Genomic DNA, 83,901 nt, shown 5'->3' on the forward strand with positions numbered 1-83,901 from the left:
GCCGCTCGTTTTTTCTTTATTGTACACAAAAAAACCTACAAGATGACTTTTTTCAAAGTGTCCATCTTGTAGGGTACAGTTTAAAATCCCGGAAGCCTTTTCTTGTGCTGCTGAGCGCTGACAGGCAGAACATGACCACCTGCATCAGATCCAGCTGCCCAATAGGCTCTGGACCTGCATGCAGTCAAGATTTCTCTCCCCAATTCCAATAAACATCTTGAAGGGTCAGTCTTTTATGGCAGCTGATTCAACAGATTCAATACCGCCTGAGCGCTTTCTGCGCGGGTGGTTGATGCTTTTGGCGCGAAGTTTCCATTGGTATGACCTTTCATCAAACCGAGGGAAACCGCAGTTTGAACCTCTTTCAGCGCCCATGCGGAAATCTGATTTTTATCCTTCATGGTCAGCGTTTTCGCTGCAGCTGCTGACTCATCCTTCATCCGGTATGCACGAACGAGCATGAGAGCCATCTCTTCACGGGTGATCGCCGCGTTCGGTTCAAACGTATCTTTGCCCTTGCCGCTTACGAGTCCGTGATGATGCGCCGTGTTCACCGCTTGTGCATACCATGCTCGCTCATGAACGTCTTTAAACGTGCTGCTGTTTTTGATGGTTTCCAGATTCAATCCCAATGCACGCACAAGCATTGTTGCGAACTGGGCACGCGTCAGTTTCTGAGCCGGGCTGAACTTGATGTCGCTTATACCGTTGATAACATGCTTCGCCGCAAGCTCTTTGACCGCTCCTTCTGCCCAATGTCCGGCCAGATCTGCAAAGGATTTATTGTATTCCAGCACAGCGTACTTGCTGAAATGATTGACAGCTGCAGACATCTGTCCGTCAGCCAGCTTGCCGCCCAGATATTCCAGGTCGGCCCCATCGGAGATAAAGTACACGCCTGCCCATTTCCCGTTGATGGCCTCCAAGGATTCAAAGGTCAAGGTCACCGGTGCAGCAAGTGGACCTGACTTCACCTCTGTTCCATCCTTCAGTTTGACACTCAGATGAAGATCGTACACACTGCTTCCGAGCTTCAGGCTTACCTTCCCTGCATCACCCGCTTTATCAACCAATGAAGATGCTGCTGCTGAAGATACTTCCTCTACCATGAAGGAAATTACCGCATCCTTCATCTGGTCTGCCGTTACGAGCTGCGACAGCGATCTCAGCAGTGCTGCCGGCAGTTCTACAGCCAGACCGTCCTTTTTGAGTTCCAGCGGTTTGGATCCCAGGATGTCTCCCGCTCCAATTGGGATCAGAACTTCTTTGTCCTGTGCCCCGAGCTGAATGGTCACTTTATTCTGTCCGCTCTTTAAAGAGTTTTCATTGACTACGAGTGTGCCCTCGGCTGCCGGGTTACCTGAACCCGGTGTTCCTCCTGTTCCACCGCTATAGCCGCCGCCTGGGTTGCCACCCGGATCGCCGCCGCCTGTCGACACAACGCCATCTAAAATTACGGTTCCGCCATCCTTCATAGCTGGAAGAACAATGCTGACATTTTGATTACTGCTAACGGCATATGATTTGCCGCTGTAAAGGTCTTTAACTGTGCTGCCTGCAGCAAACGGAACCTTAAAGGTCGCCGTCTTGGCTTCAGTTCCTACATGAATCGCGGTTACAAGATGCTTACCTTGATACTGCTTATCAAATGCCAGGTACTGCTGGGCATCCGATGCAGCAATGGAAGTGCGAGTACCTTTGGAGAACACACCGGAGTACTGCGCCCGGATCTGCAGCAGCTTCTGGTAATGCTTCAGCAGCTTCTGCTCATTCTCCACTTGATCCCACGGCATATCACGGCGGTTTTCATTGAACTGGCCTTCGCTCAGATCGCCTCCAGTTTTACCGGAACGCCCGAGCTCTTCACCGTAGTAGATGACCGGCTGGCCCTTCGACGTGATCTGCATTGCTGCAGCTGCCATCAGCTTGCCTTTGTCTCCGCCGACATACTCGGACAGGAAGCCGTTCTCATCATGGCTGCTCAGGAACTGACCCATCATGCGGGTATTATCCAGCTTCGATTCGCGGTCAGCCAGATACTGCTCTGCTGCCACTACGCTGCCATTCACAAAATTCTTCGCACTGTCCTTAAAGCCGAAGTCCAGCAGACTGTCCATCTGTCCGCTTTGCAGGCTTCCTCCGTCACTATCTACGGTAGCACCGAAGTATTCGCCGATCATTTTAAACTCTGGATTGATAGTTGTCAGATCGTTCTTGAATGCCTTCCAGGTTGCTTCGTCCACGTGCTTCACCGTATCGACACGGAAATAATCAATTGTGTTACCGCGATCGGTTCTTGCACGCTCCAGCCATTCTGTCTGCCAGTCGATAACCTGCTGTCGTACCTCCGGACTCTCCGTAATGAAATCCGGCAGTCCGGCGACTTCACCTTGAATATCGTCTTGAGCGGTGCTAAGACCATCGGTACGAAGCATACCGGCAAACCGGTCCTTATCCTCCGGAGCAACGGGCGCGGTGTCTCCAGGCTTCAGGCCATATCCCGTGTGATTCAGCACCACATCGACCATGATCTTGATGCCCCGGTCATGTGCTTTGTCGATCAGCTCTTTAAAGGTATCCAGATCTCCCAGGTGTTCATCGATTTTTGTGAAATCCTTGGCCCAATATCCATGATATCCATATTGGGTGCCATTGAAATCGGCGCCTTTGTTGTGATCGATATTATCGACAATTGGTGTAATCCACAATGTGTTGACACCTAAATCCTCGATATAATCCAGTTTGTCGATCAGCCCTCTGAAATCTCCGCCGTGATAGGCTTCCAGATGGTTTTTGTCGACATTAAAATTGTTAGTTTCGTCTCCATCCATAAAGCGGTCGGTCAGCACAAAATAAATTCGCGCCTCATCCCAGTCAAAGTCTGTCTTGCCGGAAGAAGGTCTTGCTGCATTTACCGAGATTTCCGTGCTATCCTTGTGCTTATTTCCATACTCATCCACTAGCGTTATTTCAATGGACTTAACCCCAGCAGATACACCCTCCTTCACGGCAATGCTCTGTTCCAGTAGCTCGGTGTCAAACTTCACATTCGACGGGCCGCCCAGCTGGCTCAGGTTCAAATATCCCTCCCGGAATGAAACCGGTTCGGACACTTTCGTCAGTACTTTAAGAATTGCACTTTCTTTGTACGATACGCTGCCTGAATTTACGGATGACGTCAGTGTCACTTCCGGCTGTTTGTAGGTGACTTCTGACTTGCCGTTCATCGCATTTTTCGGATCTGGAACTTCCTCAGTTTTTCCATTTCTGGTGACCTCAAAGCTGTATTCGTAGGTACCGACCTCGACGTCCTGCCAAGTATAGCTGTACCATTCTTTCTCAGCATCATAGGTCATTACCTCTTCCCGGCCTTCGAATTTCACCTTAACGCCGGAAATCGTATCCATAGCATTATTGCGGAACAGCTCTGCATCCCTGTAAATGAAGGTGATGTTGCCATCCTCCAGCCAAGGGCCTGTGCAGCTCGGAACAATATCCAGCTCGCGCTGCATACTGATGACATCTACTTTCGTTAATGCCTCATCCGGTGCCAGCGGGATGAACCGGTCGTTCGGATAGTCATTCTTTTTCTCCCAATTCGGTCCTTGTCGAAGAACAAAGCCGAGTCTCTTAGCTGATGGGCTCACTTCAATGAGAATAGAGGCAACCCCGTTATCAAACGAATCAAAATCGTATTGCTGACCGCCGTCCTTCAGACCTGTATTCCATATCCATAAGTTCCAGTCTGTGTAGTCCTTATCCGGACGGATGTAACTTAGCTGAACATAACGCTTGCCGTCCGCCTTAGTTACTGTCACGGTTATATCTTTCTGCAGTCCCTGATAAGTGACGGTAATCACGGCAGTGCCTTCTGACACACCCGTAACAAGACCCGACGCACTTACCTTGGCAACCGCCTTATTACTAGAAGCATAAGCTGCTTGTTTTGTAATCGTTCTGCGGCTGTTGTCATCATAAACTGCATAGACTGCGGTTTGATGGGTCTTACCTACTGGCAGTGAATAGCTGTCTTTATCTACAGCCAAATTTGTTAATTGAGCTGCGGCTCCTTCTGTCTTAATCACTACGGCAGTCAATGGCTCCAGTGTGATGCTGTTTGCCGTTAATGCAAATCCTGACGGAGCAGATACCGCTGTCGTACCAGCCTCATCATTGTCCACTACGACCGTACCTGCCGTAAGATCTTCGGTCAATGTCAGCGTTCTGGACTGTTTGTCAGCATTAAAAAATACATAATAGCTGCCGGTACCATCTGTGGCCTTGTTCTTGTACGCGATGACCAGATCCTGTGACTGAACTTCCGGAATGGACAGCAGTGTTACATTGCTGTTCACCATCTCCTGATCGCCCAGACGGAAGGCATCACTGGATTTTCTCAGCTCAATCAGACCCGCTGTGTATTCTTTCGTTATATGATTCTCCGGGTAAGCCTGCTCATTTGTCGCCTTCTGCCAATCAAATTTGTTGATGGCATCGGAAGAGTCATAGGAATCGTGAACGAAATACCCGAACGGATTGCCCGCTTCATCCTTCAGCTCATGAAACTTCTGTTGCGGCTTTCCTGGCGCTAACCACTGCTTTGTGCGCCCGTACTCCTGTCCTGCATGCAGGAATGCGGTACCCTGTGAAGTCAGGACCATCAAGTTGCCAAGCCGGATGCGCTTATGAATCTCCTGATCGTTCTCAGCCTTAGAAGGATCTTTCTTGATCGATTGTGCAATGATGTCGTAAAGCGGCAGATTATCATGGGCCTCAATATACTGCACGACATCTCCAGGGTCATCTTCTTTGATATTGTCAGGCTGTGCTTTAACATTGTTAAATATTTTTTGGATATTCTGCTTGCCTCCGGTAATAAAACTAGGTGCGCCCTCATTACCATATCCGGATTTCAATGCATTGCGGAATTCATCAGAGAACACGCCGACATCATCGGTTTTGTCCATCCATTTCTGGTCCGCCCCTTGCCCCGCCAGCGTCGGGTCAGCATCTTGACCTTTAAAAGTAATCCAGCCTTCACCAATAAACAGCGCGTTCGGGTTGATGGCCGCAGCAGCGTTGTACGCATTCTGCACAGCGCCCTGTGTGGCATCCCCCATCATATCCCAGCGCATACCATCGATTTTGTACTCATCAAACCAATACTTCACAGAATCAACCATCAGCTTCTCAGCCATCTTGCGGTTGGTCGCCAGGTTGTTCCCGAAATCACCCAGGAAGCCTCCCGTTTTCATATCTTGAAATGCATAGTAATTCGGTACGATATCATTCAGGAAATCAGATTTGGCCATATGGGTGTACACCACGTCGAGTATGACGCCCATATCCGCCTCATGAATGGCGTCGATCATCGCTTTCAACTCTTTAATCCGCAGCTCCGGATCTTTCGGATTCTCGGAATATGCACCGTCCGGTGAGAAATAACTATGAGGGTCATATCCCCAGTTGTATTCGTTATCTTGCGCTGAATAATTAGTTTCCCGGTTCTTCATGGCAGATTCATCACCATAGTACCAGGCCATAACCGGCAGCAGCTGCACATGTGTCACACCCAGGGATTTGATGTATTCCAGCTTGTGCTTGAAAGCATCATAAGAGCCCCATGTCGCGTTGTGCAGGTCACCTTCAATGGAAGGATCCGACGTGAAATCACGTACATGGATCTCCCAGATGACGGCATCTTCGCGCTTCTCGTAGCCTGGAATGTCGGCATAGCCGAAGCCTTCCGGATCCGTTGCGCTGAGATCGACGATGGCTGCTTTACCCACCGTATCGCCGTCCGGTCCTGCTTCACCCTTCGTGTTTACAAGGAACTCCGCCATAGATTTGGCATAAGGATCCAATACTTTCTTGGTCACACCGTTATTCGTTACTTCATACTGGTAGTAATACCCTTTGAAGTCCTGGACATTGAATTGTCCTTTCGTCAAACGGACCGACCAGACACCTTTATCGCCCTTTGCCAGCTCCACGCTGCCAATGAGCTGGCTGCTGTTATTCTTATCGTATACATTGACTTTAACAAGGCTGGCTGTCGGCGCCCACAGCTTCAGCTCAGCTTCGCCGTTATCATACACAGCACCGAGATCGTCGCCGTCGTAGGCATACAGTTCATCCAGATACCGCCATCCCTTGTTCGCAGATACTGTAGTTCCAAAATAGGAAACCTCCATCGGCACATCTTCCATCGTGAATGGAGCCATAACCTCTACAAGTCGAGGCCCCGCAACATTCGCCTTCAGAATGCCAACTTCTTTTCCATCTTTCTTTTTGAGCTTAATGTTTTCTTTAAGTGATGAGGCATCCAGGCCGTCTGTCGCGGTATAGCCCAGCAGCAGTTTGCCAGGTTTTACGACATCCGCCCATTCCAGGCCGGTTGCCAATTGACCATAAGGCGTGATAAAGACTTTGTCATCTGCCTCTTTCACAAACAGGTGATTGTAGCGGTCTAACAGTGCGAATTTTTTATTTCCTCCGTCTTTACCGCCGTCTCCTTTCGAAGGATCAAGGACGATAAAATTGATTTCCTTCGCATCCGGCTTTAACGCAATGTCCACGTAAGCACCATGGCTGTCGACTTGGCCTTCAGGGAACACGGTAGCTCCAAACGGCCAGCCCTCGGAAGGCGCTGTAACATCTCCCCATACCCATAATCCGTAAGCGGCATAATTGCCATCCTCTCGCTGATAATGAATCCGGACCGTATTGGCAGGCAGATCCACCGGCTCAAAGGTATGCACCTTGTCCGAACCTTCCTTCAGCCAGACTTCATTCATTGCCAAGGATGTGATTATTAATTCTTTGTTGTTGCCGTCCTTAACCTGAGTGCTGCGATTTACAATGACCATACCGACATTCTTCGCTCCATCTTTAAGCGGAATATCCACGAACGCTCCGTAGCCGTCACGCCCTCCTTCGGAAAACGGCGTGGCTCCTCCTGGCCAGCCTACGGAAGGCGTTACAACGTCATTGAAATTCCATACTCCCCAGTCATCGTAATTGTCGTCTGCCCGGTCATAGTGCACGCGCAGATGTCCATCCGGAATCGGTGTTCCGGGCTCTACAGGCTTCGGCAGCGCTCTAACATCTGCCGTTACACTGTGATCCACCGCATTGTATTTGAACGTTACTCTGCTGTCGTCGGTAAACTGCAGCGGAACTTTGGAGCCGTCAGACGGATAAATTTCACTCTCCACGTCTCCGCCCAAGGCGATCTGATATTCATGCTCGCCAGCATATACATCCGTCGTCACAGAATAGACGGAGTTCAAACCAATGTCGCTCATGATCAAGCCCGATGCTGCAGGCGACCAGTTTTCGCTTTCTCCGATTCCCGTCTGGAAGCTGCCGATCACTCTTGGAAGCTTATCCTCTTCCAGAGGTATGTAATAGGTGGAATCAGCAATCTTGCGTGTTTGATGATTATAATAAAATGTCACTTCGGTTTCTTCATCTAACTCGATTTGGATATTGCCGCCCGAATCGACACCTGCTGGATTCGTATAGCTTGAAAATCCATAGTTTTCAGCCCAATCAAGGTGCAATGCTACCTTATACTGGTATGTGCCCGCAGGCAGCGTTCCTGTAAAGCGATATTCATCGCCGTTTGAATGCGTCATCGCTGTTGCTGTGTCGGCAGGGGTCCAGTTATTCGCACCGCCCAGCGCTGTCTGCAGGTCACCTACCAGTGTTACTTGAAGTGACTGCGAGTCCGCTGACACCACCGGCTGAACGCCGAGCAGGGACAGCAAAAGCGTGAAGATCAGCATGATAGAGCACGCTCTTTTGCTTGTAACCGTTAACATCTCAAAACCTCCTTAGGATAAACAAAGATAGTCTTCATTACTGCTTGTTTGAGCAAACGATTGCACAAAGATATGTTTCCTCCTCTCTTTATTATTAACAATTGACAGTGTTCGACAACAAAAACGAAGCGCTTACAATTCTATATCATGGAAACGTTTGCATCAATATTTTATAGTCGAGTAGCCAAGTTAGTCAACCCATATTTTCCCGAAATCAACAATAATCACATGAATAAATGTCTAATTCACCGTGTATAAAGCGCTTTCGTTTTACGATATGATAACATGGGAGTATTTTAGCAGCGCTTACAATGAACTAACATTTATTACGAAACGAGGTACAACGTATGAATTATCCTTTTCAAAACCCCGATCTGCCGCTTGAGGAGCGCGTGAATGACCTCATATCCCGCTTTAATCTGGATGAAAAAATTGAACTCATGTGTCAATATCAGGCCGAGGTCGAGCGGCTAGGAGTTGCACCATATAAGCACGGAACCGAAGGCGCACATGGTGTAGCCTGGCTTGGTGAAGGTACGGTATTCCCACAAAATACGGGCCTTGCCTGTACATGGGATGCCGAGCTGATGCATAAAATCGGTTCCGTCATTGCGGATGAAATCCGTGTATATTACCAGCGCAATCCGGCGGTAAACGGGCTCACGGTGTGGGCGCCGACTGTCGATATGGAACGCGATCCCCGCTGGGGCAGGACTGAAGAAGCTTATGGAGAAGACCCCTGCCTGACAGGTAAGCTCTCGGTTTCTCTTGTAAAAGGCATGCAGGGCGACCATCCCTTCTACTATAAGACGGTGGCCAGTCTTAAGCATTTCTACGGTAACAATAACGAAGTCGACCGTGGCAGTGCATCAGTCAGTATCGATCCCCGCAACAAGCGAGAATATTATTTAAAAGCATTTGAGCCTGCGTTCCGCGAGGGCGGTGCCGCTTCCATGATGACCGCGTACAACGGTGTGAATGGCGTTCCTGCCAATCTCAATAATGAGGTTAACGAAATCGTTAAAAAAGAGTGGGGAATGGACGGCTTCGTTGTAGGTGACGCCGGTGATGTCCTGGGTACGGTGATGGACCATCATTATGTAGATTCTTATGCCGAAGCCGTTGCCGGCACTGTGAAAGCGGGTATCGACAGCATCACTGACGAGCAGGATATTTCGTTCCGCGCGCTCCGCGATGCCTTGGAACAGGGTCTCCTCGCTGAGAGCGATCTGGACCACGCACTGCGCAATACGTTCCGTGTCCGCTTCCGTCTCGGCGAATTTGATCCCGCTGACCGTAACCCGTACAGTCATGTGCCGGAAAGCAAGCTGTGCGCACCAGAGCATGCGGCCCTTTCTCTCGAAGCTGCGCGCAAGTCCGTTGTGCTGCTGAAGAACGACGGACTGCTTCCCCTGTCGCATGAGCTGAAATCGGCGGCTGTGCTGGGACCGCTGGCAAATGTTGCCTACACCGACTGGTACAGCGGTACACCTCCTTACCGGATAACCCCTCTGGAAGGTATTCAGAAGGAAATGGCTGATCGTCCTGTGCACTTCCATACCGGTCTGGACCGCGTGCGCCTGCGTCTGGCAGATGGTGCGTATATTGCTCTTCAAACAGAGGGAGAGCACGCTGTATTAACAGCTGCTGCAGATGCCTCGGAAGCCGAACTGTTTGAGCGCAATGATTGGGGCTGGGGCAGTGTTACGCTGCGCGCCGTCAGCAGCGGGAAATATGTAACGGAGACGGACACCGGGCTGCATGCATCTGCTGATGAGGCGCGAGGCTGGTTCGTCAAAGAAGCCTTCTGCTTCGAGCCGCTGGCTGATAACCAGTATGCAATGAAATCCTGGGAAGGCAAGCCCGTCGTACTCAATGAACAAGGTCAGCTGATCGTGAACCACAATTCAGATGCTGGACAAGGAACCCCGTTTGTCGTGGAAATCGTACAGGATGGTATCCAGGAAGCGGTCCGGGCTGCACAGGAAGCCGAAACTGCTGTTATATTCGTCGGCAACAGCCCGTTCATTAACGGTAAAGAGACGATTGACCGTCCGGATATCGTACTGCCGCCGGCACAGCAGGATTTGATCCGGGCTGTTCATGCTGCGAATCCTAACACCGTGGTCGTCATTGTCGGCAGCTATCCGTATGCCGTGAACTGGGAAGATGAGCATGTTCCTGCGATTCTCTTCACATCGCATTCCGCCCAGGAGCTGGGGCATGCCGTAGCAGATGTGTTATACGGGAAGTATAACCCCGCCGGACGACTCAATATGACTTGGTACAGATCGGTCGATCAACTTCCTGATCTGATGGATTACGATATTATTAAGGGAAAACGGACGTATCAGTATTTTGACGGAGATGTGCTGTATCCCTTCGGTCACGGCTTAAGCTACACCACCTTCGCTTATGGCGAAATTCAGCTTAGCAGCAAAGAGATTTCTGCAGGCGGAACGGTACAGGTTCAGGTTGAAATCCGTAACACAGGAGAAGCTGCCGGGGAAGAAGTCGTACAGCTGTACGTCAAGGCGAATGAATCCCGAGTGATCCGGCCGCTGAAAACGCTCCGCGGCTTTCACCGGATTCACTTGAACGCCGGTGAATCGCAGACAGTCACCTTCGAGTTGAAGGCAGACGATCTCGCAATCTGGGACGTTACCCGGGAGCGCTATTGTATAGAGAGCGGTACTTACACACTGATGGCCGGTCCATCCTCTGCCACAGCGGCACAGACAACAGAGCTGCAGGTGCTCGGGGAAACCATTCCGCCGCGCTTATTATCGGGTCCGGTTCGCGCCGTCAATTACGATGATTACAGCGGTGTGTTTGTGGATGAATGCCGTGAAGGCGGCGAGAGCATCCGGCTTGCCGGTGACAGCGGCTGGATATCATTCCATGACGCCGAACTGGGTGACCTTGTTTCAACATTCGAGGCCAGAGTGTCCGGACATACTAAAGGCGGTGAAATCACAATTACGCAAGACGCTCCAGACGGTCCAGTTGTCGGCACCTGCAAAGTCCTTGCAACAGGCGGACGCCAAGCCTGGACAACGGTAACCGCACCGGTAGAAGGACTGTCCGGCCGCCGTAAGGTATATGTACATCTGAAAGGTGAGGCCCAGATCAGCTGGTTCAAGCTCGTATAACACAATAAACTAGGCTGATAAAAAATACCCCTGCTGCAAGCTCTGTCGACCACCCACGGGTGCTGTCAGGTTTGCTTCAGGGGTATTTTATTTGTTAAGGGCTTATATTCTCTTCTTTTTCCTGTTCCGCATCCCCGAGATTTTGATCCCGCTCGTTCCTGGATTCCTCAATGATCTTGTCTTTCTCATCTCTGGACTCCTGGATGATAGCGTCATTTTCCTCCCGAATCCGCTTTACGACATCGTCGCCAATATCCTTGGCTTCCTGGTCACCATCATTTTTCCGCTTCCTTACTTCGTTAGAGATTTTGTTCTTCTGCTGAGTCAGTTCCAGCCAGGTACAGTTATTCTCCTGTGTTTCCTTCAGCCAGACCGCATTGTTTCGCTGTGTTTCTTCCAGCCATACACAGTTGTAGTACCGAGTCCACTCCACCCAGTTAAAATTGTCTTCAAAAATCTGACGCAGCTCTCTTTCGTTACCGGCATCGAAATATTTCCCTTTACCGCTCTGTGCAATCTCTTTCAGGCTTTCTGTGCTTTCGCTGACATCAAATCCGATGACGTTTACGACACCCTCGATACCGGATTCAGCAAGCTCTGCCGCCGCCGCTGCCGGATCGCCGCCGCAGGTCTCCAGTCCGTCAGTCACCAGATAGATGATATTGGTGTTGTTCTCACCGTTATAGTCGGCAAAATCATCTTTCGCGGCTTCCAGGGCACCTGCAATCGGCGTCCAGCCGGCCGGCTCTGTGCCGTCCAGCATCTGCTTAAACTCACCGCGATTCAGCTCCTGAAACGGATATACTGCTTCTGTGGCGCGGCAGGAGGCTTCTTTTTGCTCCAGGTCGTTAGCGCCTTCATGTCCATAAACTCTAAGAGATACCTGCGTTTTCTTCGGGAAGTTTCGCACGAACCGATTGATCTGATCCTGCGCGATTTCCATTTTGGTCTTTCCGTTCAGTTCCTGGTCCATGCTCTTGGATGCATCCAGAATGATCTGAATATTAATATTTTCTTTAAGATCGCCGTCCAGGGATTTTGGCTTCTCACACACGTCCTTGGCCGCCACATCATCCTGCTGACAGCCTGCAACATCTGCAGGATAAAGCTCTTTGAGCTCCTGATACAGTGCTTCTTTGCGATCTTCTGTCGTTGGTGCTGCTGGTTCCACTACCGGTTCTGGCGGCGTTGTCTGCTCTTCCCCAACCGGTTCCGGATCCGAGCTTCCGCAGCCCGCTATAACCATCATGACCAATATCACCACTATACTCACTAACCATTTTTTCATCGCTGCAGCTCCTTTGTAGCTTTGTAGTCCTTTAGTCCCCATCTCCAAATTTTCCCTAACCATTACCACGAGGCTTTCCTTTTGAACCGACTTACCAGGCTTTTTCTGATGGTTACAAAGCTTTCCTCCCATCGCTTGTGGGCTCGTGATGAGGAAGTCGCTAGGATTAAGCTTGAATTCCAAGCTTATATCTCACATTTTGCTTACAACCTACAGCTTAAGCCTGAAAATCAGTCTAAAACTAGCTAAATCAATCCATACGAGCAGATAAACCGTGTGATGTGAAAAAATAAGCCTGAAAAACAAGTTTATGGGACAATAGTTTCTTTTTTGAAAGAGATAAGCTTGAAAAACAGTCTTATTAAAGAATGCTAGGACAGTTCACACTGACAAAAGCGATCAACTAGGGATCTCCGTACCGGATGACCTTCATGATTAAAAAACAGCCATGTAAGCTGTATACGAATGTTTGAAGTGTTCGTTTCGATAAATGTCGAGGCACATGCAAAAAATCCCAACACAAATAGACTGCCCCCGCCAAATGGACATTGGGGAGGTGCAGTCTATTGAGGTTATACTGTATCCACTCTCAACTTACACAGTGATAGCCTTGTGCGGCTTGCTGTAATGACTGATTCCGCCGCCGCCCACCAGCACGTAACCGCCTTTATTAAAGATCAATATTTTACTGGAGCCATCCGCGAGCAGCACATCAATCCGGGCATGATCCGCAGTTGCGGTGTATTTAACAAAGTTGCCACGTAATACGGTCGTAACCCAGTTCCGGTCAAATTCTGAACGCAGCACCCGGTTGGAATACACCTGGTTTTCGATGCGGCCGCTTCCTGGTCTGACGATGTTTTTTCTTCCACTCGTTTTCTTCAAAACTTCCACCTCCTGCATGGGATACTATACAATATGCAAGAGTTACAAAGCTGCTTGTTTATTAACCTAGTAAACCAAGTCTGATTGGGAGAATGGCCAGCTTTGCCTTTTCATAGAGACGCCGCACTGTACCATCTCGCATGGAAGCTCACTGTGCCCTGTCCAGCCGTTTAGATCAGCTTGTGGGCATACCATTTCTTGCCCCTCAGGCGCCACAGGAAGATGGCTCCCCGTACGCCCCATTCACAGTTCATAGCAAGCCATACGCCCAGGATGCCCATGCCAAACGTAATCCCCATCAAGTAGCCCAGCACGACCCGGAACAGCCACATGGTCAGCATAGAGGTGACCGAGGTGAAGCGAGAATCCCCTGCCGCCCGCAGGGCAGATGGCAGAATAAAGCTGCTGGCCCACAGCGGAACCTGCATAATCGTATTAATCAGCAGGATGAGGAAGAGATCATCCACAATTTCTGGCGGCGGGTTGAACAGGCTGACCAGCGGTCCGAACAGCGGCAGGACAATAAGTCCGGTCAGCAGCAGACAGCCTGAGCCCAGCCACAGAAAGGATCTAATAAACTTCCGGGCATCCGCAATATTGCCGCTCCCGATACACTGGCCAACAACGGTCACAATAGTCAGGGACAGCGCAGCAGCCGGGATCTGAATGACCCCTGCCAGCGAACCGCCGATCGCATTGGTCGCGATGGCATACGTGCCCAGGCTCACGATGAACACCTGGGTCAGCAGCTTGCCCCCATTAAAGAACATCTGCTCTGCGGCAAAAGGCAGTCCGATAAACATAATTTTCTTCAGCATCGCGATCGGGAAATGAAACAGATCCCGTATCCGCAGATGAAGTGCTGCGTCCAGCTTGAACAAATAATACAGCGCACAGGCTGCACCGACATACCGCGCAATATTGACGGCAATGCTCAGCCCCAGCACACCCATATCCATCAGCTGCACGAACACGATATTCAGGGCTACATATAAAAGATTGGTAATGAGCGACAGTGCCAGGGATGCCCTCGTCCGCCCCACGCCTCTCAACGCGCCGCACACGGCCTGTACAACAGCAATCCCCAAATAAGATACACTGCTGCCGATGAGATAGGTCCGGGCATTGTCCAGAACTTCCGGTGAGGCCGTTCCGAACAGCAGGTTCAACAGAGGCGCATGCAGCGCCACCAGCAGCAAGCCGATGCCAAACGCGATCATACCCACAGAGGCAACGGTTGCTGCGGAAGCACGGGATACCATCAGATCATTCTTACTGCCTTTGTACTGCGCCACTACAACGGTCCCTCCCGTGGCGACAGCAACAAACACATTGATCAGAAAGATATTGAGGGCGTCCACCATATTCACCGCACTGATCGCCGCCACACCGGAGGAGCTGATCATGGCAGTATTGACGAGGTTCAGGCCGATGATAAAGGCCTGGTCTACGAGAATCGGCAGGAACAGCGCAAATATCTGCCGATAATCCATGGACTCGCCGCTGAAATATTTTTCAAGCCATCCGTTCATCTGCCATCTTGAAGACCGCTTCACGTGATCACATTCTTTTCTGTTATTATTGTCCGTCTCTTTTGACTAGGAGGATAGCACTCTGCCCTCTATCTGTCAATGAAACCTGACATGATAACCCCTGTGATGAAAAGAGCAGCTGCCGCTCAAAACAGAGGATTCCGTCCTGAGAGACAGCTGCTCGTATGGAGGCGGGAAGCAAATCAACCAACCATCAATTCCCTTACTTGCCCTGCTTCAGCTGGACCTTAAGCGTATCGTCCGGCTTCTCTGTCATGTAGCGCCAGACATACACGTCCAGATCGCTTCCTTTAAAGTCTTCATACACATCCATATGCCTGTTCCGGCCGTCGCCTCGCAATCCGGTCATCGCAGGCTTGCCGTAACTGCGATCCTTATCGTCTGCTATATAGTAGGTTTGATTCACACCGCCAAACTGCTTATCCGTACTAGAAGATTCCACATACAGATGGCCGTCTTTCATATAGTAGGTGAATGTAACCGGATGGCCTCCGATGGTCATGTTGATGCTCTGCCGCTCATTCGTAATCCCTCTTAACGGAATTGGCGTCCCATCCCCTTCATGATCATCAATCCGGTGCTCTGCGATCAGGGTCACAGGCTGAGCCAGAGCAGCAGCGGCATCCAGTCCATTCATTTCAAACCGCAGTTCTGTAGCATTCGGGTTCTCTACATACCAATTTCCGCCCTCTAACAGTGTGCCGCCCACCTTCAGCTTATAGCGATTGTAGGGAACCTGCGTATACTTCTCTTCATGCTTCAGAATGAGGCGGACCTGGGTCGGCGTGACAATCATCTCATGAATTGTTGTCCCCCCCGGAACCTCAGGAACAGGGATGTTCAACTCGTCCTGGAATGAGCTGTTCTCCATCTGCTTCTTCGACAGATTCATACCCACATCCCATGTTCCTTCCTCGGATGCAGCCGTTCGGGTGTAGCCCAGCTTGAATTCCGTACCCTCTGCTTTCAAATCACTTTCTTTAAACACCTGCTGGTTGATGATCTCATTCTCGCCGCCCGGTGTGCCGAAGATGCCGGATTCTGCTTCTTTCATCGGCTGGCCCTGGCTATCCTTTACCAGCATCCGCACCCAGCTTCTCTGCTGCACCCCAGTCTGCGAGAACGTAACCGCTGAACTAATCATTACCTTGCCATCTGACTGCGGGAAGGATTGAAGTGCCACCCGGCCGATGCCGTCCCGTCCAATCTCAAACTCCTGCTTTTCCCCCTTCTTCGGATCATAAGAAACTACAAGCTCGGCGTCCTCGGTAAATTGAAGGTTCTCCAACTGAAAAGACACCTCGCTGCTGCGCCCATCCATCACCCATTCACTTTCAAAATATCCCTTGAAAACCCCCAGCTGTTCATCATATTGCTGGCTATGGTTTCCTTCAATCCACTTCCCGTCCGCATTGAGCAGCCCCATCCGGTCATAGCTGATATATGCTCCCTGCATCGACTCACCGGGGTCCAGTGTATACAGAAGAATCGTGCGGTTCTCATCCGTAAATGCAGTATGGACGGTAAGCGTAATGCCATTTCTCGTTACGGATTGCTCGATCTTCTGACCAAGACCCTGATGCAGAGCCGCTTGAATACCAGGCCTTTGTGATAGAAGATTCGACCAGTCATATTGGATCGCCGCATAAACCGGAGTCGCGATTAATGCCACCGATAACCCCATGAGCACCGCTGCTCGTTTTCGGGTTCGTGGGCGCACGGGAGAGACGCCAGCAGCATGATCCGACGCACGCAGTTCATTCTGCTGAATGCTATCCCACATTTTTTCAAAATCCGGGTACTGTACTGTGTTGTTATCCTTCATCAGATTTCTCATGTTCTTTTCAAGATGTTCCATACCGCTTCTCCCCCTTCAACCATCCCAAATTCGAACCTTCCAGTTCTTTTTTCATACATTTCAGAGCTTTATGCAGCCTCGATTTCACCGTTCCTTGCGGAATGTGCAGCACCTCTGAGATTTCCGCCGTGGACAGCTCACCGATAAACCTCAGTGTCACCACCGCCATCAGCTTCTCGGGCAGCCGGCTCAGCAGCTTCTCCCATTCAGCCGATGCTTCCTGCCTCAGCACATGGGCATCCGCAGACTGAACCGAGGCCTCTTTCTGTTGATGAAGCCACTGAAGCTGGGGCTGCTTCTCTCTGTGGGTCTGTCGCTTGCGAAGCAGGTTCAGACATTGATTCATCGCAATCCGCATGATCCAGGCCCGCAGCTGTTCCACCTGCCTCCAGTCCTGGCGAAATACGGTCACAAACACGTCATGGCAGAGATCTTCCGCATCCTGTACATTTCGCAGCATAAGATAGCATGTGCGGTATACATCCTTGTTATAGGTGTCAAACAGCTCTCGTTCACTCAATCCTGGCCCTCCTCTCTTTCAGTTCTGCTATATAAACAAATGACCCGGCAAAAGGGTTCACTTTTTCTCAAGACGGAAGGGTCGTTTATTTTGAAACGGGTACGGTCTTCAAGTCGTATATAGTAAAATCCAACATTTGTAAGGAGGTTTGGCTATGCTGCCGTCAGATCACTTCAGCGAGGGTCCTGGTCCCGCTTTTGGTTTTATGTTTACCCTGGTTCCCATATTTATCGGGATTGTGTTTATCATTGTTATTGGAGGAATCGTTTTTAACGGCGTACGTTATATGAAAAATGCAAAATCACCCCGTTCGTCCGAATACGCCAGAATTATCTCCAAGCGGACAGAGGTCCGCGGCTCCGGTCATCACCATCACGGTTCAGATCACACCGGAGGCTCAGCCCGAACGCATTACTACATCACCCTGGAATTTGATAATGGAGAGCGCAAGGAATATCTCGATGTGAAAAAGCTGTATGGTCTCGTCGCGGAGGGGGATACCGGTTATGCCTCTATACAAGGCGACTGGATCGTCGCCTTTGAACGGGAAGTTTCCGGAGCATTATAAAATAAAACAGCCGCTGGCCCGGACTTAGCATCAAGTCCAAACCAGCGGCTGTTGTTATGTTGTCATTCCATATCGTATGGCGCTTAGCGCTTGCCTGAATCGAACGGCTCCCCAACCGCCTTCGGCGCATTGGAGGATTTCGAGAAAATCACCAGGGCAATGAGGGTCACCACATAAGGGAATACCTTCAGCACGACCGGCGGAATCACGGCCAGGGAAGGAATAACCTGAGATACGTTGGCGACCGTACTGGCAAACCCGAAGAAGAAGGTGGCGGCCAGGACGCCCAGCGGTCTCCACTGACCGAAGATCAGGGAGGCCAGCGCCAGGAACCCGAGCCCGGATACATTCCCGTTAAACTCACCGGAGTAGGTCATCAGGATGGCGGCACCGCCAAGACCGGAGAAGGCACCGGAGATCATCACACCGACATAGCGCATCGACTGCACCCGTACCCCGGCGGCTTCTGCGGCATGCGGATGCTCCCCGCAGGCACGCAGACGCATGCCAAACGGCGTCTTGTAGAGCGCGATCGTGCTGATCACCAGGATCAGCAGCACGAACCAGGTCACCGCATAGGTTCGGGTAAAGAACAGATCGCCGATAATCGGAATGGACGATAGCAGCGGCACCTCAAAGGGTGCAAACGTAGAGATACGGATGTTCCCGCTGCCTGTCATATTCCGCGCCAGAAAAATGGTCAGTGCACCGGCAATCAGATTGATCGCCGTACCGCTGATAATCTGGTTGGCACTGAGATTAATGCTGGCGAAGGCATGCAGCAGCGAGAACAGCATGCCTGCGGCCATGGCCGCAAGCAATCCTACCCACAGCACCCAGGCGTCATTCGGATACTGCTCCTGCAGTCTGGAGGCCACGAAGGCCCCCATAAAGGAACCGACAATCATCAGGCCGTCGAGACCAATATTGACGACCCCGCTTCGTTCACTGAACAGTGCGCCCAGGGCGGTAATCAGCAGCGGAATCGTGAAGACGATGGCATACGGAAAAATTTGCTCAAGTGTCGTCCACATCTGTTCAGCCCCCCTGCTTCTTATTCGCCGCACGGCGCGATTTGTATTTACGATACAGGCGGTCGATCAATATGCTGGTCGCCGCAAAATAAATGATAATGGCAATAATCGAGTCCGCAATCTCCGGCGGAATCTCGGTCATCGCGTTCATGAAACCGCGCCCGGAATAGAGCAGTCCGAAGAAAATCGCGGACACCAGCACACCCAGCGGCGCGTTGGCTCCCAGCAGGGCGACCGCAATGCCGTCAAAGCCCTGGGTCGGCAAAATGCCGATCTGAATGCTGGATGCATTCCCCGCATACTGTGCCACACCAGCCAGGCCGGCGATGCCGCCCGAAATGAACATGGACATGACGATACTGCGCTTCACAGCAATCCCTGCATATTCAGCAGCATGCCGGTTGAAACCGACCGCCTTCAGTTCATAACCGAGCGTGGTCCTGTTAATCAGAAACCCGGTGATCAGAACACTAATGATCGCGATGAAAAAGCCCAGGTTGACGTAAGAGCCCTGGAACAGTTCACTGAGCCAGTTTTCGTGAAACAGTGCATTGGCAGGAAGCTGCCTGGACTCCGTTTCACTTCCGCCTTTAAAGTACGAAGGAATGGCATAAAATACCGTCCAGTACGCAATCCAGTTCATCATGATCGTGGACACGACCTCGTGTACATTGTATCTGGCTTTCAAAATCCCGGGAATCAGCGCCCACAGTGCGCCGCCGAGGAATCCGACCAGCACCATGAGCAGCAGCAGCACCGCACGGGGCAGGTCAACCAAATGGCCGACCGCCGTCGCACAGAAGCCGCCGAACAGCATCTGTCCTGCTGCTCCGATGTTAAACAGCCCTGTACGGAATGCAAAAGCAACGGACAGACCGGTCAAGATTAGCGGTGTGGCTGTAGCCAGCGTATTCCCGATCCGTTCCGGATTTTTGAGTCCTCCTTCGAAGAGGAACTTATAGCCTTCTGCCGGATTATGTCCGGTCAGGGCCATGAGCAGAGCGCCTGCTGCCAGTCCGAGCAGGACGGCAGCCAGCGATTTTATCATATTCATGCGCTGCCCTCCTCTTTTCCATAACCGGCCATCATCAGGCCCAGCTCCTGTTCGTTTGTTTCGGCAGCGTGGACAATGCCGACCAGTTCCCCATTGTTAATGACCGCAATGCGGTCTGACAAATTCAGAATCTCGTCGAGCTCCAGCGACACGAGCAGGACCGCTTTTCCTTTATCGCGCTGCTCTACGAGACGGCGGTGTATATATTCAATGGACCCGACGTCCAGTCCCCGGGTCGGCTGGACCGCGATCAGCAGATCCGGATCCCGCTCCACTTCCCGTCCAATAATCGCTTTCTGCTGATTTCCTCCGGACAAGGAGCGGACAACCGACCGGCCGCCGCTGCCAGAGCGCACATCAAAACTCTCGATGATATGCTCCGCATGCTTGCGCATAACGCCCGGCTTCAGCAGCCCGTTCTTGGAATAAGGCGGACGATTGTAAACTTCCAGAATCATATTCTCTTCCAGCGTGTAATCCAGCACCAGTCCCCGCTTGTGCCGGTCCTCCGGAATGTGCCCAATGCCGCTCTCATTCCGCTGGCGGATCGACAAATCCTCGATCGGCTTACCGTTCAGAAGCACGGAGCCGCTTTCCGCTTTATGGAGGCCAGTGATCGCCTCGATCAGCTCGGTCTGGCCATTGCCATCCACACCGGCAATGCCGACAATCTCGCCAGCACAGATATTCAGGTTGAACGATTTCACCGCATCGACCTTCTTGCTGTTCTTCACGGTCAGCGAGGAAACCTCCAGCACGGTTTCACCCGGATGGCTCTCTTTCTTGTCTACTTTGAACGATACGCTGCGTCCCACCATCATTTCGGCCATCGTCTCGCGACTGGTCTCTGCCACTTGGACGGTGCCGATCGTTTTCCCGCGGCGGATGACCGTACAGCGGTCTGCCACAGCTTTAATCTCTTTCAGCTTATGGGTAATCAGAATGATGGACTTGCCTTCATTCGTCAGATTTTTCATAATGCCCTGCAAATCCAGAATTTCCTGAGGGGTCAGTACCGCTGTCGGTTCGTCGAAGATCAGAACCTCCGCATCACGGTACAGCATTTTCAATATTTCCACCCTCTGCTGCATGCCCACCGAGATCTCCTCGATTTTGGCATAGGGATCGACATTCAGACCGTACTGCTTGGACAGCTCGCCTACCCGCTTGGCCGCCCTCTTCACATCCAGAAACAGTCCGAATTTACGGGTTTCACTGCCCAGAATAATATTCTCTGTAACAGTAAAGGGCTCAACCAGCTTGAAATGCTGATGCACCATCCCGATGCCCAGCTTATTGGCAACATTCGGATTGGCAATCCGAACCTCCTTGCCTTTCACTCTAATTCGGCCGCGGTCAGGCTGATACATCCCGAATAAAATACTCATCAGGGTTGATTTACCCGCCCCGTTCTCGCCGAGCAGGGCATGAATCTCCCCTTTCTGCAGCTGGAGCGTGATATCGTCATTGGCAACGATGCCCGGAAATTCCTTGCGGATGCCCTCCATCTCGACAACGTAGTCCATGGGTTCGGCTCTCTCCTTTTTGTGTCCCGGCAGCGGGGAATCTTCAATCTCATAAAAAAAGACGGAATGTGCTCCGTCTTTTTTTTGTGCTTTACATAAAGTTAAAAGTTACCCTTCTGGATGGCTGCGATGGCAAGTGTTCTTACGACCGCTATTGAAAGGTAATCTTTTGTTCAAATTACGGAAGCAAGTCGCCTTGCTCCGCTGAAACAGTGATTTCACCGGATTTGATTTTCTCCAGCACCTCATCAACCTGCTTCAGAACCTCTTCGCTCAGGTTCGGGTTCTCAGCCGGAAGGCCGACACCGTCACTCTTGGCATCCAGGGTAAGGGTTTGTCCACCCGGGAATTTCCCTTCCGTTTCTGCTTTGATCATGTCATAGGCTGCTTGGTCGATCTTCTTCACGGCCGAAGTCAGGACAACCGACTTGTCGCCATAGACACCGTCATTGTACTGGTCTACGTCAACGCCGACGATCCATACCTCGTCTCCGCCCTTCGCGCGGGTTACAGCTTCCTGGATCGCACCGACACCGACGCCGCCTGCTGCTGCGAAGATAACCTTCACGCCATTGCTGTACATTTGGGAAGCCAGCTGGCCGCCTGCTGCTACGTTATCAAACGTGCCTTGATAAACCACATTGTCTTTCTTGATCTCCACTTTGGTATCGAGATTCTCGTTCGCATAGTTCAGGCCCTGCTGGAATCCCCAGTTAAACTTCTGTACCGGTGGAATTTGAATACCTCCGATGAAGCCGGCTTCGCCTTCCTTCAATTGCAGGGCTGTTGCTACACCTGCGAGGAAACCGGACTCCTGCTCGGCAAAGAAGATGGAAACGGTGTTGTCTGCAACGACCGGCTTAGCATCCGGTTCGCCAGAGTTTGGTGCTCCGTCAATCAGAACAAATTTAGCGTCTTTATACTTTTCTTGTGCTTTAAAGATCGCCGTTTCGAACTTAAAGCCCGGTGTGACGATGAATTTGTACCCGGCATCATACAGATTGCCGATTTCCTTCGTGTATTCCGCTTCTGTCGTTCCGGCTGGCTTCTGATACTTTAATCCTGTACCGAAATCCTTGTTCGCTCTCTCAATACCTTCGTATGTTCCCTGATTAAAAGACTTATCGTCAATGGTACCTGCATCTGTAACCATACCTACTGTAAAGCTGGCTTTCGGTGCTTCCCCCCCGGCTCCGCCGGTTGCACCTTCTTCTGGTTTGCTTCCACAGCCGGCAAGCATGCTGACCGACAGTGCAAGACTGAGTAAAGACATAACCCCTTTTTTCATCTGGGTAGACCCTCCTAATGTGTTTGCTGACAAACCAGCGAGTTTGTACTATTACAATATATTAATAAAAGCGACGCATTTCAACAAAAATGTTCGGTTTTTAACCAAAATGCATCTTTAACGCGGTAAAACGTTTCAGGAATAAACACCAAAAGCCGAACAGCAAGCAAGCTGCTATTCGGCTCTTGAAACTAGGCTTCAGAAGTCTTCTTCATACGTAAAAACACCTTGATGATCTCATTCAGGAACAGTGGAATCAGCGCGAGCCCGATCACCAGTCCCCAGTCCGGCAGGCTCAGATTCTGAACCTTGAATGCCGCCGCCAGGAAAGGCACACTGATCGAAATGTACTGGAGTACAAGTCCGGCAATCACGGCAAAGACCAGGAACTTGTTGGAGAAGACGCCCACCTGAAAGATCGACTTGGTCGCACTTCGTTTAGTGAAAGCATAAAAAAGCTGCGACGCGGCCAGCACAACGAAGGACATCGTGCGGGCATAAGTCATCGCTTCTTCCGAGATGTTGCTGTCACGAAGGCCATATCCGAATTCCCGCAGCCCCAGATAGAAGGCCAGCAGTGTCAACGATCCGATCAGCACACCGCCCAGAACCGCTTGAAAAGCGGCTCCTCCGGCAAAGAAGCTTTCCTTCGGATTCCTCGGTTTTTTCTTCATGACATCCTTCTCACCAGGATCTACGCCGAGCGCGATGGCCGGCAGTGTATCTGTCACCAGATTGATCCACAGGATCTGCGTCGCCAGCAGGGGCAGCGGCCAGAAGAACAGGATGGATGCCAGGATGGCAACGACCTCCCCGAAGTTACAGGAGAGCAGGAATGTCACGGTCTTGCGGATGTTGGCATAGATATTCCGGCCTTCCCGAATCGCATGCACGATCGTGGTGAAATTATCATCTGTCAAAATCATATCGCTGGCACCCTTGGATACATCGGTTCCTGTAATCCCCATGGCCACGCCGATATCCGCATTCTTCAGCGAAGGCGCATCATTCACGCCATCCCCGGTCATAGAAACAATGTTCCCCTGTGCCCGGAACGCCTTGACAATCTTGACCTTATGCTCCGGAGATACCCGCGCAAATACTCGCATATCACGGATCTTCGTGGAGAACTCCTCATCGGACAGCTCATCAATCTCGGCACCTGTCATGCTCTGCTCCAATGAACTCGCAATCTCAAGCTCTTTGGCGATCGCAACGGCCGTATTCTTGTGGTCTCCGGTAATCATGATCGGCGTAATGCCGGCCATTTTGGCTTCCCGGATGGAATCCTTGACCTCGATTCGTGGAGGATCGATCATGCCGACAAAACCAAGGAACGTCAGATCGGACTCCATCTCTTCCGGAGATATCTGCGATGCCGTGTTCTTGTACGCGGCAGCCAGCACCCGAAGCGCATCATCCGACATCTGTTCGGCCGCCTGCAGGTACTGTGCCTTCAGCTCCTCTGTTAAAGGCACGACTTCATGGTTCACGACCGCGGTGGTGGAGATCTCCATGATCTGATCGATGGCGCCTTTGGTATGCACACGGAACCCATCTGGCGTCCGGTTCAGTGTAGACATCAGCTTCCGGTCTGAATCAAACGGTCGTTCCGATACTCGTTTGTACTCCGCATCCATGGACTTCTTGGACAAGCCGTTCTCTTCTCCGTAACGGACCAGAGCCACCTCTGTCGGATCTCCTGTGCCTTCTCCATTCTCATAGGTCGCATCCGAACACAGCACAAAAGCTTTTATCATTTCCACCGGAGGGTCTTCCCCTGCCCCCTGTTCAGACTCAGACAGCACGTAGTTCTTCACCACGGTCATCTTGTTCTGGGTCAGCGTTCCTGTCTTATCCGAACAAATGATATTCACTGAACCCAACGTCTCTACAGCAGGCAGCTTTTTGACGATCGCATGGATCTTCGACATTCGAGTGACGCCCAGCGAGAGCACGATGGCTACAATAGCTGGCAAACCTTCCGGAATCGCAGCTACAGCCAGACTGATGGCTGTTAAGAACAGCTCGAACAGATCCCGGCCCTGGATCAGTCCAATGACGAAGATCAGCACACAGACGCCGATCGCAATGTAGCCCAGCGTTTTTCCAAGCTCCTCCAGCTTCTTCTGAAGCGGCGTCAGCTTCTGGTCGTCGACATCCAGCGCCTGTGCGATTTTGCCCATTTCGGTGTCCATTGCAGTTCCTACAGCAATTCCTTCCCCGCGGCCGTAAGTGACCAGTGTGGACATAAACGCCATGTTAGAACGGTCACCCACCGGGGTTTTCGGATCCTGATGTATATCTTCCGCCTTCTTGTCTGAAGGCACCGATTCACCGGTCAGGGCGGATTCTTCAATCTGCAGATTAGCACTTTCAATCAGCCTTAAATCGGCAGGTATGTATCTTCCAGCATCCAGGATAACGATATCGCCCGGCACGATATCTACCGAATCAATCTCCCTTACCTCGGCGTCGCGCCTGACGAGCGATTTCGGTGTGGTCATCTGCTGCAGAGCCTCAATAGCCTTCTCTGCCTTCTGCTCCTGAAATACGCCGATGGCCGCATTCAGCAGCACCACCGCCAGAATGATGACAGCGTCCATGTACTCCCCGACAATGAGGGTCACGACTGCCGCTCCAAGCAGAACATAGATCAGCATATCCTTCAGCTGGGAGAAGAACAGTACAGCCAAACTTTTCTTCGGCTTCCCTTTCAGTTGATTACGTCCGTATTTCTCCCGTCTGCTCCGGGCCTCTTCTGCACTCAGCCCTGAAGCCGGATCACTGCCAAGCTCCCGGACAACCTCTTCCCGGGATTTGGAATACCACATATCATGCACCCCTCGTCTTCGTGATAAAATCCAACTATAGGTATTGTAAACCTAATGATGTGAAAATAATCCCGAAGCCGGTACAACCATCCAAAAAGGAGGTTCATGTCTTCCATGTGAAGGTAACTGCCGAACGTGAAGGCAGCTGGTAAGTGAACTGCCCATCAGGGCTCTCTACCTTAAAATGTGTATCCTCCGAACCAGTATTGGCTGCAATCAGCACAAAAGAACCATCTTTGTTGCGGAAAGCGACCGACTCGATCCTGCCTTCCTGCTGGGTGGATAGTACTCTTACAGCCCCCGGGCGAACGAACCGGCTGTAATGGCCAAGTACGTAATATTCCACATTCCGTGTGACTTCCCCGCTCTGCGGATCAATGGTGACCACCCCCCTGCAGTCGGAGCATCCTCCGCTGGATGGTCCTCCCTGCGGATTCAGTGCCATATTCCACATCAAGACATTTTTGGCCCAGTTCCGCGGAGCTCCGATAATCAGATTGGACATCTGCCAGCTTAAATTGTCGCCAAAACCTTCACTCCATTCGCCCCCGCTGCATTCGGTAAAATAAACCGACTTATCCGGGAAAGCCTCATGCACCTCGGACATCGCGGAGGGATCACCTTCATAACAGTGAAAAGCCGTTCCATCCACATAGGGATTTGCCCCCTCATCGTCAAGCACTTTCTCGGCATACTCTAAGCCCTGCTCCCAATTATGGTCATAAGCAATGATTTTTGCAGAAAGACCGGCCTTATGAAACATCGGGCCTACATAATCGGAAATGAACAGTGCCTGCTCCTCCGCCCCCATGCTCATGCTGGGATAATCGGGCGTTGTGAACAAAGGCTCGTTTTGAAGGGTGATGCCGTAGATCGGAATCCCCTTTGCTGCATAAGCTTCAATATATTTTACAAAATAGCGCGCATAAGCCTCATAGTTCTTCCTGTCTGTATAATCCAGATACCAGCCGGTTAATGTGTCCTCTCCAAACTTCATCCAACCCGGCGCCGTCCAAGGTGTTCCAAGCACTTTGATATCTTTCTTTTTAGACACAATATCCTGAAGCACCTGAATGACAGCGGCGTCCTGACGTATCGAAAATTGTTCCATATGATCATCCCGCACCCCGTTATTATCGTTATACGTGTAGCGGGCAGGCCGGCCAGACTCATCAACAGAGAAGTCCGATGCTCCAATCGTATGGCGAATAAAATCCAGGTTGATTCCTTCCGCAGTAAACAGGTCGTTCAGCAGTGCTTCCCGGCGCTCGGGAGACAGCTGGTTCATCAGATATGCGGATGAACCGGTAATCGCTGCTCCGACTCCGTCCATCGTCTGATATGAGGTATCCGGATCCACCTTCACGGTGACAGGTTCTTGATCTCGATCTTGCTGTGTGCTTCCAGCATTTGCTGGCGCCCCATCGGTGAACATAACCGGCTGCTGCTCTGTCAGCAGCTGGGTCTGGTCAGCGGTAGTCAGCCAAACCTGCGCCTCCAGGGGCTTTACAGATTTTACCGCTGACGGTGACGGCACATCCTCTGAAGGTGACTGCGGCTTCATAATCACCGTAAGCACCAGGGCTGTCAAACTCAGAATCGTCCCGATCCCTAATCCCTTTCCCCATCTTCTCATCTGGTATTCCTCCTTCTCGCCGTGACACCCAGCATCTACGGCACCTTGATTTAAAAAAGAGCCGCAGCACGGGGCTGCGGCTCTTCACCTCACTTTAATAGATCAAAACTTTTATTTGCCGGATGGGCTTCCGACTTTCACGCTGCCGCTCAGACGGATATCATCAGATGCGCTGCCCACATAGATAGGCACATCACCTTTTGGCATTACCCACTCATTGTCCTGCTCATCCCAGTAGGACAAGGCTTTGCGGTCAAGTTCGATGTTGACACGCTGCTGCTTGCCAGCTTTCAGATCAATCTTGGCCCAGCCAGCGAGCTGCTTCTCTGGCGTTTCTACCGCAGTTGGCAGACTACCTACATATACCTGCACGACTTCGGATCCAGCTACTTTACCGGTATTCCGGACGTTCAGTGAAACCTCAATCGTGGCCTTCTTGTTCTTCCCTTTACCGCCCTTGGTCTTCACTTTAAGGTTGCGATAGCTAAAGTCTGTGTAAGACAAACCATGACCAAATGCAAAGGCCGGTTTCAGGTTCAGCTTGTCGTAACCTTTGTAACCTACAAAGATACCGTCGGAATAATCACCGATTCCGTTTACACCAGGGAATTGAGCTTCCTTGGATACCGGCGTTTGCGTTTCATCCACAGGGAATGTTACAGGAAGCTTACCGGATGGGTTCACTTCCCCAAACAGAATACGCGCTACGGCATTACCCTGTTCTTGTCCGCCGTACCATGCCTGAACAATACCCTCTACATCATCTTTCCAGGAATCCATTTCGACCGCACGTCCACTCATTTGAACAACGATCGTTTTAGGATTTACCTTCGCTACCTCGCGGATCAGCTGCTCCTGATTGTTTGGCAGCTCCAGATCGGAACGATCCACATATCCTTCACTGTCATAGGTGCGGGTTACGACCACTGCCACGTCGGACTTCTTGGCCAGCTCGATGGCTTTTTTCATTTTTGCGTCTACGGCTTCTTCCGGTGCTTCCCATCCGAAACGAATCTGAGGACCCATGTCGCGTCCTTTGAACGGAGGGTTGTCCGAACGGTATTCAATACGCACATTGTGAGCTTCGCCTTCGGTCAGCTCGATTTCTTTCTTCGTTGTTGACAGTGTTGTCCCTTTGTTCTCAAACAGCAGCTCATCATCCAGATACAGCTGGCTTGAACCCAGGCTGGTCAGGGACAATGTGTACTTGCCTGTAGCCGGTGCTTTGATCGAACCGGTCCAGCGTGCCGACATTTTCTTGTTGAATGAAAGCGGCGTAAGTGGAAGCTTCGGTGACTGGGCATTAAAGCCTTCATAGTTATAGAAACCGAAGTTTACATTAACCTGTCCATCTGTGCGTTCCAGAGACGGGTCGCCTTCCATATCAATGTTCGTCCAGTATTGAGCTTTCAAACCTGTTTTATTCTCTCCATAGCTGTTTTCCGCAGGTGACGGAGTCAGAATGGCAGAAGGTACAGCAGAAGGACCATTAAAGGCATCTCCGCCGGAAATAGGATCGGTACCCGGTTCGTATTGAACCTTCACCTTTTTACCTGCGATCTTCTGAATGCCTTCCAGCGGGCTTACTGTGTAAGTCGGGTTAACGAGACTGCTGCCGCCGCCGGCTGCTGAAGCGTTATCTGCATCCGGACCAATCACAGCAATTGACTTCATATTTTTCTTGGACAATGGCAGCACATTGTCATTGTTTTGCAGCAGCACCATGCTTTGTTCTGCAAATTCACGGGCTTTTTTGCCATTGGCTTTCGCGTTGATCTTCACATTTTGAACCGGATTGTCAAACAATCCTTTCTCAAACATCTGCAGCAGAATTCGGCTGACCATATCGTCCAGCTTCTCCTGACTGACTTCGCCATTCTTCACAGCGGTCAGCAGCTGATCTCCCCATTTGCCAAAAGGCTCGCCTGGCGTCTCAAGATCAAGACCCGCATTGGCCGATTTGGCGGTGCTGAGGTTCGCACCATAGTCACTCATAATAAAGCCTTTAAAGCCAAATTGTTTTTTCAGTATATCGGTCATCATCTCTTGATTTTCACAAGCGTATGTACCGTTCACCTGGTTAAATGAGCACATGGCCGAAGCCAGTCCAGCTTTTTCTACCACTTCTGCAAATGGCCGTGCATATACTTCCTGAATCGTACGCTCACTCGCTACAGCATTCGTAGAGAAGCGCTCTGTCTCCTGATTGTTCAGAATATAATGCTTCGCTGTAGCCAGGACCGGATTACTCTGGATCCCGTTCACATAAGCTGTTCCCATGGAAGATGTCAACAGCGGATCTTCCCCGAACGATTCAAAGTTCCGTGAGCCCCAGGGGGTACGGGCGATATCGAGCCCGGGTCCGAGCAGCACATTATGTGTTGTATTGTAAGCTTCCTTACCGATCAGATCGCCGTACTTCTTGGCAAGATCAAGATCCCAGGAAGCCGCAAGCGCAATCGGAGCCGGAAGCGCCGTGGATTTCTTATCCTGTACATCCGGGTTGGCGATCCGCACACCTGCCGGCCCGTCCGCCATCTGCAGCGCCGGAATGCCGAGACGCTCCAAGCCATCGTTATAAAATCCGTAATAATTGTTCACCTTGCCTGTTACAAATCCGACCTTTTCCTCCAGTGTCATCGCCTGAAGCAGCAATTCCGTCCGCTCTTCAGCTGACAGGGAAGTGTTCATCCAAGGCCGGTCATTGTCTGCTGCAGCATACGCCTGAAGCGGCGAAACTGCTACTGTTGCGATTAAGAGCAGCATGAACCATACTCGGATTGAAAATCTCTTAGAAGTCATGTTCATTTCTCCTTCTCGTTGTTTCTTGTATACGTGTATACAAGGATTCAAATGCATCATCCAGCTGCCTGACCTCATGATGCCAGGAAACATGGGATGATTCATTTCGCTTACAACGATAAAGGAGTGTCTCCCTGATTACATCCCCTTAAATATGGAAAACAGGATGTGCTTCATGCCACTAGTTCTTAAGTATCAGTTCGATCTCACAGCACATAACAGGTTAAGTAAGCGAATCAATGACAGATTTGTCATCATATTTGGAAGGTTTCAAAAACCTTAAAATTCGCTTAAAAACAGTCATTCCTACCTAGGCGTATCTTTTCAACAAATATCCTAAATGATCCTCTGATGTTAAAGTAAGCATTTTATTTTTATCTTTATCTGATAGCCAGCCTGCTGTTCTGAACGACTGCAAGCCACTGATCCGCAAGAATCTGATGGCCTGCCGTGGTCGGATGGATACCATCCCAAACCCAATAAGACGCTTCCGCCACCTGACAGGCTTCATCCAGTGCTGCCTGCAGCGGTACCCATACGGCGTCAAATTCATGGGCCAGCTGTTTGACGATGTGCTGATACTCTGTCACTTTGGCTATTAAGCCTTCCCAGTTTCTATCCTGAGCTCCTGCTTGTACTACAAACGGTTCACATAAAATCAAGCCCGTCCCCGGCAGCACCTCTCGCGTTTCCTCCAGCAGATGGCGGTAAACCCGCTCGAACCGGTCTGTAGCCCCTGCGGGCAGGCCTTCCGCAATTTTAGCTGCATCATTTACACCCGCCAGTATACTAAGTACATCCGGCTGCAGGGAGATGGCGTCTTCATTCCACCTTGCGTAAAGATCGGAGACCCGGTTGCCGCTGATTCCCCGGTTTATAAATTCCGGCGTAGTGGCAGCCAGGTCACGGCCCAGCCGTGCAGCGATGATATACGGATATCCATGCCCCAGGATATGGTTCGGATCATCATTTCTTCCCCGGCTCCCGTCGGTTATGGAGTCCCCTTGAAACAAAATTTTTAAAGACTGGCTTCTCATATTAAACACCCCTTCATGATGCACCTGTTCCAGTGCTCGCTTATTACGGTTTCGATAACCTGATGACCAGCACCTGCTGTAATCTCTCATTTCACACAAAAAAAAAGGAACCCGTAAGGCTCCTTTCCTTTTGTACAAACGTCTATTTCGCTTCAAAAGTTCGGCAATCGGTTTCGGCAGGTTTTCTGGCTTCTCTCGGATTGTGACTCGCAACAAAAATGGAAGAAGCACTGCATTTGTTATCTTGGGCCCAATAACGACAAGAATTCACTTCACACATTACATCTTTAGCCATGGTTGCTCACCTCCTCAGAAGATTCATCATTCCTAACATTTGCTTATCCTTTATTAACCACGATCTCAGCTTTTGAGACGCCAATCTCAAAAAAATCAAATCTTTTCTGCTGCCGCTTACAGCCGGTGTCTACGGAAGAATTTCACGAATACACATGCCAGGATCAGAATAAGGACCGCTATTCCGGCAGTCATTGCCTCCGCAGCGCTGCCTTGGCTGCTCGGCTCACCCATGCCGCCGTTCATGCCGGGCATACCGCCCCGCTCACCGCCCATATCCGGGCGGTTCATGCCTCCAGGCATTTGTCCATTGCCCCGGCCCGGGAATTGGCCCATTTGTCCGCCGTTTTGGACATCCTGTACACCAGTGCCATCCTGTCCGTTCTGCGTCTGACCATTCTGAGCTTCGGGCGGCATCTGTCCATTGAATGCCGCAGGAGCATCGCCGTTAGCTGCGTTGTTGCCACCTGCATCGCCGCCGGGTGCAAAACCGCCGGGTGCACCATCAGGCACACCGCCCGCTGCACCGCCGCCTGCGTTACCGCCCGCGCCTCCCCCATCTCCAGGCATGCCCATGCCTCCTCCACTGCCGGAGCCATCACCCGAGGAAGGGATCGTGCCGTCCAGCTGCTGGGATATCTGTTCTACCTGGGTGCTGTTCGTCGTTTTCAGAGCTTCCACACTCTGCTTGAACTCGTCAAATGTATAAAAAGCGTTGGGGTCCTTCTCCACATCCTCGGAGATGAGTGCATACAGCTCCTGCACACGTGCGTGGAATATATCCTCTTGCAAAAATACGTCGATCGTTTCCTGAAGAATGGCATGATACTTCTCCTTATACTCTTCCTGCTCCAGAAGTTTGGCCACAAGCGGCCGCTCAGCTAAAGCACCTTGGGTGGGCTCATCAATCAGAAGAGAAGAAGATCCCAGGCCTCCAAATGCCATGTTGTAATCCCATGGCAGTACGGAGAACACCCCTTTTTGTTCATATAAATAGTAGTTTTGCTTATTTTGTCCGATATAGCTGTCTGTGTTTTGAGTGGCGACATTGAGGGCGATATATTTCAACACTTCTTCTACATCCAGCACACTTTCGTAATCTGATCCGTTGTTGAGCTCATCGATCATATTCACCAGCGCTGTATCGTCATTTCCCTTCGATTTCTTGGCGAGTGCGGAATAGTCGTCTGCATTATCACTGATCCACTGCAGATCTCCTCCATTCCCGGTCATCTCCGCTTTGTACAGCGCTCCCGTGCTGTTATCAAAATATCGCTCCAGATAAGCACTGCCAATCTGCTCCACTGCCAGATACGTGCCATACCGCTCTCCGTTAATGTATATATTGACATAAGAATGTTTAGGAACAGGCAGCCCCATCTTCTCCGCAAGCTCATACGTCAGAAATTCACGCATGGAGGATGCATCGCTGTAATTGTTGTTCAGGTTGATTTTGGAGATGCCGAACAGGTTCTGACTCGATATAAATTCGTCAAACGACAGTTTAAAGCTGTACCGGTCTGAATCCGGCATGCTCACCACGGATCTAAGGCTCAGATTCCCTTTGGTCCGGATTCCGATGTTGTCGATTCTTACGCCATTATAATCCACAGAAGCTGTCTTCATCTCCTCATTCGATGCGTTGTCCAGCATGTCCTGGAAATCGTCCGCATCCAGTGTAATCTTCACATCGACCACCTTGTCTTCGGCAAAGATGGTGCTGTCCAGATTTTGTTCATCCTCACTTTTGGCTGAGCTCTCCGCATCTGCATCTCCCTGTGGCTGTGCCTCCGCCTGTGGCATGATCTGGGATGCCGGATTTTCATAGCCGTTCCATATCACACCGATCAGCAGCAGGATGCCGAAAAGACAGGCCAAAAACGGTACGCCGGCTTTATTGTTCATTTGCATATTCTCACCACCATTATTTTAAGATACATAATCGCCGTTATAGCTGATCAGCACCGCATTCTTCACCCCGTTCAAAGCGGAGAGCTGGTTCACAAAAGTCCCTTCCTTATCTCTCAGACGAACTTCCAGCGTCATTTCAATGTTATTGGCCGAAACGGTTTTTTGCTTCACATTGTAACGTTTCACGATGGAACCCAGTTTCTTGTGGATCTCCTGCTCGCTGTGCTGACTATCACAGTTGACGACCAGAAGATACGGCGTATCCACGATCGGATTTTTGATGAAGACCAGCATGATGATTCCTACAATGACAGAGCCAATCACAGCCAGCGTATAGAATCCCGCCCCGGTTACGATCCCGGCTGCAGCAGACCAGAACAGAAAAATCAGATCTGTCGGATCCTTAATCGGCGTACGAAAACGGACAATACTGAGCGCACCAACCATACCGAGCGAGAGGATCAGGTTGGAGTTTATCGCCATAATGACCAGCGCAGTGACCATCGTCATGCCGATCAGAGACACATTGAAGCTTTTGGAATAAAGAACGCCGCTGAAAATCCGCTTGTAGAGCAAATACACGAAGAAACCGATGGCAAAAGCGATGGCAAAGGTAATGAGCATCTTGGAAATGGTAATATCTGATTCGAAATTGGTGATGAATGAACTTTTAATGATATCCGTAAACGTCGTCGTATCCTGATTTGTGGTGGTGTTTGTTGTATCCATACTTAATAATCCTCCCAAGTGTTTGATTTCAAATATTTGCGGCAGATGACGTATTTCGAAGCGGACTGCTTCTGCAGTCCCTCCATCTGAACCGCGGCACGAATATATTCCGGCAGGTAATCGTCATATTTGACCTCCAGAATCATCAGGTCTTCATCCAGAGCCCGGATAGACGTCAGGTCCTTGTTGAAGATATCTGTCTGATGAAGGCCCGTGCGAAGCTCCTTGTCGAACGTTATCCGGACATTTCCGTGTGTGTACACATACGGCTCCCGGACATAGTCCACAATGACTTTCGGAGCAAGGCGTCGATGCTTCATCTGGTGATACATCTCCATCAGCAGCGGCTTGTCCGGCACATACAGAACCTCGAGATTTCCCTGCAGGATTTGTTCGTACATCTCCCGAGTAATCGGTTCTTTCACTTTGGCAATGTAGTCGCGCATCTTTATTTTTTTCTCCAGATGAATCACGTTATCGCTGATGTTGTAGATCCGGATGCGGTACTTCGCGCGTCTTGCAATCCCCCCCAGCTTCTCGTGAAGTGCCGTGTTGTCCATGTCATCGAAATACAGGCTGCGGATATGATACTCCCCCGTGCTTCCAACATGCTGATCCTGAGCAATCAATGATCTCAGCCTGGTCGACATGACGTGATGCTGATGGCGATTGATGAAAAACTTCAGCTCATTGCGGTATTTCAATGTCTGATTCATCCGTCAGGCTCCCCCTATAATTCCATATTCCCGTCCGTTGTTCGGGTACATTTCGAATTATAGGCGCTGAATCTGATATCTATCTGAAAAAGGGCTGAATGTTAGCTGAAGGTTTCCTGCACAAAAAAAAGCAGATATCCGCTGCAAACGGCATACCTGCTTTACTCTCTGACACTATATTCAAATTCGTTGTCGACCCTCGGGCCGATTCCCATGAAAATACCTGCCTTTATTTGCGGCGATGCTTGGTGATCCGGGTGTACATGATAAGTGCAGTAATCATCATCGCTATAAAACCAAGGCTTTCTGCATTTTCTCGATTCATTCCGAACAGCATACACAGATTTGTAACCAGGCTGTTCGTTAAAACCGCCGTCAAGATCAGCATGATCGGCCGCCACACGTTATACCTTTTCATCTTCTTAAGACCCACTCCCGACTGAAACCTTCTAGCATGGTTTGAATTCAGTGCCATTATATCATAAAAAGGGTGCGCTTACATTGCAGGGCCACCTCATGCTGGTGGCTTTCAGTGAAAATCAGATTGACTATGGATCGATACTCAGCCCAATTTCTGGCCGCAGTTCGGACAGAAATTGGCCCCTTCATTTCGGGCACCGCAGTTCGGGCAGAAATTCGGCTTCTTGGAGCCTTCACCGGCATCGGATGAGGCAGAAGACCCTCCAGATGATCCCTGCTGTCCCTGCCCGCCTGCAGAGGACCCTTCTTGCTGTCCTTGTCCGCTCGGAGATTGGCCCTGCTGCTGTTGATTCTGCTGCTGACCCTGGTTCATGTTCTTCATCATTTCTTGAGCCATATTCATGCCCATCATCATACCAGCCATGTCGGAAGCTGCACCGCCACCCTGTACCTTGCCGGAGGCAATCCCGTCGGTCATGCTGACCTGCTGGTATTTCTGCAGATTGCCGATCATCTCATGGGAAGCAGTCTTGGTGATCATGTCCTGGATTTCCTTCGGATAATTAAAGCTCATGACCTGGAAGCCTGTAATGGTAATCCCGTTATCCATAAGCTCCATATCCAGATCCTCGCGGATTCCCCGGGCAATATCGGATGCATTGGCCTGGAGATTGAACATATCCTTACCCTCACGGCTGATCCACTTCATGAGCAGCTGATCCAGTACCGAGGTAATGCGGATTTTGACATCCTCCACCAGATAGCTGTTCTTCACGCCAGCAATTTTATCAATCAGGGTTACATAATCGCTGACTTTAAAGTTAAATGTGCCGTTGGCACGGATTGGCATACCGCCTGGAAGCTGCGGAGTCGGAATCAGCACCGGATTCTGTGTTCCCCAGCGGACCGTGAATTCCTTCGTGTTCACAAACAGCACTTCTACACGCATTCCGCTATTGAACCCGAACTTGAACCCCTTCAGAGTAGACAGAAACGGGATAATATCCGATTCGATATTGAAGGTGCCGTCCTCTTCAAACACGCCTTCAATCTTGCCGTTATTTATGAAGATAGCATCCTGTCCCGGACGTATAACCAGCTTACTCCCTTTCTTGATTTCCCGATTGCTCCACTTCCAGAAGATCATATCATCTCTAAATTCTTCCCATTCCACCACATTAGCAAATTGATTCCTGAAAAATCCCATGATTGTATTACCCCTTTCTATGCTTGCTAGAATGAACCCCGGCTGCCGCTGTGCGAATGACCACCTCTTGTGGTACCGCCTCCGCCGCCCGAGCCGCCATTGTTCTTTGGAATTTTCGTTTTCGTTACGGTCGTCCGTAAATATTGGTCCCGGCGGTCCACAACACTGCTCGTACTCTGATCTTCGTAAGTACGTCCATTGACCGTGACACGTCCGCCTGACCGGTAGGCCATAAATCCGACGACGGCTGCCCCGATGGCTGCCGAAATCCCCAGCTGGAACCATACGTTAAACAATATATTGTCCGGGTTCACATTGGAATTGCTGCCGCCTGAGTAATTACCATTTCCGGTTCCAGGGTTCGAGCTGTAGCCCGTGCCGTTACCAGAGTCCCGGTTCTCATTAGGATCGATGTCGAGATAACGATGCGCTTCCCGGATATATGTTTCAAACGCATCTGCGTAATTACCCTCTGACAAGTCGGGCGTAATCGTGCTGCGAATCTGGTCCAGGCGGCTGTCGTCCAAATACTCCATCGCTTTATAAAATCCGATCAAATCCACCTCGCGGTTTCGCATATCCATCGTTAGAATAACGGTGTTCCCATGAGGCTTATCGTAACCCGGTGCCTGTTCATCATAGAAATCCTGCGTGTACCTCCTCACATCCTGATTCTCCGGGTTATCCGTCGTCAGAATCATAATGTCCGTTTCCCGTTCAGCCCCCAGCTCATTGGCAAGGGTACTTAAGCGCTCATATTCGCTGAAATCCAGCAAACCCGCTTCATCAAAAATGAGCTGCTTATTCTGTACCGGATCAGCCGGCTCTGCCATGACGGCAGCAGGCAGCGCCAAAACAAGCACCATCAGCAGCAGGGTTACAATTTTTCGCATACGTATCACCAGAATCCACCCCCCATACTCCAGGAAACCAGCTTCAGGGAGAAGAAGGAGACTCCGGCTATTCCCGTAAACCAGGCTGCGACCTTGGCTTTGCTGATCGGCGGCTTCCCGACCACCTTGCCGGTCTGGCCGTTCATGGCAAAGGTGTGTTCCTTGTCTTTGAAATCATAATAAACCATCCATACCGGAAGAAGCACATAATCCGCCTGTTTCATGGTTGTATCGATCTGTTTGCCGCTGTAGCTGACACTGGTATATCCTGATACCGTTGAGGCAATATAGGAATCAATATAGCCGCTGATCTTGTCTTTCGCCCTCGGGAGCAGCTCCCGTTCGTCATAGCTGTATTTTTCCGCGATGTAGCCGGCAAGATAAGGTGTTTTGAATCCTTTAAGCTCTTCATAAGGAAAAGGTTCTAACTTATCCATCAGCTCATCGTCCATTTTCTTCGCTGCATCTACCGGCAGCTTGACATAGTTCAGCCGGATTTTGCGGTACACATCATAATGCTGGGTTTCCGTATACCGGTAATCGCCACGGGTATAGGTTCTCACCTTTGTGGCCCGGGCATGAACCTCGACCCGGTTATGTAAATCGTAGAGCCAGAAAGGCACGTACATCCCGGTGATGCTCTTGATCCGGTCTGCCGTCATAAATCCGCGCGGCGTCAGGAGGCCTTTGCGGCACCATTTTTGAAATGCAGTCTCCGCCTCCTGCTTGCTGATGGCAAAAGGTATGACCTGCGCAGGTGCCAGCTTCCCGGAAATCCGGTCGCCAAGCACGACCGCCGAGCCGCAAAAGCTGCAGTTCGTCGCACTCGTCTGGCTGTCTGTGATCAGCACCGCTCCACAGCTGGTGCACTGATATTCCTTCGCTTCATCCTCCGTAAATACCTGCTGGGTAAGGGGATCCTGAATCGTCTCAATATTGTCTTGTCTTCCGCAGCTGGGGCAGGACAGCATCCCTGAGGTGCTGTCAAAATTCATACTGCTGCCGCAGTTAGGACATTTATATTCAATAACGGGCATGACTTCACCTCAATTGCTCTGTACTGTTATGGGTCTGCTTCTTCAATTCTTCGAACAACTCATCCAGATCCGGCTCCTGGCTTCCGGCTCTCAGTTCTGCCATCGCTTCAGCTTCATACAAGGCGAGATCCGCTTTCTCCTCCATCGCGTCAAAAGCCGAGCTTGCGGCTCCTGTGGAGCCGGCTGCACTCTTCTGCTGCAGCTTGGCCGCAGCCATCCTGCTCTTTACTCTGGCATGGCGTGCCTCCAGATCGCGGACATCAGCTACCAGCTTTTCCTGAAGCTTTCTCATGTTTTCGGCATTAGCAGAAGCCTTATTGTAAGCCTCCTGAAGCTGTGCCAACTTCTGCTCCTGCTCTGCTTTCCGATCCAGAAACCTCAGCGCATTCTGCTCATTGCCTCCCTGTACAGACTTCTCGGCATAATTCTGAAGCTTCATGATCTCGGCTCTGCAATCGTCCAAGGCTCTCTTGGCCCTGCGCTCTTGTGCAAGCACCGCAGCCGCCACGGCTTTAATCTGGCCCAAATCGCTGCTCAATCTCTGCATATATTCCCGGACAGCCTTCTCCGGATCCTCCGCCTTGTCCATGACAGCATGAAAATTGCTTGCCATCAAATCTCTGAATCGTGATAAGATTCCCATGATGATGAACTCCCTTCCTTCCCGATCAAACGACATACTTTTATAATACTTGAAAACCACGCCCGAGGTTTCACTTCAATTCAAACCCGGCTTCCCTGAACCACTTCTTCGCCTGTCTATGCTGTGTTCACCCGGTGCCTTGTGAGCCAGAGATAAATCAGCAGACCGACAATCGGCAGCATTCCAAGACAGGCGATCATCGCCGAATAAGGCTGCCGCTTGGGATCCCGATAGATCCCGTACACCGACAATAGAACCAGAATGATAAAATCAATACTCATGACATGCACAAACTGGGAGGAGGAAAAAGCTTCTCCATATGCCTGCAGGTCACCCATGAACAAACCATAACCGATCACAGCGAGGGTTCCGAGCATGAGCAGCACCAGGAACACTCCGGAACGTGCCAGCTTCAGCACCCAATGAGGCGCACGGCTTTGTCTGTAGGTCAGATCCTGGTCACGTTTCAAAATATAATACGGTATCAGCGCAAATGCGCCCAGCCCGAAGGCAGCCAAGGAGAACGGCCAAGCCGGAACATTGCCGTTGTCACTGCGCAGCAGCAGGCAGGCGAATGCCACCGGAAACAGACCAAGCAGTGAGAACATCGCCATCAGTGAAGCTTCATTAGATTGAAGGGTCACCAGATCCATAAACAACGGATCATCCCCGCTCCGTGCTCCCGGTGCCAGCCATAACGCATAACCAATAAAAGAAAACCACACGACAAGCCACAGTAAACGAGACATCTACAGCCCTCCTTTTCTTCTATTTTATATTTTATATAGGATACATGAAGATTCCACCCGCAGTGACTTCCCAGGTTTTTTAATCTTTTAAACCACACAGCCCTGTTCCAACCCGCCCATATATTTTCATAAAAATAAAAATCTGCTTTCAGCCTGAACAATTGCACGTATAATAAAACTCAGAATACTTGGTTAACGCTTACATAAGTGGAAGGGGGATTTGCTTATGAGCCGGTTCTCAAAGGTGTTTCGCCGATTCCTGACTTCATACTTGCTGATTCTGATGATTCCCAGTCTGGCCGGGCATTTGTCTTACCGGGCGGCGATGGATGTGTCTGTGTCCAGTTCTATTGAAAGCAGCCTCTCGACATTGAAGCAGAGCAAGGAGATTCTTGAGCGCAGACTCATCGAAGTAGAAGGCTTCACCAAGCAGCTTGCCATAAACCAGGATTTGAACAAACTGATGATCGGCAAGGAGGCAGAACGGCCAGCCCAGGTGTATGATTTGTGGAAAATGGCCCGTGACCTCAGTACATACAGCCAGACCAACGATTATCTTCAAAATTTTTACGTCTACTTTCATCAAAGTGATGTCATTCTTACCCCAGGCAGTGTGTACTATCGGCCTCATCATTTTTACCAGATTCACCACTTTGACGGTTTGACCTATGAAGATTGGAAACAGGATGTTTTGATAACCAGTCATACCAGTGATATTTTACCGATGCGTTCCTTCACCCGCAACAAGGTGCCTTATAAAGCACTGGCCCTTGTTCAGTCCCTCCCTCTCAACAGCTTCAATAAACCCAAAGCTACCGTGGTCGTTCTCATTGAGGAGAACAAAATCGCCAGTCAGCTCCAGGTGATGTCGAACCAGTACGGCGGTTGGGCATTCATCAAAGACAACGAAGGCCGCACCCTGGTCAACAGCGGGATCGAAATGTCTGCCATTTCCGAGCTCAAGGGTATTCCGACCGGTGAAGATGGTGACATCAGCCGGATGGAAGACGGCACCCTGAAGCTGTCCATCGTCTCAGACCTGACAGGCTGGGTGTATACAGCAGGCATTCCGGAACAGGCGCTTTTGGTGAAAGCGAACCGCATCAAACATGTGACCTGGATCGTCACCTCCGCCGCTCTGGCCGCAGGTCTCCTGGCCGGGCTGCTGTTCGCGTACCGCAACAGCGTTCCGATCCATCGTCTTCTCCGCGTGGTGAAAGATCATGTGGGAGCGGATACGTCGAAGTCGCGCAACGAGTTTGACTTTCTGGCAGGCAATTTCACAACATTGATTACAGACAACAGGAAACTGGAACAGGAGCTGAATGAACAGCTGCCCCTGCTTCAGGATGCCTTTATCAAGCGTCTGCTGACAGGTGACTTCCAGTCTTCTCAAGAGATGGAGGCCGTATCGGCACAAACCGGCATCGAGCTGGACCATCAGCCAGGATATGCCTGCCTGCTTCGGCTGAGCGGCTATGGCGGTGTAAACAGCGAAGAGATCGTCCAGGAGCTTCGTGTCGGCCGCTATGTGATTAAACAGGCGCTAAAGAAACTGGATGACCGAATCTTGGCCACCGATTTCGGATCCGATAAACTTGCCCTGCTGCTTCCCGCAGGCATGACGGAAGAAGAAGGAACCGGCAGCAGTTTTGACCGCATCTGCAAGGAATTCCTGCACGATGCCTATGAGCGCTATCGTCTATCTATGGATGCCGGCATCGGGGGGCGTTTCACTTCCGTCCGGGATATCAGCCGTTCCTTTGAAGAAGCACAGCAGGCACTTGCCTATGCCGCGCCGCATAAGGAGAGCCGCATTATCTGGTTCTCGGAAGCAAACCGGGAAGCGGCGATGTATTATTACCCGCTAGATTCGGAACAGCGGATGATTAATGTGTTACGAGCCGGGGAGGCCGAAGAAGGCAAACGGCTGCTCAATCAGCTGCTGGAGCGGAACTTCACGGAACGGGAATTGTCGCTCGATATGAGGCAGCAGTTCGTTACAGAGCTGAAGGGAACACTGTTAAAGCTCATGGATCAGAAGGATTTCACCGATGCTTTCGCAGAGCAGGTACGTCATGCTGTAGGAAAAATTCAGCCGGCTGATGACATGACAATGTTAAAAAAATCCATTGAATCCGTAATCGATGAAATCTGCGGATATGTTGACTGCCGCAAAACGATCCGCGAACAGGAAACGGTGCAGGAGGTCATGGATGTTATCCATAAGCTGTACGGGATGCCGGACCTGTCGTTGTACATGATCGCAGAAGAGGTCGGCAAGCCGGAAAAGTACATCTCTTCCCTGTTCAAAGAACATCAGGGCGAGAATCTGTTTGATGTCGTCGAGCGGATCCGGATGAACCACGCTCAACACCTGCTTGGAGACAACCAGCTGACCATCGATGAAATCGCAGGGCTTGTCGGATATAACAGCGCCCATTCTTTCCGGCGCGCCTTCAAACGGGTGTGCGGCGTAACACCCAGTGTGTTTAGACAATCGTTACATTAGTCATCCTGTCCCCTGGTCAACACCGCCGATTCATGCGGTCTCCTGCCAGGGGATTTGCTTGTCCCTGTATAGGGGCAGACTCACATTTTTCGGGCAGCCGCAAAAAAATGAACACCTGAAAAAAACCAGTCATATCAAGCCTTCACACAAGATTGCATCATCCATTGTACGGTATCAGAAGAGGTGTACCTTTACGGTTCAGCCCCAAAAAATCTATGATAACGGCAATAAAGAAAGCGTTATCAATATGATGTGGCTCTACATGTATAAGGGGGGATTTTTCTGAAATCTGAAAGAGCATCGGTTCAATGGCTGCTTGCCCGCCGAAGCTTGAAAAGGCATTGGCAGCTGTACCTGCTGATCATTCCGCCAGTCCTTTATTTTCTCATTTTCAAGTACATTCCTATGGCAAACACGATTCTTGCATTCAAGTCGTACAACGTAACACAGGGCATCTGGGGAAGTCAATGGGCAGGAACGAAGTATTTTGAAATGTTCTTTAACAATCCTGCATTCTTCACCTTAATCAAAAACACGCTGGTCATCTCCTTCTACCAGTTGGCTGTCGGATTTCCGATTCCGATTCTGTTAGCACTCGCACTCCATGAAGTCCGCAATGCCAGGTTCAAAAAAACCGTACAGCTCATTACCTATGCACCTTATTTCATCTCGACCGTCGTTATGGTGTCTATGATCATTCTTTTCCTGTCGCCCCGGCTTGGCCTGGTCAATACCGTGACTGAGGCTCTCGGGCTGGAGGCTGTCAACTATTTAGGCAAGCCAGGCTGGTTCCGCTCGATCTATGTATTCTCGGACGTTTGGCAGACCGCCGGCTATTCCGCTGTCATTTATCTGGCCGCTCTGGCCGGGGTCGATCCTTCTCTGTATGAAGCAGCCAAGGTAGACGGGGCTTCCCGGCTCCAAAAGATCCGGAACGTAGACCTTCCGGGCATTATGCCTGCTGCGGTCATTATTCTCATACTCAGTGTCGGCAACATCATGGCGATCGGTTTCGAGAAAATGTATCTGCTGCAAAATCCGCTGAATCTGGCTACATCCGAGATCATTTCCACCTATGTGTACAAAATCGGGCTGCTGCAGTCCAATTACAGCTTTGCTACAGCGGTCGGCCTGTTCAATTCTGTCATCAATCTCATCCTGCTGCTGTTCGTGAACGCGATGGCCCGCCGGGTATCGGACACCAGTCTATGGTAAAAGCAGACCACAACGTGGAGGTGCATAAACGTATGCAGGTCGAACGAAGAACCATTCGCGAACCGCTTGGAGACAGGGTTTTTATGACGATTCTCTACATACTAATGACCCTGGTAACCCTGGCTGTCCTGTACCCGCTGATCTATATTGTCAGCTCTTCTTTCAGCAGCCCTTCTGCCGTCAGCTCCGGGCAGGTCTGGCTGTGGCCCGTAGACCCGTCGATCGACGGCTATCGTACCGTATTCCGGAACGATCAAGTGCTCACCGGCTACATGAACTCGGCATTTTATGCCATTGTCGGCACAGCTATAAGCGTTACACTTACGGTCATGATTGCATATCCGCTCTCTAAAAAAACCTTCTACGGCCGCGGTCCCATCATGATGTTCATCACATTTACCATGCTGTTTACGGGCGGGCTGATTCCGACCTATATGGTTGTGAAGGCGCTTGGGCTGATTGACACCCGATGGGCGCTGCTGCTGCCGAATGCTATTTTTGTGTGGCAGGTGATCATTGCCCGTACGTTCTTCCAGGCTTCCATTCCACAGGAGCTGAACGAGGCCGCAGAAATCGACGGCTGCAGCGACCTGAAGTTTATATCCAGTGTCATTATCCCGCTCTCCAAGCCCATCCTTGCGGTACTCGCGCTTGTGTATGCGGTGGCCCAGTGGAACGCCTATTTCGATGCCCTGATCTATCTGAAGAGCCAGTCCCTGTTTCCGCTGCAGCTGATTCTTCGTAGCATACTGATTATGGGCAATGCCACAGGCACAATCGACGCGTCAGAGATGGCCAGGCGCACCGAACTGGTAAACTTGATGAAATATTCCCTGATCGTCGTTGCCAGTCTTCCCGTCATCGCCATCTATCCGTTTGTACAGCGGTATTTCGTACAGGGAATGCTGATCGGTTCAGTCAAGGGATGATCTACTTCTCATATACTAATTCACGACAAGGGAGCGATTTGTGATGGTAAAGAAAAGCTTTCGAATGCTGACAGGGCTGCTGATTATAGCTATGCTCGCAGCTGGATGCAGCAGTGGAAATAATGATGCCAAGCAGCCTACAGAGGGTACAGGCTCGAACGGAACCACAAAGATTAGTGTGTTCGCGCATCAGGGGACCGATCAGGATCTGTCCACCAACCAGTTTACCAAGGCCCTGGAAGACAAGTTCAATATCCAGCTGAACTGGACGACCGTTCCTTTTGACGGCGCCGCCGAGAAGCGGCAGATTTCCTTGGCGAGCGGTGACTATCCCGATATGTATCTGCTTATTCCCTGGGTGGACCGGTTCTCGCAGACCGATCTGTTGAAGTTCGGGCAGCAGGGCGTTATTCTTCCGCTGAATGATCTGATCGACCAGCATGCACCGAACATTAAAAAAGCGCTGGACAGCAATGATTATTACAAAGCGATGAATACCGCACCGGATGGAAACATTTACGGCTTGACCCAGTTGAACGAATGCTACCACTGTTCCTATCAGAACAAGCTGTGGCTGAATACGACATGGTTGAAGAAGCTGGGACTTTCCGAGCCGACAACGACCGAAGAATTCAAAGAAGTCCTGAAAGCCTTCAAAACCCAGGATCCCAATGCCAACGGAAAAGCAGACGAGGTTCCGCTCAGCGGTTCCATCGAAACCTGGGGAACACACATCGTTCCTTTCCTGATGAACGGATTTATTTACAACGACGACAAAAGTTATCTGATGCTGAACGATGGCAAAGTCGATCTTGCTGCCAATAAGCCGGAATGGAAGGAAGGACTATCTTATATCAAGTCATTGTATGACGAAGGCCTGATTGATGAAGGAGCCTTCACCCAAAATGCAGAGGCGTTAAAAAAGATCGGTAACAATGCCGGCACTCAGCTGCTTGGCGCCGCCGCCGCAGGACACCCTGCCATTTTTGTAGATACCGGTGCGGATGCTCCTCAGGGTAAAGATTTCAACCCTATCGCTCCACTAAGCGGCCCGCATGCTTCCAATGCTACGTTTAACTTCCCGGTAGATCCCGGAGCCACATTCGTGCTGACCAACAAAGCCAGTGAAGAAGTGAAAGTCGCAGCGATCCAAATGCTCGATTACATTTACACCGAGGAAGGCCAGCTGCTTGGCAACTATGGTGAAGAAAATGTGGATTGGCGGAGACCCAAAGATGGCGACGTCCCGATCAATGAAAATGCAGCGCCGGTCTTCGCGACCATTCCAGGCAAACCGGGCGATCCGTCGCGCAACAGTGCCTGGGGCTCTCTCGCCCAGTACAATCACAACCGTGCCTTCCGCGATGGATGGATACAGGGAACCGAGATTTACACCGGTGAGGGGTATGAACGCCGGCTGCAGGAGGCGACGACGCTGTATGACGGCAAGGAACCGGAAGAGGTATTTCCGCTGTGGGCGATCTGGACTGACCCCGCTGCAGCAGACGAGATGGGCATGATGCAGACGAACATCAAGGACTATATTGATCAGAGCACACTGCAGTTCATTACAGGCGGCAAAAGCCTCGACAAGGACTGGGAGGATTATGTGGCCGGGCTGGAGGGACTGAATCTGCAGGGTTACCTTGATCAGCTGCAGAAAGCTTATGATGCCTCTTCGCTCAAAAAGTAAAAGGCTGCTCCAGCTTCAAGTGTGACCCGGAACATATGAAGAACCCCTCTATCTGCTGGCAGTGGAAGGACTGCCGGCAGATAGAGGGGTTCTTTACTCATACCCGTGATTCTTTAATTAAGACACCCGGTCTAAAATCCGGGACATGATAACAGCAGCCTGGGCACGGCTCGCCATCCCTTTCGGAGCGAGCTTCCCTTCTGCCACACCGCCAAGAATTCCGGCGCTGATCAGCTGGGCGAACGATACTTCAGCATAGGAAGTGATCTCGCCTCTATCGGCAAAACCTTTCAGCTCAACATCCTTGTCAATGGTGGACAGCACGTCTTTCCCCTGCAGAGCATTGGCTGCCATGATGGCCATTTCCTCACGGGTGATCTCACGGCCCGGTTCAAACCGGCCGTTCCCGCTGCCGTTCACCCATCCTGCGTTTGCTGCGATTGATACGGCCTCTGCGTACCAGCTGCCTGCTTCCACATCTTTAAACACGCTCGATGTCCCGCTGCCCGTCTCATTCAGCACACGCACCAGCATTGCCGCGAATTCGGCACGCGAAATGTTTCTTTCAGGCGCATACTGATCCTTGCTGACTCCCTTAATGAACCCTTGGGAGAACAGTTTCTGGATCGCCGGTTGTGCCCACACGACCCCGTCCAGGTCCGTGAATACGGCCTCAGGCTGAGGCTGCGGGTTCGGGCCCGGATTCGGCTGCTCCGGTGCTGCAGGGTTGTTCGTAATCCGCCCTTCAATACCCGCCTTGATCTCGCCGCCCTTGAATGTATTCACGATGTAGTCATAGAATACATCCAGATCAATCGGTCCGGGCACCGATTCTTTGGCTTCTGTCAGCACTTTATAGTTATCGCCGCCGGCAGCCATGAAGTTATTGACCACCGCTGTATATTCCTGCTTCGGAGAGATCGGTGTACCGTCCGCCTTGGCCAGGCTAATAATTCGCTGTTCGATCGGCAGGGACAGGTTTGCCGTATATTTCATTCCTGAAATCTGCAGGGTTTTGGTATCCGCCGTGCCATCCGCCTTCACGCCCCACTGCTGCTTCAGCAGGGTCCTGATCTGCTCGCCCGTCAGGGTCAGCTTCACCAGCGTATTGCCGAACGGCTGGATCTTGGCAATATCTCCAAACGTTACGTCCCCTTTCGGAAGATCTGCACGGATACCGCCGGGATTCATGAAAGCAAAATCTGCCGGGCCCTCACCGTCTTCAAAATCAGCACTGCGCATGGCGTCAGCGATCAGGTTGCCCAGTGCGGATTCTTGATTATACGCATCCGTCCGGGTGATGCTGCCGTCCGTCGTTCCGATCGGCTGTGTCAGTTCCGGGTGTTTCTCCAGATATTTGTTCACCAATGCCACGGTGTCTGCATCCGGGGTAACCCCTTCATGGAACGTGGTGGTGACGACAGCCGACTTGCTCTTGACATCATGGGTTACAGGATCAATAACCAGCTTGATGTCTTCAAAAGCCGTTCCGTAGGAGTAAGCCTGAACGACCAGCTTGCCGTTCACTTCTCCATTCGCGTAGCCGTGATTGTCGCCGGCAACAATCACGTCAATCGGGGAATTCGCCGGAAGCGCTCTGGCCAGATCTGCTGCCTCGCCTGTCGTTTCCCCTTCCCGGGTAGTGGCCGGGTCATGGGCAAGCACAATGATACTCTCCACGCCCTGCTGCTGAAGCTCTTTCGCATAGCCTTCCACCGCTTGCACTTCCTCCTCCGCGGTCAGGAATCGTACGCCCGCGGTTCCGGCAGGTGAAACCTTACTTGGGGTGGACTTGGTGACCAGACCGATAAATCCGATCTTGATACCGCCAACTTCTTTAATGGTATAAGGATCAATGATGGGCTTGCCTGTCTTTTCGTCCACGACGTTGGCATTGACATAATTAAAATCGACACCGTCATGAGTCACTTTCTCATTCTTCGGATCAACGCCGCCTTTCAACTGGGCCATCAGCGCTTCAACACCCTGATCAAACTCGTGGTTGCCCAGCGAGCCTACATCAAAGCCCATCATATTCATCCATTCCAGTGTAGGCTTATCCCGTTCGAGAGAGGAGATCGGTGCCGATGCGCCCACAGCGTCTCCGTTATGAAAGAGCAGGCTGTGCTTGTATTTGGCACGCGCCTCTTTCAGATATGCTGCCAGAATGGCTGCCGTGCCGGCTGGCTTGTCGCTGACCGTCGATATAGTATCCAGCTGGCCGTGAAGGTCGTTGATGCCCAGCAGATGAACCTCAATATCCTCTGCCGAATTCGCCGCTGCGGGTGCCGCTGCTGCCGTTCCACCCAAAGCTCCTCCTAGCACCTGCACAGAGAGTAAAGCTGATGTCAGCAAGGAAGCCACCGGCTTTTTCCAATCCAATTTCCATCCCATAAATGAGTAGATACCTCCTGAGCATTGGTCATTTCGCTGAGAGTATAGCACAGCTCACGGCACGAAAATCTTTCGTTTTATCAACACAATGCTAGATTTGTGTAAAATACTAACTTATGGTCGTATGAAGGAACAAGCTTCTTTCCGACTATAGTTCATGGGCAGCAAGGTTCATTCTTTCCTGGTTAAAGTCGGCAGATAACAGCAATACTACCCAAAACAGGAAAGGATGGAGACACTGCTGTGGAGATGATGAAGGACTACGGACTTATATTGGGCAGGATCGTCACAATTTTCCCTTTGATGCTCATCATTACCTTGTTTATGGGAAGACGTTCGATCGGAGAGCTGCCTGTTTTTGACTATCTGATCATATTGGCGCTCGGAGCCGTTGTAGGTGCTGACATTGCAGACCCCCAGATTCATCATCTTCCCACGGCTTTTGCCATTATCATGATCGGAATCTTCCAGAAAATATTCTCTTATGCCGTGATTCGTTTCCGCAAGTTCGGCAAACGGGTAACCTTTGAACCGATCATTGTCATCCATAATGGAAAGCTGATCTACCGCAATATTAAAAAAGCCAGATACACCATCGAAAATATCCTGCAGATGCTGCGTCAAAGTCAGGTATTCAACCTGTCCATCGTCGATTTAGCCGTGATCGAACCAAACGGTGAGCTGAGCATTTTGGAGAAATCAAACGCAGCCAGCTCCTCCTCCGTTGTATATCCCGTCATTCGGGAGGGCCAGATACAAAGCCATGTCCTGCCCTTCTTCCACCTGAAAGAGCAGTGGATCCACGACCAGCTGCGGCATAAAGATGTAAAGCTGAACGAAATTTTTCTCGCCACGTTGGATGATCAGCTTCATCTGCACATCACCCGCTATACCGAGCAGGGACATGGTCATCTGCCGCCGCTCTATCAGTAAGCATCATGAGAACAAGCTGCAATCTTTTCCCGATAATCCTGTGGTGTCATGCCAAACTGTTCTTTGAACACCTTAATAAAATATTGAGAATTGGCATACCCAAGCTGCTCGGATATCTCATACACTTTCGCATCCGAATCTTTCAACTGGATCAGAGCCTGCTCCATTTTAACTTGATAAATATATTCGCTGATGCTGACCCCGATCACTTGCTTGAACAGCTTGGATACATAGGATGGATGAAGAGAAACATGATCTGCAGCAGACTGAAGACTGGTATTGGCATAGCTGTGATCTATAAAATTGCGGATTTCCTCGACCACTTTCTGCTGGTTCGACCGCGTATCGGTTTCAAGCTTGTCTCTTAACATGTCAGCGAGCTCTTCTCCCCACCCGATTAGCTGGTCCAGCGAGCGGAATGAGGATTTCTGCATCCGTTCATATCCAACTAAATCAGACAAAAGCTTTTGATTCTTATGAGCAATATAATGAAAGGAAGCCAGGAACAAACTTCGAATCTCCTCGAAATATTCTGCATTGTAACCGGATAAGCTGTCGCATTCCTCCTGAATACGATGAAGCCGTTCCTTGTAGGCGTGCCATTGCCCAGTCTCCAGCAGATGAATAAGCGAAGGCGACTCATACAATATTCTCAAGGGCTGCACAGAGGTTTTGTGAGGCTTGCCGGCAACAGATAAAAAATAACCTTGGCGATTGCCCACCTGCTGCCTTAGAGCGTACACTGCATCTTCATACATGACCCGAACTTCCTGAGGAAATACGCCCGGATACGATAAAACGACAGAAATGCCTCCCTTTAAATATTCATTGACATTATAATGCAGCTGCTCGGCCTTTTGGTTCAGCCTCTTCATCACGCTGTCCTTATCCAGGACCTCCTCTTCCTCCTTATGTTTGAGAACAAACACTAAATATTCATAAGGATCACGGCACTGCCAGATTTCAAAGCTATCCCTGAATATCTCTTCTGCAATATTAATGACAGCGTATTCAAACAGCGTCTGGCTATCTGATCCATAACTCGTAAAACGTTCTTCCAAACGAACCAGAATCAAATAAATGCCTTCCTGCTCACGAATCGAAATCTGATAGCTCGACAGTTTTTCCATCAATTCACCAGCAGCATACTTTTTTCCCTGGATTAACTCACATAGCAGCTTGTCCTTCAACAGGGGCAGATGCTCACGGAAGGCAAGCTTGGCACGATCTAATGATGCAGACAAGCTCAGCTCTTCCTGGATTTTCAGTATCGTGGATTGTAGTGCGGACCGCAGCTTACTCTGGTCCAGAGGTTTAAGCAGGTACTCCAGCACTCCATTTTTAAGTGCTTCTACCGCATATTCAAAGTCAGAGTAACCCGTAAGTAAGATGAACTTCGTTTTGGGATAATTTTCTTTTGTGAAATTAACCAGTTCCAGTCCACTCATGCCCGGCATCGCAATATCTGTAATCAGGATATCCACAGGAACCTTTTGAAGGATCTGCATGGCCTGATATCCGGAATAAGCTTTATGAACGGTACCGATTCCAAACTCCGTCCACGGAAAAGCCACTTGAAGATCGTCCACAACATAATGTTCATCATCAACCAGCAGGATTTGCAGCATGTACCATCTCTCCTTTCTCAATATGAATCCGGTAGCAGGTTCCTTTTGACGGTACGGATTCAATAAGGAGTCCTGAATTATTCCCATAGTACAGGCGAAGCCGCTGATGTACGTTACGGACCCCGGTTCCGTTCATTCCCTCTTTGGGCACAACATCGTCCATATGCCTCTGAACTTCCAGCTGCTTTTCTTCTGACATCCCCACACCGTTATCTGCAATCATAATTTGAAAGCCAGTCTGGGTATGTTCAGCTCTTATAGAGACGATACCCGGCTGAATGCCAGGCTCAATGCCATGTTTCACACAGTTCTCAACAAGAGGCTGCAGAATCATCCTCGGCACCTGCTGACTATAGAGGCTCTTCGGAATATCGATTTCAAAAGCGATCTCCCGCTTGCGCAGCTGCACGATCGACAGAAAGTGCTCTACAAATGTCACTTCGTCCAGCAGCGTAGAATCAATCAGCTCAATCTTGTGAATGTACCGGCAGTATGAGCCCAGATGAAGCGTCATGGCGGTGACCGAACGATAATCCATCACGCTGGCCTTGCTTTGTATATAATTCAGACAGTTGAATAAAAAGTGCGGATTGATCTGTGCCTGATACTGCTTCAGTTTGGCCTCCTTCACCTCGATTTCCGACACCAGTACCTGCTCGATCAGCCTCTGGGTATTCTCGGCCATCTGGTTAAATGAGTTGCCGAGCATCAGGAACTCATTAGAGTCCAGGCTGACGACACGGCTGGACAAGTCACCCCGGTCAAAGCGGTTGATGGCTTTCCGCAGTGCATGAATGGGCTTCTGAACCTGTTTTCGCAGCAGCAGCGTATAAAAGGACAAACCGACCAATACAATCAATACTGCATAGATGAAATATTGATTGTTGCGGAAGATCAGCCGGGTGTACTGGCTCTTTGGGTGATAATCGAGAAAATAAAGATCCATCATTTCCGATTTCATATAATTGACTAGATAATCCGTTCCTTGATCTGTAAGTTCAAAGGAGCCGCTCTCACCGGTGATTCTAGCTGCAATCTCCTGGTATGAATGTTGATCCAGATGAGGTTCTTTATCGATAAAGGTTTGTCCCTCAGCATCGTAAAGTAATGGAATGCCGGAGTTGTACTGCCGCAGCATTTTTTTCAAGTTTTCCACAGAAATTCGAACTTCGATCAGCAGTGCACTGAGATGGCTGGGCATAATGTAAGAATAATATCCGCTTCCATCGTCTTCCATATGAATCGTCCACTCATTGTACTTGGAGTCTGGAAGCTTAAATGTGCTGAACGAAAAGGAATTCGCAGAAGAGACCATTTGTTTTTCCTCAAGATAGTATAGAATCACCGTGTTGTTCCATGATGTAGAGGCTGTGTTTAAAGACAGCTTGTCCATAATCGAGAGCTTCATTTTATAACGCGAATATTTATCTCCCGACTTTAAGATGAACGGATATTCACGGACCGATGAATCTTGGGAAATGGTCATGGTGTTCATAAGCACCTGTTCAAATTGAGTGGACAGCTGGGAGGTCATAAAACGCACATCATTCATTTTATTTTTATTAATTTCGGACTGAATCGCCTTGGTGTTCAAATGATAAATGAACCAGAAAGCGATAACAAAAACCGCCACAATAAGAAGGAGAAAGAACAGAAGTTTCTGAAAAATGGACAGTTTTGTAATCATGATTATTCCTCCTGGCTTTACTTTTGAACCGATTGATACCAGGCGTTAACTTCTTCCGTCATTTGATCCCCACCTGTGGATTTCCATTTTTCCACAAAGGTATCGAATTCGTCGATCGAAGCCTGACCATAGATAATTTTGTTCAACACTTCTTTCTCCAGCCTGGTGAGCATATCTCCGCGTGCCAGCTGGGTTTTGGTAGGTGCTCCTGTAAACATTTCAGGCATGACCGTATCTTTCTGATCAATAACAATCTTGGCGGCTCGAAGCTGTTCAGGAATCCGCTTTGCCAAATTTTTCTCATACTGGTTGGCCGGCTCTGCGCCTTCAGCGAGCTTAGCTAATGTATTCATTGCCAAATTCGGTATAATGGCACCGTCAAAGGTCAGTGAATACCGAATGGCATCGACCCAACCCCCCGGAATTTTATCGCTCTGCGCTTCTTGATATATCTCCCCGCTTGGTCCAATATCATAATCGTACCCTTTGGCAAAACCATGGGGAAACGTCGTGCTTTCCGGATTAGCCCAATGATCAAACAGGTAGTTCTGATACACAAAAAACGCATCTTTATGCTTCATATCCTTGTTAATCAATATGGCACCGCTGCTGATCGAGGTACCGTGGCGTCCGATGGTCCCATCCGGACCAGCAGGAAGAGGATATGCTCTATATTTGGCGTCCGGCACGTTTCTCTGCAGATCAGGAAGCGGCCAGCCTGTCATCCAGTACGGACCGACAATGATGCCCGATTTCCCTGCTGTGAAGGCCTCCGTCGCTTTCGTTTCATCATACAGCCCAGCTTCGCTGGAAATGTACCCCTTTTCCATCCACTCCTGCATTTTCAGAAGCGCAGGTTTCATCTCTGGTTGAACAGAACCATAGACAAGCTGATTGTCCTCCGTCTTGTTCCATTGATTTGGCATAGCTCCGTACATTCCAAAGATCCAGCCCGATTCTGACATCCACGTGTTCAAATCATTCTTGAAGCCAACGGACAGTCCTGTCGTATCGTTCTCGCCGTTACCATCAGGATCCTGATGGGTGAAAGCGTCCATGACCGTCTCGAGTTCTGTCATATTCGTGGGGGCGTTCAAGTTCAGCTTCCTCAGCCAATCTTCTCTAATATACATCACCGGATCATTATTGAAGGCGTTTTCCAAAATCGGAAGGCCCATTCTTTTATCGTCTCTCATCAAAGGATTCCAGACTGTAGGATCTTCTGCCACTGCACTCTTATAGATGTCAGATGCATACTTGTCAAACAATACTCCGGCATCGGTAAACTGACCGGTGTCAATCAAATCGGATATCAGTGCAGCATCGCCTCGAAAGGCCACAATATCAGGCATTTTCTCACCAGCCGTCAGCATCAGCCGCAGCTTGGTTTCATAGGCGTTGTTCTGTTCGCTTACCGTCCACAAGTATTCGATATCGATACCCAGTGTTTCTTTTGCCCACCGGGTGTGCACGTTGTCTTCGATATTTTCTCCATTCTTGAACTTCATGTTGCTGGAAACGGGGAACACCGTTGATATCGTGACCGGCTCCGTATATTTACCGTCTTCGAAAGGAGCCGAGTAAAAACTCTCTTCCTCCACATCCTTCTCTTTCGGGGGATCTTCACTGTCTCCGGTACAGCCGGTCAAGGCGCTTGACAGCATCAATGAACTCAATAATGCCAGCAGCGTGCTTCTTATGTTTATTGCCATGTTTTTCACCCCCTCATAAAACAAGTTATTCTTTTACAGCTCCAAGCACAATCCCTTTTACGAAAAATCTTTGCAGGAACGGATACAGAAGTAAAATCGGAGCCATGCCTATGAAAATCTGGGCCGCTTTCACCGTTCGTTGAGAAATGTTCTCCAGATCCTCCGGCCGGACCGAAACTTTACTGAAATCCTGCTGCACAATAACGGTCTGCAGGTACGTGGCCAGCGGGTAATTCTCGTGATTTGTCATGAACAGCAGGCCGTCAAACCATGAGTTCCAATGTCCGACCAAAGTGAACAAGGAGAGCGTGGCCAGTGCCGGAGTAGAAATGGGCAGATACACACGAATCAGTGTTCGGATGTGACCTGCACCGTCGATCAGAGACGCTTCTTCCATCTCCTTGGGAATCCCCCTGAAGAAGTTAAGGAGAAGAATCATATTCCATACCGAAACCGCGCCAGGGAGAATCAACACCCAAAGCGTATTCAGCATGTCCAAATTCCGAAGCAATATATAATACGGGACTAAGCCGCCGCTAAACAGCATCGTGAACACAAAGTACCAAATGTACATATTTCGTCGTTTGAAGCTGCTGGTTTCCTTGGATAAGGGATATGCTGCAAAAACAACCACCAGCATTCCGAACACCGTGCCTATGACCGTCCGCTGCAGGGTCACCCAGATGGACCTCAGGAAATTACCATTAGCGATGGTTGTAACATAAGCGTCCAGCGTAAAGTCGATTGGCCACAGTTTGACCAGGTTCGCACTTGCTGCCGCCTTGCCGCTGAACGAAACGGCCAGAATATGAATGAAGGGAAGATACATACCAGCGATACTGCAATCATAAACACATAGTTCAATACCGTAAATGCTTTGTAAGAAGTTGTTTTATGATACACACCCCGTTGGCCTCCTTCTAGAAGATGCGGTAATTCGCCAATTTATAGGCCATACGGTAAGCCATAACGATAAGAACAAGGCTGACGATCGATTTAAACAGACCTACAGCTGTAGAGAAACTGAACTTCCCGCCTATAATTCCATACCGGTAAACAAACGTATCAATAATATCGCCTTTATCAAAGACGAGAGCATTGTACAAATTGAAGATTTGATCAAAGCCTCCGTTCAAAATACTGCCGAGAGCAAGAGTGCCGACCACGATCGTAATCGGGAGCATGGAGGGCATGGTGATGGCCCAGGTCTGCTGCCACCTGCCAGCTCCGTCTGCTTCTGCCGCCTCATAGAGCGAAGGATTGATGCCTGCGAGTGCTGCCAGAAAGACGATGGTGTTAAAGCCAAATTCCTTCCATACATCACTGACCACGACGACAAAACGAAACCAGTCTCCGTCCCCCATGAAGAAGATCGGCTTCATTCCAAAGACGCTGGTCAACGTTTGATTTACAAGTCCTCCATTCTGGGCAAGGAGATCGATCAGGATCCCTCCCACAAGAACCCAGGACAGAAAATGCGGCATATATACGATCGTTTGAACCATTCTTCTAAAAAATATCCTTCTGATTTCATTCAAAAGAAGTGCAAATATAAAGGGAACGATCAGATTGGCGGCCATCTTCATTCCCGCAATGATAAGCGTATTCCAGATAAGCTGAATGTTCTCCGGGATGCTGAACAAAAACTCAAAATGGTCCAGTCCGATCCACTGAGATCCTGTCATTCCCAATGCCGGCTTGTAATTTTGAAAAGCCATAACCAGACCGGCCATTGGAATGTAAGAAAAGATGAGTGTCAAAATCAGGGCTGGCGCCAGCATGATATCGAGGATGATCGTCTTTTTCCACTTCGAAACTTTCATTCTCATGTATCCCTTCTGGCAGCTAACCCTTGTTATCTCTTCTGTAAACCTATCTTACCGCTGTCCTGAAGGACGATACACGACAAAATGAAAGCATAGATAACAATTCTATAGCATGGAGAACGGTTAAAGCGCCGGCTCCTTAGTCATACTAACGGTTGAATAACTCGAACTACAGCAAAGGAGCACGGAAATGATGCATGAAAGCTTCTCTTATATGTCCCGCACCCTGGTGACTGAACCGTTTCATGACAAAAAACTGTTGGAATCGATCTGGGGCAAAACCTGGGGGATTACCAATCCGGTTGGTAAAGTCAAACAAATCCTGATGCACCGCCCCGGCAGCGAAGTAAATAGGCTGGAGAAATACAGTGCTCAAATTGAATCCGGTCCGATGCTCCTGAATCAGATCAAGGGTAATTTCAGCATCAACAGCATGCCGCAATCCCCTGATCTGGAGCGATTACAGCAGCAGCATGATGCGCTGGCCGATGCGCTTCGAAAGGAAGGCGCAGAAATCATATACCTGGAGGATCATGAAAATGCCTGGCCTGAAATGATGTTCACAAGGGATTTAGGCATGGTCGTGCCGGGAGGAGTCATATTATCCAGGTTCGCGCTTTATATCCGTTATGGAGAGACACGGCTGGCGGCTCAGAAAATCAGTGAAGCCGGAATGCCTATACTCGGCATGGTTCAGGGTATGGGATTTGCAGAGGGAGGCAGCTTCACAATGCTCGACCCCCAGACGGCTGTCGTGGGTACATCGGAGCGTGTGAACGCAGCAGGTGTAGATCAAATCCGGCAAATCCTGTCCTTTCAAGGAATCAGGCTGATCGCGGTCGATCTTCCTGCATCCATCATCCATCTGGATGAGGCATTCCTCATGGTCGATCAACAGAAAGCACTCGTTAACATATCCTTGCTGCCGTTCTGGTTCATTGATGAGCTGCACAGCCGGGACATCGAATTACTGCATGTCGATCCGCGGGACCCGGTACTTACGATTAACGGCATTGCTGCATCACCGGGAAGAGTAATATGTGCGAGCGGCGGGTCTTATACCATCGACCTGCTGTCGAAGAATGGCGTGGAAGTGATTCCTGTAGACATTTCCGAAATCGTGAAAATGGGCGGAGGCATTCACTGCTGTACGCTGCCACTGGAACGCAAGGGTTAAAGCCTGCATTGCCGTACAGCGTGCTGTTGAGCGCATCTACTTTAAACATCCCTTGAGCTGGCGCTGGATAGGCCGGCTTTAAGGGATGTTTTCTGTTTTCTGTGTACTGGCATTATCAGCATCGCCTATGAAATCCTTCAGTGTCACATCTAGGCAAACACACATAAGCTGGGTTAAGTTTAAATTTGCCGATGAAGGAGTTCGTCACGATGAGCCATGCGAAAATAAAAGCCCGCGCCAAGCAGGCCCCTTTGAAGAAGCTTCCCCCTCTCGCCCGGATTAAAGAGTTTCCTGCTGCACAGCTTCATCATGCATCATCGCTGCATCAAGCCAGCAGATCATCCGCCGTAAAACCAACAAGTGCTGCTTATGATGAATGCATCGACCGTGCCTTTCGGATTCCGATCTTCCTGAGCACCGCGAATTCCCTGAACACGCTGCAGCAGCAATTTTTTGACCGGCTGGTTCAGGAAATTGAAGATGCGCTGCTGTTTCCGCGCACCCTGCCGCAAAGCGAGCAGTATCCCGAAACGGTGCTGACCAACATCCGGCGTCTGGTGATCTCCAGCTATGGCATGCTGGCCATTAACTTTCGGAGATTTTTCGTCCAGATTCTCGAAGCGAATGTCGGACAGCCGCCGACCACGACGCCATTCTGGCAGGGATCGACCTTCTCCCAGATCGAACCGTCGATGGCATTTCAATTCGGCCTTCCCATCCTGCTGGTACGGGAAAGCGGCACAGATACCAACAATGGCGTCTGGGCCGGCGGTATTGCGCCGCTGAACATTTTCGTAGAGTGGAACTCTGACAGCCAAACGGTGGATGAATTTTTCAGCTCTGTGCAGTGGAGAGAAGTGTTTGCCAATTGGACGGCCGAAGTGCGGAACAACTACTATCTACGAACAGAACCTCAATTCAGCCTGCAGATGCAGTAATACGTATCATCTACAGACAGAAGGAATAACCTTACCACAGCCGGTACATAATACAATTCACAACCAATTCCAGCCGTGAGGGGGACTTCCATTTGGACAATAATCATCCCGACAAAAATTTGGTCAACACTGTTAAAGACCTGGAGACTGAACCTGTGAACAGCCTCGATGCCCAACAGCAGCAGCAAGCCCATAATGACCGACGAAAGCAATCCCAGCATGACAGCAACGGCAAGTACAAAGAGAGTGAAAAAGATAACTATAAGTAGGGAAGTAAGCCCGCTTTCGGGCTTATTTTTTTTATTTTCTCAGTCATATAGGTCCCAGGTATCGTTTCATGAAATTTATTCCTATTGACCCTGTTTCAAAACCCGGAATTCGTATAAGTTCTTACTATAGCGATTTTCAGTTCTTAAATGCTGATTATAAGGAGGAAATATGAAAACAGAGACACTGAAGGGAAACACAAGCTTTATCCGTCTAGCCGTTGGTATGGTCTTACTGCTTATGCTCGGCGCCATTCTGGCCTCCCATAATGCCGGTGCTGCCAGCGCTAAACCGATCGAGGTCAAGTATGATGAGAAAAAACTGAGTTTCACGCCGGATCCGATACTCGATAAGGGGACGACACTGGTTCCATTTCGCCCGCTGTTTGAGGGCATGGGCATGTCCGTAAAGTGGGATAAAACAAAACAGACCGTGACCGGCACCAAGGATGGGCTGAACATCGTCCTGAGGATCAACAGCAAGCAAGCTACAGTCAACGGAAAGACGATTCAATTAAGTCTCGCTCCGGAGATTCGTAATGGGAGTACGCTGGTTCCATTGCGCTTTGTCGGCGAATCCACAGGTGCGTACGTCGCCTGGAATCCGTACGCACCCGAGATTTTGATCTATTCGGATCACTTTTTCAAATCAAACGGTGTAACGAAAGAACAAGTCCGAAAAGCCTTCGAGGACCATCTGGCAAAAATCAAAGCACAAGTCGAAGCAGAAAAGGCAGCTAATACAACGGTCAAAGTACCCGCCGCCCCCAAAGGAAGCGGTGTTTACAAGCCAGCGTCTTCTAACTCGGTAGATCTTAACAATCTTCAAGGGATGTACTATGGATTTCGCCCGGACTACGACGGCTCCGAGTGCGGGGGCATGTGCTGGGATATATACACCTTCCTCCCTGGCAAGAAAATTGTAACAGGCCAACCTGCCAATGGCGGTCCCGAGACTATAAACTGCACCAAGGACACCTGCCGCAGCTACACCATCAGCGGAAATAAGCTATCCATTCAGGGCGGCTCCACCCATACTATTAAAAAAGTGAATGGCAGGCTGGTTATCGATGACATCGAGCTGGAAGCCGTCAAACCGGTGAAGAACGATCAGAAGTTGTCGGGAACCTACACCTACAGAGGCTTCTCGGGTCTGATCGGTATCTCGGGAGGCGCCACCTCATGGAGCACAACGATCACATTCAAAGCGGACGGCACCTTTGAGAGCGATCATATGATGATTGGCTCGGTTAACGGCGGCGCGCCGACAACCGGAGCTTCAGGCTCCTCCACCAGCGGCTCCTACAGAATTACCGGCAACACCATTGTCCTGGCCTACCGGGACAAGACCGTAGAGAATGAGCTGTTCTTCATCCAGGATGGAGCTTCAGCGAGCGAGATCCAGATCGGCGAGAACTACTTCAGAACAGAGTGAAAGCTAAGCGACCAGCAGTGGTCGCTTTTTTTTTCGCGACAATATACCCCTGATTACAGTACAAAAACAGACAACTTTTGTCACCATTTCTACAAGATTAACGACATGGACTAGCTCCTTAGAGTCATGCTGAGGCGAGAGATTGTAGTCTATGATACAAACGTTAAAAAAATCGTGGGGTGAATTTATTATGAAAAAATGGTCAGTGTTGTTTACCAGTCTAAGCTTACTCGCTGTTCTTGCCGCGTGCGGCGGGACAGCTTCTGAAGGAGAAGGAAGTTCATCGAACAGCGCATCAGACAAAGCTCTGTCTGATGCGGCCGGCAGCAGCGAGACTGCTGCCAACGAAACGCCATACGCAGAGATCGTTGACGATACCGGCCGGACTGTCGTTTTGGATAAGAAGCCTGAGAAGGTACTTCCACTCCTTCCGAATCTTCTAGACTTATTCTACGCATCGGGCGGCTCCCCTATCGGCAAGCCGACAATTCCACCGCACATTACCTTGCAGCATCTTCCCGAAGAAGCGAACAGTCTCCCTGATGTAGGGCATCTGGGCGGGAATGTCGAAGCGATCGTTGCTTTACAGCCGGATCTGGTTATCGGCGGTCAGCCGCATCATGACAGTCTGGTCGATACTCTAAGTCAAAGCGGTATTCCCGTCATCCTGCTTAATTTGGATAATTACGAGGATTCACTGGCCAAAGCCGACATATTCGCTAAAATCACGGGCCAACAAGAGATTGTCAGTAACAAAGTTGCCGATATGCAAAAGAGGATTGAAGCTGTGCAGGCTAAAATGCCGTCTGACAAAACAAAGATCGCTATTGTTCATATTAATCCTCGGGATGTAGCGCTTGAGCTCGAAGATTCAATTGCGGGCAGCACCGCCAAGCTGCTTGGCTTGGAGAATGTAGCCGCCGGGAGCTCGCCGCTTAAGGGCCGCCCGGATAAGACGCCTTACAGTATCGAAAAGCTTGTAGAAGACAATCCGGATAAAATTCTGCTGACAACGATGGGCGGTGAGGACGTGGTTCAGTCTCGCATTCGTCAGGATATCGAAAATAATCCCGCCTGGAGCAGCCTGGACGCAGTCAAACAAGGAGAAATTTATTTCCTGCCTCAAGACCTGTTTCTGGTGCACCCTGGCCTACACTTTGCTGATGCTGTAGAATACATGGCCTCCACGCTATATCCGGAGAATTTCGCTGATGGAAATCAATAATGCTGACTTGACCGCTGTTGTCTCTAATGAGGGCCTCACCAAACTCAGAGAACGCAAGATATGGCGTATCTGGATAACCTTCGCCTTCCTCACCCTCGCACTGATCAGTGTGACAGTAAGCATCAGCAAGGGAGCGATGACGATTCCTTGGCGTGAGGTATGGAGTCATCTGCTGCTTGGCGGAGAAGGACCGGCGAGGGAGGTCATTTGGAATATCCGTTTCCCACGGACGCTGATTGGTGCGATGGTTGGCATCAACCTCGCTCTTGCGGGTGCGATCCTTCAAGGTATTATGAAAAATCCTCTCGCTGATCCCCAGATTATTGGAGTTAATGCGGGAGCTGGGTTTTTCGCTATCATTCTGTTGATTTTATACCCTCAATATAATCATTTACTGACACCTGTCGCTTTTGCGGGTGCCGTGCTTGCTTGTCTGATCATTTATATTCTGAGCTGGAAAGATGGAATCAGACCTATCCGGGTCATTCTTGCAGGTGTGGCGGTCTCCGCTTTTTTCGGAGCTGGTATAACGGGACTTCTGGTCTTCTACAGTGATCGTGTTCATGGTGCCATGATGTTCATGGCTGGCAGCTTGTCTACTCGAAGCTGGCCTCAGTTCGAGACCCTGCTTCCATACACTGTAATTGGTGTTGTATTGGCTCTTTGCTTTGCAAGAAAGCTGAACATTCTGCTCCTTGGTGATGAAAATGCACGCAGCCTGGGATTACATGTGGAATGGACGCGCCTGCTTCTTACAGCAGTGGCAGCACTTCTGGCGGCAAGCGCTGTGGCCATCGTAGGACTGCTCGGTTTTGTAGGCCTCATTGTGCCTCACGCAGCCAGACTGCTGGTAGGCAATGATTATCGCATTTTGCTCCCGGCATCTGCCTTGCTGGGCATCGGCGTAGTCACGCTTAGTGATACGCTGGCAAGAGTCACATTCGCACCAACCGAAGTGCCTGTGGGTGTAGTTATGGCCGTGATCGGTGCACCATTTTTTCTCTACCTGCTGCGCAGGGAAGCACGATGATCGGGAGGATACAGAGATGACGTTGTTAAAATTGGATGAGGTCACTTTAGGCTATCGCCAAAACTTGATCATTGACGGCATGAGCCTGGATGTGGAAGCAGGCAAGATCTATACCATTATAGGGCCCAACGGATCGGGCAAAAGCACAGTATTGAAAACGCTCAGCCGCAATCTGAAGCCGTTGAAAGGTACAGCTTATCTGCAGCAGCGCAACCTCTTCACCATCCCTGGTAAAGAGTTGGCGACCCGGATGGCCGTATTAAACCAGAAGCCAAGAGCCCCCGAGGACCTCACCGTACTGGATCTGGTAGAGCATGGTCGCTTTCCTCACCGTAAAAGGTGGCGTAAAGGCGCAGCCGATGACAAAAAAATCGTCGATTGGGCAATGTCACAGACCGGTGTGTCGCCTATGGCTGAACGGAAGCTGGACAGCCTGTCTGGTGGAGAGGGACAGCGAGCCTGGCTGGCCATGGCCCTGGCACAGCAGCCGTCTATACTCCTGTTAGATGAACCGACTACCTACCTGGATATTAATCATCAGTTAGAAATGATGGAATTAGTGAAACAACTGAACGCTGATTTGGGATTAACCGTCGTGATGATCCTTCACGATATTCAGCATGCCATTCAATATTCCGATTATATCGTCGTTATTAAAAACGGCCGGATCTACAGCAGTGGTCGTCCGCAGCAGGTCATTAACGAAAAGATGTTCGAAGAGGTATTTACAGTAACCGCAGCAGTAGGTCAAAGTGAACGAACGGGCAATGTCGCTTTTGAAATCACAGGATTGATACGGAGGTAAGATGATGGACAAACATAAAGCTGTACCGAAAGTACTGACGGAAGAGGAACGGCAAAAAAAGCGTGCGCTGTCCAAGCGTTTGATGAGCAGCATGAAGCAGCATGTTCTGGTCTGCAATGGCGGATGCTGTACCATTAGAGGAGACAGCGAGGCGGTGCTGCAATCCTTTAAAGAAGCCGTGGAGCTTTACGATACCGAGAACTCTATTCGAGTTACCGCTACCCAATGTCTGTCGCGCTGCGGTGATGCCTGCTCTGTTGTCGTGTACCCTGAGGGGGCCTGGTACAAGCATCTGAAACCGGAGGATATTGCAGCATTTGTCCAAGAGCATCTATTAAAGCAAAACCTCAAAGAGAGCCATTTGAGTTATCTGTACGAACAGGGACAATTTGTTTCCCGAGAAGCAACCTGAATTACCCTCGGATAATAATAAAAGTCATATACCCTGCAAACAGGGCTGTCAGGAATAAACCTTCCAATCTGCTGATCTTGCTGCCGGTCCTGGCCATGACGAACAAAATCACGGTAATTGCAATTAAAATAAGCATGTCCAAGGTCATGCTGCCCTCGACACGAAGGGGTGAAATTACTGCTGACAAACCCAAAACAAAAAGAATATTAAAAATGTTGCTGCCGACAATGTTCCCGACCGCAATCTCATTTTCCCCTTTTAAAGCTGCTGCAACAGAAGTCACAAGCTCTGGGAGGGATGTACCGGCAGCCACAATCGTCAGACCCACCAGCGTTTCACTCATTCCCCACTGCAGAGCGATCATGGTGCTGTTTTGAACGACAAGATGACCACCGTAAATAATAGCACCTAGACCCGCCAGTCCAAAAATCAGATTCCTGCCCAAGGGCGGCCGGTCAGCGGGGTTGTGTTCCGCAGCACTGCTCTCTCTGCTGTTCCTTGCGACTTCTATTAGGTAATACAGAAAAATGACCAAGAACGACAACAGAATCAAGCCATCCCCTCTTGTCACTGTGTTCGTATCCATCCCCTGCAGGGATACATCGCTGACCAGGATGAGCAGAACGACACTTGCCAGAAGTGTAAACGGGATTTCCTTTTTGATCGTTTCACTCTGCACCTTAATGACGATAACTAACGCAGTCAGTCCAAGGATCAGCGTGGTGTTAAATACATTGCTGCCGACAACGTTTCCCAGCGCTACTCCTTCACTGCCGTTGAGAGCAGCAATAATACTAACTGTGGCTTCAGGTGAACTGGTGCCGAAAGCCACAATGGTCAAACCGATCAGCATGGGGGATACGCGGAGCAGTGTCGCTATTTTGGAAGCTCCTTCTACAAAATAGTTAGCTCCGACAATTAACAAACCGAACCCCACAAGCAGCAATAGATAAGTCATCCTTCACGCTCCTTCTTCTAATGTAGAACCTATCCTCAGTTTGAACATTTAAGAATGTATTAAACCAATAGCCGGGTAACGTGTCGATTTTTGTGCATAAAAAAAAGCCCAACCCGTTAAGGTTGGACGAAATGTGAACAAATGGGCATCAAATAGCTGAACCCCATGCCACATAGACTTTTTTTATTTAGCGCTTCGTCTGATTAGGACTTGTATTCGCTACAATTGTAAGCATTTTCTCGCCTTTTTCCATTAAAGAATTACACTGACCGCATACCGGTTGAACTGAAAACACAAAGTTATCTCTCATCCATCCGTTGCACAATTCATTGGTGCATGACCACAACGACGTCATTTCCTCTGGAAGATCCACCATCAATCGTTTCCGTGAAAAGTACAAGCAGCATCCTTCTTTCTCTTAGGGGAATTATGAGCGAAAAAAAAGTCCCAACACAAGGTTTGGGACTTTCTAAAACTAATTTACAGTTTTACAACGTTCTCGGCTTGTGGACCGCGGTTGCCTTGTACTACGTTGAACTCAACGCGTTGTCCTTCGTCCAGCGATTTGAAGCCTTCGCCAGTGATTGCACTGAAATGTACAAATACGTCGTCTCCACCTTCAACCTCGATAAAACCAAAACCTTTGTCTGCGTTAAACCATTTTACTGTACCTTGTTCCATGTTCAATTACCTCCATATTTTTCATTTTACATGATCATTCGATTTCCCGAAAAAAAATCACATATTGCACAAGGTTATATCATCAAAATTATAACCCTCTGCAATATGTGAGATCAGGTATAACTTATAACTACTTAAGTATAGCACGGTCTAATATTATTATCAAGTGTTACTTGAATTATGAGCGATAAAGATTTCTCTCCATCGCTCATGTTTTGTTTACTTCGCCGGAGGCAGCAGTACCTTATCAATAACATGGATAACCCCATTTGATGCGGGAATATCCGCTTTTACCACCTTAGCGTCGTTGATCATGACAGGATTGGTGGAGATGCTCACTTCGCTGCCTTCAAGCGTCTTGACCTTCATACCATCCTTCAAATCAGTGGATAATACTTTGCCGGGAACGACATGGTAGAGCAAAATATTTTTCAAATCCGGACGTTCAAGCAGCTGCTCCGGCGTTACGTTCAGCTGCTTCAGCAGTGCGGTAAAAGCTTCATCGGTCGGGGCAAAAACGGTAAAAGGACCGTTTCCTTTCAATGTGTCTACCAAGCCCGCTTTCTCAAGCGCTTTGACAAGGATCGTAAATTGGCCTGCTTCTACCGCCGTATCCACGACATCCTTCTTCTCCGAGGCATTCACCATGCCTCCGAATGGTACAATCAGCAAGCTCAATGTGAGAATAAACAGCAGCAATTTGTTTTTCACTTGATGTTCCTCCTTCATAAGATGGGTACAGGTTTGTCCCTTATCTATGAATCATTACCAAGCAGGGAAATAATTATGTATGAAATTACGTTGCTGCTAAAGCACCTTTGACAGTTTACGGTATTCTGAAGCCGATATCCCTTCCACTCTGCGAAACAGCCGGCTGAAATAGTGGATGCCCGCGTAACCGACCTGTTCCGCAATTTGTTCGATGGTCAGATCACTTTCCCGCAGGAGCCGGCGTGCTTCCCGGTGGCGGACGGCCTGGATAAACTCATTCGGCGGCAGCCCGGCAAACCCTTTGAATACTCTCGCCGCATGATCGGTGCTCAGATTCAGCCTCTCGGCGATCAGGGCATTAGACCAGGCAAGCGCAGGCCTGCGTTCGATTTGTTCAATCAGCTCCAGCAGTCTGATGTCATGTGGCGAAGACAAAGGCCGTGATCGCTCGTGCTGAAGACGCATCAGCTGCAGCAGAATATTCATCATTAACGCTTTGCAGGCCAGCTCATAACCGAGCGGCCTCATTGTAAACTCATGCACCAGCTGCTCCATCCACTGCACGCATTCCAGTGTCGGCGTATACACGAGATGGTTAGAGAGCGGACGAAAATCATCCGTGACAGCCTCATGTGCAAATCGTTCCGGGTGCAAGTAGGCTTCATTCACAATCACATCGGCCTCTGTCTGAATCTCCAGCTCATCAAAAAAGTCAAAATGTATTCCCAAAAATATGGTTTCCGGCTTGGACACCGCTTCATTCTGGTGAACCACCCCGGCAGGTAAAAAAATCAATTGACCCGCAGGTAGGGATAAGCGCTCCCCACGGATCGTTGTGGCCGCCTCGCCTTGAACGACGAACAACAGCTCAAAATCATAAATGCGCCTTGCTGCCAGCTTACCTGCAGGCATGCGTTGAATCTGTGCGTAATGGATGCTGGGTGACCAGTCCCTAAACAGAGCTTTACGCTGCCTCGGAAACTCATTGCTCTTCGTGGACATCCAGCTATTCGCCTCCTTCTCACTCTTCGTTCCATTTTAACGGAATCGTACAAAGAATAACGATTTCCTCTAAAGAAACATGCACCATTCTCCATTATCATATAGATATTATCTCAACTCATGTTCATGCACAATAGAACGGAATCAGACAATGTATATGAAAGCGAGGTGTCTCACTGTGAAAAAAGGCATCAATATCTGGTCATTTAAAAAAGAAAGCACCACTGCCTCATGTATCGAGCTTGCGAGCAGGGCTGGCTTTGACGGGATTGAGCTGTCGCTGAATACCGAAGGTGAGCTGGGACTGCAGGCTAGTGACAAAGATATTTATTGTATCCAATCTCAGCTGGATGCTGCCGGCATGGAAATTGCCGGGCTGGCAACCGGTCTATATTGGAACTACTCCATGACCTGCGCGGAACCATCCAAACGGCAGAAAGCCATTGACATCTGCAAGAAACAGCTGGAGCTCGCCTCCGCATTCGGCGTTGATGCCATTCTGGTTATACCGGGTGCCGTTCATGTAAGTTTTATCGCGGGATCCGAGGTGGTTCCATACGACATCGCTTACGAACGGGCGGCTGAAGCTATTGCTGAACTGGTACCCTATGCTGCCAGCGCGGGCGTGTCCATCGCGATTGAAAATGTGTGGAATGATTTCCTGCTGTCCCCGCTGGAGCTGCGGCAGTTCATTGACGAACAGGGCTCTGATTATGTCGGCTCCTATTTCGACGTAGGCAATGTGGTCAGTCACGGCTTTCCAGAGCAGTGGATTTCCATTCTAGGCTCCCGGATCAAAAAAGTACATGTGAAGGACTACCGCCGCAAAGCTGGAGGCCTGCATGGCTTCGTGGATTTGCTGGCCGGTGATGTGAATTATCCGGCTGTTGTTCAAGCCCTGCGGGACATCGGTTACGACGGATACCTCACCGCGGAAATGCTTCCTTCGTATACCCATCATACCGAGCAGCTTATCTATAACACGTCAGCAGCCTTGGATGTTATTTTAGGACGCAGCCAGCAGTAAACATATTCATATTTAACAGGAGGGTTCAACCATGTTAAAGGTAGGTCTGATCGGATTTGGTTTTATGGGACGTATGCATATGGATAACTATATTAGATTAATGAAGGAAGGCGCGGACATTCAGCTTATCGCTGTGTGCGACACCCGGATTCATGAGATGGAGAATGACACGGCTGCAGGCAATATCGCAACCGAACGACAGGTGTATGATCTTACGCCTTACCGGCTGTATGAGGATATCGACACCATGCTGAGTCATGAAGAGCTGGATGTGGTGGACATTACCCTGCCTACGTATCTTCATGCCGAGGTGGCCATCTCGCTGCTCAAACGCGGCATCCATGTCTTATGTGAAAAGCCGATTGCGCGGACTTCCGAGGAAGCTTACCGGATGGCAGAGACGGCACAACAGACCGGAAAAACACTGATGATCGCCCAGTGCCTGCGTTTCTGGCCCGCTTATGAATTTTTAAAAGAGTGTGTGGTCGACGAGCGATACGGAAAGGTTACCTCCGGTTATTTATTCCGAGGGGGTACCACGCCGCCCGGCTGGTACAGAGACGCTGAGCTTAGCGGCGGCTGTATGCTGGACATGCATATTCATGATACCGACATGATCAACTGGCTGTTCGGCAAACCGCATGCCGTATCCTCACTCGCCCAAAACGTCGTTCCCGGCAGCGCCTACGACATCGTATCCACACACTATATGTATCCTGACGGCAAAGTGCTGAATGCACAGGCAGATTGGACGCTTAAGGGTGACTTTGGCTTTTCGATGACGTTTCGTGTCAATTTCGAAAGGGGGAATCTGACTTTTCAGAATAACCAGCTGAAGGTGAATCCGAACGAAGGCCCCGGCTTTGTCGCTGACTTACCTAAGGATTCGGGCTATTACCGGGAAATCCGTTATTTTCTTGAAGCCGTCCGAAATGGGGAGCCCATCTCCATCTGCACACCTGAGAGTGCAGCAGAATCGCTCGAAATCGTGGAAGCGGAGATGCGTTCCGCAAGCAGGCAGAGCGCGCTAGAGCTTTTGTAGAAGAAAATTGAAGAAGCGCATAGACAGGAGCCTTCATATATGAAGGCTGGTCAGCCGCGTCCAATCGTATCGTTCAATTTCCGGCGGTACTTATCAATCCAGCTCGGCTCATCCTTCACCAGGTCATCGCAGAAGGCCGCTACATCGTCTCCGGTAAGATCAGTCACTGTCCTGCCTGCGGCTGCTCCTTCTTCGAAGAGCTCGAGCAAGCCAGTAAAGATCCGGTTCGTACCCTCCCAGTCGGCGGGAGCACCACCGGCAGTCCATATATATTTTTGGATCGCCTTGTAAGCACTACGGTATTCGCTTGGAAGCTGCTTTGCACGCGCCTCCAATGCCTTCCATTCCCGTTTGTCGTTCAGGCTGCCGATCATTTTTTCAATAAAGCTCATGCTTCTTCTCCCCTTTTAAGTTGGTAAAGTTTGTTCGATATGAAATCCCATTTTTCCCAAAACAAAATGAGATGCTCTTGACCCGCCGCATTCAGTGTATAGAATTTTCTTGGCGGACCCAGGTTGGACGGCTTCTTCTCGATATTCACCAGATTATTCTTCTCAAGCCGCATCGTGATCGTGTAGACCGTGCCCTCAACAACATCAGCGAAGCCAAGGTTTCGCAGCTGCTGCGTAATTTCATAGCCATACGTTTCGCCGCGGCTGATGATTTCAAGCACACAACCCTCGAGCACTCCTTTCAGCATTTCTGTAATATTGTCCAAAATTTTCTCTCCATTCATATGAATTCATAAGGTACTCTGTATTACAGGTAATAAGTAATAACGACTACTGGTATATAGTATTACATACTAGTGAAGTTTGTGTCAAGACTATCTTAAAAAGCGCAAGTTTTTCTTCTCAGCTGCTCCTCTGGATTTTCCCTTCCTTCTCTTGTTTAAAAAGGATTACTACATGCGCTTTATACAATCGAAAACCCCTGTTTTTCCCATAGCTATAAGGTTTTTAGTGCCAACATAGATAAATGCATGGTATAAGGAATCATGTATATTGACCCTTAATAGGATGCTCAACTATGCTCAAAGGGCAACAGGATGCATACAACCTGAACCAAATGACACAGGGAGGTCAAGAAATGAAAACGCTTAAAAGAGTGGGTTACCCGGTATTTATTCTCGTGCTGTGCATGGCCATCGTCGCAGGATGCGGCAATTCGGGTGGCGGCAATGGAGCTGCTCCGGCCGAGGGCAGTGACAAGAAAGACAGCGGTAACAACAAAGACAGAGTTACGCTGAAGGTTGAGGTTTTTGATCGCGGTAATTCACCCGAAGGTGTGACGGTAACCAACAATGAAATGACAAAGTATGTTCAGGAGAATTTCGGTGACCCCAACAACATCGATGTTGAATTTGTTGCCATTCCCCGCAGTGAAGAAATCAACAATCTTAATGTACTGATGGCCGCAGGAACGGCGCCGGATGTTATTTTCACCTATAATCAGGGCGCTGCCTACAGCTGGGCGAAGCAAGGCGGTCTGACTGATCTTGCAAGCGCGATTGACGAGCACGGCCCGCAATTAAAGGAGTATTTGAAGGATTCGCTCCAGTACGGTGTGTTTGACGGATCGCAATTTGCGGTTGTGGCTAGACGGGTACACCTTCAGAAGTATTCCAGCATCATCCGCCAGGACTGGCTGGATCAGTTGAATATGCCGGTTCCGACTACAACAGAGGAAACCTATGAAACACTGAAAGCATTTAAAGATAACAAATTGGGCGGTGACCGCACGATACCGTTTGCTTTCGCTTTAGCACCAGATTCCTATGAGCCTGTCATCTGGTCCTTTATTAAAGAACAATCGGATGAAGCACGTTATCTGCGCTCGGTTACGATCGGCTCCCGTGAATATCCGATTCTGATGGATGGTCACAAGGAAGGGGTTCAGTTCCTTAATAAGCTGTACAACGAAGGCCTGCTTGATCCTGACTTTGCATTAGATAAAGACAAGAAGAAAAAGACAGAAAACTTTGTAAATGGTCACTCCGGCCTGTTTACCTTTGATACAGGCACGGCATTCGGCGGGGAATCATCAACCGTCGCTATGCTGGAGAAGAACGTTCCTGATGCTTCTGTTGTTCCTTTATTGCCATTCACAGACTTTGAAGGCAAAAGCAGACAGCCGGCTTATACGCCAGCTGGGATGTATATCATGGTTCCTTCCTTCAGTGAACGGTCGGCGGAAGCCATCAAATATTTGAACTGGATGGCTCAGGATGAAGTGATTCAATTTATGGCCTTCGGTGAAGAAGGCGTGCACTTTGATATGGTCGACGGTTTCCCTGTCGGCAAAGATGGTGATGTAGGCGCTAAACTGCTGTATAACTCCGGAGATATGCTGATCGTTACCAATGGCATCGACTTTGGCTCTGCTGAGAAGAACAGAGAATACATGGCGCGGATGGTACAGGAAAAGCATCGTGAGATGGCTAAGCAGTCTATGGAGTTCTCGGACAAGGATGCCGTACAGCAGCCGATCGCCTTCGATAAGCCGCTGGATAGCGAAGCGAAATACTCGGTTGTCATGCTGGAGAAATATGAAGAATTGCTCGTTAAATCCATCATGAGCTCCGAAGCTAATTTTGATAAAACCTATGATGCGGCGATCAAGGACTTCATGGACACTGCTGGCAACGAGGTTTTTGCAGAACGTAAAGCTGCATACGAAGCAATGAAATAAAACAGGTGAACTATCGACGGGCGGGATGCAGGAAATGCCGATCCCGCCTGTCTTTTATTCAACAAGCAACTGAGAAGGAGTGAGAAGAGAATGTCCCGTTCATTTTTGTTCCGACGCTGGCAGCTCTATGTCATGCTTATTCTTCCGATGACATTTTTTATTGTTTTTAAATACCTGCCTATTTACGGAATCACAATCGCTTTCAAGGAATTCAATGTGTTCAAGGGCATTGCCGGCAGCGAATGGGTGGGGCTTGATGTGTTTAAGAGCATTTTTTCACAGCAAGGCTTCTATACCGCACTGCGCAATACGTTTCTGCTGAATGGACTTGATTTGGTATTTGGCTTTCCAGCTCCGATTATATTGGCGATCTGTCTCAATGAGCTGCGGATGAAAATGTTTAAGAAGGTATCGCAGACACTCCTGTATCTGCCGCATTTTATCTCCTGGGTCATCATCGGCGGTATGGTATATCAGGTGTTCTCTACGAATTATGGCATTGTAAACTTGGTGTTGAAGGAAATAGGACTGGGTCCATTCCCGTTCTTGTCTGATAAATTTCACTGGCTGGCCACCTACACCAGTGTGGGTATTTGGCAAGGGGTCGGCTGGGGAAGCATTATCTATCTGGCAGCCATTACAGGCATTAACAAGGAATTATACGAAGCTGCCGACGTAGATGGAGCGAGTCGTTTAAGAAAAATCTGGCACATTACACTTCCTGGTATACGTACGACCATTATCGTGCTGCTCATTCTGAAGATCGGCGATATGGTAGACATTGGTTTCGATCGGCCTTATATCATCGGTAATGTAATGGTGCGCGATTTCTCCGATGTGCTGAGCACCTACATCTATCGAATCGGTCTGGAGAGTGGTCAATTCTCCATTGCTACAGCGGTCGGCCTGTTTCAGGCAATCGTAGGGCTTGTGTTTATTTTGGGGGCCAATTACTTATCTAAGAAAACGACCGATGAAGGCATATTCTAGCTTGGCGGTTGACGGAAGGGAGTGCTGAGAATGGAAAAAAAGATGAAATTTTCTACTTTTGATGTGATTAATACCATGATTATATTGCTGGGTGTTGTCATTTGCCTGGCACCATTTCTGCATATTTTATCGATTTCCCTGAGTGGTACCGGGCCGATCATGTCCGGTAAGGTAACCATATTTCCGGTCGAATTGAATTTCGAGGCGTATGCCCGCGTTCTATCCGACAATAGTATGATCCGTTCCATGCTGTTCACCATTATGCTGACGGCAGTCTTTACTGCATCTGCGATGATTATGACCACGATGGCAGCTTATGCTCTGTCCTACGCGAACCTGAAGGGACGCAACCTGTTTATGTTTATTATCGTGTTCACGATGTTTTTCGGCGGCGGTCTTATTCCTGAATATTTGCTTATTAAATCGCTGAACATTCTGGATACGATGTCCGTTCTGATCCTGCCGGGCTTGATAAGTCCGTTCTATATGATTATTATGATTACATTCTTCCGTTCCACCATTCCTGAAAGCTTGAATGAAGCTGCGGAGATTGACGGCTGCAGTGATTTCGGCAAGCTGTTCCGGATTATACTGCCGCTCTCCCTCCCCGTTCTGGCTACGCTTAGCCTGTTCTATGCGGTCGGACGGTGGAACGGATTCCGCGACGCCCTGTTCTTTATTACCGATCAGGATTTATATCCGCTCCAGCTCAAGCTCTACCAAATGGTTATGAACAACATGATATCAGAAGTTACCTTGTCTGAAGGCACCAATGCAGCAGCAGTTAAATATTTACCCGAAAGTCTGAAGGCGGCGAGCATTATGTTTGCTACGGTTCCAATCCTTATCGTTTATCCATGGCTGCAGAGGTACTTCGTCAGTGGTTTAACACTAGGTTCAGTCAAGGGATAATTGAAGGGATGATGGCATGTCTCTGAAGAAAAAGTGGTATAAAAAGACGATCCTCTCGTATTTGCCGACACTCTATTTGACGATCGCGGTCATCGTGCTGGCGGCCATTTTCGTCGTGAGCGAAATTTCACTGGAGGAAGCCAAGCGCACAAACCATTATTCCACCAAATCTATCGTGGATTCGCTGGAGACGCCGCTCAAGTCTGTAGAGCGCCGTATACTGGAGGAACTGCGCTTCGGAGACGCCTTATATTATTTCTTTGAATGGAAAGGTACCGGAACGAACCGACTAATTAACTTTGAAGCGAATAAGAGTCTTAGACAGCTAGTGACCGAATATCCCGTCATCCACTCAATCTATTTGTACCGGATCAAGGATGGTATGGTGCTGTCTATGAATGCTTTTGAGCCGTTAAAAGATTTCGGCGACCAGGCCTATATTATGAGTCTGGCGCAGCAGCCCAGTGTGGGCCGCAGCTGGTCCCTGCCGAGAATATACAAGGACAGCACAGGTACAGAGCAGCAAAATGTTCCCGTCATCTCTCTGCATAAGCGGACACAGCTGCCCATGGGCAACGAGGGCTTAATCGTCATTAATGTGTCAATGAATGTCCTTCTGAAAAATATTGGCCAGATGATCGATCCCAACACGACGTATCTTCATATCACGGCCGGCGAGGATCAGGTGGTGTATACTTCGCCAACCCCAGATCGGCAAGCTGTCATGAATACGATCTCTTCCCGGTATTTACAATGGAAATTTGAGAGCGGTATTCAAAGTCGCGTGTCTTTCGACTCCCTGCAGGCGATCTCCCGGATCTGGATTGGCCTGGGTGTACTGTGCATCGTGATTAGTTTCTTCTACACCTTGTTTATCACGAAGCGTAATTATCGTCCTATTGAAAATATTATTCAGCAGATTCAATCGTTTCCCGACAAGCGCGTGGCGGAGAAAGGGCTTCCTACCGACGAGTTCTCGTTTATTCAGAAGGCAATCGAACGATTGAACGATGAAAATATGCAGTATGAGGCTGAAGTGCAGGAAGCAAATCAGCAGAAGCGCAAGCAGTGGTTCCTTGACATTTTAGAGCATCCGGACAGCTTTGACGAGGACAAGTGGCAGGAAATATCGGATCGCTTTGGTTATCCTGCGAGCTTTCCGTTTGCTGCGGTCACCATTATCGAGATCGATCATTATGCTGCTTTCGAGGAGAAGTATAAGAAGGCTTACGATCAAGGCCTCATTAAGTTTGCGATGAGCAATGTACTGCATGAATATTTTCATGAGTTATCTTCACTGTGGCCCGAGTGGACCCGGCTTAACCGGATGTCGGTCATTCACTTTGCCGCTTCGGCTGAGCAGCACGAGGAGTGGCTGGCGCGTCTGGAGAAATTCAGAGTATGGGTAGCGGTCAACCTGCGCCTGACCGTGACGATTGGTCTTGGCGAACAGGCGGAACGATGGAATGAGCTGCACCGTTCCTATAATGAAGCGGTGGAGGCTCTGCACTTCAAGATGTCCCGCGGTTCTAACCGCACGCTGTCCTACAGCGAGACAATTTCACAGAGGAGCAGCAATATTCACCTGTACTATCAGGAGATGAATGCACTCGTGCATGATTTCCGCCTCGGTCATGCCGATTGGAAAGAGCGCCTGCAACAGCTGCTGTCATCCCTGCAGCACGAGGTGCTGACCAATGAGGAGAATCTCCATCTGCTGCACTATTTCAAGAGCTTACTGGAGCAGGTGCTGGACCAGCTGCCGCAGCCGCTGCAGGAGCAGTGGAAGCAGCAGCTCCTGCCGGAATGGGACAGCCTGATGAGCTTAGAATACATGGGCGATATTGTTCCGCGCCTGCTGGAGCTGCTGCTGGGTGCCTACGACAGCTACCTGGCGCATGTCCAGTCCAAGGATACTTCCTTGACGATTCACAGCATTCGGGCGTTTATCGAGGATAACTATAACGATCCTGAGTTGTCCCTCCATCTCATTAGCGAACGGTTCAAGCTTAACAGCAAATATGTCAGTCAGCTGTTCAAGGAACAGCTGGGCATTAATTTTGCCGACTTCGTGATGGATCTGCGCATCCAGCATGCAAAGGAGCTGCTCCTCTCTACCAATTGCTCCATTAACGAAATAGCCGCCCGCGTAGGTTATGATATTCCGCTGTCATTCGGCCGGGCGTTCAAAAAGCAAGTCGGTGTAAGCCCCAGCGACTACCGTAAAAACATGGCCGCCGATACACCCAGGGAGACATAACGATACACCACAGCGTTAAACAAGCCCCCCGTTAACTTACTTCTCCACAGGAGAGGCAAGTTAACGGGGGCTTTTGTTATCATCAGGGGTTTCCTATATTCCTCATTTTTCGGGGTTTAAATGGGTAGACACAGGGTGTGAGCAAGGGGACAGATTAACTACTAAAAATTGGTTGAATCAAGTATGTAAAATTGTATAATTGTTCTAACCATTGAATATGATGTACAACGGATTCGAGTAATTCAGGTTCTTTGACACCTATATGTTCACCTGGACAATATCGTTGTATCATAGCTATATTAACAGCTATTACTTCATGTAAGGTTAAATAGCGACCGGAGGTCATCTGTCTTTAAGCCCTCGCAGCGTATGATCGTATTTCTCCATGACTTCTGTCAATGTATCCGTAAAGTCTGCGCTGACTCCTTCAGACAATGCAACCTTGGTTGACTTTTTTATTATGATTTCTTTCGTATCCTGGCAGACGTCTATACTGACGATATCGCCTTGATCCAACCCAATTTGCTTCAAAGCATTCGTCATCGTTATCCCTAGACTGTTTCCGAATTTAGTGACCTTTCGTTCCATCGCTCTTCTCCTGTCCATTAAGGGTACTTTCTATCATACGAAAAAGGCAGAGAATTTCACCGTGGATATGGTCAATCATCAATTTGACCGTCAACAAGCAGCGTCGATCATCAAAACTCACTGCATCACGATATCTGAAATATAGAATACAGCAATCCACTACCTAACGAAAAAGCGATGAGAACCTGCTCTCTCGTTGCTTTTTGTATTTGCATTTTTAAATTAGACTGTCTTAGCAAATCCTTTGGCTTAATGCGAAGTAATAATACATCTGATCAGCTATTTTTGATACTTTTAATCGCTAATCCATATGAAATCATGTAATGAATGAGACCCGCCAATGAAGTTAGAGAGATACATAGTAATCTCACATTGACGCTCCAAATATCATCAAACATAGCATACAACGAAAGATAAGAAAGACAGTACATTACTGCACTGATGCAAAACTTAATTGTCACCTTGCTCACGAGCCATTGATTCATCAAGAATGACAATATTGAAAAAAACAAAATAAAGAAGCTCGGTAAAAACACTAAAATCATAGAGATATCAGAAAACAAAGGGAATTCATTGTCTGCATATCTTGGCCAGAACATCGTAATACCAAAGATCGAGAGCAGGGAAGTGAGAATGATCCAAGTCTTAAATATCTTTTTCAATCTTGCACCTCCTCTTATACCTTCTTTCAAATAAGAATCACCGAGCTCCAATCTTCTTAACTCGCTTCAAAATCAAGGTTCACCGGTTCCTTCGGCAGTTCCTCTTCGGCATTGTTTCCTGTCACAGGCGTTTTGTCATCTACGATTTCAATTTTGAAATTATCCACCCACGCTTTACCCCGGCCGCAAAGCAGCACCCCAAATGCAACGGCATGGCTGGACTCGGGAACGTCTAGTACGACGGCATATAGGTTCCAGTCACGGGTTCCTGTTATCGATCTGTCCTGCATATTATCAAACTTCAGCATATCGCCGCTTTTGCGATCTATTCGCATCCACAGACCCGCCCACCCTTTGACCTCTTCTGACTTAACGAAGGCGGTAAGTCGAATTCTCCTGCCTATATATGGATCCGCGCTGCACATCTGCATCAAGGTGACAAAGGCATCTTGTTTTGCTTTTCCAACCGATTCAAGACGTACAGAGCATTTACCCAGGTGAGCCTCTTCCTTATCGGTCGAAACTACATATTCCTCAATACGGGAGCCTGTAATGCTCCACCCTTTTGGTGCTGTATTATTCATAGGGATACCCTCTCTCTTTTGGATTAGTGTCCGTGAATAGGTTCTATAGTTTCCCGGAGTAATTCCGTAAACCTTCTTAAACGCTCTCGTGAATGCCTCCTGCGACTGGAAATGATACTTAAGCGCAATATCCAGCACTCTGCTATTCGAGTGTGCAAGCTCTGCGGCCGCTTTTGCTAGTCTTCTGCTGCGAATATAACTGCCTGCTGTAATTCCAATGACAGTTTGAAAGATGCGATAAAAATGAGCCTTGGAGAATCTCCCTTCCTTCGCCAGATCCTCATGTTCTATAGATTGTGTGAGTTTTCGCTCAATTAACAGCAGCGATTTATTGATTGCACTTCTGTATTCACGATCATTCGCCCCCATGCTGCACCTCCCTTGTAAATAAATTACCATGTTTTGATATAATGCTTTTGATTTTTTTCATCAACTTTTGGGTGACCTGCATGCAAGCATACAGCAATGAGTAAAAGCCCCATCCACTTGCGGATAGGGGCGGTTATGATGAGAAAGATTTTAATCAAACGCTCAGTGATTCAAAAACCTCAATTTTTCCGCCATATTGAAGCTCCGGCCAGTTCTTCGTCAGTGTGAGAGCCGCTTCCATGGAGTCAGCCTCGATAATGGAAATCCCGAATACATCACCAGAGTTGTCGGTCACCCCTTCCGAAGTTACAGTGTGCCGTCCATAACCTGCGAATCCCTGTGTCTCATAACCCTGTGATTTCAGATCACCGATCCATTTCCATAAATGCTCGACATTCTCCTGGGTTTTCTCCGGAGGCACGTCCCCTCCACGATAAATGAACATGAATTTCATCAGCTGATTCTCCTCTCTTCAATTCCAATTTCAGTTGCATTTCGCAACTGACTGCAGTATAATTTAACCAAATTTAATAGTCAAGGGGATTTGTTATGACTGAAATTTCGAAAGTACTTCGCTCCGATTGTCCCATCAATTATTCCCTTCAAGTGTTTGGCGACTCGTGGTCGCTGCTGATTATCCGGGATATTCTGTTTGCAGGCAAAAAAACATTCGGTGAATTTCTCGCATCAGATGAAGGAATCGCGCGCAATATCCTGACCAGCAGGCTTGCTCATTTGACCGAAAATGGAGTTATTGTGAAAGGACCTCATCCAACGGATATGCGAAAAGATCTGTACTCGTTATCGGAGAAGGGATTGGAGCTCATTCCCATCTTGCTTGAACTGTCTGCTTGGGGTGCAAGAAATGAACCAAAGACTGCGGCTAACTATGCGTGGGTTCGTGATATGCAAATGGATCAAGAAGCCTTGATCGCTCATATCCGTCAAAGCGTGACCGAGGGCAACTCTATTTTTGGGGAATCGAACGAAGATCGAATTTAGCCTTAGTTATAGTTTGAGGACTAGGAAAAAAGCCAAGTGTTTTTGCAGATCCAGCGGATCCAGCTAGTGTTAAAGGAGGGTCGTCTCTACTAAATATGAATAAATCTAAAGTCACAATTATTGGGATATCAATTGTCTCTATATTTATTTTATTGTTTTTTATTAATGATAAGTATATTCAAGAGTACAAGTATGCCAGCTCATATTTTTTAAATCAATCCATGAATTCAATGAATGATGCTGCGTTAAATATCATCAACCACGTCGATGGTTCTCACGAATTCACCGTAAGAGAATTACTGGATATTTATGAAGAAGAAGCTAAGTTAATTGAGACTTATGCTGATATCTCCTACTCATTAAAATTGGAAGAGAATTCAAAGATTCTTAACCCTTCAAAATTGTATATGCTGGTTCCACTTAACAATACTGAGTGGTGGAGTAAAAAGGAAGACAAAGAACTGGTTGTTCTAAATGAGACGGAGTACAATTCAATCAACAATCTACTAAATTTAAGTAAGATCGTTAGTATCACATTTAAGGATCTGGATATCACATATGTTGAAGAAACGACGCCATCCATAGCGACAAAATTATTATCAGCTATTACAAAGGAATATCCGTACTAACATCGGTCATCCCACATTGTAGTCCCAGTATCATTTATAACAAGCTGACGCATCATCGTTTAATATACATTTGATTACATGAAGCGGTGTCAGCGTGTTGCCTTTTGTATCACTTGTAATAGTGACGATCATGTCTCTCGACGGCATCACACAAATATATTGTCCGCCCATACCCATGGCAAAATAAAATTTTTCATCCTTAGAAGCAGCCGAAGACCACCAATGACGGCCATAGTGACCAAAATACTCATACGTTAGAAAGGCAGGCTTCGTTGTTAATTCAACCCATTCGCCTCGAATTAACTGCTTTCCCGCCCACCTGCCATTATTCAGAAACAATTGACCCATTTTATGCATGTCATGGATGGTAAGATGAATCCCAAAGCCGCCTATATGAATCCCCTGCGGGTCCTTATGCCAAATATAATCACGAAATTTTAGCTTTGAAAATAAGTGGTCATTAGCAAACTCCTGAGCACTTGTTCCTGTTGTTTTTTGGAGTATCGCCATTAATAAATGGCTGCAGCCCGAGTTATAATTCATTTGCTCGCCCGGGGCATGTGTTAATGGTCTTTCCAAAACATAATTGACCCAATTAGAGCTGTGAATCATTTGCGGCCAACCACCCCATTCTCCCATCTCTGGCCAATTAAAACCTGCACTCATCGTTAGCAGATGATCAATGGTAATCGTACTCTTTCTACGATCAGAATCGTTCGCCAGTGTTGGAAAATATTCAACAATCGGGGTTGAGAGATTTGAAATAAACCCCTTATCACAGGCAATGCCAATTAATGAAGAAGCTATGCTTTTGGTACAAGAATTGATTTTATGTAAATTGCTATGCTGCTTTTTATTTTTATAGTATTCAAAAATAATGTGACTGCCTCTGCTGATTAAGCAGCTGTGTATTTTTTCTTTTTTAAATACATCTGCTAAGTTTTGATTCTTGTCATTCCACAATATTTCCAAGTAAGATCCTCCATCCCTCGAGTTTATGAATTGGTTACCTTAGGAGATGGCGATACGGCTTGATTCATATTTGTGACCCCGAATGGTACGTGAGCTGAAGGAGAGACACTGGATACACCTTCAATGTGACTTACCTGGTCATCAAAGAATATATGGGGGCGAAGAACCTTCAACACCCTCCCTTTATCGATCCCTCCTGAGAAAAATGCCTCATCAACTCTGATCCCCAGCATAATTAGAGTTGTAACTACACGTTCATGAGCAGGTGTATTCCTTGCCGTGGCAATAGACAAATGAATTACCGCCTGCAACAAATGCTGCCCGCGAAATTGAAAGCCCATAATGTTCGATCGACTTGAACACGCGAAGGCCCGTATCCGGATCGTTCCTAGACATTAAGACAACCTCAACCGGCTGATCACTGGGATCGTGTCCGTTAATCATCAGTAAACGCTTAATCAACGGAAAGGCAACGCCAGGTTCAAGAACTAACGCCTCGTTTTCTCGTTGGTACTTTCGATACTCTTCTTCGCTTTTTTCTTTAAAGACTTTATCCGATTCCTCAAGATTAAACAGGGCACTAGAAGCAACTGCAACAACAAACTTTTCTTCAATTGGATATGGCATGATTTCCTCCATGTTGGTGTTCATTATAAATCACTCATCAGCTTGAACTTAGCTAGAAATAGCTGCTTGTTGGTTATGTCCGCCTATTTTATCTCTGCTTGCTCTGATATAATTTTAGTTAATGTATTATTAGGATCTTGATGGTAGGGTCGGTTTAAACGGATGACAGTTCTGAGGTGTTTTCAGCAGGGTGAGGGTTATTTGAGGTGTTTCATAATCCACTAAAAATCGGCATACACAGAGACACGGTCTCTTAATTTAAGGATACTTATTGAAGGGGATAATACCTTTAGTATGTATGGAGGCGACAGGAATCGAACTGGGTATAGTCACGGTTTTAATGTCACGCTTTCATTCGTACTTAACGAGAACAGGCTTACACCAAGCAGGTATCGAGTCGATGCGATAGATCAATTTATCCTGCGTGATTTCCGCAATAATTAGAGGTTTGTATGTATTATCAATTATGATAACTTGGTCTGCGATGGCTAAAGCAGGTTTAAGGTTCTGCAATGAATGACCATATCGATAACGAATGTCTTCTTCAGCAATCCAATGTCCCCCTTGCTGAACACGGGATGCTACACGGTCTATATGCATTTGGACATCTTGAAGGCCGATATAATACACAATAATTTTGTAACGGTTTTCTTTAGCAATTTGCATATGTTTCAGTACAAATGCCAGCAGAAAGGTCAGCACTACGCGGATACTCTGGCTTTAACTCCCTTGCAATCTGATCAGGATCAACCAGTTCACCAAGCCACTCTCTCATTTGCATGCTGAGTGTACTCTTTCCTGCTCCGTTAGTTCCAGCAAACACAGTCATAACTGATTCGCTTTCACTCATGGTACTCAAATTCCTGCCGCTTTCCTGAAGCATCAAAAATAATTTCAAATTTATTTCCTTCGGCATCTTCACGAACGCGTTTGTTATTTTTTATATAGTAAATAGAAGCTCCCGATTCTTTTGCTTGCTTCAGTGCATGTTGGTTCGCTTTTTTTAAAATTTCTTGGAGCTGTTCTCGATTATTCAACATTTTGAGTCCTCCAATCCAAATTTATGATTATTATATCACAAACAAAAAACCACCAACCAGAACGGGTTGGTGGTTTTTATGAACTTTAATGGAGGCGAGGGGAGTCGAACCCCTGTCCGAAGATAACGACAACACAAGCTTCTACGGGTGTAGTCACGGATTTGATGTCACCCGAGTATCGCCCCGTAACCGGCTATACGTTGGGTCAGCCTGATTGTCTTCTTCAGCTAGCCCCAGGCGGAGACTAGACAGCGTATCCCACTAAAGTTGAGCCCTCATCCCGGTACATGGGCGATACAGAGCGAGAGCACGCTCACAGGTTATTAAGCTGCGAAAGCGTAGTTGTTTTGTTGTTTGCCGTTTAATAGGCTTTAGCGTTGATGAAGTGGACGCGTCCCCACTACCCGCTACTCATGCCCGAACTATCCCCGTCGAATCCAAGAACGCCCCCTTAATATGGTGAGAACTGCGCAATTTAAGCGAAGTTTCACACAAAAAGGGATTGCAGGATTAGAGCTGAAGATGATCAAGCCAAGCAGACTGATCAATCTATTATGTCATTCTTTCCCTCCAAAGAAAGAATGACGAAGCACAAAGCTTGTTTTCAATGATCTTATTGCTCGTCTTACATCAAATAGTATATCACATTATCTATCAAAATGATATACATTTCGCAGGCAACACAGCTAAATGCTGCCACTGCCGGTGGTTATGTTTACACTCTATGATCATGTCTGAAACAAGATGACCACAAATCTTACCGCGCCACCTTCTGCTTCTCCCGCAGTGCACGCTGGATATCACGCTGGGCATCCCGCTTGGCGGCCGTCTCACGCTTGTCATACTGCTTCTTACCTCTGCCAAGACCTAGCAGCAGCTTAGCATAGCCGTTGCGGACATATATCTTCAGCGGCACAATTGAATACCCTTCCTGCTTGGATAAGCCGAGCAGCTTGTTAATCTGGGATTTGTGCAGCAGCAGCTTCCGTGTGCGTGTCGGGTCGAGCGGGTTGTTCCGGTTCCCCTGCTCAAACGGGCTAATGTGCATGTTGTGAACATGAATCTCGCCATTACGAATCGTAGCAAAAGCATCCCCGATATTCGCGCGTCCGTTACGAAGTGACTTGATCTCCGTACCGGTCAGCACCATGCCGGCTTCATATGTGTCTTCAATGAAGTAATCATGGGAAGCTTTTTTGTTCTGGGCCAGAACCTTCCCGTCACTTTTCTTACCCATGTTGATCACTCCTTAGCTCCAAAATATATCACCATCATGATGTAAAAAAGACTTCCAGTAAACGCAGCACCGAAGCGGTTTACCAGAAGTCCATTGTATCAACTGAAACCGCCAAAAGCAAGGCGGATCAAGCACTTCAAGCAGGTCAGCTGGCAAGATGGTTAAGGCCTCATCAGACATCTCTTGCAACGGATTCAAGGCTTCCGTAATTATATCACCCTGCTCCACTGAATCTGAAACGATATCTCTCACCAGCGTACAAAAAGCCTACTTCTTTTTCTTCCGGACAAAAGCCGCCGTGCCGCTGCCGCCCTTCTTCCGCTTGCGTCCGCCGCCGCCATTACCCGGGCCGGGAGCTGCGCCCTCACCGATAAAGACTCCGCTTCCGGACGTCTTCTTGCGCCGGCCGCCACCGCCGCCCTGACCGCCTTTGCCGTCAGACTTGCCGCCGCCATACCCGCGGCCGCCGTTGCGGTCAAAACCGGTCGAGCTCGCGCCCTGCGAGCTGTAGCCGCCTTTGCCGCTGCCAAAGGCAAAGCTGCGCGGCTGCTCACCGCCGCTGCCGCCGCCCAGGCTCACGCCGCCAGGCGCAGCCGCTGGCCCGCCAGCGCCTTCGCTGCGCGAACCGCGCCGCGCCGCG

At 49.1% G+C, this 83,901-nt stretch carries 67 protein-coding genes, 1 other RNA gene and 3 pseudogenes; 23 read left to right on the forward strand and 48 right to left on the reverse strand.

Annotation, left to right across the window (positions count from 1 at the left end):
• Positions 1-233 precede the first annotated feature (233 nt).
• Complete coding sequence (locus tag HII30_RS17545; RefSeq protein ID WP_169506349.1) at positions 234-7,826, reverse strand: pullulanase; 7,593 nt, start codon at positions 7,824-7,826, stop codon at positions 234-236.
• Positions 7,827-8,173: 347 nt separating this feature from the next.
• On the opposite strand from HII30_RS17545, the gene HII30_RS17550 reads away from it, so the two are divergent.
• Positions 8,174-10,978 carry a glycoside hydrolase family 3 protein gene (locus tag HII30_RS17550; RefSeq protein WP_169506350.1) on the forward strand — a complete coding sequence of 935 codons (2,805 nt, stop codon included), beginning with the start codon at positions 8,174-8,176 and terminating at the stop codon, positions 10,976-10,978.
• 94 nt (positions 10,979-11,072) lie between these two features.
• On the opposite strand, the gene HII30_RS17555 is transcribed toward HII30_RS17550, so the two are convergent.
• From HII30_RS17555 to HII30_RS17575, 5 genes are all read right to left on the reverse strand, one after another.
• On the reverse strand, positions 11,073-12,266 hold the full coding sequence (locus tag HII30_RS17555) for a VWA domain-containing protein (protein ID WP_169506351.1): 1,194 nt from the start codon (positions 12,264-12,266) through the stop codon (positions 11,073-11,075).
• Positions 12,267-12,860: 594 nt separating this feature from the next.
• On the reverse strand, positions 12,861-13,124 hold the full coding sequence (locus tag HII30_RS17560; RefSeq protein WP_169506406.1) for a hypothetical protein: 264 nt from the start codon (positions 13,122-13,124) through the stop codon (positions 12,861-12,863).
• A gap of 197 nt (positions 13,125-13,321) precedes the next feature.
• The gene (locus HII30_RS17565) at positions 13,322-14,683 is read right to left on the reverse strand and encodes an MATE family efflux transporter (protein ID WP_169506352.1); all 1,362 of its coding nucleotides are present in this window, start codon (positions 14,681-14,683) and stop codon (positions 13,322-13,324) included.
• A gap of 223 nt (positions 14,684-14,906) precedes the next feature.
• Entirely contained in the window at positions 14,907-16,562 is a 1,656-nt protein-coding gene (locus HII30_RS17570) for a DUF4179 domain-containing protein (RefSeq protein WP_169506353.1), read from the reverse strand.
• Entirely contained in the window at positions 16,549-17,082 is a 534-nt protein-coding gene (locus HII30_RS17575) for an RNA polymerase sigma factor (protein ID WP_169506354.1), read from the reverse strand. Before HII30_RS17575 ends, HII30_RS17570 begins: the two co-directional genes overlap by 14 nt.
• 154 nt (positions 17,083-17,236) lie before the next feature.
• Here HII30_RS17575 and HII30_RS17580 point away from each other — a divergent pair, with 154 nt between their 5' ends.
• Positions 17,237-17,650 carry a DUF2500 domain-containing protein gene (locus tag HII30_RS17580; protein ID WP_169506355.1) on the forward strand — a complete coding sequence of 138 codons (414 nt, stop codon included), beginning with the start codon at positions 17,237-17,239 and terminating at the stop codon, positions 17,648-17,650.
• 83 nt (positions 17,651-17,733) lie between these two features.
• Here HII30_RS17580 and HII30_RS17585 read toward each other — a convergent pair whose 3' ends face one another.
• From HII30_RS17585 to HII30_RS17670, 18 genes are all read right to left on the reverse strand, one after another.
• Positions 17,734-18,684 (reverse strand): ABC transporter permease, encoded by a 951-nt coding sequence (locus HII30_RS17585; RefSeq protein ID WP_169506356.1) that lies wholly within the window; start codon positions 18,682-18,684, stop codon positions 17,734-17,736.
• Between the two features lie 4 nt (positions 18,685-18,688).
• Entirely contained in the window at positions 18,689-19,738 is a 1,050-nt protein-coding gene (locus HII30_RS17590) for an ABC transporter permease (RefSeq protein WP_169506357.1), read from the reverse strand.
• The gene (locus HII30_RS17595) at positions 19,735-21,264 is read right to left on the reverse strand and encodes an ABC transporter ATP-binding protein (RefSeq protein ID WP_169506358.1); all 1,530 of its coding nucleotides are present in this window, start codon (positions 21,262-21,264) and stop codon (positions 19,735-19,737) included. Before HII30_RS17595 ends, HII30_RS17590 begins: the two co-directional genes overlap by 4 nt.
• Before the next feature lie 178 nt (positions 21,265-21,442).
• Positions 21,443-22,552, reverse strand: a complete 1,110-nt coding sequence (locus HII30_RS17600; RefSeq protein ID WP_169506359.1) for a BMP family lipoprotein — start codon at positions 22,550-22,552, stop codon at positions 21,443-21,445.
• 191 nt (positions 22,553-22,743) lie between these two features.
• Positions 22,744-25,386 carry a cation-translocating P-type ATPase gene (locus HII30_RS17605; RefSeq protein WP_169506360.1) on the reverse strand — a complete coding sequence of 881 codons (2,643 nt, stop codon included), beginning with the start codon at positions 25,384-25,386 and terminating at the stop codon, positions 22,744-22,746.
• 103 nt (positions 25,387-25,489) lie between these two features.
• Complete coding sequence (locus HII30_RS17610; RefSeq protein WP_211184668.1) at positions 25,490-27,022, reverse strand: glycoside hydrolase family 30 protein; 1,533 nt, start codon at positions 27,020-27,022, stop codon at positions 25,490-25,492.
• 111 nt (positions 27,023-27,133) lie between these two features.
• Positions 27,134-29,824 carry a beta-glucosidase gene (locus tag HII30_RS17615; RefSeq protein ID WP_246246591.1) on the reverse strand — a complete coding sequence of 897 codons (2,691 nt, stop codon included), beginning with the start codon at positions 29,822-29,824 and terminating at the stop codon, positions 27,134-27,136.
• Between the two features lie 380 nt (positions 29,825-30,204).
• Complete coding sequence (locus HII30_RS17620) at positions 30,205-30,861, reverse strand: SGNH/GDSL hydrolase family protein (RefSeq protein WP_169506362.1); 657 nt, start codon at positions 30,859-30,861, stop codon at positions 30,205-30,207.
• Between the two features lie 142 nt (positions 30,862-31,003).
• Positions 31,004-31,156 carry a DUF1540 domain-containing protein gene (locus tag HII30_RS17625; protein ID WP_169506363.1) on the reverse strand — a complete coding sequence of 51 codons (153 nt, stop codon included), beginning with the start codon at positions 31,154-31,156 and terminating at the stop codon, positions 31,004-31,006.
• Positions 31,157-31,272: 116 nt separating this feature from the next.
• Complete coding sequence (locus HII30_RS17630) at positions 31,273-33,066, reverse strand: CotH kinase family protein (protein ID WP_246246600.1); 1,794 nt, start codon at positions 33,064-33,066, stop codon at positions 31,273-31,275.
• A gap of 18 nt (positions 33,067-33,084) precedes the next feature.
• Positions 33,085-33,795, reverse strand: coding sequence for a DUF4956 domain-containing protein (locus tag HII30_RS17635; RefSeq protein WP_169506364.1), 711 nt, complete (start codon positions 33,793-33,795; stop codon positions 33,085-33,087).
• Positions 33,796-33,797: 2 nt separating this feature from the next.
• Positions 33,798-34,511 (reverse strand): polyphosphate polymerase domain-containing protein, encoded by a 714-nt coding sequence (locus HII30_RS17640; RefSeq protein WP_169506365.1) that lies wholly within the window; start codon positions 34,509-34,511, stop codon positions 33,798-33,800.
• A 229-nt stretch (positions 34,512-34,740) separates the two neighbouring features.
• A complete protein-coding gene (locus tag HII30_RS17645; RefSeq protein WP_246246608.1) occupies positions 34,741-34,899 on the reverse strand; it encodes a hypothetical protein in 159 nt (52 codons plus the stop codon).
• 174 nt (positions 34,900-35,073) lie between these two features.
• Entirely contained in the window at positions 35,074-36,138 is a 1,065-nt protein-coding gene (locus tag HII30_RS17650) for an SPFH domain-containing protein (protein WP_169506367.1), read from the reverse strand.
• Positions 36,139-36,164: 26 nt separating this feature from the next.
• Positions 36,165-37,031 carry a TPM domain-containing protein gene (locus tag HII30_RS17655; RefSeq protein WP_211184671.1) on the reverse strand — a complete coding sequence of 289 codons (867 nt, stop codon included), beginning with the start codon at positions 37,029-37,031 and terminating at the stop codon, positions 36,165-36,167.
• Positions 37,032-37,036: 5 nt separating this feature from the next.
• Positions 37,037-38,068 (reverse strand): TFIIB-type zinc ribbon-containing protein, encoded by a 1,032-nt coding sequence (locus HII30_RS17660; RefSeq protein ID WP_169506369.1) that lies wholly within the window; start codon positions 38,066-38,068, stop codon positions 37,037-37,039.
• Between the two features lie 4 nt (positions 38,069-38,072).
• The gene (locus HII30_RS17665) at positions 38,073-38,711 is read right to left on the reverse strand and encodes a PspA/IM30 family protein (protein WP_169506370.1); all 639 of its coding nucleotides are present in this window, start codon (positions 38,709-38,711) and stop codon (positions 38,073-38,075) included.
• 116 nt (positions 38,712-38,827) lie between these two features.
• On the reverse strand, positions 38,828-39,460 hold the full coding sequence (locus HII30_RS17670; protein ID WP_169506371.1) for a hypothetical protein: 633 nt from the start codon (positions 39,458-39,460) through the stop codon (positions 38,828-38,830).
• A 226-nt stretch (positions 39,461-39,686) separates the two neighbouring features.
• On the opposite strand from HII30_RS17670, the gene HII30_RS17675 reads away from it, so the two are divergent.
• From HII30_RS17675 to HII30_RS17690, 4 genes are all read left to right on the forward strand, one after another.
• A complete protein-coding gene (locus HII30_RS17675; RefSeq protein ID WP_169506372.1) occupies positions 39,687-41,972 on the forward strand; it encodes a helix-turn-helix domain-containing protein in 2,286 nt (761 codons plus the stop codon).
• Positions 41,973-42,248: 276 nt separating this feature from the next.
• Positions 42,249-43,187, forward strand: a complete 939-nt coding sequence (locus HII30_RS17680; protein ID WP_343045125.1) for an ABC transporter permease — start codon at positions 42,249-42,251, stop codon at positions 43,185-43,187.
• Positions 43,181-44,116, forward strand: a complete 936-nt coding sequence (locus HII30_RS17685; protein ID WP_246246610.1) for a carbohydrate ABC transporter permease — start codon at positions 43,181-43,183, stop codon at positions 44,114-44,116. The genes HII30_RS17680 and HII30_RS17685 overlap by 7 nt, the downstream gene beginning before the upstream one ends.
• Positions 44,117-44,159: 43 nt before the next feature.
• On the forward strand, positions 44,160-45,809 hold the full coding sequence (locus HII30_RS17690) for an extracellular solute-binding protein (protein ID WP_169506374.1): 1,650 nt from the start codon (positions 44,160-44,162) through the stop codon (positions 45,807-45,809).
• A gap of 117 nt (positions 45,810-45,926) precedes the next feature.
• Here HII30_RS17690 and HII30_RS17695 read toward each other — a convergent pair whose 3' ends face one another.
• Positions 45,927-48,203, reverse strand: a complete 2,277-nt coding sequence (locus HII30_RS17695) for a 5'-nucleotidase C-terminal domain-containing protein (protein WP_169506375.1) — start codon at positions 48,201-48,203, stop codon at positions 45,927-45,929.
• Positions 48,204-48,452: 249 nt separating this feature from the next.
• Here HII30_RS17695 and HII30_RS17700 point away from each other — a divergent pair, with 249 nt between their 5' ends.
• Positions 48,453-49,136, forward strand: a complete 684-nt coding sequence (locus HII30_RS17700; RefSeq protein WP_211184673.1) for a DUF421 domain-containing protein — start codon at positions 48,453-48,455, stop codon at positions 49,134-49,136.
• Here the strand turns inward: HII30_RS17700 and HII30_RS17705 are convergent.
• From HII30_RS17705 to HII30_RS17725, 5 genes and pseudogenes are all read right to left on the reverse strand, one after another.
• Positions 49,130-50,764: a response regulator gene (locus tag HII30_RS17705; RefSeq protein ID WP_169506377.1), complete on the reverse strand. Its 1,635-nt coding sequence runs from the start codon at positions 50,762-50,764 to the stop codon at positions 49,130-49,132. The two genes, HII30_RS17700 and HII30_RS17705, sit on opposite strands and share 7 nt — an antisense overlap.
• A complete protein-coding gene (locus tag HII30_RS17710) occupies positions 50,742-52,451 on the reverse strand; it encodes a sensor histidine kinase (RefSeq protein WP_169506378.1) in 1,710 nt (569 codons plus the stop codon). Before HII30_RS17710 ends, HII30_RS17705 begins: the two co-directional genes overlap by 23 nt.
• Before the next feature lie 17 nt (positions 52,452-52,468).
• Positions 52,469-54,163: an extracellular solute-binding protein gene (locus HII30_RS17715; protein ID WP_169506379.1), complete on the reverse strand. Its 1,695-nt coding sequence runs from the start codon at positions 54,161-54,163 to the stop codon at positions 52,469-52,471.
• A gap of 25 nt (positions 54,164-54,188) precedes the next feature.
• A pseudogene (locus HII30_RS17720) lies at positions 54,189-55,066 on the reverse strand (carbohydrate ABC transporter permease).
• A 17-nt stretch (positions 55,067-55,083) separates the two neighbouring features.
• Entirely contained in the window at positions 55,084-55,992 is a 909-nt protein-coding gene (locus HII30_RS17725; RefSeq protein ID WP_246246627.1) for an ABC transporter permease, read from the reverse strand.
• Between the two features lie 187 nt (positions 55,993-56,179).
• Between HII30_RS17725 and HII30_RS17730 the strand changes: the two genes are divergently transcribed.
• From HII30_RS17730 to HII30_RS17765, 8 genes are all read left to right on the forward strand, one after another.
• A complete protein-coding gene (locus HII30_RS17730; protein WP_246246637.1) occupies positions 56,180-57,166 on the forward strand; it encodes a dimethylarginine dimethylaminohydrolase family protein in 987 nt (328 codons plus the stop codon).
• A gap of 209 nt (positions 57,167-57,375) precedes the next feature.
• Positions 57,376-58,104, forward strand: a complete 729-nt coding sequence (locus HII30_RS17735; protein ID WP_246246639.1) for a hypothetical protein — start codon at positions 57,376-57,378, stop codon at positions 58,102-58,104.
• A gap of 92 nt (positions 58,105-58,196) precedes the next feature.
• Positions 58,197-58,373, forward strand: a complete 177-nt coding sequence (locus HII30_RS17740) for a hypothetical protein (RefSeq protein WP_169506380.1) — start codon at positions 58,197-58,199, stop codon at positions 58,371-58,373.
• A 169-nt stretch (positions 58,374-58,542) separates the two neighbouring features.
• On the forward strand, positions 58,543-59,805 hold the full coding sequence (locus tag HII30_RS17745; protein ID WP_169506381.1) for a copper amine oxidase N-terminal domain-containing protein: 1,263 nt from the start codon (positions 58,543-58,545) through the stop codon (positions 59,803-59,805).
• A gap of 190 nt (positions 59,806-59,995) precedes the next feature.
• Positions 59,996-61,030, forward strand: a complete 1,035-nt coding sequence (locus tag HII30_RS17750; protein ID WP_169506382.1) for an ABC transporter substrate-binding protein — start codon at positions 59,996-59,998, stop codon at positions 61,028-61,030.
• Positions 61,017-62,060, forward strand: coding sequence for a FecCD family ABC transporter permease (locus HII30_RS17755; protein ID WP_169506383.1), 1,044 nt, complete (start codon positions 61,017-61,019; stop codon positions 62,058-62,060). Before HII30_RS17750 ends, HII30_RS17755 begins: the two co-directional genes overlap by 14 nt.
• A gap of 16 nt (positions 62,061-62,076) precedes the next feature.
• Complete coding sequence (locus HII30_RS17760) at positions 62,077-62,865, forward strand: ABC transporter ATP-binding protein (RefSeq protein WP_169506384.1); 789 nt, start codon at positions 62,077-62,079, stop codon at positions 62,863-62,865.
• Between the two features lie 4 nt (positions 62,866-62,869).
• On the forward strand, positions 62,870-63,277 hold the full coding sequence (locus tag HII30_RS17765; protein WP_169506385.1) for a (2Fe-2S) ferredoxin domain-containing protein: 408 nt from the start codon (positions 62,870-62,872) through the stop codon (positions 63,275-63,277).
• A gap of 1 nt (position 63,278) precedes the next feature.
• Here HII30_RS17765 and HII30_RS17770 read toward each other — a convergent pair whose 3' ends face one another.
• From HII30_RS17770 to HII30_RS17790, 5 genes are all read right to left on the reverse strand, one after another.
• Positions 63,279-64,235: a calcium/sodium antiporter gene (locus HII30_RS17770; protein WP_169506386.1), complete on the reverse strand. Its 957-nt coding sequence runs from the start codon at positions 64,233-64,235 to the stop codon at positions 63,279-63,281.
• A 187-nt stretch (positions 64,236-64,422) separates the two neighbouring features.
• Complete coding sequence (locus HII30_RS17775; protein WP_169506387.1) at positions 64,423-64,635, reverse strand: cold-shock protein; 213 nt, start codon at positions 64,633-64,635, stop codon at positions 64,423-64,425.
• 80 nt (positions 64,636-64,715) lie between these two features.
• Complete coding sequence (locus HII30_RS17780) at positions 64,716-64,916, reverse strand: cold-shock protein (protein ID WP_169506388.1); 201 nt, start codon at positions 64,914-64,916, stop codon at positions 64,716-64,718.
• A 219-nt stretch (positions 64,917-65,135) separates the two neighbouring features.
• Positions 65,136-65,627 carry a fasciclin domain-containing protein gene (locus HII30_RS17785; protein WP_343045124.1) on the reverse strand — a complete coding sequence of 164 codons (492 nt, stop codon included), beginning with the start codon at positions 65,625-65,627 and terminating at the stop codon, positions 65,136-65,138.
• A gap of 96 nt (positions 65,628-65,723) precedes the next feature.
• Positions 65,724-66,629: an AraC family transcriptional regulator gene (locus tag HII30_RS17790; RefSeq protein ID WP_169506389.1), complete on the reverse strand. Its 906-nt coding sequence runs from the start codon at positions 66,627-66,629 to the stop codon at positions 65,724-65,726.
• 178 nt (positions 66,630-66,807) lie between these two features.
• On the opposite strand from HII30_RS17790, the gene HII30_RS17795 reads away from it, so the two are divergent.
• Positions 66,808-67,656 carry a TIM barrel protein gene (locus HII30_RS17795; RefSeq protein ID WP_169506390.1) on the forward strand — a complete coding sequence of 283 codons (849 nt, stop codon included), beginning with the start codon at positions 66,808-66,810 and terminating at the stop codon, positions 67,654-67,656.
• Between the two features lie 31 nt (positions 67,657-67,687).
• Positions 67,688-68,698 carry a Gfo/Idh/MocA family protein gene (locus tag HII30_RS17800; protein WP_169506391.1) on the forward strand — a complete coding sequence of 337 codons (1,011 nt, stop codon included), beginning with the start codon at positions 67,688-67,690 and terminating at the stop codon, positions 68,696-68,698.
• A gap of 50 nt (positions 68,699-68,748) precedes the next feature.
• On the opposite strand, the gene HII30_RS17805 is transcribed toward HII30_RS17800, so the two are convergent.
• Both HII30_RS17805 and HII30_RS17810 read right to left on the reverse strand, forming a co-directional pair.
• Positions 68,749-69,090, reverse strand: a complete 342-nt coding sequence (locus HII30_RS17805) for a DUF1048 domain-containing protein (protein WP_169506392.1) — start codon at positions 69,088-69,090, stop codon at positions 68,749-68,751.
• Complete coding sequence (locus HII30_RS17810; RefSeq protein WP_169506393.1) at positions 69,087-69,416, reverse strand: PadR family transcriptional regulator; 330 nt, start codon at positions 69,414-69,416, stop codon at positions 69,087-69,089. The genes HII30_RS17805 and HII30_RS17810 overlap by 4 nt, the downstream gene beginning before the upstream one ends.
• A gap of 371 nt (positions 69,417-69,787) precedes the next feature.
• Here HII30_RS17810 and HII30_RS17815 point away from each other — a divergent pair, with 371 nt between their 5' ends.
• The 4 genes from HII30_RS17815 (at position 69,788) to HII30_RS17830 (ending at position 75,551) form a co-directional block, all read left to right on the forward strand.
• Positions 69,788-71,389: an extracellular solute-binding protein gene (locus tag HII30_RS17815; RefSeq protein WP_246246647.1), complete on the forward strand. Its 1,602-nt coding sequence runs from the start codon at positions 69,788-69,790 to the stop codon at positions 71,387-71,389.
• A gap of 90 nt (positions 71,390-71,479) precedes the next feature.
• The gene (locus HII30_RS17820) at positions 71,480-72,379 is read left to right on the forward strand and encodes an ABC transporter permease (RefSeq protein WP_169506394.1); all 900 of its coding nucleotides are present in this window, start codon (positions 71,480-71,482) and stop codon (positions 72,377-72,379) included.
• Between the two features lie 30 nt (positions 72,380-72,409).
• Positions 72,410-73,291 (forward strand): carbohydrate ABC transporter permease, encoded by an 882-nt coding sequence (locus HII30_RS17825; RefSeq protein ID WP_169506395.1) that lies wholly within the window; start codon positions 72,410-72,412, stop codon positions 73,289-73,291.
• Between the two features lie 16 nt (positions 73,292-73,307).
• Positions 73,308-75,551, forward strand: coding sequence for a helix-turn-helix domain-containing protein (locus HII30_RS17830; RefSeq protein ID WP_169506396.1), 2,244 nt, complete (start codon positions 73,308-73,310; stop codon positions 75,549-75,551).
• 342 nt (positions 75,552-75,893) lie between these two features.
• Here HII30_RS17830 and HII30_RS17835 read toward each other — a convergent pair whose 3' ends face one another.
• The 3 genes from HII30_RS17835 to HII30_RS17845 form a co-directional block, all read right to left on the reverse strand.
• Positions 75,894-76,139 (reverse strand): AbrB/MazE/SpoVT family DNA-binding domain-containing protein, encoded by a 246-nt coding sequence (locus HII30_RS17835; RefSeq protein WP_246246649.1) that lies wholly within the window; start codon positions 76,137-76,139, stop codon positions 75,894-75,896.
• Positions 76,140-76,857: 718 nt separating this feature from the next.
• Positions 76,858-77,754 (reverse strand): helix-turn-helix transcriptional regulator, encoded by an 897-nt coding sequence (locus tag HII30_RS17840; RefSeq protein ID WP_169506398.1) that lies wholly within the window; start codon positions 77,752-77,754, stop codon positions 76,858-76,860.
• Positions 77,755-77,908: 154 nt separating this feature from the next.
• Positions 77,909-78,208 carry a YciI family protein gene (locus HII30_RS17845; protein WP_169506399.1) on the reverse strand — a complete coding sequence of 100 codons (300 nt, stop codon included), beginning with the start codon at positions 78,206-78,208 and terminating at the stop codon, positions 77,909-77,911.
• A 95-nt stretch (positions 78,209-78,303) separates the two neighbouring features.
• Here HII30_RS17845 and HII30_RS17850 point away from each other — a divergent pair, with 95 nt between their 5' ends.
• Both HII30_RS17850 and HII30_RS17855 read left to right on the forward strand, forming a co-directional pair.
• Positions 78,304-78,756, forward strand: a complete 453-nt coding sequence (locus tag HII30_RS17850; RefSeq protein WP_169506400.1) for a winged helix-turn-helix transcriptional regulator — start codon at positions 78,304-78,306, stop codon at positions 78,754-78,756.
• A 95-nt stretch (positions 78,757-78,851) separates the two neighbouring features.
• The gene (locus HII30_RS17855; protein WP_169506401.1) at positions 78,852-79,385 is read left to right on the forward strand and encodes a hypothetical protein; all 534 of its coding nucleotides are present in this window, start codon (positions 78,852-78,854) and stop codon (positions 79,383-79,385) included.
• A gap of 30 nt (positions 79,386-79,415) precedes the next feature.
• Here HII30_RS17855 and HII30_RS17860 read toward each other — a convergent pair whose 3' ends face one another.
• From HII30_RS17860 to HII30_RS17895, 8 genes and pseudogenes are all read right to left on the reverse strand, one after another.
• Positions 79,416-80,357 (reverse strand): serine hydrolase domain-containing protein, encoded by a 942-nt coding sequence (locus HII30_RS17860; protein WP_169506402.1) that lies wholly within the window; start codon positions 80,355-80,357, stop codon positions 79,416-79,418.
• Positions 80,358-80,380: 23 nt separating this feature from the next.
• Positions 80,381-80,984, reverse strand: a pseudogene (locus HII30_RS17865) (5'-nucleotidase).
• Between the two features lie 351 nt (positions 80,985-81,335).
• A complete protein-coding gene (locus HII30_RS21690; RefSeq protein WP_246246651.1) occupies positions 81,336-81,650 on the reverse strand; it encodes a hypothetical protein in 315 nt (104 codons plus the stop codon).
• Positions 81,637-81,834 (reverse strand): dephospho-CoA kinase, encoded by a 198-nt coding sequence (locus tag HII30_RS21695; RefSeq protein ID WP_246246652.1) that lies wholly within the window; start codon positions 81,832-81,834, stop codon positions 81,637-81,639. The genes HII30_RS21690 and HII30_RS21695 overlap by 14 nt, the downstream gene beginning before the upstream one ends.
• Positions 81,827-82,024 (reverse strand): hypothetical protein, encoded by a 198-nt coding sequence (locus tag HII30_RS17875; RefSeq protein ID WP_169506403.1) that lies wholly within the window; start codon positions 82,022-82,024, stop codon positions 81,827-81,829. Before HII30_RS17875 ends, HII30_RS21695 begins: the two co-directional genes overlap by 8 nt.
• A gap of 86 nt (positions 82,025-82,110) precedes the next feature.
• Positions 82,111-82,475, reverse strand: a transfer-messenger RNA (tmRNA) gene (ssrA, locus tag HII30_RS17880).
• A 306-nt stretch (positions 82,476-82,781) separates the two neighbouring features.
• Entirely contained in the window at positions 82,782-83,261 is a 480-nt protein-coding gene (smpB, locus tag HII30_RS17885; protein ID WP_169506404.1) for an SsrA-binding protein SmpB, read from the reverse strand.
• A 267-nt stretch (positions 83,262-83,528) separates the two neighbouring features.
• Positions 83,529-83,901 (reverse strand): annotated as a pseudogene (locus HII30_RS17895) (ribonuclease R); the annotation flags it as partial.

Source organism: Paenibacillus lemnae, assembly GCF_012933385.1.
GTDB lineage: Bacteria > Bacillota > Bacilli > Paenibacillales > Paenibacillaceae > Paenibacillus_AQ > Paenibacillus_AQ lemnae.

Excerpts from the sequence above, each read along its gene's own strand:
- HII30_RS17675 (WP_169506372.1), top strand. The coding sequence starts at position 39,687 with ATGAGCCGGTTCTCAAAGGTGTTTCGCCGATTCCTGACTTCATACTTG.
- HII30_RS17695 (WP_169506375.1), bottom strand. The coding sequence starts at position 48,203 with ATGGGATGGAAATTGGATTGGAAAAAGCCGGTGGCTTCCTTGCTGACA.
- HII30_RS17735 (WP_246246639.1), top strand. The coding sequence starts at position 57,376 with ATGAGCCATGCGAAAATAAAAGCCCGCGCCAAGCAGGCCCCTTTGAAG.
- HII30_RS17545 (WP_169506349.1), bottom strand. The coding sequence starts at position 7,826 with ATGTTAACGGTTACAAGCAAAAGAGCGTGCTCTATCATGCTGATCTTC.
- HII30_RS17605 (WP_169506360.1), bottom strand. The coding sequence starts at position 25,386 with ATGTGGTATTCCAAATCCCGGGAAGAGGTTGTCCGGGAGCTTGGCAGT.
- HII30_RS17690 (WP_169506374.1), top strand. The coding sequence starts at position 44,160 with ATGGTAAAGAAAAGCTTTCGAATGCTGACAGGGCTGCTGATTATAGCT.
- HII30_RS21695 (WP_246246652.1), bottom strand. The coding sequence starts at position 81,834 with ATGAGTGAAAGCGAATCAGTTATGACTGTGTTTGCTGGAACTAACGGA.
- HII30_RS17850 (WP_169506400.1), top strand. The coding sequence starts at position 78,304 with ATGACTGAAATTTCGAAAGTACTTCGCTCCGATTGTCCCATCAATTAT.
- HII30_RS17645 (WP_246246608.1), bottom strand. The coding sequence starts at position 34,899 with ATGCTGATCTTGACGGCGGTTTTAACGAACAGCCTGGTTACAAATCTG.
- HII30_RS17765 (WP_169506385.1), top strand. The coding sequence starts at position 62,870 with ATGGACAAACATAAAGCTGTACCGAAAGTACTGACGGAAGAGGAACGG.
- HII30_RS17650 (WP_169506367.1), bottom strand. The coding sequence starts at position 36,138 with ATGGGATTTTTCAGGAATCAATTTGCTAATGTGGTGGAATGGGAAGAA.
- HII30_RS17875 (WP_169506403.1), bottom strand. The coding sequence starts at position 82,024 with ATGTTGAATAATCGAGAACAGCTCCAAGAAATTTTAAAAAAAGCGAAC.
- HII30_RS17760 (WP_169506384.1), top strand. The coding sequence starts at position 62,077 with ATGACGTTGTTAAAATTGGATGAGGTCACTTTAGGCTATCGCCAAAAC.
- HII30_RS17635 (WP_169506364.1), bottom strand. The coding sequence starts at position 33,795 with ATGGATACAACAAACACCACCACAAATCAGGATACGACGACGTTTACG.
- HII30_RS17580 (WP_169506355.1), top strand. The coding sequence starts at position 17,237 with ATGCTGCCGTCAGATCACTTCAGCGAGGGTCCTGGTCCCGCTTTTGGT.
- HII30_RS17805 (WP_169506392.1), bottom strand. The coding sequence starts at position 69,090 with ATGAGCTTTATTGAAAAAATGATCGGCAGCCTGAACGACAAACGGGAA.
- HII30_RS17835 (WP_246246649.1), bottom strand. The coding sequence starts at position 76,139 with ATGGAACGAAAGGTCACTAAATTCGGAAACAGTCTAGGGATAACGATG.
- HII30_RS17610 (WP_211184668.1), bottom strand. The coding sequence starts at position 27,022 with ATGAGAAGATGGGGAAAGGGATTAGGGATCGGGACGATTCTGAGTTTG.
- HII30_RS17755 (WP_169506383.1), top strand. The coding sequence starts at position 61,017 with ATGGAAATCAATAATGCTGACTTGACCGCTGTTGTCTCTAATGAGGGC.
- HII30_RS17770 (WP_169506386.1), bottom strand. The coding sequence starts at position 64,235 with ATGACTTATCTATTGCTGCTTGTGGGGTTCGGTTTGTTAATTGTCGGA.
- HII30_RS17555 (WP_169506351.1), bottom strand. The coding sequence starts at position 12,266 with ATGAAAAAATGGTTAGTGAGTATAGTGGTGATATTGGTCATGATGGTT.
- HII30_RS17620 (WP_169506362.1), bottom strand. The coding sequence starts at position 30,861 with ATGAGAAGCCAGTCTTTAAAAATTTTGTTTCAAGGGGACTCCATAACC.
- HII30_RS17705 (WP_169506377.1), bottom strand. The coding sequence starts at position 50,764 with ATGCTGCAAATCCTGCTGGTTGATGATGAACATTATGTTGTGGACGAT.
- HII30_RS17550 (WP_169506350.1), top strand. The coding sequence starts at position 8,174 with ATGAATTATCCTTTTCAAAACCCCGATCTGCCGCTTGAGGAGCGCGTG.
- HII30_RS17715 (WP_169506379.1), bottom strand. The coding sequence starts at position 54,163 with ATGGCAATAAACATAAGAAGCACGCTGCTGGCATTATTGAGTTCATTG.
- HII30_RS17585 (WP_169506356.1), bottom strand. The coding sequence starts at position 18,684 with ATGTGGACGACACTTGAGCAAATTTTTCCGTATGCCATCGTCTTCACG.
- HII30_RS17830 (WP_169506396.1), top strand. The coding sequence starts at position 73,308 with ATGTCTCTGAAGAAAAAGTGGTATAAAAAGACGATCCTCTCGTATTTG.
- smpB (WP_169506404.1), bottom strand. The coding sequence starts at position 83,261 with ATGGGTAAGAAAAGTGACGGGAAGGTTCTGGCCCAGAACAAAAAAGCT.
- HII30_RS17840 (WP_169506398.1), bottom strand. The coding sequence starts at position 77,754 with ATGGGGGCGAATGATCGTGAATACAGAAGTGCAATCAATAAATCGCTG.
- HII30_RS17615 (WP_246246591.1), bottom strand. The coding sequence starts at position 29,824 with ATGACTTCTAAGAGATTTTCAATCCGAGTATGGTTCATGCTGCTCTTA.
- HII30_RS17725 (WP_246246627.1), bottom strand. The coding sequence starts at position 55,992 with ATGAGAATGAAAGTTTCGAAGTGGAAAAAGACGATCATCCTCGATATC.
- HII30_RS17845 (WP_169506399.1), bottom strand. The coding sequence starts at position 78,208 with ATGAAATTCATGTTCATTTATCGTGGAGGGGACGTGCCTCCGGAGAAA.
- HII30_RS17820 (WP_169506394.1), top strand. The coding sequence starts at position 71,480 with ATGTCCCGTTCATTTTTGTTCCGACGCTGGCAGCTCTATGTCATGCTT.
- HII30_RS17780 (WP_169506388.1), bottom strand. The coding sequence starts at position 64,916 with ATGGAACAAGGTACAGTAAAATGGTTTAACGCAGACAAAGGTTTTGGT.
- HII30_RS17660 (WP_169506369.1), bottom strand. The coding sequence starts at position 38,068 with ATGCCCGTTATTGAATATAAATGTCCTAACTGCGGCAGCAGTATGAAT.
- HII30_RS17855 (WP_169506401.1), top strand. The coding sequence starts at position 78,852 with ATGAATAAATCTAAAGTCACAATTATTGGGATATCAATTGTCTCTATA.
- HII30_RS17730 (WP_246246637.1), top strand. The coding sequence starts at position 56,180 with ATGATGCATGAAAGCTTCTCTTATATGTCCCGCACCCTGGTGACTGAA.
- HII30_RS17825 (WP_169506395.1), top strand. The coding sequence starts at position 72,410 with ATGGAAAAAAAGATGAAATTTTCTACTTTTGATGTGATTAATACCATG.
- HII30_RS17570 (WP_169506353.1), bottom strand. The coding sequence starts at position 16,562 with ATGGAACATCTTGAAAAGAACATGAGAAATCTGATGAAGGATAACAAC.
- HII30_RS17790 (WP_169506389.1), bottom strand. The coding sequence starts at position 66,629 with ATGTCCACGAAGAGCAATGAGTTTCCGAGGCAGCGTAAAGCTCTGTTT.
- HII30_RS17640 (WP_169506365.1), bottom strand. The coding sequence starts at position 34,511 with ATGAATCAGACATTGAAATACCGCAATGAGCTGAAGTTTTTCATCAAT.
- HII30_RS17710 (WP_169506378.1), bottom strand. The coding sequence starts at position 52,451 with ATGATTACAAAACTGTCCATTTTTCAGAAACTTCTGTTCTTTCTCCTT.
- HII30_RS17565 (WP_169506352.1), bottom strand. The coding sequence starts at position 14,683 with ATGAACGGATGGCTTGAAAAATATTTCAGCGGCGAGTCCATGGATTAT.
- HII30_RS17600 (WP_169506359.1), bottom strand. The coding sequence starts at position 22,552 with ATGAAAAAAGGGGTTATGTCTTTACTCAGTCTTGCACTGTCGGTCAGC.
- HII30_RS17750 (WP_169506382.1), top strand. The coding sequence starts at position 59,996 with ATGAAAAAATGGTCAGTGTTGTTTACCAGTCTAAGCTTACTCGCTGTT.
- HII30_RS17815 (WP_246246647.1), top strand. The coding sequence starts at position 69,788 with ATGAAAACGCTTAAAAGAGTGGGTTACCCGGTATTTATTCTCGTGCTG.
- HII30_RS17700 (WP_211184673.1), top strand. The coding sequence starts at position 48,453 with ATGATGAAGGACTACGGACTTATATTGGGCAGGATCGTCACAATTTTC.
- HII30_RS17630 (WP_246246600.1), bottom strand. The coding sequence starts at position 33,066 with ATGCAAATGAACAATAAAGCCGGCGTACCGTTTTTGGCCTGTCTTTTC.
- HII30_RS17590 (WP_169506357.1), bottom strand. The coding sequence starts at position 19,738 with ATGAATATGATAAAATCGCTGGCTGCCGTCCTGCTCGGACTGGCAGCA.
- HII30_RS17655 (WP_211184671.1), bottom strand. The coding sequence starts at position 37,031 with ATGCGAAAAATTGTAACCCTGCTGCTGATGGTGCTTGTTTTGGCGCTG.
- HII30_RS21690 (WP_246246651.1), bottom strand. The coding sequence starts at position 81,650 with ATGCAAATTGCTAAAGAAAACCGTTACAAAATTATTGTGTATTATATC.
- HII30_RS17595 (WP_169506358.1), bottom strand. The coding sequence starts at position 21,264 with ATGGACTACGTTGTCGAGATGGAGGGCATCCGCAAGGAATTTCCGGGC.
- HII30_RS17745 (WP_169506381.1), top strand. The coding sequence starts at position 58,543 with ATGAAAACAGAGACACTGAAGGGAAACACAAGCTTTATCCGTCTAGCC.
- HII30_RS17670 (WP_169506371.1), bottom strand. The coding sequence starts at position 39,460 with ATGTCTCGTTTACTGTGGCTTGTCGTGTGGTTTTCTTTTATTGGTTAT.
- HII30_RS17665 (WP_169506370.1), bottom strand. The coding sequence starts at position 38,711 with ATGGGAATCTTATCACGATTCAGAGATTTGATGGCAAGCAATTTTCAT.
- HII30_RS17800 (WP_169506391.1), top strand. The coding sequence starts at position 67,688 with ATGTTAAAGGTAGGTCTGATCGGATTTGGTTTTATGGGACGTATGCAT.
- HII30_RS17625 (WP_169506363.1), bottom strand. The coding sequence starts at position 31,156 with ATGGCTAAAGATGTAATGTGTGAAGTGAATTCTTGTCGTTATTGGGCC.
- HII30_RS17685 (WP_246246610.1), top strand. The coding sequence starts at position 43,181 with ATGGTAAAAGCAGACCACAACGTGGAGGTGCATAAACGTATGCAGGTC.